Source organism: Aeromonas sp. R1-2, assembly GCF_040908505.1.
GTDB lineage: Bacteria > Pseudomonadota > Gammaproteobacteria > Enterobacterales > Aeromonadaceae > Aeromonas > Aeromonas veronii.
In genome coordinates, this window is sequence record NZ_JBFODU010000006.1 from 1 (window position 1) to 115,343 (window position 115,343).

Annotated in this window: 95 protein-coding genes, 1 tRNA gene and 3 pseudogenes (1 of these 99 running past the window's edge); 50 read left to right on the top strand and 49 right to left on the bottom strand. The window is 59.3% G+C overall.

Going from position 1 to position 115,343, the window contains the following annotated elements; genetic code table 11:
* Positions 1-392, top strand: a pseudogene (locus AB5Y76_RS00445) (IS4 family transposase); the annotation flags it as partial.
* 277 nt (positions 393-669) lie between these two features.
* On the opposite strand, the gene AB5Y76_RS00450 reads toward AB5Y76_RS00445, so the two are convergent.
* The 3 genes from AB5Y76_RS00450 to AB5Y76_RS00460 are packed head-to-tail and all read right to left on the bottom strand — an operon-like array spanning position 670 to position 3,582.
* Positions 670-1,305, bottom strand: a complete 636-nt coding sequence (locus AB5Y76_RS00450; protein ID WP_019445314.1) for a sugar transferase — start codon at positions 1,303-1,305, stop codon at positions 670-672.
* Positions 1,302-2,495, bottom strand: a complete 1,194-nt coding sequence (locus AB5Y76_RS00455; RefSeq protein WP_069527365.1) for a glycosyltransferase family 2 protein — start codon at positions 2,493-2,495, stop codon at positions 1,302-1,304. The genes AB5Y76_RS00450 and AB5Y76_RS00455 overlap by 4 nt, the downstream gene beginning before the upstream one ends.
* Positions 2,496-2,526: 31 nt before the next feature.
* On the bottom strand, positions 2,527-3,582 hold the full coding sequence (locus AB5Y76_RS00460; protein ID WP_263717145.1) for a glycosyltransferase: 1,056 nt from the start codon (positions 3,580-3,582) through the stop codon (positions 2,527-2,529).
* A 265-nt stretch (positions 3,583-3,847) separates the two neighbouring features.
* Here AB5Y76_RS00460 and AB5Y76_RS00465 point away from each other — a divergent pair, with 265 nt between their 5' ends.
* From AB5Y76_RS00465 to AB5Y76_RS00475, 3 genes are all read left to right on the top strand, one after another.
* Entirely contained in the window at positions 3,848-5,263 is a 1,416-nt protein-coding gene (locus AB5Y76_RS00465) for a GNVR domain-containing protein (protein WP_263717146.1), read from the top strand.
* Positions 5,264-5,657: 394 nt separating this feature from the next.
* Positions 5,658-6,362 (top strand): Cthe_2314 family HEPN domain-containing protein, encoded by a 705-nt coding sequence (locus AB5Y76_RS00470; RefSeq protein ID WP_263717147.1) that lies wholly within the window; start codon positions 5,658-5,660, stop codon positions 6,360-6,362.
* Positions 6,363-6,868: 506 nt separating this feature from the next.
* On the top strand, positions 6,869-7,648 hold the full coding sequence (locus tag AB5Y76_RS00475) for a hypothetical protein (protein ID WP_368177643.1): 780 nt from the start codon (positions 6,869-6,871) through the stop codon (positions 7,646-7,648).
* Between the two features lie 222 nt (positions 7,649-7,870).
* Here AB5Y76_RS00475 and AB5Y76_RS00480 read toward each other — a convergent pair whose 3' ends face one another.
* Entirely contained in the window at positions 7,871-8,716 is an 846-nt protein-coding gene (locus AB5Y76_RS00480; RefSeq protein WP_263717149.1) for a DUF1194 domain-containing protein, read from the bottom strand.
* A 168-nt stretch (positions 8,717-8,884) separates the two neighbouring features.
* Between AB5Y76_RS00480 and AB5Y76_RS00485 the strand changes: the two genes are divergently transcribed.
* Entirely contained in the window at positions 8,885-9,652 is a 768-nt protein-coding gene (locus tag AB5Y76_RS00485; protein ID WP_263717150.1) for a hypothetical protein, read from the top strand.
* Positions 9,653-9,742: 90 nt separating this feature from the next.
* On the top strand, positions 9,743-10,189 hold the full coding sequence (locus AB5Y76_RS00490) for a hypothetical protein (RefSeq protein ID WP_263717274.1): 447 nt from the start codon (positions 9,743-9,745) through the stop codon (positions 10,187-10,189).
* Here the strand turns inward: AB5Y76_RS00490 and AB5Y76_RS00495 are convergent.
* The 4 genes from AB5Y76_RS00495 to AB5Y76_RS00510 are packed head-to-tail and all read right to left on the bottom strand — an operon-like array spanning position 10,167 to position 15,143.
* Positions 10,167-10,643 (bottom strand): hypothetical protein, encoded by a 477-nt coding sequence (locus tag AB5Y76_RS00495; protein WP_263717151.1) that lies wholly within the window; start codon positions 10,641-10,643, stop codon positions 10,167-10,169. The two genes, AB5Y76_RS00490 and AB5Y76_RS00495, sit on opposite strands and share 23 nt — an antisense overlap.
* A gap of 11 nt (positions 10,644-10,654) precedes the next feature.
* The gene (locus AB5Y76_RS00500; RefSeq protein ID WP_368177644.1) at positions 10,655-13,195 is read right to left on the bottom strand and encodes a hypothetical protein; all 2,541 of its coding nucleotides are present in this window, start codon (positions 13,193-13,195) and stop codon (positions 10,655-10,657) included.
* On the bottom strand, positions 13,192-14,391 hold the full coding sequence (locus tag AB5Y76_RS00505) for a glycosyltransferase (RefSeq protein WP_263717153.1): 1,200 nt from the start codon (positions 14,389-14,391) through the stop codon (positions 13,192-13,194). The genes AB5Y76_RS00500 and AB5Y76_RS00505 overlap by 4 nt, the downstream gene beginning before the upstream one ends.
* Complete coding sequence (locus AB5Y76_RS00510; protein WP_263717154.1) at positions 14,388-15,143, bottom strand: acyltransferase; 756 nt, start codon at positions 15,141-15,143, stop codon at positions 14,388-14,390. Before AB5Y76_RS00510 ends, AB5Y76_RS00505 begins: the two co-directional genes overlap by 4 nt.
* Before the next feature lie 299 nt (positions 15,144-15,442).
* Between AB5Y76_RS00510 and AB5Y76_RS00515 the strand changes: the two genes are divergently transcribed.
* Genes AB5Y76_RS00515 through AB5Y76_RS00530 form a run of 4 tightly spaced genes read left to right on the top strand, consistent with a single transcriptional unit; the run spans position 15,443 to position 20,572 of the window.
* A complete protein-coding gene (locus AB5Y76_RS00515) occupies positions 15,443-16,762 on the top strand; it encodes a lipopolysaccharide biosynthesis protein (protein WP_101530760.1) in 1,320 nt (439 codons plus the stop codon).
* Complete coding sequence (locus AB5Y76_RS00520) at positions 16,750-18,156, top strand: O-antigen ligase family protein (RefSeq protein ID WP_263717155.1); 1,407 nt, start codon at positions 16,750-16,752, stop codon at positions 18,154-18,156. The genes AB5Y76_RS00515 and AB5Y76_RS00520 overlap by 13 nt, the downstream gene beginning before the upstream one ends.
* Positions 18,153-19,439, top strand: coding sequence for a glycosyltransferase family 4 protein (locus AB5Y76_RS00525; protein WP_263717156.1), 1,287 nt, complete (start codon positions 18,153-18,155; stop codon positions 19,437-19,439). Before AB5Y76_RS00520 ends, AB5Y76_RS00525 begins: the two co-directional genes overlap by 4 nt.
* Positions 19,436-20,572, top strand: a complete 1,137-nt coding sequence (locus AB5Y76_RS00530) for a glycosyltransferase family 4 protein (RefSeq protein WP_263717157.1) — start codon at positions 19,436-19,438, stop codon at positions 20,570-20,572. Before AB5Y76_RS00525 ends, AB5Y76_RS00530 begins: the two co-directional genes overlap by 4 nt.
* A 44-nt stretch (positions 20,573-20,616) precedes the next feature.
* Here AB5Y76_RS00530 and AB5Y76_RS00535 read toward each other — a convergent pair whose 3' ends face one another.
* The gene (locus tag AB5Y76_RS00535; RefSeq protein ID WP_368177645.1) at positions 20,617-21,663 is read right to left on the bottom strand and encodes a diguanylate cyclase; all 1,047 of its coding nucleotides are present in this window, start codon (positions 21,661-21,663) and stop codon (positions 20,617-20,619) included.
* Positions 21,664-22,891: 1,228 nt separating this feature from the next.
* On the opposite strand from AB5Y76_RS00535, the gene hybO reads away from it, so the two are divergent.
* The 11 genes from hybO to AB5Y76_RS00590 all read left to right on the top strand — a co-directional run bounded on the left by hybO (position 22,892) and on the right by AB5Y76_RS00590 (position 33,969).
* Positions 22,892-24,025, top strand: coding sequence for a hydrogenase 2 small subunit (gene hybO, locus AB5Y76_RS00540; protein WP_005360163.1), 1,134 nt, complete (start codon positions 22,892-22,894; stop codon positions 24,023-24,025).
* Positions 24,026-24,027: 2 nt separating this feature from the next.
* Entirely contained in the window at positions 24,028-25,074 is a 1,047-nt protein-coding gene (gene hybA / locus AB5Y76_RS00545) for a hydrogenase 2 operon protein HybA (protein WP_263717159.1), read from the top strand.
* Entirely contained in the window at positions 25,067-26,254 is a 1,188-nt protein-coding gene (gene hybB, locus AB5Y76_RS00550; RefSeq protein ID WP_263717160.1) for a Ni/Fe-hydrogenase cytochrome b subunit, read from the top strand. Before hybA ends, hybB begins: the two co-directional genes overlap by 8 nt.
* Positions 26,251-27,954 (top strand): hydrogenase 2 large subunit, encoded by a 1,704-nt coding sequence (gene hybC, locus AB5Y76_RS00555; RefSeq protein WP_263717161.1) that lies wholly within the window; start codon positions 26,251-26,253, stop codon positions 27,952-27,954. Before hybB ends, hybC begins: the two co-directional genes overlap by 4 nt.
* Entirely contained in the window at positions 27,954-28,484 is a 531-nt protein-coding gene (locus tag AB5Y76_RS00560; protein ID WP_263717162.1) for a HyaD/HybD family hydrogenase maturation endopeptidase, read from the top strand. Before hybC ends, AB5Y76_RS00560 begins: the two co-directional genes overlap by 1 nt.
* On the top strand, positions 28,466-29,005 hold the full coding sequence (hybE, locus tag AB5Y76_RS00565; RefSeq protein ID WP_263717163.1) for a hydrogenase-2 assembly chaperone: 540 nt from the start codon (positions 28,466-28,468) through the stop codon (positions 29,003-29,005). Before AB5Y76_RS00560 ends, hybE begins: the two co-directional genes overlap by 19 nt.
* A 130-nt stretch (positions 29,006-29,135) precedes the next feature.
* Complete coding sequence (locus AB5Y76_RS00570; protein WP_263717164.1) at positions 29,136-30,746, top strand: ABC transporter substrate-binding protein; 1,611 nt, start codon at positions 29,136-29,138, stop codon at positions 30,744-30,746.
* Entirely contained in the window at positions 30,731-31,741 is a 1,011-nt protein-coding gene (locus tag AB5Y76_RS00575) for an ABC transporter permease (protein ID WP_263717165.1), read from the top strand. The genes AB5Y76_RS00570 and AB5Y76_RS00575 overlap by 16 nt, the downstream gene beginning before the upstream one ends.
* Positions 31,731-32,546, top strand: a complete 816-nt coding sequence (locus AB5Y76_RS00580; protein WP_263717166.1) for an ABC transporter permease — start codon at positions 31,731-31,733, stop codon at positions 32,544-32,546. Before AB5Y76_RS00575 ends, AB5Y76_RS00580 begins: the two co-directional genes overlap by 11 nt.
* Entirely contained in the window at positions 32,540-33,328 is a 789-nt protein-coding gene (locus AB5Y76_RS00585; RefSeq protein ID WP_263717167.1) for an ATP-binding cassette domain-containing protein, read from the top strand. Before AB5Y76_RS00580 ends, AB5Y76_RS00585 begins: the two co-directional genes overlap by 7 nt.
* Positions 33,328-33,969: an ATP-binding cassette domain-containing protein gene (locus AB5Y76_RS00590; RefSeq protein WP_263717168.1), complete on the top strand. Its 642-nt coding sequence runs from the start codon at positions 33,328-33,330 to the stop codon at positions 33,967-33,969. The genes AB5Y76_RS00585 and AB5Y76_RS00590 overlap by 1 nt, the downstream gene beginning before the upstream one ends.
* Positions 33,970-34,333: 364 nt before the next feature.
* On the opposite strand, the gene hypB is transcribed toward AB5Y76_RS00590, so the two are convergent.
* Complete coding sequence (gene hypB, locus AB5Y76_RS00595; protein WP_368177650.1) at positions 34,334-35,206, bottom strand: hydrogenase nickel incorporation protein HypB; 873 nt, start codon at positions 35,204-35,206, stop codon at positions 34,334-34,336.
* Between hypB and AB5Y76_RS00600 the strand changes: the two genes are divergently transcribed.
* A complete protein-coding gene (locus AB5Y76_RS00600; RefSeq protein ID WP_263717169.1) occupies positions 35,093-35,467 on the top strand; it encodes a hypothetical protein in 375 nt (124 codons plus the stop codon). The genes hypB and AB5Y76_RS00600 overlap by 114 nt on opposite strands.
* Here the strand turns inward: AB5Y76_RS00600 and hypA are convergent.
* From hypA to AB5Y76_RS00695, 19 genes and pseudogenes are all read right to left on the bottom strand, one after another.
* Entirely contained in the window at positions 35,445-35,786 is a 342-nt protein-coding gene (gene hypA / locus AB5Y76_RS00605; protein WP_005301911.1) for a hydrogenase maturation nickel metallochaperone HypA, read from the bottom strand. The genes AB5Y76_RS00600 and hypA overlap by 23 nt on opposite strands.
* Before the next feature lie 69 nt (positions 35,787-35,855).
* Positions 35,856-36,860, bottom strand: coding sequence for a hydrogenase expression/formation protein HypE (hypE, locus tag AB5Y76_RS00610; protein WP_263717170.1), 1,005 nt, complete (start codon positions 36,858-36,860; stop codon positions 35,856-35,858).
* A complete protein-coding gene (gene hypD, locus AB5Y76_RS00615; RefSeq protein WP_263717171.1) occupies positions 36,857-37,969 on the bottom strand; it encodes a hydrogenase formation protein HypD in 1,113 nt (370 codons plus the stop codon). Before hypD ends, hypE begins: the two co-directional genes overlap by 4 nt.
* Complete coding sequence (locus AB5Y76_RS00620) at positions 37,963-38,214, bottom strand: HypC/HybG/HupF family hydrogenase formation chaperone (protein WP_040065728.1); 252 nt, start codon at positions 38,212-38,214, stop codon at positions 37,963-37,965. The genes hypD and AB5Y76_RS00620 overlap by 7 nt, the downstream gene beginning before the upstream one ends.
* Positions 38,215-38,219: 5 nt before the next feature.
* Positions 38,220-40,658 carry a carbamoyltransferase HypF gene (gene hypF / locus AB5Y76_RS00625; protein ID WP_263717172.1) on the bottom strand — a complete coding sequence of 813 codons (2,439 nt, stop codon included), beginning with the start codon at positions 40,656-40,658 and terminating at the stop codon, positions 38,220-38,222.
* Positions 40,655-42,538: a selenocysteine-specific translation elongation factor gene (selB, locus tag AB5Y76_RS00630; protein WP_263717173.1), complete on the bottom strand. Its 1,884-nt coding sequence runs from the start codon at positions 42,536-42,538 to the stop codon at positions 40,655-40,657. The genes hypF and selB overlap by 4 nt, the downstream gene beginning before the upstream one ends.
* A gap of 4 nt (positions 42,539-42,542) precedes the next feature.
* Positions 42,543-44,009 (bottom strand): L-seryl-tRNA(Sec) selenium transferase, encoded by a 1,467-nt coding sequence (gene selA / locus AB5Y76_RS00635; protein ID WP_263717174.1) that lies wholly within the window; start codon positions 44,007-44,009, stop codon positions 42,543-42,545.
* Between the two features lie 314 nt (positions 44,010-44,323).
* Positions 44,324-44,415: transfer RNA gene (locus tag AB5Y76_RS00640), tRNA-Sec, on the bottom strand.
* Positions 44,416-44,628: 213 nt separating this feature from the next.
* Complete coding sequence (hycI, locus tag AB5Y76_RS00645; RefSeq protein ID WP_263717175.1) at positions 44,629-45,120, bottom strand: hydrogenase maturation peptidase HycI; 492 nt, start codon at positions 45,118-45,120, stop codon at positions 44,629-44,631.
* A complete protein-coding gene (locus tag AB5Y76_RS00650) occupies positions 45,120-45,533 on the bottom strand; it encodes a formate hydrogenlyase maturation HycH family protein (RefSeq protein ID WP_005351509.1) in 414 nt (137 codons plus the stop codon). The genes hycI and AB5Y76_RS00650 overlap by 1 nt, the downstream gene beginning before the upstream one ends.
* On the bottom strand, positions 45,526-46,341 hold the full coding sequence (locus AB5Y76_RS00655) for an NADH-quinone oxidoreductase subunit B family protein (RefSeq protein ID WP_005333324.1): 816 nt from the start codon (positions 46,339-46,341) through the stop codon (positions 45,526-45,528). Before AB5Y76_RS00655 ends, AB5Y76_RS00650 begins: the two co-directional genes overlap by 8 nt.
* The gene (locus AB5Y76_RS00660; protein WP_263717176.1) at positions 46,341-46,919 is read right to left on the bottom strand and encodes a formate hydrogenlyase complex iron-sulfur subunit; all 579 of its coding nucleotides are present in this window, start codon (positions 46,917-46,919) and stop codon (positions 46,341-46,343) included. Before AB5Y76_RS00660 ends, AB5Y76_RS00655 begins: the two co-directional genes overlap by 1 nt.
* Positions 46,920-46,928: 9 nt before the next feature.
* Positions 46,929-48,647, bottom strand: a pseudogene (locus AB5Y76_RS00665) (NADH-quinone oxidoreductase subunit C).
* Between the two features lie 80 nt (positions 48,648-48,727).
* Positions 48,728-49,681, bottom strand: a complete 954-nt coding sequence (locus AB5Y76_RS00670; protein ID WP_019446885.1) for a respiratory chain complex I subunit 1 family protein — start codon at positions 49,679-49,681, stop codon at positions 48,728-48,730.
* Position 49,682: 1 nt separating this feature from the next.
* The gene (gene hyfB / locus AB5Y76_RS00675) at positions 49,683-51,554 is read right to left on the bottom strand and encodes a hydrogenase 4 subunit B (protein ID WP_263717177.1); all 1,872 of its coding nucleotides are present in this window, start codon (positions 51,552-51,554) and stop codon (positions 49,683-49,685) included.
* Complete coding sequence (locus tag AB5Y76_RS00680; RefSeq protein WP_263717178.1) at positions 51,554-52,219, bottom strand: 4Fe-4S dicluster domain-containing protein; 666 nt, start codon at positions 52,217-52,219, stop codon at positions 51,554-51,556. Before AB5Y76_RS00680 ends, hyfB begins: the two co-directional genes overlap by 1 nt.
* A gap of 547 nt (positions 52,220-52,766) precedes the next feature.
* Positions 52,767-54,635: a low affinity potassium transporter Kup gene (gene kup / locus AB5Y76_RS00685; protein ID WP_263717179.1), complete on the bottom strand. Its 1,869-nt coding sequence runs from the start codon at positions 54,633-54,635 to the stop codon at positions 52,767-52,769.
* Between the two features lie 531 nt (positions 54,636-55,166).
* Entirely contained in the window at positions 55,167-55,589 is a 423-nt protein-coding gene (locus AB5Y76_RS00690) for a GNAT family N-acetyltransferase (RefSeq protein ID WP_236382760.1), read from the bottom strand.
* Between the two features lie 118 nt (positions 55,590-55,707).
* Positions 55,708-56,517 (bottom strand): bifunctional 2-polyprenyl-6-hydroxyphenol methylase/3-demethylubiquinol 3-O-methyltransferase UbiG, encoded by an 810-nt coding sequence (locus tag AB5Y76_RS00695; RefSeq protein WP_236382757.1) that lies wholly within the window; start codon positions 56,515-56,517, stop codon positions 55,708-55,710.
* 750 nt (positions 56,518-57,267) lie between these two features.
* Here AB5Y76_RS00695 and AB5Y76_RS00700 point away from each other — a divergent pair.
* The 5 genes from AB5Y76_RS00700 (at position 57,268) to fdhD (ending at position 63,960) form a co-directional block, all read left to right on the top strand.
* Positions 57,268-57,867 (top strand): 4Fe-4S dicluster domain-containing protein, encoded by a 600-nt coding sequence (locus AB5Y76_RS00700; protein ID WP_263717180.1) that lies wholly within the window; start codon positions 57,268-57,270, stop codon positions 57,865-57,867.
* Between the two features lie 46 nt (positions 57,868-57,913).
* Entirely contained in the window at positions 57,914-60,058 is a 2,145-nt protein-coding gene (gene fdhF, locus AB5Y76_RS00705) for a formate dehydrogenase subunit alpha (RefSeq protein ID WP_263717181.1), read from the top strand.
* Positions 60,059-60,154: 96 nt separating this feature from the next.
* Positions 60,155-60,553: a hypothetical protein gene (locus AB5Y76_RS00710; protein WP_005351584.1), complete on the top strand. Its 399-nt coding sequence runs from the start codon at positions 60,155-60,157 to the stop codon at positions 60,551-60,553.
* Positions 60,554-60,970: 417 nt separating this feature from the next.
* Entirely contained in the window at positions 60,971-63,103 is a 2,133-nt protein-coding gene (locus AB5Y76_RS00715; RefSeq protein WP_368177646.1) for a sigma 54-interacting transcriptional regulator, read from the top strand.
* Positions 63,100-63,960 carry a formate dehydrogenase accessory sulfurtransferase FdhD gene (fdhD, locus tag AB5Y76_RS00720; RefSeq protein ID WP_263717182.1) on the top strand — a complete coding sequence of 287 codons (861 nt, stop codon included), beginning with the start codon at positions 63,100-63,102 and terminating at the stop codon, positions 63,958-63,960. Before AB5Y76_RS00715 ends, fdhD begins: the two co-directional genes overlap by 4 nt.
* A 101-nt stretch (positions 63,961-64,061) precedes the next feature.
* Here fdhD and asd read toward each other — a convergent pair whose 3' ends face one another.
* The 4 genes from asd to AB5Y76_RS00740 form a co-directional block, all read right to left on the bottom strand.
* On the bottom strand, positions 64,062-65,174 hold the full coding sequence (gene asd / locus AB5Y76_RS00725) for an aspartate-semialdehyde dehydrogenase (protein WP_263717183.1): 1,113 nt from the start codon (positions 65,172-65,174) through the stop codon (positions 64,062-64,064).
* A 361-nt stretch (positions 65,175-65,535) separates the two neighbouring features.
* Positions 65,536-66,843 carry a D-amino acid dehydrogenase gene (locus tag AB5Y76_RS00730; protein WP_323670585.1) on the bottom strand — a complete coding sequence of 436 codons (1,308 nt, stop codon included), beginning with the start codon at positions 66,841-66,843 and terminating at the stop codon, positions 65,536-65,538.
* Positions 66,844-66,998: 155 nt separating this feature from the next.
* Positions 66,999-68,519 carry a cryptochrome/photolyase family protein gene (locus AB5Y76_RS00735; RefSeq protein ID WP_263717184.1) on the bottom strand — a complete coding sequence of 507 codons (1,521 nt, stop codon included), beginning with the start codon at positions 68,517-68,519 and terminating at the stop codon, positions 66,999-67,001.
* Complete coding sequence (locus AB5Y76_RS00740) at positions 68,519-68,683, bottom strand: DUF2256 domain-containing protein (protein ID WP_263717185.1); 165 nt, start codon at positions 68,681-68,683, stop codon at positions 68,519-68,521. The genes AB5Y76_RS00735 and AB5Y76_RS00740 overlap by 1 nt, the downstream gene beginning before the upstream one ends.
* Before the next feature lie 460 nt (positions 68,684-69,143).
* Between AB5Y76_RS00740 and AB5Y76_RS00745 the strand changes: the two genes are divergently transcribed.
* A complete protein-coding gene (locus tag AB5Y76_RS00745; protein WP_263717186.1) occupies positions 69,144-70,529 on the top strand; it encodes a tryptophanase in 1,386 nt (461 codons plus the stop codon).
* Between the two features lie 133 nt (positions 70,530-70,662).
* Here AB5Y76_RS00745 and cdd read toward each other — a convergent pair whose 3' ends face one another.
* From cdd to AB5Y76_RS00760, 3 genes are all read right to left on the bottom strand, one after another.
* Positions 70,663-71,547, bottom strand: coding sequence for a cytidine deaminase (cdd, locus tag AB5Y76_RS00750; protein ID WP_263717187.1), 885 nt, complete (start codon positions 71,545-71,547; stop codon positions 70,663-70,665).
* 197 nt (positions 71,548-71,744) lie between these two features.
* Positions 71,745-72,431 (bottom strand): LrgB family protein, encoded by a 687-nt coding sequence (locus tag AB5Y76_RS00755; RefSeq protein ID WP_088869053.1) that lies wholly within the window; start codon positions 72,429-72,431, stop codon positions 71,745-71,747.
* Positions 72,428-72,784: a CidA/LrgA family protein gene (locus AB5Y76_RS00760; RefSeq protein WP_005333279.1), complete on the bottom strand. Its 357-nt coding sequence runs from the start codon at positions 72,782-72,784 to the stop codon at positions 72,428-72,430. The genes AB5Y76_RS00755 and AB5Y76_RS00760 overlap by 4 nt, the downstream gene beginning before the upstream one ends.
* A gap of 165 nt (positions 72,785-72,949) precedes the next feature.
* Here AB5Y76_RS00760 and AB5Y76_RS00765 point away from each other — a divergent pair, with 165 nt between their 5' ends.
* Entirely contained in the window at positions 72,950-74,659 is a 1,710-nt protein-coding gene (locus AB5Y76_RS00765; protein WP_263717188.1) for a glycoside hydrolase family 36 protein, read from the top strand.
* A 66-nt stretch (positions 74,660-74,725) separates the two neighbouring features.
* Here AB5Y76_RS00765 and AB5Y76_RS00770 read toward each other — a convergent pair whose 3' ends face one another.
* Together AB5Y76_RS00770 and sbcB are read right to left on the bottom strand one after the other, a co-directional pair.
* The gene (locus AB5Y76_RS00770) at positions 74,726-75,226 is read right to left on the bottom strand and encodes a hypothetical protein (RefSeq protein WP_005360277.1); all 501 of its coding nucleotides are present in this window, start codon (positions 75,224-75,226) and stop codon (positions 74,726-74,728) included.
* 155 nt (positions 75,227-75,381) lie between these two features.
* Positions 75,382-76,809 carry an exodeoxyribonuclease I gene (gene sbcB, locus AB5Y76_RS00775; RefSeq protein ID WP_368177647.1) on the bottom strand — a complete coding sequence of 476 codons (1,428 nt, stop codon included), beginning with the start codon at positions 76,807-76,809 and terminating at the stop codon, positions 75,382-75,384.
* Between the two features lie 326 nt (positions 76,810-77,135).
* Here sbcB and AB5Y76_RS00780 point away from each other — a divergent pair, with 326 nt between their 5' ends.
* Genes AB5Y76_RS00780 through AB5Y76_RS00790 form a run of 3 tightly spaced genes read left to right on the top strand, consistent with a single transcriptional unit; the run spans position 77,136 to position 80,263 of the window.
* Positions 77,136-78,311 (top strand): hypothetical protein, encoded by a 1,176-nt coding sequence (locus AB5Y76_RS00780; RefSeq protein ID WP_263717248.1) that lies wholly within the window; start codon positions 77,136-77,138, stop codon positions 78,309-78,311.
* 48 nt (positions 78,312-78,359) lie between these two features.
* On the top strand, positions 78,360-79,994 hold the full coding sequence (locus AB5Y76_RS00785) for a hypothetical protein (RefSeq protein WP_263717249.1): 1,635 nt from the start codon (positions 78,360-78,362) through the stop codon (positions 79,992-79,994).
* Positions 79,991-80,263, top strand: coding sequence for a YkgJ family cysteine cluster protein (locus tag AB5Y76_RS00790; RefSeq protein ID WP_368177648.1), 273 nt, complete (start codon positions 79,991-79,993; stop codon positions 80,261-80,263). Before AB5Y76_RS00785 ends, AB5Y76_RS00790 begins: the two co-directional genes overlap by 4 nt.
* A gap of 131 nt (positions 80,264-80,394) precedes the next feature.
* On the opposite strand, the gene AB5Y76_RS00795 is transcribed toward AB5Y76_RS00790, so the two are convergent.
* A complete protein-coding gene (locus tag AB5Y76_RS00795) occupies positions 80,395-81,321 on the bottom strand; it encodes a WYL domain-containing protein (RefSeq protein WP_263717250.1) in 927 nt (308 codons plus the stop codon).
* A 100-nt stretch (positions 81,322-81,421) separates the two neighbouring features.
* Here AB5Y76_RS00795 and AB5Y76_RS00800 point away from each other — a divergent pair, with 100 nt between their 5' ends.
* The 3 genes and pseudogenes from AB5Y76_RS00800 to AB5Y76_RS00810 all read left to right on the top strand — a co-directional run.
* Positions 81,422-81,712: a DUF4258 domain-containing protein gene (locus AB5Y76_RS00800; RefSeq protein WP_263717251.1), complete on the top strand. Its 291-nt coding sequence runs from the start codon at positions 81,422-81,424 to the stop codon at positions 81,710-81,712.
* Positions 81,713-81,718: 6 nt separating this feature from the next.
* On the top strand, positions 81,719-82,363 hold the full coding sequence (locus AB5Y76_RS00805; RefSeq protein WP_263717252.1) for an ADP-ribosylglycohydrolase: 645 nt from the start codon (positions 81,719-81,721) through the stop codon (positions 82,361-82,363).
* A 211-nt stretch (positions 82,364-82,574) separates the two neighbouring features.
* Positions 82,575-83,189 (top strand): annotated as a pseudogene (locus AB5Y76_RS00810) (IS5 family transposase); the annotation flags it as partial.
* An 86-nt stretch (positions 83,190-83,275) separates the two neighbouring features.
* Here AB5Y76_RS00810 and AB5Y76_RS00815 read toward each other — a convergent pair.
* Positions 83,276-84,469: an aromatic amino acid transport family protein gene (locus AB5Y76_RS00815; RefSeq protein ID WP_263717253.1), complete on the bottom strand. Its 1,194-nt coding sequence runs from the start codon at positions 84,467-84,469 to the stop codon at positions 83,276-83,278.
* Positions 84,470-85,017: 548 nt separating this feature from the next.
* Positions 85,018-86,004, bottom strand: coding sequence for a catabolite repressor/activator (cra, locus tag AB5Y76_RS00820; RefSeq protein ID WP_263717254.1), 987 nt, complete (start codon positions 86,002-86,004; stop codon positions 85,018-85,020).
* A 296-nt stretch (positions 86,005-86,300) separates the two neighbouring features.
* Here cra and fruB point away from each other — a divergent pair, with 296 nt between their 5' ends.
* The 3 genes from fruB to fruA are packed head-to-tail and all read left to right on the top strand — an operon-like array spanning position 86,301 to position 90,126.
* Positions 86,301-87,416, top strand: a complete 1,116-nt coding sequence (fruB, locus tag AB5Y76_RS00825) for a fused PTS fructose transporter subunit IIA/HPr protein (protein ID WP_263717255.1) — start codon at positions 86,301-86,303, stop codon at positions 87,414-87,416.
* Complete coding sequence (pfkB, locus tag AB5Y76_RS00830; RefSeq protein ID WP_263717256.1) at positions 87,416-88,405, top strand: 1-phosphofructokinase; 990 nt, start codon at positions 87,416-87,418, stop codon at positions 88,403-88,405. Before fruB ends, pfkB begins: the two co-directional genes overlap by 1 nt.
* On the top strand, positions 88,402-90,126 hold the full coding sequence (gene fruA / locus AB5Y76_RS00835) for a PTS fructose transporter subunit IIBC (RefSeq protein ID WP_263717257.1): 1,725 nt from the start codon (positions 88,402-88,404) through the stop codon (positions 90,124-90,126). The genes pfkB and fruA overlap by 4 nt, the downstream gene beginning before the upstream one ends.
* Before the next feature lie 108 nt (positions 90,127-90,234).
* Here the strand turns inward: fruA and AB5Y76_RS00840 are convergent, their stop codons facing one another.
* Entirely contained in the window at positions 90,235-90,486 is a 252-nt protein-coding gene (locus AB5Y76_RS00840) for a DUF1289 domain-containing protein (protein ID WP_064337974.1), read from the bottom strand.
* A 150-nt stretch (positions 90,487-90,636) separates the two neighbouring features.
* On the opposite strand from AB5Y76_RS00840, the gene mltA reads away from it, so the two are divergent.
* Positions 90,637-91,788: a murein transglycosylase A gene (mltA, locus tag AB5Y76_RS00845; RefSeq protein WP_263717258.1), complete on the top strand. Its 1,152-nt coding sequence runs from the start codon at positions 90,637-90,639 to the stop codon at positions 91,786-91,788.
* 129 nt (positions 91,789-91,917) lie between these two features.
* On the opposite strand, the gene yfaE is transcribed toward mltA, so the two are convergent.
* The 5 genes from yfaE to ubiG form a co-directional block, all read right to left on the bottom strand.
* Positions 91,918-92,241, bottom strand: coding sequence for a class I ribonucleotide reductase maintenance protein YfaE (gene yfaE / locus AB5Y76_RS00850; protein ID WP_199765812.1), 324 nt, complete (start codon positions 92,239-92,241; stop codon positions 91,918-91,920).
* Positions 92,238-93,371, bottom strand: a complete 1,134-nt coding sequence (nrdB, locus tag AB5Y76_RS00855; RefSeq protein ID WP_005336708.1) for a class Ia ribonucleoside-diphosphate reductase subunit beta — start codon at positions 93,369-93,371, stop codon at positions 92,238-92,240. The genes yfaE and nrdB overlap by 4 nt, the downstream gene beginning before the upstream one ends.
* Positions 93,372-93,451: 80 nt before the next feature.
* The gene (gene nrdA, locus AB5Y76_RS00860; protein WP_263717259.1) at positions 93,452-95,719 is read right to left on the bottom strand and encodes a class 1a ribonucleoside-diphosphate reductase subunit alpha; all 2,268 of its coding nucleotides are present in this window, start codon (positions 95,717-95,719) and stop codon (positions 93,452-93,454) included.
* 623 nt (positions 95,720-96,342) lie between these two features.
* Positions 96,343-97,038, bottom strand: a complete 696-nt coding sequence (locus AB5Y76_RS00865; protein WP_263717260.1) for an HAD family hydrolase — start codon at positions 97,036-97,038, stop codon at positions 96,343-96,345.
* Positions 97,038-97,754: a bifunctional 2-polyprenyl-6-hydroxyphenol methylase/3-demethylubiquinol 3-O-methyltransferase UbiG gene (gene ubiG, locus AB5Y76_RS00870; protein ID WP_005352120.1), complete on the bottom strand. Its 717-nt coding sequence runs from the start codon at positions 97,752-97,754 to the stop codon at positions 97,038-97,040. Before ubiG ends, AB5Y76_RS00865 begins: the two co-directional genes overlap by 1 nt.
* 198 nt (positions 97,755-97,952) lie before the next feature.
* Here ubiG and gyrA point away from each other — a divergent pair, with 198 nt between their 5' ends.
* Positions 97,953-100,700, top strand: coding sequence for a DNA topoisomerase (ATP-hydrolyzing) subunit A (gyrA, locus tag AB5Y76_RS00875; RefSeq protein ID WP_368177649.1), 2,748 nt, complete (start codon positions 97,953-97,955; stop codon positions 100,698-100,700).
* 107 nt (positions 100,701-100,807) lie between these two features.
* On the opposite strand, the gene AB5Y76_RS00880 is transcribed toward gyrA, so the two are convergent.
* Positions 100,808-102,205 (bottom strand): alpha-amylase family protein, encoded by a 1,398-nt coding sequence (locus tag AB5Y76_RS00880; protein ID WP_270818225.1) that lies wholly within the window; start codon positions 102,203-102,205, stop codon positions 100,808-100,810.
* Positions 102,206-102,467: 262 nt separating this feature from the next.
* On the opposite strand from AB5Y76_RS00880, the gene AB5Y76_RS00885 reads away from it, so the two are divergent.
* Complete coding sequence (locus AB5Y76_RS00885) at positions 102,468-102,623, top strand: hypothetical protein (RefSeq protein ID WP_005345370.1); 156 nt, start codon at positions 102,468-102,470, stop codon at positions 102,621-102,623.
* Between the two features lie 113 nt (positions 102,624-102,736).
* Here AB5Y76_RS00885 and AB5Y76_RS00890 read toward each other — a convergent pair whose 3' ends face one another.
* The gene (locus AB5Y76_RS00890) at positions 102,737-103,792 is read right to left on the bottom strand and encodes a PA0069 family radical SAM protein (protein ID WP_236345956.1); all 1,056 of its coding nucleotides are present in this window, start codon (positions 103,790-103,792) and stop codon (positions 102,737-102,739) included.
* A gap of 173 nt (positions 103,793-103,965) precedes the next feature.
* On the opposite strand from AB5Y76_RS00890, the gene AB5Y76_RS00895 reads away from it, so the two are divergent.
* The 9 genes from AB5Y76_RS00895 to AB5Y76_RS00935 all read left to right on the top strand — a co-directional run.
* A complete protein-coding gene (locus tag AB5Y76_RS00895) occupies positions 103,966-104,553 on the top strand; it encodes a tetratricopeptide repeat protein (protein WP_263717262.1) in 588 nt (195 codons plus the stop codon).
* 232 nt (positions 104,554-104,785) lie between these two features.
* Positions 104,786-106,714 carry a threonine--tRNA ligase gene (thrS, locus tag AB5Y76_RS00900; protein WP_005336690.1) on the top strand — a complete coding sequence of 643 codons (1,929 nt, stop codon included), beginning with the start codon at positions 104,786-104,788 and terminating at the stop codon, positions 106,712-106,714.
* Between the two features lie 21 nt (positions 106,715-106,735).
* Entirely contained in the window at positions 106,736-107,266 is a 531-nt protein-coding gene (gene infC / locus AB5Y76_RS00905; RefSeq protein WP_196783562.1) for a translation initiation factor IF-3, read from the top strand.
* A gap of 86 nt (positions 107,267-107,352) precedes the next feature.
* Positions 107,353-107,550, top strand: a complete 198-nt coding sequence (gene rpmI, locus AB5Y76_RS00910) for a 50S ribosomal protein L35 (protein ID WP_005336688.1) — start codon at positions 107,353-107,355, stop codon at positions 107,548-107,550.
* A gap of 15 nt (positions 107,551-107,565) precedes the next feature.
* Entirely contained in the window at positions 107,566-107,922 is a 357-nt protein-coding gene (gene rplT / locus AB5Y76_RS00915; protein WP_005336687.1) for a 50S ribosomal protein L20, read from the top strand.
* A 379-nt stretch (positions 107,923-108,301) separates the two neighbouring features.
* Positions 108,302-109,285, top strand: coding sequence for a phenylalanine--tRNA ligase subunit alpha (gene pheS, locus AB5Y76_RS00920; protein WP_005336686.1), 984 nt, complete (start codon positions 108,302-108,304; stop codon positions 109,283-109,285).
* Between the two features lie 12 nt (positions 109,286-109,297).
* On the top strand, positions 109,298-111,685 hold the full coding sequence (gene pheT / locus AB5Y76_RS00925) for a phenylalanine--tRNA ligase subunit beta (RefSeq protein ID WP_263717263.1): 2,388 nt from the start codon (positions 109,298-109,300) through the stop codon (positions 111,683-111,685).
* Between the two features lie 3 nt (positions 111,686-111,688).
* Complete coding sequence (ihfA, locus tag AB5Y76_RS00930) at positions 111,689-111,985, top strand: integration host factor subunit alpha (RefSeq protein WP_005300715.1); 297 nt, start codon at positions 111,689-111,691, stop codon at positions 111,983-111,985.
* A 15-nt stretch (positions 111,986-112,000) separates the two neighbouring features.
* Positions 112,001-115,343: the 5' portion of a transporter substrate-binding domain-containing protein gene (locus AB5Y76_RS00935; protein ID WP_263717264.1), read on the top strand. It continues 647 nt past the right edge of the window; 3,343 of the gene's 3,990 nt are visible here — the first part of the coding sequence; its start codon is at positions 112,001-112,003; the stop codon falls past the right edge of the window.

Genomic DNA, 115,343 nt, shown 5'->3' on the forward strand with positions numbered 1-115,343 from the left:
TGGGCTATCGGGAGATGAAGCACAGCCTGCAACAACACCGACTGACCCTGCGTAGCAAGAAGGCAATGGGGATACGGCAAGAGCTGTGGGGCGTGCTGCTGGCGTACAATTTGCTGCGCAGCCAGATGGTAAAGATGGCGGCAAGTCTGAAGGGATACACGGCGAGCCAGCTGAGTTTTCACATGGCATCGGTGTACCTCATCCATGAACTGAGCTGCATGCCGTACCTATCACCGGGTACTATCCCGAAGCGGGTAGCTGACCTGGAGAAACAAGCGGGCCAGTTTGTGCTGCCGGAGCGAAGGGAGCGAAGTTACCCCCGCTGCGTGAAGCCAAGGCCACAGAGGTATAGTGTGAAAAAAGCTAATAAAAACAATGCCAGTCAGGCTTAACTGACTGGCATTAGGCCGCTGGCCACTCGTTTTTTTATGTGCCGGTGTTATGGGGAGCAGGGGCGGATTGCTTCGGTGATCACGCAACGCTTGGGTTTCTGCTGTTGGTAAAACTGGCATCAGGCCTGTGGATGGATGGGGCCAGATGATGGCGATCAGATCGCTGACTTCTTTGTGATCACCCTTGATGTGCCACAACGATGTGCCATAAAAAAGGCCATTGCAGTGGCAATGGCCTGATGGGCGTTGAGATATGGTTGAGGTCGGCGCGGCGGAATTAGCGCCCCTTCTTGCCAACCATGATGGCAATCGTCTTGCCGATGATATGCACATCCTGCACCAGCCAGCGCCAGGGGTGGAGCAGGGCGACCGAGTAGGCCAGATCGAACGCCAGCTTGCTGCGCACATCATCGAGCGACTCGTCGTAACCCTGATTGACCTGCGCCAGACCGGTAATACCGGGGGCCACTTCATAGGTGCGTTCGATAAAGTACGGCACCGCATCTTCCAGCCGGTTGGCGATCCCGGGTCGCTCCGGACGGGGGCCGATCAGCGACATCTCCCCCTTGAGCACATTGATAAACTGCGGCAGCTCATCGAGCCGGGTTTTGCGCAGAAAGTCGCCGCTGCGGGTGATCCGGCTGTCCCCCTTGCCACACCAGACCGGCCCGGTGGCCGCCTCGGCGTCGGCGCGCATGGTGCGAAACTTGATCATGAAAAAGAGCTCGGTATGGGTGGCGTGGCTGCGCCCGATCCGCAGCTGACGAAAGAACACCGGCCCCGGGCTATCGAGCCGGATGGCCAGCATGATCAGCGGCCACAGTGGCAGCGTCAGCAGCAGGCCAAAAGTGGCACCGAGCAGATCCATGCTGCGTTTGACCACCAGGGTCAATCTTGGAATGGGGTGTGTCATACGGCTTTCTCCTGTGACATGAAACGTATGGGGGCTCGCAGGCAGTAGCGCAGGGTGCCCATGCCGTTGTACCAGTGTCCGAGTACCAGATAGTGGATCTTGCGAAACAGATTGGGCCAGGGGTGCACAGGGGTCAGCTGGATCAAGATGACCAGCAGATACCCTAGCAGTTGCAGCCCCAGCAGCAGCTGAAACAGCAGGGATTGGGTGGCCAGCGGGATGGCGCAGAGCCACAGCAGGGTCAGGCAGAGCGGCATCAACACCCGCAGCCCCTTGCCACTGGCAAAGTTGAAGGCAACCCAGCCGAACTTGGGGTGCAGCAGGGGCAGTAACCGCAGCAGCTGCTGGGTGTTGCCAGCCCCGATCCGCTTGCGCCGTGTCGCCTCCAGCGCGGCATTGGAAACTTCCAGCTCCAGTGCCGCGCAGCGATTGTCATAGACAGCCCGATACCCCTTGGCGATGGCCTGCATCGGCAGGATGAAATCGTCGTTGATGGTATCGGCAGCCAGCGGGGTGAGGCACTCCCGGCGCATCATGTAAAAGGCCCCGTGGGCCCCCAGCATGCCGCCAAGGGCCGATTCGCAGAGCTTGATCTGGCTTTGATAGTGCCAGTAACTCTCCTCGCCCTGGGAGCCCGGTTGCCAGAAGCGGTACGCCTCCCCGACCACCCCTACCTTGGGATCGGCAAAATGGGCGACCGCCAGCAGCAGGCTGTCGATGGGCAGCAGGGCCGAGACATCGGTGAGGGCCACCAGATCGCTGTGCACCCGGGTCATGGCCTCGTTGAGCACGGCGACCTTGCCGCGATTGCGGGGGTGATCAAACAGCCTGATCTGCAACTGCTGCAGGGCGGGATCACCGAGCTGGCTTAGCGCAATGGGGTAACTGTTGTCGCTGCAGCCGTCGAAATGCACATGCACCCACAGCTTGTCGGCGGGGTAATCGAGGCTGGCGAGGTTTTGCAGCTTGGCCGCGATGGTCGCCGCCTCGTTATAAACCGGCATCAGCAGGGTGATGGTCGGCAGCGCCTCATCGGTGGCGTCTGTTTTGAACCCTCGATCCAGAGGGCGGGGCGGATTGGCTACCTTGCGCGCCTGCCGACCACCGAATTTGAGCAGCAGGGGATAGCCGACATGGTGGTAGACCACCAGTACAGCGCACAGCCAGAACACGATCATGATCCATTCCATGGGATGCTCCTCTGGTCATCGGGTCGCTTGATCAGCGGCTGTATAGCTGCTGATAGGCATGAGCCATCCGGCTCAAGCTGCTTTGCTTGCACACAAACTCACGGGTGACGGCACGCAGGCTATGGCACTGCAGCAACCCTTGTGCCAGAAGCTGGGCAAGGCGGCCGGGATCCCGCTCCGACAGGATATGGCCGCTGGCCTGACAGACGATCTCTCTGGCCGCCCCCACATCGCTCATCACCACCGGCACCCCGCACGCCTGTGCTTCCAGCACGCAAAGCGGCATCCCCTCCGCCAGTGAGGGGAGGCAGAAGAGATCCAGCCCCTGATAGAAGCGCGGCATGTTTTCGACCAGCCCGAGAAAATGGACCCGATGGGCGATCCCCAGTTGCTGACACTGTTGTTGCAACGCATTTTGCAAACTGCCGACCCCTGCCAACGCAAGATGCACCTCCTCCGGCAGGGCGCGGATCGCCTCCAGCAGCAAGTTATGTCCCTTGACCGACTCAAGGCGGGCGGCGCAGCCAATCAACTTGACCCCTTGTGGCAGCCCCATCTCCTGACGGGCGAGGGCGGCGGCGCCCGGGGCAAAGCGCTGCTCATCGATGCCGTTGGGGATCACGGTTGGCGACAGCTGGCCCAGCTTGGCCAGCAGCTGGTTGGCCACCGGCGTGGCATCGGCAACCAGAATGGGTTTGAAGGCGCGCAGTCCCCACAGGGCCAGCGTGCGCTGATGGGGATCATCGAGATACCAGGCATCGTGCTCTGTGTGTACCAGGGTAGGCACCCGGGCCAGCCGACTGGCCAGACCGCCATAGAGCATGGGCCCCAGATGGTGGGTATGTACCGCGACGGGCTTGAGTTGGCGCAGCAGTCGGGTGAGCCGCCAGAGGGTCGCCAGCGACCAGCCCGCTGGCTTTTCCAGACAGTGAATGTGGTCCGCGAAGGGATGCAGGGCGGGCCATGCCCTTAGCACATCCCCTTTGCGCCCTTCGAGGGAGATGATATGCACCGGTTGCTCGGCAGGGCTCGCCTGCGTGAGGTTGAGCACCATGGTCTCCAGCCCGCCCGGCTGCAGGTGCTGCACGATTTGTACGACAGGTCGCAGAACAGGTTGAACAACAGGTTGCACGACGGGCTGGGCGCTGGCGCCCCTGCGGGGATGGGGTCTGTGCGACGGGGTTGATGACAACATGGTTCGCGCTCCGACAAGGGAAGGGGTGGCACCCCGGATAGCGGGAGAATGCGAATCTTGTACCACTCTTGCGATCTGCCCACAGAGGCGATCAGCTCCTCTGGTGGCACTGCCCTTGCATCGTGCGGGGGGAGGGCTTTTCTCAGGGAGTGATGCCATGCCTGTCCAGTTCTATTACAACCTCTACATCATTCTCTTTGCCGCCTGGCGCCGTCGCTATCTGCTGGTGATCCCGGTACTGGTGATGCCGCTGGTGGGCGTGACGGTCGGCCTGCTCACCCCCAAGGAGTATGAGAGCCGCACTACCTTTATGGTGCCGCAAGATGCCAACCAGACCCCGACCCTCAAGGATCTGATCACTCAGGAGAGCCTGAAAGATCGCTTTGCGGTGCTCGAAGCCCTGCTGCGCAGCCGTTATGTGCTGGACGGGGTAGCGCGGGATCGTGGCCTGGTCAATGACGAGACTCCGCCTGCCCAGCGCGATGCCATCATGGACTGGCTCTCGAGTGCCGTCTCGCTGCGGCTTATTGGCGATGAGGTGATCGAGATAAAGGTCAAAGCGGATTCGGCGGCCAACAGCGCCGGTTTGCTCGAAGCCATTTCACGGCGCTTTTTCTTCAACCTGCTCAGCAAGGGGCGCCAGTCGGCGGAATCGTCCGAACGTTTCCTGCAAAGCCAGCTCGACAGCCGCCGCAGCGAACTGCAAGCGGCCGAGCAGCTGCTTGCCGACTTCAAACGGGAGCATGCCAGCGCCTTGCCCCAGCAGCAGAGTACCAACGTCGCCCGTCTCTATGGTTTGCAGGAGCGCTATGCCGAGAGCCTGATCACCCTGCAGCAGGCCAGGGCCCGGGTCGATCAGCTATCGCTGGGGCAGGAGAGCCAACTGGCACGCCAGCTGGATGAGAAGCTGCAGCTGATGCGCACCGAGCTGGTGTTGCTGCGGGCCCGCTACAGCGACGAACACAGCAAGGTGCAGAGTCTGCGCTATCAGATTGACCAGTTGCAGCAGGAGTTCGAGCAGCTCAAATCCCAGCCGGATATGGCCCGCGGGCCCGAGTGGCAGCTGGCCCAGACGCAGTTGACGGAGGCGGAGCAAAACGCCGCCGGCTTGAAGAGCCAGCTGGATGGGCTGGACAAGGTAGTCGACTCCCAGGGGGATACCGAGCGCCAGCTCGCCGAGCTGGAGCGGGATCTGGCGGTCAAACGCACCCTCTATCAGGATTTGCTGCTGCGCTATGAGAAGGCCAAGGTGACCGGCGATCTGGGCAACTTCGAGCAGGGGGAGCGGATCAAGGTGATCGACAAACCCTTTGCCCCCAGCAAGCCGAGCAACTACCCGCTCTGGCTGTTTCTGCTGGCGGGCATTGTTGGCGGGTTGGGGCTCGGCTGCGGTCTGGCACTGGTGGCCGAACTGGCGGATGCCAGCCTGCGCCGCTCCGATCAACTGGCCGCCCTGGTCAAGGCGCCGGTGCTAAGCCGCATTCCCTACTGCGAGCCGGTGCCGGACTATCCATCCCATAGTGATCATGCGCTGGATGGGCAGGTGTTACCCTTGTCACCAGAACCGGGTTGATTGCCGTAAAAACGGGCTATCAGCCTGAATCTGGATATTTCTGAAAAGGCCTTGTGATAAGGCCTTTTTTATGAGCATCAGGCGGTGTTTTGGGAGGCGACGCTATTTAATTAGGCTCGATTCGATTTGCGTCCTGATGTTGTCAAGAAGACGAGGCAGGTAGCATTTTCCATAGCAACAGATTGACTGTGATTTTGTACAGTGGTAAAAGTGGACCCAAATAAATGAAACAGAGACAATCAGTTCAGAAACCGGAGCTAGGTTGATAATTTAATGATTTTAAAGTGATTTTCAGAGTGGATAATGTATCAAAGGGCGGCATCATCCGGAAGGATCAGTTATTGGATTAATACTGCCTTCAATATAATTAATGTTATGTTTATTTGGAGTGGGCGTGCATTTATTTGAGGAAGTTGTTTTATACGATCCTGATAATCCTGTACGAAAGTGTGGGTTAGAAGGAAAAGATGTCCACTGTGAAAATAATTTGGAGTGGTATGTATTCCGTTGTGGGCAAACTCTGGCTCGCTTGTCTTGTGCAATTGATAAATGCCATCTGTCATTAAATCAATTGGAGTATGTTGTTAACAAAAAACGTTCAGATGACAAATTTACAAACGCAGATTATATAGAATATGAAATTGAAAATTTCTTGATTAGAAGCAGTGCTATTTATGACCGTGCTTTAATACTAGCCGGTAGTCTACATGATTTAGGTATTGCCGACGACTCTATTTCTCATCAGTCAGTTGTCACAAATGCTCATGTTCAATCATCTGGCATGGCTGACCAACTTAAAAAATTACGTAAGCATTGCACTGAATTTAGAGAAATGCGTAATAAAATTGTTCATCATGCCAATTACACAGATGAAGCATTTGATTTGTTGTCAATGCTACATAAACTTGATGCCAGTGAAAAGCAAGGTAGTAGCGTTACATTACCTCAAGATGTTCTAATCAAATTAACTGATGATTTTATGCATATACAAATAAGTGAGTTTAAAGAGCATTTAAATTCAATAGTTGAATCAGTAGAGAAAATATATGATAAGTCGTTACTCATTTATGCAACTAACAAAGTTAGAAATACAAAATAAACATAATAAATCGCTGCGTGTGGATTTGATATAGCTCGTAGGTTCGATTAGCCGGTAGGCGTAATCGGACGCTCGCGGTGACACTCCACGTCAATATGGCAATAACGTAACGACCGTTGCCAGTTCGAGAGTGAGTTTTGGGGCGGAGAAGTGGCAAGATGGAAGGGTTTTGGCGAGTTAAAGAAACATATTACAGAAAGGCCGCGAACGTCCGATTACGCTTCGCTAATCGAACCTACGGCCCTCATTTATTCAAAAATCTGAAAGGTGACCTTGGTGATATAGCTAGGTGGATGATCGAGAAACATCCAATGGCAAGCATGGTAAACAAAACCTTGTGAGTTATGTGATAATAGACAATTTAAGAATGATTCCCCACGCTTGGCACTTTTGGTTTGGGGCAAGTATATTGTTTACGGCGTTCTATTTGAGTGTCGTGGTCACGTGGCTCACACCTTAATCGGGAGTTAGCCCTTTTCTCTAAATCGTAATAGGAACAATAATAAATGGTGAAAGGTTCTTCAAATGGTACAGTTTACGCTCACGCTTGGTTTGCTGCATCAGCAAAAAGAACCTTAGAAGCTGATAATTTTGGTGATACTTGTGCGGGAATTACAGTAGTAACGTTAACTGCTTTTATGGTTGAAAGTTATTTTAATTACACTTGCTCAAAATTATTAAACAAGAGCGAGCTAATTGAAACAGTGCTTGATTCCAACTTACCACTAGATGTTGTCGCAAGGCTTTATGATTGCGGAAAGAACTTGAGCTTCGAACAAAGAGTTGCAAACGCATACGGTATTGATGAGCGGTATGAGTTACTCGTTAATAATCTAATAAAATTTTTACACGGAAAAAAATCTAAACAATTAACAAAGTATTTCGAAGAGAACGGAAAGGATGGTGCTGACTTTACGGAAATAGATAACAAATTTAGAATTCCACCTATTGTAAAATGTAAGGCAATCTTAGATACGGTATCCCGTGATGAGCAAAAAAATCATGAGTTTGTAAATATAGTCGAGCGTTTGTTCTCGGCGAGAAACTCACTTGCTCATGGTAAAACTGAAAATGTAAGCCATACCTTTACCGTAGATGATGAAGAAGTATCGCCAGCAAGTTGTCCTTCAGTCATAGCTTCTTGGCAAGAGTCGTGTTCTTTGGAAAAAGCACAAAGTTACTATAGAACTTGTACTGAAATAGTGAACTATATTGGTAAGTTAGCATTAAATGAAGAACACCCATTATTAACATTATCATCTCAGCTATCAGGACTACAGGGCTAACAAATTGTTTAAGTGTGATTCGCCACGCATGGCATTTTTATTACGTGTTTAAATAAGTGATTAAAGTGGTTTGCAGGGGCAGGATTACATTTTTTTATCCCACTCAGTTGAGTGTTGATATAGCGGGATAATCATGGCCTTGGCGATCGCACCCCGGCCTCATCGTCGCCACAAAAAATCAGGGAGCCATAGCTCCCTAATCGCGACACACGGGATGATAAATCAGCCGATAGCTGGCGATTTTTGCCAGTTGGCTTGCTGCGGACGGCCCAGAGTTCGGCGTTGATAGCGCCAGGCCAGCAGTAGCGGCATACCGAGCAGCAGCTGGGCGGCCAGCGGGATCTCCTCGATGGGGGCGGCCAGTGCCCCTTCCGGAATAATGCCCCCCTCAATTTCGGCTGCCAGTTTGAGCTCCAGCGCATTGCCAAAGTCGGCGAAGGTGGTGGCATTGATCACAAATGCATCCTGACCGCCCGCCACGTTCTCCACATACCACTCTTGCAGCACCCCATCGGCATAGTCCTGACCTATGGTGATGCCGTTGATGGTATCGATGCCGGAGGCGAGCAGTTGATCCCGCACGGTAGAGGTATCCAGCCCGTTGTTCTGGATACCGTCACCCGACACATCCATCACCTGGCGGGCGGCGGTGTAGTTGTTGGTATCAAACTGCTGGGCACCAAAGGCCATGGCCGAACCGGGGGCCGTCATCCCCGCATAGGGGCGTACCAGGGCATCCAGGGTGGCGGCGAAGTTGTTGATGGAGGTCATGTCGTAGAGGTGGAACCAGTCGGTCATCACGCTCTGCTGGGTCGAGCCGCTCCACATCACCATCTGTACCGCAATCGACCCCAGCTTGTCGCCACTGGTGTCGAGGATGGCGCTTTGTACCTCCTGACTGTAAAAGGCGTCCACATAGCCCTGTAATTGCAGATTGAATTCCGATGAACTGACGCTGCCCGACACATCCATCAGCAGTTGCAGTTCGGTATCGACTTCGGTCAAGGCGTATGCGGGGGAGGTTACCAACAACATCCCCAGCAGCCCTGCCAACGGTTTGAGTTTCATTGCTCACTCCTTCTCCCTGGCGCTAGTGCCAGCAGGGGGGAATGAATAAAGCGTGCCAGCTTTGGCTAATCCTCTGACTTGGCTTGATCCGGGTGAGGCCGGGCAGGCATGGAACTTGCGAGAACTTGCGACAGAGGTCAAAAGCGCTGATAACCGGCAGGAGTTGCGATGGAGATCCGTCCCTGGCAGTGGGCACCCAACTGGCTGCTACTTGGTTTGGCCAATCAGTGGGGCATGGTGTGGCTCAATATGGGCCACTTCAACTTGCTGGTGGTGTTGCTGATTGCTATCTGGTGGCAAATTGCATCGCGGGTTGCACCGAGCTGGCGCCCGCATCCACTGGCGCTCGCCCTCTTTATCCTGCTGATCCTGATCCCCAGCGCCAGTTGCAAGGCGCTGGCCTGTCTGCTGTTGGTGGCCTCGCTATGGCGCCGTCATCAGAGTGGCGATGAGCGGGCGGTGTTGCAGATTGTGCTCGCCTTTACCGTGGCGGTGTTGTGGGGGCAGCAGGTGTTTGCCCTGCTCTCCGGCCCTGTGCTGGCCCTCGACGCCTGGGGGGTGGGCCAGTGGTTGCAGCTGCTGGGCTGGGAGACTCGCCTTGATGGCAATCGCATCGAGCGGCTGGGAGGCCATGCCCTGATTGTGCTCAAGGGGTGCTCCTCGTTTTCTCAACTCTATCTGGTGGTGCTCTCCTGGCTGGTCTCCTGCTGCTGGCTGGCGCCGGATCGGCCCCTCTACCGGCAGTGGCCCATGTTGCTGCTGGTCTGCCTGTTCTATATCGGGGCCAATCAGCTGCGGTTGGTGCTGATGAGTCTGGATCTGCGCTGGTACGGCTGGCTCCATACCGGCTCGCTGGCCCAGCTCTACCAGTGGGCCATCATGTTGTTGGTGATGACCATCCTCTTTATCCGGGGACGCCGTGATGCGTCTGTCTAAGGGATATCTGCGGTTGGTGGCGTTATCAGAGCCGGGTGGTCAATATGATGCTGCTGGTGATGACCATCCTGTTTCTAAGGGGGCGCCATGATGCGTCTATCTAGGGGATATCTGTTGCTGTTGCTGGTGGCGCTGCTCAGTGCTGCCGCCATGGGCTGGCGTTATCAGAACCGGGCGATCAATGAGGGGGCCAAACCCATGCTGCTGGAGCTGGTCCAGTTGGGATGGCGCTTGCGGGTGGCTACGCCAGTATTGGGCGGCACCTATGTCAGCTATCAGCTGGCCCATCCCCGCTGTGACGGCCTGCTGCAGGCCATGCTGGTGGCGCCGGATCGGGAGGCGATGTCAGTGACGCTGGCGGGTGAAGGGATGAGTCAGGGGGTGATGTTTTTAGGCGAGTTGCACCAGAGCCCGCCGCTGCTCTCGTACCGTCTTACCCAGGGTTGGCGCAAATTGTGGGGGCTGACCCCTTATCCCCTCTATCGGGTGGCCTTGCCGACCACCTGCCTCGGCCTTATTGCGCCGCCGTTGGGGTGACCGACCCCGATTCACCGTTTGGAAGAATGCGGATCAGCAAGGTATTGGGGGCCAGCATGGGGTCATAGCGGGGCTCCAGTTCAATGGCGCGAGCTCCCAGCAAGCGGGTGAGTGCGGTCAGCCGCACGCTCGCCATCCGCGCACTCTCCAGCATGTCGGTTTGCAGCCCGGGGCCGCTTACCAGCGCAATCCGGGCCGGATCCTTGCGGCCTAAAAACTGATGCAGCAGCTGCTCCTGATCCGCCGCAAGTTGCGTCTCCGCGTTCTGGTACTGCAGTTGCAGCTGGGGCTGTTCGGCCATTTGCTGTTCCCGCAACTGGTTGAGGATTGGCAGGGTCTCATTGACCGGCTCCTGACGGGCGCAACCGGTGAGGATCAGCAGCGGCAACATAAGGGGCAACAGGCGGGGCAGGGCGCTGTCTTTGGCTGTGGAGCGGGGAGTCTGGTTGGCCATACGCAGTCACTTCAGGAGGATGAGTTGGCACCAGTTTGCAATGTTTTCAATCCCTTGGCCAGTTGTTCAATCTCGCGGCGCCACTGGTTCCAGGCTGCAGAGGGCAGTTGCTCTGCCACCTGCCAGAGGGTCGGCAGCTGATCCCGCAGGCGCTCCAGCAGCAGGGCAGCCTCCACCTGATAGCGGGCCTCCTGCTCCAGCCAAGCGAGCCAGCGCAGATCCTCGATGGCTTGCTGCAACAGCAACAGATCGTGGGAGAGGCGGTGCGCCTCGCAGGCTTGCGGGCCGAGCAGCATAAAGTCGCTCTCCCGCCCGTCGGTGGGGTCATAAGGTAGGGCGGTGGGCATGCGGCCATGCCACTGCAAATAGCCCTCGGCGCCGCTTTGCCACAGATAGAACCCGGCGGCTCTCGGGGTGCCCAGATTGTAAAACCAGGGGGTGACCTTGTGCTGGCGCACCCGCGCCACATTGGCCTTGTCGGCGCCAAAACCTGCGTTGATCAGGGCAATCTCCACCTCTGCCAGCAGACCAACCTGACCCGGATGATTGAAGTGGCCCGCACGGATCACCGCCGGATCCCGCCGCTTCATCTCCCGCGCCAGGGTGGTGATGGCGGGCAGGGTGGCAAGATCGGGCTCATCAAACAGGCTCCATGCCAGCGGGGGCAAGCCGCTGGCGGTCAGCCCCTGTTGCCGAGTTTGCCATTGATCAAGCTGGCTGGCAGGGTCGTTCCCCCAGCGTTTGAGCGGGGTATAGGCCAGCAGGGGCGGCACAAAGCCGAGCCCGGCCGCTTCTCCCATGATCTCCCGCATTCCCGCCTCATCTTGTGGCAGGGCGGGCGAGAGGCCGCTGATCCCGAGCTTGGCGAGCCGCTGCAGATCGCAGCGACTGGCCGCGGCGATTTGCTCTTTTAGCGCCTCGGGGTCGGGGCTCAGCCAATTCAGATAGGGGGGCGCTTCGACATAGATGCCGACCGGCTTGCTGGCTGCGGGCAGGGCCAGCGGCAGCACCTCGATAGTCAGCGGCAACTGCACCAGTTGCTGTTGGCTCAGCAGCTGAATATTGCCCAGATAGTGACCGGCAGGCGCATCGCGTGGGACGGTGATCTGCAGTACCAGACGCCGAGGTACCCCTGCCAGCAGGGTGAGCCCGGCGATCCCCTCGACCAACTCCTGATCCGATGGGGCCAGCAGGGTGCCACTCGCCTGCGGGCGAACCAGATGCCACTTGCCGTAATAGGGGGTCAGCGCCAGCGGCGATCCTGCCTGCTCGGGGGGCTGGATCACCAGCAAGGGGGCCGGATCGTCGGTGGCGGCGTGGATGGCAAATTCCAGCAGCAGCTGGCTGCCACGGGCGGCCAGCACCGGTTGAGCAGCCTGCTGCAACGCATCGACCGCAGATGCCGGGGCGATCTGCAGGGTTGGGGCGGCATCCGTAATCGGCGTGAGGCTCAGTTGCTGCGCAGCTGGGGCTGGGGTTGGGGAATAGGGGGCCAGGGTCCACTTTTCCAAAAACAGCTGGCGCTGCTTGGTCAGCACGCTTGCGGTAGCGTCGGCCAATACGGCGAGATCTTTTCCACTATTCGGGAGAGCCTCTTTGCTGGTGCTGGCCGGATAGGGGGCAAGCAGCAGCCCCGCCAGGTATTTGGCATCCGGTGAGTGACCTACCAGTGTGATAGTGATCGGGCCGCCGGGGTGGTTCAGGGTGACATGGACCGGACCGCCCTGTCGTGCCCCGAATAGCTGCCAGGGATCCGGGTTTGGCAGTGCCTCGCGAGATTGCCCCGCCAGATAGCGCTGCGTTAGCCACTCCTGCGGTTGCCACTGTTCGGCCCAGATGGGCTCGCCATTGACCAGTACGCTGCGCTCGAAGGGGTGGGGCAGGTACTCCCATTCACCGGGGTCATCGAGCCAGAGGGTGAGCTGGTAGCGTCCTTTGGCTAGATCCAGTCGTACTCCGTCGAGATTGCGCAGCCCATCGCGCACCAGGGCATCGCCGGAGGGGCGCAAGATGGGGGTGGGATGGCCAATCAGCCGGGGATCCCCCGGGTTCAGGCCTTCAAAGCCGGTAAAGCGGGGCGCAGCCGCCGCCCCCAGAACCAGCGCAATGGTGCCCTCAGGCAGAGTCAGACCGGGCTCCCAGTACCAGCGGCGAATGGTCAGCGAGGGGGCGTTATCGGCCATAAAGAGATAGAGCTTGGTGAGTTTGTCCAGCGCCAGCGCTCTGGGTTGGCTGGTGCGCCACTCGCTCAAGGCAAAGCGCTGGGTGAAGGGGCCGGGGGCGACAACCCGCTCCAGATTGACCCGGCTACGGTAGTTGACCGAGGCCTCATCGTCGATACGCAGGATCAGGGTTTGCGGGCGGGCGCTGGGGTTATGGCCCTCGATCACCAGTTCATCATCGCTGCCCACCGGCCAGTTGTGGGTGCTCAGATCGAGCCGCTGGGGTGTCTGGTTACCTGTCATGGGCAGCGGGGTCAGCCCCTCCAGCCGGGTGGTGGCCATTGCTGCATTGGCGCAGAGTAGGATAACCAGCCAGAGCCCTTTGCTCATCCGGCCAGCCCCTTTAGCCAGTTGTTCAGCTCGGCAGCCTTGTGATCCCAGCTTTGCAGGGCCACCTGCTGTTGGCGCGTGTGGCGCCCTTCGCTGTGGGTGAGCCCCTCCCAGCCACTCTCCTGAAACCAGCCCGGATTGGGTTGATCAAAGGCGGCCCGATTGATGGCCTGGGCCAGGCTCTCCCCATCGTGGGGGAGCTGGATCTGATCCCGATAGCCATCGAGGGCCGGAAAATCGGTGCTGACGATGGGGCGCCCTGCGGCCAGATACTCGCGCAATTTCAATGGATTGCAGGCGCGGATCTGGGCGTTGTCGACAAAGGGCAGCAGGCTCACTTGCCAGTGCTGGGCATAGGCTGCCAGCGTGTGGTGGGGACGGGGGCCCAGCAGATGGATATTGGGGAGCCCCTTGAGGGGGGAGATATCGGTCTGGACCGGGCCAATCAGCACCAGATCCCAGTGGGGCAAGGCGGCGGCCGTCTCTGCCAGCAGGGGGATATCAATCCAGTCGCTCAGGCTGCCGTAAAATCCGGCAATGGGACGGCCGGAGGGGAGATCCGCCGGGCGCTCTCTGGGGGGCATAAACAGCTCGAGATCCACGCCGTGGCTGAGAAGCCGGGTTTTATGGGGGGGAAAGCGGCTGGCCAGCGCTGGGCTGGCGGCCAGAATGAGATCCGCTTTTTCCACCAGTCGGGCCTCGCAGTGGGCGATGGCCTGATGATCCACCCCCGCCAGCGCCGAGAAGTCATCGCCGCAGTAGTAGATGACCGCCCGCTCATCCAGCTTGCCAATCAGATCGACGGCGCTGGGCAGGGAGATCCAGAGCAGGGGGCGATCCAGCTCGGGCAGCTGACGCCGGATCTGCGCCGCCAGCCAGTGGCCATTGATCTTGCCCGCCAGCCGACTGCCCGGCAGCGGCAAGGCGAGCGGCGGCAGAACCCGGGGACTGCTGGCGTCGACTGGCGAAACCGACTGGCTGCCAGCATGGCGCGCGCCGCGCAGCACCGCCCCCAGTTTGCGGACGATGCGGGTGAGATCATGAAGGGTAAAGCGGGGACAGCGCATGCCGATGGAGTTGACCCAGAGCACTTGATAATCGGGCAACAGACGCTTGATCAGGTGTTGGGTGCTGGAGGGGTGCTGGCCCCAATCCTCTCCCAATACCACCAGTTGCGGCAGTGAGTGTGGTTTCATGCAAAGGTCTCCGAGGCGTGTGCGAGGTCGCTGTGATCCTGTGGTTGCAAGGGGCGCAGTACGGTGGCCGGTACACCCGCTGCCAGCACACCTGCGGGCAGATCCCGGGTGACGACGCTGCCTGCGGCGACAATGGTGCCGGCGCCTATGGTGACACCGGCCATCACCATCACCCCGGTGCCAAGCCAGACATCCTGCTCCAGCACAATGGCCCCCACCTGTTCATCGCGATCCGGCAGGCCCCGGGCGCGATCGCGAGCGTTGACCGGGTGCCCCGGGTAGCCCGCCAGAAAGGCACGCCCTGCAATCCGGACGTTATCCCCCAGCACTATCTTGCTGCCCACCGCCAGGGTGGTCTGCCAGCCAATGCCGACATTGCGGCCAATCACCAGCTTTGGCGTCTGGCTCGATGCCCGGCCGCTGATGGTCATGGCGGCGCTGAGGCGGCAGTCGGCACCGATTTCGATGGTGACCGGACCGCTGATATAGGGGATGCCGCCATAGAGATAGAGGCGTGGGGCGGGGGCCGTGAGGCGAGATTGAAACAAGGGGGTCCACCAAAGGGTGCGGGTCAGGGTCGCCAGCGCGTTGCTGCCCAGCAAATAGAGCCGATAAAGCAGCCGATGCAGGGGAGGGATGACGGGGCATGACCAGTGGCGGGCACTTTTGGCCAGTCGCCATATCCGGCGAGCCAGTGGCGTTTCCCCCTGTTTGGCCCAGCTTTTCATCCGGTGCAGGTTGATGGTGTTCATGGCGACCTCTCCCTCTGGTGCAGTCCGTTGCTCGCTAAGCAGAAAGCAGGGATCGGGCCAACAGGACGGCCCCAGCTAGATCGGGCCAAATGGGGCTAAGAGGTGGGGCAGATTGCGCCGGTTGGTGCAATTTGCAGCCAGCGTTGTGCAAAACGCAAATGCCAGTCTCATTCTGGGCTTGTTCAGGCCGGTTAAGCCGCACAGAGAAGCTATCGTCTCAGGGCGGGAGTGAGTGGCGTGGGCTTTGCATTAGCGGTAGCTGACCCGGAGCAGGATGCTTCGGGTGGCTGGGAGGCCCTATGAAACTTGGTGTGAACCAGATTGCCATGCTCTATTACGCCGGCGGCTTGCTCCTGATGAAGGGGATCTCCCTGCTGATGCTGCCGGTGTTGACCCATCAGCTGCTGCCTCGCGAATACGGTCAGCTGGAGGTGCTGCTGACCCTCATCAATCTGGGTTCCCTTATTTTGGGCTTCGGGCTGGTGGATGCCCTCTACCGCTTTGCTGGATTGGCGAAAGATGAGCAGGAGCGCCAGCAGGTGGTGGCCCGCATGTTTGGTCTGGTCTGGTTGATCGCCCTGGCCAGTCTGGTACTGCTCTGGCTGCTGGCACCTGTGGTGCAAGCCTGGCTGCCGGTGGAAACCCGCCTTGCGGATGTGCGCTGGGTGCTCTGCGCCCTGCCGTTTGAAGGGGTGATCGGCGTGCCGCTGGCATGGCTGCGGATGCGCAATCAGGCGCGGCTCTTTTTCGTGGCGACCGCAGGCAAGGCGGTGATCCAGTCCCTGTTGACCGGCTGGTGGCTCTGGCTCGGCTGGGGCGTGAGCGGGGTGCTGGCCTCCGGCACCCTGACCTGCGTCGCACTGGCGTTGCTGCTGAGCCTCTGGCAGTGGCGAGATAGCGGGATCCGCTTTGACTGGCAGCACTATCGGCCGCTGCTGCGCTATGGATTGCCCCTGGTGGTGAGCGGGCTGGCAGGTTTTGCCCTGAGCGGACTGGATCGCTGGCTGCTGGCCGATGTGGTGGGGGAGGCGCTGCTCGCTTACTACGCTGTTGCGGGCAAGTTGGCGCTGGCAGTGGGACTTCTGCTGCAACCCTTTGCCCTCTGGTGGTATCCCCGCCGTTTCATGCTGTTGCGCGAGCCGGATGGACTGCGACTCAATGCTCACTACAGCGTGATGGGGTCGGTGTTGGGGTTTGTTACCGCGGGGATTGTCGGGCTCACTGCCCCCTTGCTCATTCGCTGGCTGACCCCGGAGAGCTATCACGGGGCGATTGCCTATATTCCGCTGCTGGTGCTGGGCATGGCGGTGCGCAATGTTTCGGACTTGCTCAATGTCGGTTGCTTTAGCGGCGAGAAGAGCAATGCCCAGATGGTGATCAATCTGGGCTGCAGCGCCCTTGGGGTGGCAGGCTTTCTGCTCTCCATCCCCCCCTTCGGGGTCGCCGGGGTGATCTGGACCCTGCTGCTGGTCTATCTGGTACGGGCGCTGGCCTTTTATCTGGTGAGCCAGCGGTTGCTGCCGCTGCCGTATCGCCTCTCGACCCTCTGGGCCAGTTCGCTCGGGGCGCTGGCGATGGTCTGGCTCGGCCAATGGTGGGCAGGATCATGGCTCGTCTAACGCCGGCCATCTGGGCAAGCGCCATCTGTCTGGTGCTGGCCCTGCTCTGGTGGCGGCTGCCCCATCCCTTGCTGCTGCCGGTGCTCGGCCTTGCCATTCCCGCCATCTGGTTTGCCCTGCGCTGGCCCTTCTTGATGGTACTGGGGTTTGTCACCTTCTCTTTCTTTCGACTGCATGAGGTGTTCCCCCAGCTCTATCCCCTCAAAATCCCGCTGCTCTTCTCGCTGGCCGCCATCGGCGCACTGGTCTGGCACATTTTACTGACCGGTCGGATCAAGCCCTACTGGAGTCCAGCGCTGAGCTGGCTGACGGCCTTCTTTGTGATGGTCTCCATCGGTGTGCTGTTTGCCAGCAACCGGGGCGAGGCGATCGCCACCTGGACCGGCAGCTACAGCAAGATCTATCTGATGACCCTGGCCACCGCCTGGCTGGTGCGCACTCCGGGGGATTTTGCGCTGGCGGTGCGTACCTTCGTGGTTGCGGGCTGTCTGGTGGCGTTGGTGGCCCTCTACAACAAGGCGAGCGGGATCGGGCTGGTGGAGGGCACCCGGGTGACCATAGGGCGCGAGCTGGGCTCTGTGCTGGGGGATCCCAACGATCTGGCGCTGGTGCTGCTCTTTCCTGCCGGTTTTTCGCTGAGCTTGCTGCTCAATCAGGGTAATGGGGTGGGGGGGCGTTTGCTGGGGGGGCTCGGCTTTGCGTTGACCGCCGCCGCCATTATCGCCACCCAGAGCCGCGGCGGCTTGCTTGGCGTGTGTGCAGTCAGCGGCCTGTTTGCCTGGCAGCGGGTGAAGTCGAAAACCCTGTTGATCTCGATGGGGATGGTCGCGCTGGCGGTGCTGTTTGCCGCCGCCGGGATCAGCGACCGGGCATCTGGCGGCGCCGCCGAGAGTGGGGTCGATGCCTCGGCCATGGGGCGGATCTACGCCTGGCAAGCGGCCTGGGGCATGGCGCTAGGCCATCCGCTGGTGGGGGTGGGCTTGTCCAATTTCTATTACAACTACTTCTTCTACAGCCCCCATTGGGATGGGCTCAATCATGCGGTGCACTCCACCTGGTTCGGGGTGCTGGCTGAAACCGGCTTTGTCGGGCTGGCGCTGTTTATCGGCATGGTGACGGTGACCCTGCGCAGTTGCTGGCGTTGCCAGCTTGCTGGCATGCCTCCTGCAGTGATCACGGCGATGCAGGGGGTGATGGCCAGCATGGTGGGGTTTGTGATTTCGGGATCCTTCCTGACCCAGGGGTTTACCTGGCCCATCTATCTGGAGTTGGCGCTGGCCGTCGCCGCCATCAAGTACGTGCAGCAGGCGGCCACAGAGGTGAAGGCAACCGCTGAGGATCATCAGGAGGCAACCCGGTTGCCGGCAGTGCCACCAAAGGGAGCAAGAGGATGAACGCAACCCCTGTTTTGCTGGTTCACTACGGAGAGGACTGGATCCGCGGCAGCGAACGCTGCCTGCTGGATCTGCTGGCCCACCTCGATCGCAGCCGGTTTACGCCGTTGCTCTGGTGCAATAGCCCGACGCTGGCGGCAGAGGCGGCCACCCTCGGGGTAGAAACCATGGTCGAGCCATTCAGCCTGCTGCTGGGATGGCAGGCGCCACGTTTTGATCTTGCGGCCCATCGGCGCCTCTCCCGGCGAGCCAGAGAGCTCATCACCGAGCGGCAGATTGGGCTGGTGCATGCCAACAGCGCGGCCCCTTGTCAGTGGCTGGTGGGGGTCTGTCGGGCGTTGCAGGTACCGCTGGTGTGCCACCTCCATGCCCGTTACCAGCCCAGAGACAGGTTCAGCCTGCGGGTTCATCAGGCAAGCGTGCTGATCGGGGTGAGCGAGCCGGTGTTGACCGGTTGGCGCCAGGATGGCTGCGCGGCCGATCGGTTGATCCGGGTACCCAACGGGGTGGATGCCGCTCGCCTGAATGGCGGTGCTCACTGGCCGGTCTTCGGCATGCTGGGCTTGCCACCGGGGGATATGATCATCGCAACCGTCGGCTCATTGATCAAACGCAAGGGGATTGATCTGCTGATCCGCTCGCTGGCTGCCCTGATGGCATCGGGGGAGGAGGCTCAGTTGCTGATCATTGGCAGCGGTCCGGAGCGGGAAGCATTGGTGGCGTTGGCTGTCGAGCTCGGTGTGGCCGAGCGGGTCCACTTTCTCGGCGAGCGACCAGACAGTGCCGCTATCTTGCGAGGCGGGGTGGATTTGCTGGTCTCCGGCGCCCGTGAGGAGGTGTTTGGTCTGACGTTGGCGGAGGCGGGCATGTTGGGACTCCCGGTCAGTGCCTATCGGGTGGGCGGCATTCCGGAAGTTGTGGAAGAGGGGGTGACCGGCTTGCTGGCAACCCCGGGGGATTGGGCCGAGATGGCTGATCACTGGCAGCAATTGAGTAATCCGCAACGCCGATGCGCGATGGGGCGGGCCGCTCAGCTGCGTGCCGCACAGTTGTTCACGGTGGCGCGCTATGTCGACGGGGTCACGGCGGTGTGGGACGTCGCGTTGGCTGGTCGTTGGCACGCAACGGCCCCCACACCCTTCCGACCACTCATTCATTGGGCGGGGGAACGACTCCTTGCCAGAGGTCGCAATATGCTGGCGAGTGGGATGGCAAAAGTGGCGCAAAAAGTGCAACTGGGGTTTGGCCGCCGCAGGTGCCAGAGTAAGGGAGCAGCAAGATGAGCATGCAAACTGAGCCGGTGTTTGGAAAGGTCATCGTCGTGGATCCCATCCCGTTTCGCGGTGGCTCCAAGGTTGCGACCGAAGTGCTGCTCGATGAGTTGGCCAAGCGGATGCCCGGGCTCACATGCCATGTGTTGACCCAGGATCCCGACTCCTGGCCCCGTTGCCAACATCACCCCCTTTGGCTGCCCCACCAATTGAAGGGGCGGGAGTCCGGCATCGGCTATCTGCTCAAACAGGGGTGGCAGACCCTGCTGATCCTCTGGCTTGTGCTGCGCTTGGGGCAGGTGAAGTGCCTGGTGGCGGCGTCCGGGCCGGGGGTGGATCTCTGCTGTTACTGGGCGGCCCGCTGGTTGCGGTGCCGGGTGGTTCAGCTGATCCATGGCCCTGTGGGGTGCTCGGGGCTCTCTGCCAGGGCCTTGCAACGGGCGAGTTTTGTATTTTATCTCGAATCAACCCGCAGCTCCCTGGTGGCATTACTGGCCCGGCTTGGCGAGACCGAGTTCCCGTCACACTGGCAGCCATTTACCAATGGCTTGAGCGAGATTGATTGGCCCAAAGCGACCCTGGGGGGGCCTCGTATTTTGTGGGCGGCTTCGTTGTTGCGCTGGAAGGGGCTGGAGACCATGCTGGCCGCCCATCAACTGATCCCTGACGCTCGCCCCGAGCTGATGGTGTGCTATCTGCAGCCCAAGGGCACGCTGCAACCCTGTAGCCAGCCTCAGCCACAGCTGCCAGACACGCACTGGTATGCCAACCCCGCCAATCTTGACGAGATCCGATCTCAATGCGGCATTTTTGTCTCCACCAGTCATCAGGAACCGTTTGGTCTCTCCATTCTGGAGGCCATGGCGGCAGGATTATGCGTAGTGATCCCGGCCGATGGCGCCTGGTGGGATCGACACCTCACCGATGACATGAATTGCCGCAAATATCAGCCAAACGATCCCGGCGATCTGGCGCGGGTGCTGGCCAGCCTCAATGCCATGCCCGACGAGGTCAAGCGACTTGGCCATCATGCCCGCCTGCATGCCATGGTCCATTACAACGCGGCAGATACCTATCAAAGCACACTGGATCAGTGGGAAGGTATGTTGCGATGGGATGCGTTGAGCCTTGCCGTGCATGGTTAGCGCGCAGTGGTTCCCCGTAGGTAGGATGGTCACGCATGAGGGACTTATGGGCAGACTGGTTGCGGGAGGCTGGGTGACTCCGCCACTCTGATGCAGTTACGGCCGGATGATTTGGCGGTGTAGAGCGCAGCATCAGCCAGTTTGACCAGTTCAGATGGCTGCCAGTGACTCGATGGTCTGAGGCAGGCAACACCCATGCTAACTGTCACCAGACCGGTGGCATTTTGTGCGTGTGGCTGCGCCAGTGCAAAAATCAGCCGTTGGATATGTTGGGCAATTTCATAGGCGGATTGACGCTCGACATGTGGCAGCAGGATGACAAATTCCTCTCCGCCGTAGCGGGCCACCAACTCCCCCGAGCGGCGTCCGGATTGCGCCAGGGTATGGGCAAGCAATCGAAGGCACTCGTCACCGGCAACGTGGCCATAGAGGTCGTTGAACTGCTTGAAATGATCGATGTCGAGCATGATGAGCGCAATCGGCATCTCTGTCTGAATACAGTGCTCCCAGGCCAGGTTCAATGAGTTGTCGAACAGACGGCGGTTACCTATGTTGGTAAGCCCATCGGTATTGCTGAGCGCTTCCAGTTTCCGGTTCGCTTCCGCCAGCTCCCTGGTTCTGAGCTCGATAATGAGCTCCAGCTCATGTTGGCGCTCCTCCAGACTGGTCATCGGGTAAATTTCGCTTTCCCGAGCCGCACTGTAAGGGATGGAGATACTGCTGTGAGCAATTTTCCACGCCATGGCTTCGTGTCGAAAAATCAGCACCAGCCTGGCGGTTCTGCGGGAGAGGATAGGTTCTGATTTTGGTAGATGGATATGAAAGAAGGCGGTGACCACCACCACATCAACGGCCAGATCTTGCAGGGTCAAATCGAGTATTTCCAGGCGGATCCTGCCCGGGATCTGGGCAAAATCGCGGCGGGTTATCCGGATCCACTCATCTTTATCGGTAACCAGAACATCACTGCTGCCGGCAAAGCCGCTGAAATTGTCGCTAAACCGCGTGGTGAGCCGCTCATCCCGTGATGAATACATCTCGATGTACTCATCAAACAGTGAGCGGATCAACTGTTCCCGTTCAGTGGTCATTGCGCTGGGCCCATGTGAAGTGGTCACGTTTTTCAAACGTTCGATTGAACTATAGTCAATTATGTCATTTTAATTGGCTATCTATCTTGATTTTTCTCGTTTTTTTGTTCAATTCCCGCACTTGGCAAGTGTCCGTAGGGCCAGCCATAAACAAGGCTCCATGGCGTGGTTATCAGAGGGGAGGCCTCTGTCTGCATGCATTTCACGAGGTGAGCAGGGCTGTCAACGAGTTCGATAAGGCAAGGTAGTGGCTGGAGCCACTGCTCGGCTGATGATTTACACGCTTATCGTTTGTCATGTTTATCGTGATCCAAACTCATTTTTTGGAGTTGCCATTGAACAAGAATAATTATCATCTATATCGATGGAGATGGATATTTACGCTCTGGTTAATTAAGCGGGGTGACGTGAAGGTAAATAGTGTGAAGGTGGGCGGTAACATCTGTAACCGGATGAGCGAATGCATCGCGAGTTAAATATGATGTCTATGTTGCAGACAGCCTTCCACCTTGCCTTTTCTCTTACCATTAATTTGAATGCAGATTCACGATGATGCGTAAACATATCCGTGAGCGTGATATTTTACTCACCAGCATCCAAGACAAGAAAGAGTGGGGGAGGTCATACTGATATGCATACCTCGGCGGCATCTTTTCATTAAGCGGTGTTAAACGTCAGGGAGGACAAGCGGGGTTGTGCTGTGTGGGCTCGCAGTAGAACGTGTCGCACTGAAGCGCAGGTAAAATGCAAACTGAAACCAAGCGACATGCAGGTAAATCGTGCCGTGAAGGCCGTGCTTGCTACCGGTAGTAGCTGGCCGTGAGACAGTTTTGGTATGGGGAGGCAAGTCAGGAGGTTGTCCCGTGGATGACTGCATGAAATATGCAATGGAATGAGTAAAGATATATTCAATGGATCATTTATTGGTGGGCATCAGTATTGTGAAATGAGCGGTATAGCCAAGATTTCAATCATGTTAATTTGGCTCACAGTGAAAGAGAGGATATGCAGTGATTAATTATTTAATATCCAATTAAGTTCATAAAATTTATGGGGATGCTAAATATCTCTTTGGGGGTAATTAATTTCATTTGTGATGTGGCTCGCTATGAAAATAGGGGTAAGCCGGTCGAAATTGATAGAGATCAATACTGCAGGGTGGGTGAGTCCTTAGCATTTCCGCTATTAAGCATTTATCAAACAAGTGCTCACTACGGGAATAAGAAGAATGGTCGAGGATAATTTTTTATCGGCTCATGGGATTAATCGCCGTGATTTTATGAAATTGTGTGCCGGGATGGCCGCAACCCTGGGATTAAGTCAGCATGCCGTCGCCAAGATGGCCACTGCGCTCACCAGCCCCGAACGGCCGCCGGTGATCTGGATTGGGGCGCAGGAGTGCACCGGCTGTACCGAGTCGCTGCTGCGCGCCACCCATCCCACCATCGAAAACCTGATCCTCAATACCATTTCGCTGGAGTACCACGAGGTGCTCTCGGCGGCCTTTGGTCATCAGGCGGAAGAGAACAAGCACAACGCCATCAAGCGCTATAAAGGCAAGTATGTGCTGGTGGTGGATGGCTCCATTCCGCTCAAAGATGGTGGCGTCTACTGCATGGTGGCCGGTGAGCCCATCGTCGACCATATTCGCCGTGCTGCCAGTGACGCGGCTGCGGTCATCGCCATCGGTTCCTGTGCTGCCTGGGGCGGTGTGCCTGCCAGCGGCGGCAACCCGACCGGCGCTGTCAGCCTGGAAGAGGCGCTGGGCAACATCAGCACCCCGATCATCAATATCCCGGGCTGTCCGCCCAATCCCCACAACTTCCTCACCACGGTTGCCTACTACATCACCTACGGCAAGCTGCCGGCGCTGGATAGCAAGAAGCGTCCGTTGTTTGCCTATGAGCGGCTGATCCACGAGAACTGCGAGCGTCGTCCGCACTTCGACGCAGGGCGTTTTGCCAAGGAGTTTGGTGATGAGGGTCACCGTCAGGGTTGGTGTCTCTACCATCTTGGCTGCAAGGGGCCGGAGACCTACGGCAACTGCTCGACCCTGGAGTTCTGCGATGTGGGCGGCGGCATCTGGCCGGTCGGTATCGGTCACCCCTGTTATGGCTGCAACGAGCAGGGGGTCGGTTTTAGCAAGGGGATCTTCCAGCTCGCCAAGGTCGAGAACCCGACCCCGCGGGTGGATAAACCCGATGTGAAAATTCAGGAGGGGGGCTATACCTCGCCCACCGCGACTGGCCTTATCGGTGGCGCCCTCGGGGTGCTGGTAGGGGTGAGTCTGATGACGGTGCGTGAACTCGGTCGCCAGCAGAAGCGCCACGAAGCCGGGCAGCACCCATCACGGGAGGAGTAACCGTGAACAGACGCAACTTCCTCAAATTTGCCTCCGTCGGTGCACTGGCGGCGGGCACAGCCGTACCCGGCACCGCACTGGCGGCGGCCAAGAACAAGCCGCCCATTCCCGGCGCGCTCGGCATGTTGTATGACTCTACCCTTTGCGTCGGCTGTCAGGCCTGTGTGGCGGAGTGTCAGCGCCTCAACGGCAACCCGACCAACCCAGCCGGGGCGCAAACCTGGTCCAACAACGACAAGCTGACCCCTTACACCAACAACATCATTCAGGTGTGGAAGAGCGGCACTGGCGAGCACAAGGATCAGCTGGTGGATGGCTACGCCTACATCAAGAAGCAGTGCATGCACTGTGTCGATCCCAACTGCGTCTCTGTCTGTCCGGTGCAGGCTCTTAAAAAAGATCCCAAGACCGGCATCGTTCACTACGACCCGAGCGTCTGCACCGGCTGTCGCTACTGCATGGTGGGTTGCCCGTTCGATGTGCCCAAATATGACTATGACAACCCGCTGGGGGCGATCCACAAGTGCGAGCTCTGCAACCAGAAAGGGCTGGAGCGGATTGATCAGGGCAAGTTGCCCGGCTGCGTCGAGGTGTGCCCCACCGGCGCCGTCATCTTCGGCACCCGCGAGGAGCTGATGGCCGAGGCCAAGCGTCGCCTGCTGGCGACTCCGGGCAGCGAATATGCCTATCCGCGCCAGACCCTCTCTGCCAACGACCCTTACCTGCACGAGGTGCCCAACTACCAGCCTTACGTCTATGGCGAGAAGGAGGGGGGCGGCACCCAGGTGCTGGTGCTGGCCGGGGTGCCCTATACCAAGCTCGACATGCCCGATCTGCCGGAGCTCTCCTCCGGTGCCCGCTCCGAGCATATCCAGCACACCCTCTACAAGGGGATGGTGCTGCCCATGGTGGTGCTGACCGGCCTCTCGGTGCTCATTCGCCGCAACACCAAGAATGGTCACGATCATCATCACGATGATGGCCATGATCAGGGGAGTGCGCAGATCAAGGGTCAGGGCACTACAAAGGGAGGCAAGGATCATGAGTAACCACAAGGCGTATCCCCTCGGCGGCAAGCTGGTCAGCTGGCCTGTGCTGGTGCTGGCCCCCTTTGCCGTGCTGTGCGGCATGTTGATTTTAAAACGCCTCGTCTTCGGGCTGGGTTCGGTCACCGATTTGAATGGCGGTTATCCTTGGGGACTCTGGATCTCGTTCGATCTCTTGATCGGCACCGGTTTCGCCTGCGGCGGCTGGGCGCTGGCCTGGGCTGTCTATGTGTTCAACCGGGGCGAGTATCACCCGTTGGTGCGACCGGCCCTGCTGGCGAGCCTGTTCGGTTATTCGCTGGGCGGTCTCTCCATCACCATCGACGTGGGGCGTTACTGGAACCTGCCGTACTTCTACCTGCCCGGTCACTTCAACACCTCCTCGGTGCTGTTCGAGACGGCGGTCTGCATGACCATCTATATCGGGGTGATGGCGCTGGAGTTTGCGCCCGTGCTGCTGGAGAAGTTCGGCTGGCAGGCGTCACTCATTCGCCTCAACAAGATCATGTTCTTCGTGCTGGCGCTGGGGGCTCTGCTGCCCACCATGCACCAATCCTCGATGGGGTCGTTGATGATCGTCGCGGGGGAGAAGATCCATCCGCTCTGGCAAAGTTACGAGCTGTTACCGGTCTTCTCTTTGCTCACCGCCTTTATCATGGGTTTCTCCATCGTGGTGTTCGAGGGATCTCTGGTGCAGGCGGGATTGGCGGGGCGGGGCCCCAACGAGAAGTCGCTCTTCTACAAGCTGACCCAGGTGATCGATATCTTCCTGATCCTGTTTGTGGCGCTGCGCTTTGCCGAGATCGTCATCCACGACAAGTCGGAGTATCTCTCCGAGTTCAATCGCTTCTCCATCATGTTCTGGAGCGAGATTGCGCTGATGATCTTCCCGCTGCTGGTGTTCCACTGGGACAAGAGCCGCCGGGATTCGCGCATGTTGTTCCTGGGGGCCCTCAGCATGCTGCTGGGCGCCGCCCTCTGGCGACTGGATTACTCCCTGCTCGCCTTCAACCCCGGCAATGGCTACCACTACTTCCCCTCTGCGGAGGAGGTGCTGATCTCTCTGGGCTTTGTTGCCATCGAGGTGTGTGCCTATTTGCTGTTGATCCGGCTGCTGCCGGTACTGCCATCACTTGAACGTGTTCACCAAGATTATCAGGCCCGAGGGAAAGCCAACGTATGAGCCAACGTATCACCATAGACCCCATCACCCGCATTGAGGGGCACCTGCGTATCGACTGCGAAATCGAAGGCGGTAAAGTGACCAAAGCCTGGTCGTCCGGCACCATGTGGCGCGGGATGGAGGAGATCGTCAAGGGCAACGACCCGCGCGATGCCTGGATGATAGTGCAGCGCATCTGCGGGGTATGTACCTCCATTCACGCCATCGCCTCGGTGCGAGCGGTGGAGAACGCCATCGGTGCCAAGGTGCCGGTCAACGCCCAGTACATCCGCAACCTGATCATTGCTGCCCACAACATCCACGATCACATCGTCCACTTCTACCAGCTCTCCGCGCTGGACTGGGTGGACATCACCGCAGCCCTTGAGGCCAATCCGCAAAAAGCGGCGGACATGCTCAAGGGGGTCTCTACCTGGTCTCTCAACAGTGCCGATGAACTGACCAAGGTGCAGGATAAAATCCGCGCGCTGGTGGCGAGCGGCCAGCTTGGCATCTTTGCCAACGGCTACTGGGGTCACAAGGAGATGAAGCTGAGCCCGGAGGTGAACCTCATCGCCGTGGCCCACTACCTGCAGGCACTGGAGTGCCAGCGCGATGCCAACCGCATTGTCGCCATCCTCGGTGGCAAGAGCCCGCACATCCAGAATCTGGCGGTGGGCGGCGTGGCCAACCCCATCAATCTGGATGCACCAAGCGTGCTCAACCTCGAGCGGCTGCTCTATGTGAAGAGCTTTATCGACCGGCTCGGCGAGTTTATCGAGCAGGTCTACAAGGTAGATGCCGCCATCATCGCCGCGCACTATCCCGAGTGGCTGAGTCTGGGGCAGGGGGCCAAACACTACCTGAGCGTGCCGGAGCTCCCCACCGATGCCAACGGCGGCAGCTTCCTGATGCCGGGCGGCTATATCGAGAATGGCAATCTGACGGGTTATCGCCCCATCGAGAGTCATCAGGATGGCTGGCTGATGGAGGGCATCGCCGAGAGCAACAAGCACGCCTGGTACAAGGATGACGAGCCGCTCAAACCTTGGGAGGGCAAGACCGAGCCCGATTACACCGGCTGGCAGGATGACGGCAAATACTCCTGGGTCAAATCCCCCACCTTCTACGGCAAGGTGGTGGAGGTGGGGCCGCTTGCAGACTTGCTGGTTAAACTGGCCGCCAAGCACCCGGAGACGGTGGCGCACTTCGATCATCTGAATGGCATCTACAAGGCGCTCACCGGCTCGGCCATCAAGACCGAACAGCTGCACTCCACCATGGGCCGCATCATCGGTCGCGCGGTGCGCTGCTGCGTGCTGAAAGATACCCTGGCGCACCAGTGGAAGGCGCTGGTGGACAACATCGGCAAGGGGGACACCACCGCCTATATCAAGGCGGAGATCCCGGCGGACAAGGAGTTTCGCGGAGTGGGCTTTGAAGAGGCGCCGCGCGGCATGCTCTCCCACTGGATCGTCATCAAGGGCGGCAAGATCGAGAACTATCAGGCGGTGGTGCCATCGACCTGGAACTCGGGCCCGCGCAACTTCAATGATGAGCCCGGCCCCTACGAGCAATCTCTGGTAGGCACCCCGGTGGCGGATCCCGCCAAGCCGCTGGAGGTGGTGCGTACCATCCACTCGTTCGACCCCTGCATGTCCTGCGCGGTGCACGTGGTGGATACTCAAAATGGCGAAACAACTCAGGTGAAGGTGTTGTGATGAACATCCTGATCCTGGGCGTCGGCAACCTGCTCTTGAGCGATGAGGCGGTGGGGGTTCGCATCGTCGAGGCACTGGGGCGCGAATACCGTTTCTCCCCCGGTATCGAGCTGCTCGATGGCGGCACCGCCGGCATGGAGTTGCTCGAAGCGATGGCCAGTCGCGATCACATCATTCTGGCGGATGTGGTGCGCAGCGGTAATCCGCCGGGTACCGTGGTGACCCTGAAGGATGAGGAGGTCCCGACCCTGTTTGGCCGCAAGATCTCCCCTCATCAGCTGGGGCTGGCGGACGTGCTCTCGGCGCTGCATATGACGGGGGAGTCGCCAAAGCGGCTCACTCTGATCGGCATAGAGCCTGAATCCCTCGAACCCCGCATCGGCCTCACCCCAGTGGTGGCCGCTGCCATGGGGGAGGCGACGGATCGGATCTTGACCCTGCTGGCCAGTGTCGGTGCCCCCGCCATCCCGCTCTCTGAGCAGGAGAAAGCTGAACAAGCGCGGGAGGGCCTATGGCGCAGTCCCATTTAAGCGAGGCTGAGAGAGTGCTGGAGAGAGTACCGGAGATGGCACAGGAGTTTGCCGGTTTTGCCACCAATCCAGCACCTTTGCTGGTGGCCCAGTACGAGCGGATCGCTCGCGAAGAGATGCAGGCGTTGCCCTTCTATCACGCCACCATGCCCATAGTGGCGGAGTGCGTGCTGTTTGAAGACCAGTGGCTCGGCTGTGTGCTCACCCCCTGGATGTTGAGCGTTGTGGTGCTGCCGGGGCCGGAGCAGCTTTGGCCGGTACGCAGCAACAGCGATAGGCTCGCCCTGCAGCTCCCCTGCGGCAACATGACCTTTATGGTGGGTGAATTGCCCGAGACGGGACAGCTGCTAGCCTGCTCCCTGATGTCGCCGCTCGATCCCCATCTCGGGGCCGGGGAGGGGCGCTCACTGGTGAGCAGCACCCTCAAGATGCTGCTCTCCTTGCCGGTGCAGCAAGGGGCTGGCGGCGTGGATCTGGGTCGCAGACGGCTATTCGGTGCCCGGCGCGGTCAACCGGCATAGTCGCTAGGTTTCACGCGAAATCAAGTTTAGAATAGGGGGCTATTTTGGCCCCTCACTCCCATGTTCAGACACGCATTCCGCCTCTTTTTGAGTGATGATCCGTGAGTGGTACAAAACAAGAAGGATCCCCATGACTGTTCCACGCAATTCCCTTCGCCATTACGCCAGATCCAGCGCTACCGCCCTGTTGACCCTGCTGCTGGGCACTGCTTCTCACGCGGCGCTGGCCGCTGCTCAACCTGTGCCTGCCGAGCTCAAGCTCGCCATCGGCAGTGAGCCCACCGAAGGGTTTGACCCTCTGCTCGGCTGGAGCCACGGCAGCTACCTGCTGCTGCACAGCCCGCTGCTCAAGCAGAACGCCGATCTCAGTTGGCACAATGTGCTCACCCAAGCGGTGACCCCGAACAAGGATGGCAAGGGGTGGCTCATTACCCTCAGGCCTGCCCTGAAATTCTCCAACGGCGCGCCGCTCACCGCCGAGGATGTGGCCTTTACCTACAACAGCGCAGCCAAGGGGGGCGGCAAGATCGACATGGGCAACTTTGTCTCGGCCAAGGTGCTCTCGCCCACCGAGGTGGCCATCACTCTTAGCGCCCCCCAGAGCACCTTCGTCAACGTGCTGGGATCCTTGGGGATAGTGTCGAAGCGGGATTACGACGCAAAAGCCTATGCCCAAAAGCCGGTCGGTGCCGGCCCTTATCGGCTGGTGAGCTTCCTGCCCGGTCAACAGCTGGTGGTGGAGGCGAACCCCTATTACGCCGGCGGCAACAACGACTTCAAACGGCTGGTGTTTGTCTTTATCGATGAAGAGAGCGCCTATGCCGCGGCCCAGAGTAGCCAGCTCGATGTGGTGCGCATTGCCCCGTCGCTGGCGCCCACCGTACCTGCCTCCCTCAAGCTGTGGGTGCGGCCGAGCGTGGAGAACCGTGGCATCGTCTTCCCGATCCCGCCTGCGGGCGGCAAGGATGCCAAGGGTTATCCCGTCGGCAACGACGTGATCTCGGATGTGGCGGTGCGCCGCGCCATCAACTACGCCATCGACCGCAAGCTGCTGGCGGATCAGCTGCTGGAAGGGCATGCCATCCCCGCTTACAGCGCGGTGGAAGGCTTGCCCTGGCTAAATAAAGCCACTGCCTTCAAGGATGGGGATGTCGCCCATGCCAACGCCCTGCTCGACGAGGCGGGCTGGAAGATGGGCAGTGACGGCATTCGCCACAAGGGCGACCTGCGCGCCGCCGTTACCCTCTGGTACACCAGTGGCGACAGCACCCGCCGGGATCTGGCGGAAGCGGTGCGTGCCATGCTCAAACCCATCGGTCTCGACGTGAGCCTCAAATCCGGTAGCTGGGAGCAGGTGGAGCGCGAGATGCACGCCAATCCGGTGCTGATGGGGTGGGGGAGTCTGGATCCCATGGAGCTCTATCACCACTACCAGAGCGGTTCGGGCGGGGTAGAGTTCTACAACCCGGGCTATTACAGCAACCCGGTAGTGGATGGACATCTCAAGCAGGCGCTGGATGCCCCCGACTGGCAGGCGGCCGTGCCCTTCTGGCAGCAGGTGGAGTGGGATGGCAAGAGCGGCGCCGGGGTGCAGGGGGATGCCGCCTGGGCCTGGCTGCTCAATGTGCAGCACACCTATCTGGCCAACCGCTGCATCGATCTTGGCAAGGGGGCGCCAGAGATCCACGGTAGCTGGTCACTCCTCAACAACCTGCAGGATTGGCGGTGGACGTGCCGTTAAGTTCGCCCTTTAGCTCTTCCGGTTACATTCTGGTAAAAGCCCTGCTGCGTCTGGCAGGGCTGCTCTGTCTGGTCTCTGTCGCCACCTTTGTGCTACTGAGTTACTCCCCCATCGATCCCATCAAGGCCTATATCGGTAACGATCTGCTCCATGTGCCGCCCGAGCAGTATGCCCGCATTGCCGCCCGCTGGGGACTGGATCAGCCGCTGTGGCTGCGCTACTGGCACTGGTTTACCCAAGTGCTGCAGGGGGATCTCGGCTACTCCATGCTCTACAACGCGCCTGTGGCTCAGGTGATCGGCAGCCGCTTTGCTGCTTCCTTCCTGCTGCTGGCGGGGGCATGGCTGCTCTCCGGCTTTTTCGGCATTCTGCTCGGGCTCTGCGCCGGTCGCTATCTCAACCGCTGGCCCGATCGCCTTATCTGCCGTTTTGCCTATCTGCTCGCCTCCCTGCCCACCTTCTGGGTTGGCCTGTTGCTGCTCGCCCTGTTTGCGGTGCACTGGCCGCTACTTCCAGTCTGCTGTGCCTGGACGCCGGGCCTCTCTGCCGATGAGGCGGATTGGGCCATGCGGGCTCGCCATCTGCTGCTGCCAGTGACCACGCTTGCGCTGCTCGGGGTGGGCAACATTGCCCTGCATACCCGGGGGCGGGTGGCCGAGGTGCTGGAGAGCGACTTTATCCGCTACGCCCGCGCCCAGGGGGATGGCGGCTGGCCCATGCTGCGCTTCCATGTGCTGCGCCACGCCTTGACCCCGGCGCTCTGCCTGCAGTTTGCCTCGCTGGGTGAGCTGATTGGCGGGTCGCTGTTGGCCGAGAAGGTCTTCTCCTATCCGGGGCTTGGGCAGGCGACCGTGGATGCGGGGCTGCGGGGGGATATCCCCTTGCTGATGGGCATAGTGCTTTTTTGTACCCTGCTGGTCTTTATTGGCAACACAGTGGCCAGTTTGCTGCTGGCGCGCATCAATCGGGGCTGGGAGGGTGAGCATGCTGTTTAATCCGCTTCCCTCCATAGTGCGCCTTGGGGTGGCCCTGATCGGGCTGGCGCTGCTGGCAGCCTACGGCTGGAGCCTCTCTCATCAGGATGTGCCGATGGATCTGCTGGCGCGCCAGCAGCCCCCCTCGCTGGCCCACTGGTTCGGCACCGATCAGATGGGGCGGGATCTCTGGTTGCGAGCCTTTCAGGGCACCCTCACCAGTCTGGAGCTCGGCATCAGCACGGCACTCTGCAGTGGCCTGCTGGCCATGGTGGCGGCAAGTGTGTCGCTCATCCATCCCAGATGCGATGCAGCGGTGCGAATGGTGATCGACGCCATGCTGGCGCTGCCCCATATGCTGCTGCTGATCCTGATCTGCTTCACTGTGGGGGGCGGCATGCGCGGGGTGATCCTGGCGGTGGCGCTGACTCACTGGCCCAAGCTGGCGCTCATTCTCTGCGCAGAAGCGCGGCGGATCGCCTGTAGTGACTATGTGGTGCTGGCCCGCTGTCAGGGGATGGGGGCGCTGCGTCGCTGGCGCACCCACCTGCTGCCGGGGCTCTTGCCCCAGTGGTTTATCGGCACCCTGCTGATGTTTCCCCATGCGGTTCTGCACAGCGCGGCCTTGAGCTTTCTCGGCTTTGGTCTGGCGGCCCACGAGGCTTCGCTGGGCCTGCTGCTGGCCGATGCCCTGCGTTATCTGGCCGGTGGCGGTTGGTGGCTGGCCCTCTTCCCGGGGCTGATGTTGCTGCTGCTGGTGTTGCTCTTTGATCAGGCTACCCGCGCCTTGCAACAGTTGCTGTGGCACAGGAGTGAACCATGCTGAGTTTTGACCATGTGACCATAGAGGCGGCCCACTACTCCTGGCTAGGGCGACGCAGCTGGCAGCCATTGCTGACCGATATCAGCCTGCAACTGGCACCGGGGGAGATAGTGGCGCTGGTGGGGGGGAGCGGCGAGGGCAAGAGCCTGCTGCTGCAAAGCGCTCTGACATTGCTGCCGGACAACCTGCGCATGCGCGGCACCATCTCTCTCGATGGCACGCCTCTGTGCGATGCCGGTCGGGCCCGTCTGCGCGGCCACACCCTCTGCTATGTGCCACAGGGGGTAAGCGCCCTCAATCCGCTGCTGACGGTGGAGCGCCAGCTGGGCCGGGCGGCGCGCCTCTGCGGCCAGAGCGGTTCCCGCGAGCGGCTTGGTGAACAACTGCTGCGCTACCAGTTGCCTGCTGCCACCCTGGACAGATACCCGCGCCAGCTCTCCGGCGGCATGGCCAAGCGCATTCTGGCCTGCACTGCGGCACTTGGCGGCGCCCGTTACATTCTGGCGGACGAGATCACCGCATGGCTCGACGAAGGGCTGGCCTGTCTGCTGCTCGGCCAGTTGCGTGAATTGGCCAATCAGGGCAGCGGCATCCTCTGGGTCACCCACGATTTGGCGCTGGCGGCCCGCTTTGCCGATCGCATCGTGGCCCTGCATCAGGGGCAGGTGAGCGATACCCTGAGCAGCCACCATCTTCGTCAGGGGCTGGGGAGCGAGATGCTCCGTGCCCACTGGCAGGCGCTGCCGGAATTCAACGCGCTCTTCTCTGTGCCGGAGGTCTCCTGATGTTGGAAGTACGAAATCTCACCATCGCCCAGGGGGAACGTCCCCTTTGGCAGGGATTGTCGCTGACGGTGAAAGCGGGCGAACGGCTCGGTATCTCCGCCCCGAGCGGTTATGGCAAGACCACGCTGGGGCGGGTATTGGCCGGTTGGCAACCGGTTGGGGCCGGCGGGCAGATCCTGCTGGATGGGCAGCCAGTACCTGAACATGTAAAAGGTTATAACCCCATCCAGCTGGTGCCCCAGCACCCGGAGCTCACCTTCAATCCCTATCGCACCACCGGGCAGGCGCTCTGGGATGTATGGCGCCCCGATGAGGCCATGCTGATCCGCTTTATGGTCAAGCCTGAATGGCTTGGTCGTAAACCCGGTCAGCTCTCCGGTGGCGAGCTGGCCCGCATCGCGCTGTTGCGCGCCCTCGATCCTCGCACTCGTCTGCTGATTGCCGACGAGGTGACCGCCCAGCTGGATCCGCAAATTCAGCGGCAGCTCTGGCGGGAGTTGATGATGGAGTGCGAACAGCGCGGGCTTGGCATGGTGATATTCAGCCACCAGCAGGCGCTGCTGCGCCAGATCTGCCATCGGGTGCTGCGTTTTGGGGAGATGCAGCCCGTGACTGGTGTATTGGCTGAAAATGCGGCCTGAGGATTGGTTCCCCCTCATCCCCAGCCCTTTTCCCGCAAGGGGAGAAGGGAGTTGAAGGTGCCATCTCACCAGGCTCAGGGTTTAGGGTTTGGAAAATCTCGGGGTTTGAAAATATGGCTGGTTGTTATGCTCGAAGCCGCCCCCTGAGGCGTTTGAGGGAGTCGTATAGTTGCAGCATGCTGTCGGCATCCACAAACCGATGCCCTCTCCCTAGGGAGAGGGCCAGGGTGAGGGGCGCGAGTATAAAATGCTGGCCATTCTGTACAGAGAGAACCGTTGGCAAAGTGCGCAGATAAAGAGAGGGAGGCATCAGCCTCCCTCTCTTTTTATCCTCCGTTAGCAACGGCGTTTAACCGGTTCTGGTTCAGGCTGTGGCCAGCCAGTTAAGCCAGGCATCCATCCCTTCGCCGGTGGTGGCGCTGACCTGGATCACCTGGATATAGGGGTTGACCCGTTTGGCGTTCTCGATGCAGCGGGCCACGTCAAAGCTGACGTAGGGCAGCAGATCGATCTTGTTGATCACCATCAGCTGGGCGGCGGCGAACATGTCCGGGTACTTGAGGGGCTTCTCTTCCCCCTCGGTGACGGAGAGGATCGCCACCTTGTACTTCTCGCCGAGATCGAAGCTGGCGGGGCAGACCAGATTGCCGACGTTCTCGATAAAGAGGATGCCCCCTTCATTGGCGGGCAGCTGGTGGCAGGCATCGTGAACCATTTTGGCGTCCAGATGGCAGCCCTTGCCGGTGTTGATCTGCACGGCAGGGACGCCGGTGGCGCGAATGCGATCCGCATCGGCACTGGTCTGCTGATCCCCTTCAATCACGGCGCAGGGGCGTTTGTCGGCCAGCTGGCGCAGGGTTTCGCACAGCAGGGTGGTCTTGCCTGAACCCGGGCTCGACACCAGATTGAGCACCAGCTGGGCCGCTTCGTCGAAGTGCTCGCGGTTGTGGGCCGCCAAGGCATTGTTCTTGGCCAGCACATCCATCTCGATGGCGATCAGCTGACGCTGCCCCATGCCGGGCACCGACACTCCCGCTTCCCCTTTGCCATAGTGCAGGTCACCCTGCTGATGGTCATGGTCATGGTCATGGTCATGGTCATGGTCATGGTCATGGCTGTGATCATGGGGATGCGCGTGGGAATGGCCGTGGTCATGAGAGTGGGCATGATCATGATGGTGGTCGTGGGGATGATCATGGTGGTGCTCATGGGGGTGATCATGCCCCTCATGGCTTATGGGAGCCCGCACCCCGTGGTAGTGGTGATGGACATCCCCCTGATGGTGGTAGTGGTGGTGAATGATCAGGGTGCGCGGCGCGCTCTGCTCGTGATCATGATGGTGATGGGCGTCATGAGCATGATGATGGTCGTGTTCATGACCATGTTCATGGTGATGTTCATGTTCGTGATGATGCTCATGATCGTGCTCATGGCCGGCAATCCGAGCCTGGCCACATCCGCATACGCTACACATATCAACTTACCTCGATGTCGGTGATGCGCAGGCTATCACCCTGCGCGACTCGTAATTTGTATCCGCCACACTCGGGACAGGCCTGCCCGCGCTCGGTGAGGGTTACTGTCTGGTTGCAGTCGTAACACCAGGCCTCTGCCGCCTGATGCTGAAAGTGCAGTTGGGCCCCTTCGACGGCGGTGCCCTTGGCGGCCGCCTCAAAACAGAAGGCAATGGTGTCCGGGTCGACGCAGGAGAAGCTGCCGACCTCGAGCCAGAGGGCGGTCACCTTGTTAAAGCCTCGCTGGGTGGCCTGTTCGGCCGCCAGATCGATGGCGGCCATGGCCAGAGACATTTCGTGCATGGTGGCTCCTTAATCGATATGGGGAGGAGCAGTGACTCCTCCCTGTAATTGACGGAACGGCATGGCCGATCAACAGATCCGCGGCAGCAGCTCCCCTTGCGGCAGCTCCAGATAACGGCGGCTGCCCCAGGGGTTATTGAGGATCACCTTGTGGCGATCGCTTGCCTGCACCACGCCGATCTGACTGGCGGCGGGGTTGAATTGCCGCAAGATGCCCAGCGCGTCCTGCGCCTGTTCGGCTGGCAGGGCCAGCACCATGGTCCCCTCGTTGGCGAGATCATGGGGCTCGAAGCCGTAGAGTTCGCACAGGCCACGCACCGGATCGCAGACCGGAATGGCGGACTCTTCCAGCTCGATGGCCACCTGGGAGGCGGAGCTCCACTCGTTGAGCACGGCGGCAAGGCCACCGCGGGTGGCGTCGCGCAGGGCGTGAGGGGTAATCCCCGCTTTTAGCAGCGCTTCTACCTGCGGCCAGAGGGTGGTGCAGTCGCTCTTGAGATCAGATCCCAGTTGCAGGGCGTCGCGGGCCATCAGGATGCAGGCGCCGTGGCTGCCGATATCCCGCGACACCAGAATGGCGTCATCGGCCTTGAGGTTGCGTACCGAGATGCCCCGGCTCTGCTCAGGCAGCGGGAAGGTGCCGACCCCGCTGGTGTTGATAAAGATCTTGTCGGCTGCTCCCTTGGGCACCACCTTGGTGTCGCCGCAGACGATATGGGCGCCGCTTTTGGCAAGCTCAGCCGCCATCGACTCGACGATGCGGGCCAGATCGGCGTATGGGAAGCCCTCCTCGATGATAAAGCTGCAGCTCAGATACTCTGGCTTGGCCCCCATCATGGCGAGATCGTTGACCGTACCGGCGATGGCCAGTTTGCCGATATCGCCCCCCTCGAAGAAGAGCGGCGAGACGGTAAAGCTGTCGGTGGTAAAGGCTACTGGGCCGCTTACCGGCAGCAGGGCGGCATCTTCACCGCGCAGCAGGATCTCGTTGCCAAAGTGGCGAAAGAAGAGCTGGTTGATCAGCTGGTTCATCTCGACACCGCCGCCACCGTGGCTTAACTGAATTTCTCTCATTGGATCCCCATATATCGGTAGTAGGCATTGCAGGCCCCTTCGGAGCTGACCATGCAGCTGCCCATGGGCTGGGTCGGGGTGCAGCCCCGGCCAAAGACTTTGCACTGGTTCGGCTTGGCCAAGCCGCGCAGGATATCGGCACATTGGCACGCTTTGTGGTCATCGATGGGAGTCTGATTGAGTTGAAAGTGACGCTCTGCATCGCGCTTGGCAAAGGCATCCCGCAGGCGCAGGGCGGAGGCGTTGATATCGCCAAGACCTCGCCAGCGAAAATGCTCGCGGGTCTCGAAAAAGCGCTCGACCAGTCGCTGGGCGGCTTTATTGCCGCTGGCGGTGACGGCGCGGCTGTATTGCACCTCCAGCGCGTAGCGACCCTCCACCTTCTGGCGCACCATCATCAAGAGCGCTTCCATCACATCCACCGGCTCGAAGCCGCTCACCACCACCGGCACCTGATAACGATCGACGATGGGCAGGTAGATATCGGCGCCGGTGATGACGCTGACGTGGGAGGGGCCGATAAAAGCGTTCACCTTGGCGACCCCGTCGGCCATCACCGCATGAATGGCGGGGGGCACCAGCACATGGTTGATATGAAACAGCAGGTTCTCAATCCCCTCAGCTTCAGCGGCAGCCAGCAAGGCGGCGGTCATCGGGGTGGAGGTCTCGAAACCGATGGCGAAGAAGACCACGGTTTTTTCCGGGTTCTCTTTGGCGATACGCAGGGCGTCGAGGGGGTCATAGACCGGGCGGATATCGCTCCCCTTGGCGCGCTGCTGGGCCAGCGTACCCTTGGAGCCCGGCACCCGGATCATGTCCCCCAGGGTGACCAGAATGACGCTGGGCTGGCTAGCCAGCTCGATGGCCTGATCGATGCGCTCTTTCGGCATGATGCAGACCGGGCAGCCGGGGCCATGGACAAACTCGATGCTGGCCGGCACCAGCTGGTGCAGGCCGTACTTCATGATGGTGTGGGTATGGCCGCCACACACCTCCATCACCCGCAGCGGTTCGGGCAGATCTTTGGCCAGTTCGGTGATCTGGGCGGCGAGGGCACGGATCACCTCGGGCTGACGAAAGCCCTGAAAGAGATCATTCAAGGTCAGCATGGCAAGATATCCTGTTTGGGCATCAGGGCCACCATCTGGCGGAAGCTCTCGAGGCTGGCCTGCGCCTCCTCTTCGTCAATCTTGCTCATCACAAAGCCGATATGGAGCAGCACATAGTCGCCCACCTGGAGAGGCTCTTCGAGCAGCATGCAGCTGACGCGCCGCTGCACCCCCAGGGTATCGACGGTGACGCAGTTATCTTCGGGGTGCAGCTGCACCACCTGAGAGGGGATGGATAAACACATGGATTTCAGGACTCCGTCAAGGTGGCACAACCGGTTGTGACAGGCTGGTGCGTGGCAAGATGGTGGATGGCAAACCAGAGCTGACCGGCGGCGATGCCGCCGTCATTGAGCGGCAGGGTTTCGCTGGTCAATACCTGCCGGCCGGCTACTTCGAGTGCGGGCACCAGCTGGTCCATCAGCACCCGGTTTTGAAAGACGCCGCCCCCGAGCGCCACCGGATAGCCGGGGAAGCGCTCGGCCAGGGCGATGACCAGATTGCTGATAGCGCGGATAAAACCGGCAGCCAGGCTGGCGGTGGCGGTGCCTTGGCGCTGCTCGTTGACAAGGGTATGGATCAGCTCGGCCCACTCGATCTGCAGTGGCTCCTCTGCTGATTGGCTGAGATCAAAGGCGAGGGGGAAGGGCTGTTCATCGGGGGCCAGCTGCAAGGCGGCCGCCTCCAGCAAGAGCCCCGCTTCGCCCTCGTAATCGGGGGTGTCGATCACCCCCAAGAGTGCCGCCACCGCATCGAACAGCCGACCGATGGAGCTGGTGTAAGGGGCGTTGCGACCGAGATGCCAGAGCTGGTGCAGATTGCTGATCAGCTTAAGGGGCAGTTGCTTGATCAACGGAATATCGAGGGCGCTGATCTGCTCAGGGCTGTACGATTCAAACAGCAGCCCCAGCAGCTGACGTACCGGCTCGCGGATGGCCGCTTCGCCGCCGATCAGCTTGAAGGGGGCAAGGTGGGCAACCCGCTCAAATCCCTGAACGTCTGCGATCAGCAGCTCGCCACCCCAGAGGGTGCCGTCATCCCCAAGGCCGGTGCCATCGAAGGCAACACCCAGCACCGGGCCCGTGATGTCGTGCTCGGCCATCACCCCCAGCAGGTGGGCGTGATGGTGCTGCACCTCGAGGTGGGTCGCACCCTGATCGCGGCAGTAATTCTTGGCCCACTGGTGGCTGAGGTAGCCCGGGTGGCGATCCGAGACCAGCAGTTCTGGCTTGAGATCGTAGAGTTCGCGAAAGGTGGTCAGGGTCTGCTCGAAGTGCTCCTGCATCGGCAGGCTGTGCAGATCGCCGATATAGGGGCTGTAGATGCGCTGGCGACCGAAGGCGAGCGCCAGCTGGTTCTTCTGCTGCGCCCCGACCGCCAAGAGCGGCACCTTGACCGCCTCTTGCAAGCTGGGGGTGCAGGGGGCATAGCCCCGGGCGAGGCGCAACGTCTGGCGTCGCCCGCCTGCCCACTGCACCAGACTGTCGTCGCACGGGTGCAGGATGGGGCGGTTGTGATCCAGGATGCCGTCAATCTCGCTGCCGAGTTCCCTGACCACCGCCTCGCATTCGATGAGGATAGGGCTGCCGCGACCATTGGCGCTGGTGGCTACCAGCGGCATGGCACAGGCGTCCAGCAGCAACTGGTGTAGCGGGGTGTAGGGGAGCATGACCCCGAGATAGGCGATGCCGGGGGCTATCCCCTCGGCCAGCGGCGCGGCTGACGGTCCAGATTCTGAGTGCCGATCATCATTTTTGCGCTTGCGCAGCAGAGTAATGGGTCTGGCCTGAGAGGCGAGCAGTTGCCACTCGTCTTCGCAGCCGGTGACATGCAGTTTGGCCTCGGCAAGGGAGCCCATCATCACCGCCAGCGGCTTGCGCGCGCGCCGCTTGAGCATTCGTAATCTGGCAACACTCTGTTCATTGCGGGCATCACACATCAGGTGATAACCCCCCATCCCCTTGACCGCAATCAGCGCCCCCGCTTGCAGGGCGCAGGCAGCTGCTTGCAGGGCATCCTCGCGCTCGGCCAGCGCATCGCCGTTGCCGCTGCGCCAGCTGAGATGGGGCCCGCACTCGGGGCAGCTCACCGGCTGGGCATGGTAGCGTCTGTCCAGCGGGTTTTCATAGGCCGCCGCGCAGCGCGGGCACATGGCAAAGCCCGCCATGGCGGTGTGGGGGCGGTCGTAGGGGAGGCGGCGGATGATGGTGTAGCGCGGGCCGCAGTGGGTACAGTTGGTAAAGGGGTAGCGATGGTGGCGATCTGCGGGGTTGGCCACATCGTTGGCGCACGCCTCGCACATCCCCTGATCTGGCGAGATGGCGACCGTGGCGGCGCTCTGCTGCTGGCTGGCTTTAATTCGAAACTGGCCATGAAATTGGCCATCGAAGTCGGGATCATGAGCGAGGGGCAGTTCCCGCTCGCTGAAGTGATCGATGCGGCTCAGTGGCGGCGCCAGTTCCCGCAGTTGGCGGGCAAAGCTGGCGAGCTGCTCAGGCGATCCTTCGGCGCCAATAGTGACGCCGTTGGCATCGTTCAACACATAACCGGCAAGGCCGTGGCGCAACGCCAGCCCATAGACGAAGGGGCGAAAGCCGACCCCCTGTACGATGCCGTCGATATGAAATTCGCGGCGCAGCCGGTTGGCCACAGGATTGGCAGAGCCAGAGGGGGCGATGGTGGCGCTCATACCGGCTCCATCTCATCTTGAGTCTGCGGCAAGCGCAGCACCCGGCGCTCGTTCTCCTCGCGCCGTACCCAGCCATCCATCTCCATGCGCAGGCAGAACGGAATGGCGTATTTACGCGACAAACCGGTGATCTCCTTGAGGGATGCCATGTCGATCAGATCTCCCACCTGCTGGCCCGCCAGCACGGCGGCGACCATCTGGTTGTAAAGGGCGGCGTCGTAGTAGATGGGGCCATCGAGCTGCACCAGATACTTGAGTCGTGCCAGATTGCGCAGCTGCTTTTGCAACGCGCCTTTTTGCTGCAAGCCCTGCTGCAGGGCGGCGGGCAGCTTGCGGGTGATAAAGGGATCCAGCTCCACGCCGCCGGGGCCCAGTTTACCGGGCTCGTAACCCTCCTTGCCTTGATCTCGCACCACCTTGAGCACCAGCTGCGCCTCTTCCCCCAGATCATCTTCCGACTCGCCGCTGCCCGGCTGCCACTTGTCATGGTGCAGGCGAACAAGCTGCTCGCTCTTGAGCTGCTGGAGCAGGGCCTGAATGACCGGCAGGGAGATGCCAAAGCGGGTTGCCAGCTCGGCGGCGCTAAGCGGTTCGCTGGCCAGCGTGGCCAGCAGCTGGTCGCGGCTTTGGGCCAGCCAGCAGTTATCCAGCAGCCACTCACCGAGGGGGGTGACCAGCTCGGGCCGCTGGTCAAAGCGGCTGGCCAGCACATAGCCATTGAGGCCCAGTTGCAGGGTGGCCGGGTTGTAGTGTTCGAGCTCATCAGGCAGCTCACCCAGCAGGGCGTGCAGCGCCTTGCGTCTGGCGGGATGGATGTCGCCGCACCAGACGATGCGGGCGCCGTGCAGCAGTTCGCTGCTGCCGTGGCGAATGATGGCGAGCGGCTGGCCGAAGAAGCAGGGGATGGGGCTGGTAAAGATCAGCCGCGCCAGCCGGGTATCCTTTATGGGCACGAAACGGGCCCGGCCATGCCAGCTGCCAAGGGCCACCTCGATCTCCTGCGTGCGCAGCACCTTGCCGCTCAGGCTCTCGGCGTTGAGTCGCACAATAAGGTGGGTTGCCGCCTCGCACTGGCCGACAGTGCTGGTGAGACAGTGGCCGCGGGCCACCTCCTTGTGGGGCACTTTTTTAAGTCCCACCGCCACCCGGCAGACAGCGCCGATCTCGTCGACGCTCTGGTGATAGGCTTGCAGGGAGCGCACCTGCACCTCCCGATCGACGGGGTAGAGGCGCAGCTTGTCCCCCACCTTGAGGCTGCCCTGCTGCAAGGTGCCGGTAAGCACGGTGCCGGTGCCATTGGCGGTAAAGACTCTGTCTACATACAGTCGCGGGGCGCCCTGCTCGCGAGCCGCTTGTGAGGCTGGCAGATCGGCAAGCTGGCGCACGATGGCGGCGTGCAGGGCAGCCATATTGGCGCCGGTTTTGGCGCTGACGCTGACGATATCGGGCACCATGCCGCTCTCGTCCATTACCCGCTCCAGCAGGCTCTCTTCCAACAGTAAAAGCTCGTCGGGGGAGACCAGATCGCACTTGTTGATGCAGACCAGCAGGCGCGGCACCCCCATCGCCTTGAGCAGGCGCAGGTGATCGCCGGTCATCGGCATCCACCCCTCGTCGGCGGCGATGACCAGCAGCACCAGATCCAGACTCCAGAGCCCCGCCACCATATTGCGGATATAGCGTTCGTGGCCGGGCACGTCGATGACGCCTATGGTGTTGCCCTGACCGTCGTCAAAGTGGGCAAAGCCGAGATCCTGGGTCATGCCGATGGCCTGCTCATGGGCACGGGCGGTGGTGATGCCGGTGAGGGCCTTGATCAGCAGGGTCTTGCCATGATCCACGTGGCCGGCAAGGCCGATAACGGCGCGATAGGGGGTCATGGGATCAGGGCTCCTCGGTCGCATTTGTTGCATTGAACGGGGCGGGCAGCAGCAACTCCCTGAGTTGGGCGATCAGCAGTTCCATCTCGGTCGGCAGCAGGGTGGCCATATTGAGCAGCACCTTCTGCTGGCGCACGGTGGCGATGACCGGCACCGGCAGTTCGCGCAGGGCGTCGAGCAGCTGCTGGGCCGGGCGCGGGTCGGTGCATTCAAGCGCAGGGGCCGGGTAGAACTCGTCCGGCAAGGTGCCACCGCCCACCACCAGCTGGGCGGGGACCAGCACAAAGCAGCTGGGCAGGGCGGCCATCAGCCGGGAGGCTCTCGCCTGCATGGCGGCCGGGTTGCTCAAGGTGCGCTGGGCGATGCCCTCGCCGATGGGGGACTTGTTGAGCTTGTGGATGAGCAGGCGTTCGAGCAGGGAGTAGACGATGCGGCTCGGGCGGAAGGTGCGCATCATGGGGTGTTTTTCCAGCCGCTTGATAAGGTCGCTGCGGCCGCTGATGATGCCCGATTGCGGGCCCCCCAAGAGCTTGTCGCCTGAGTAGCAGACCAGATCCGCCCCCGCCTTGATGTACTGGCGCACCGAGGTTTCATCCGGCGCAAACTCTTCGCTGGTCAAGCCCGAGCCCTGATCAACCGCCAGCACCACGTGCTCGGGCAGGGCGCGGGCCACCTCGCCGATATCGGGGGATTCGGTAAAGCCGCGAATGGCGAAATTGGATCTGTGCACCATCAGCACCAGCGCGGTCTGATCGGTGATGGCATCGAGGTAATCTTTGGCGGTAGTGATATTGGTGGTGCCCACCTCCACCAGTTTGGCGCCTGAGAGCGCCAGAATATCGGGAATGCGAAAGCCGCCACCAATCTGGATCTGCTCGCCGCGCGAGACGATCACCTCGCGCCCCTTGGCCACTTCCTGCAGCAGCAAAAAGAGCGAAGCGGCGTTGTTGTTGACCACCAGCGAATCCTCGGCCTGGGTGAGGCAACGGAGCAGGGGGGCGATCAGCCCCTTGCGCCCGCCGCGTTTGCCGGTGGCGAGATCCAGCTCCAGATTGTTGTAGCCGGTGTTGAGGTCACGCACCTCGTCCCACAGCTCGTGACTTAATGGTGAGCGCCCCAGATTGGTATGCACCAGGGTGCCGGTTGCGTTGATCACCCGGGTTTGACGCTGGCGCAACTGTTGTCGGCAGCGTTTGGCAATCAGCGCCTCGATCTGCTCGGGGGCAACGCCATGCTGGCGAAAATCTTCGCTCTGGCGCAGCTCGCTCAGGGTGTCGCGCACCGCCTGAGTCACCAGCGGGCGGCTCAGCGTCTCGATAAAACCGGCGAGAAAGGGTTGCTGCAGCAGCTGTTCCACTTGTGGCAGACGGCGCGTTGGTTGCTGGCCGGGCTGTTGCTGTGAATCGTCGGCAGCCGTACCTGATGCGGGCTGGCGGTGGGGGATAGCTGACGCGTGAGACGAGTTCGGCATGGGATTACCAGTGCAGTGCGTGGGTTCGGGATGCGCACCGGTTTGCCGATAGAGAGGCCGAGCTGACGGGTTATGGCAGTGCTGGCGATTTGCGGATGAGTGCAAACTGGATGCATCAATGAGCGGGTATAAATTAATGCTGCATCGATGCTGATAAATTAATTTTTGGCCAGCGAGACAACCTGAGTTCGGATTATATTGGCAAGCGGCAAGCACCTTTTTTAAGGTATTACTTCAAACATATTGAACAAACGATGAAAATAACATTCAGGCCGAAAAATTCAGCGGGAGAGTATTTGTTCAATAGATAAATTTGGCGGAAGAGGCAGGAATCGAACCTGCCAAAGCCTTCTCGGCTCACATCGGTTTTGAAGACCGAGGAGGCCACCAGACCCCATCAACTTCCGTAACGGCCGCCATTTTGTGGCAAATTTTTGTGACTGGCAACGCTTTTTTTGTCATAAAAAAGCGAGAGTTAGCGATTTTTTGAAAAAATAAAAGAACCTTGTTTTATATCAAGTTCAGCACAATTAGCCCGATGTTTTTAATTTAACACCGGGCCTCGATCACATTGCCTGAATCGTCGGTCAATAACGGTCGTTAACAACTCGATAAATAATCACCGCTTGGCGTTGGCAATATTCCACTGATCCAGTTTCTCTATTAACAAGTCGGTATCCTTGGCGGCATCAAGGTGCTGATAAAGATAATCCATCGCCTCGCTCACCATCTCGGTCATCGGGAAAGAGAACGCCACGATGGCCGGTTGTACCCCGACAAAGATCACCTCGGGGACAAAGGTCTTGAGCTCGTCGATCAGGAAATTGAGCGGCATATTGTGGGTCGAGAAGATAAACATCTCGGCGATGGTCTCGGGGGGGATCACCTGCAGGGTGCCCGCCTTCTCGCCGATCTCGGCGGCATCCACCAGCACCACCCGCTCCGGTTGCAGCTCCCGCACCTTGTAGACCACATTTTCCGGCGCGATGCCGCCGTCGATATGGAGCCAGCCGGGCAGGGGGGCGGCCTGCAGCTTGTCGGCGAGATAGGGGCCGGCACCGTCGTCCCCCATCATGGCATTGCCCACGGTCAACACGAGATTACAGCCCATCAGCGGCTCCTTACCATCAGGTACATATGGGGGTCGTTAAAGAGGGCGGTCAGCTGATCCATAAAGGTATTGGTCCAGCCCAGCTCCTGCTCATCGAGTAGATTGTCGGCTTTGCGCAGTCGGTCGAAGGCGCAGGCCAGCATATGGCAGTGCTCGCGATAGATGGTGATCTCGCCAAAGGTGAGAAATCCCTCCATCTTGCGGCGCGCTTCGCTCCCCTCTGGCAGCTTGGCTACCCAGTCGCGATAACCGGTCAGCGAGCAGACCAGGTCTGCTCGCAGGCAATCGACGATGCCGAGGTGGTGGCCGATGGCGAGGCTGTAGTACATCACCTCCCTGGCCTCTTCCGGCACGTCGAACTGCTCGTCGACGAACTTGCGCGACAGGCGATAGAAGAAAACCTCGTCAGCCATGCACCGCCTCTCCCTTGCCGGCCGCCCGGTTGAGGCAGGCGTTTGCGAGGTTGTTGACGATCTCCGAGAGGCGCGGATCGTCGTGCTGATCGAGGTAGCTCTGGATGCGCAGATCCACATCCTGCTGGGTCGCCCCTTCGAGCAGGGCCATAAACTCGTCGGCGATGATCCGCCCCTGCCGGTAACCAGCCATGCGGCGCGCTTCGCGCTCGATCATCACCCGAATTTCGTTGGGGATGCCGGTGTGGCGCAGTTCGACCCGTTCACCCGGTTGCACCTCGTGGCTGGTGGCTTTGAGTTTCTGCTCAAGCAGGCCGAGCGCCACCGCAAAGCCGTAGATGGTGGCCGCCGGTGTTGGGGGGCAGCCCGGGATATAGACATCCACCGGTACGATCTTGTCGGTGCCGCCCCAGACGCAGTAGAGGTCGTGGAAGATGCCGCCGTCACAGCCGCAGGCGCCGTAGGCGATGCAGATCTTGGGATCGGGCGCCGCCTCGTAGGCGCGCAGGGCCGGTACCCGCATCGCCCGGGTCACCGCGCCGGTAAAGAGCAGGATGTCGGCGTGGCGGGGGGAGGCGACCACCTTGATGCCGAAACGCTCGGCATCGAACAGCGGGGTGATGGTGGCGAAGATCTCGATCTCGCAGGCGTTGCAGCCGCCGCAATCGACCCGGTAGACATAGGCCGAGCGGCGAATGTCCTTGAGCAGGGTCTTCTTGAGTTTGGTGATCTCGGGATCCTGTGCCAGCGGCACGGCGCGGGTATGGGCATGGCCGACAACCGGTTCTATGCCTTTGATCTTGCTCATCACATCCACTCCTGTTGTGCGGCCATCGGTGTGGCTACCGGTGCGATCAGGGCCGAGTCAGGCTGGCTCAGCATGCTCTGTTTTCGTTTGCAGTCGGGGCAGTGGTGCAGTCGCTCTGGCGGCGCCAGCGGCTTGGCATCGCGAGCCAGCGGCGTGCCAGCTTGCTTGAGGGTGTCCTCCACCAGTGCCACCAGCTTGCTCGGGGCAAAGTAGGTGCCGCACAGGGTGCAGGGGGCCAGCGCGAAGCGGGCCTCCTCATAGAGGTCGGCCTTGTTGGTCACCGCCAGCTCGAACTCGGGGGAGAGGGCGATGGCGCGGGTCGGGCAGACCTCCTCGCAGCGGCCGCAGAAGATGCAGCGCGCCATGGAGATCTCCCAGCGCCGTTCGCCGGTCTCCATGTCCACTTCCATCACCAGCGCATTGGCCGGGCAGGCCTTGGTGCAGGCGGCGCAGGCGATGCACTGATCCGCCTGATATTTCGGTTTGCCGCGAAAATCCCGGTTCACCTCGTAAGGGGCGAAGGGGTACTTGGCGGTCGGGGTGCCAGCCTTGAGGATGGTCTTGAACAGCTTGATCATGATGACCCCTTATTTCAGCGGAGAGTTTTTGCGATCGATGCCGTAGCGCTCGATCTCCTTGTAGGAGACCACGGTGGATTTGCCCTTCTAGGGGTCGACCAGGGTGACCCGGTCGGTACAGGAGTAGCAGGGATCCAGACTGCCGATGATGAGCGGCGCATCCGCCACGGTATTGCCGCGCAGCATGTAGCGCAGGGCGGGCCAGTTGGCGTAGGTGGCGGCGCGGCAGCGCCAGCGGAACAGCTTCTGGTTGTCTCCGGTCATGCTCCAGTGGACGTTCTCGCCGCGGGGCGCCTCGGTAAAGCCCAGCGCAAACTTGCCCGGCTGGTAGGTGAAGCCTTCGGTGAGCAGTGGCCCTTCCGGCAGGTGCTCCAGGCCGAACTCAATCATGTCGAGGGAGTCGTAGAGCTCGTGGATCCGCACCAGCACCCGGGACTGCACATCGCAACCCGCCTTGGTCTGGATCTCCATCGGCAGCTCGCGGTAGCCGGCAAAGTCGTGAACCCGGCGCACGTCGCGCTTGAAGCCGCTCGCCCGCACCATGGGGCCGACGCAGCTGAAATCGCGGGCAATTTGCGGGTCGAGCTTGCCGATACCGATGAGGCGGGAGGAGATGTTGGCGGTATCCAGCAGCATGGCCACCAGTGGCTTGAGCTCATCACGGAGCTCCCGTACCAGTTGGGCACCCTTGATGCGATCTTCCTTGAAGATGTCGCGGCGTACCCCGCCAATCAGGTTGAGGCCGTAGGTCTTGCGGGCGCCGGTGAGCAGCTCGGCCAGGGTCATGGATTTCTCCCGCACCCGGAAGAACTGCATAAAGCCGGTGTCGAAACCGGTGAAGTGGCTCGACAGGCCGATGTTGAGGATATGGCTGTGCAGGCGCTCCACCTCCAGCAGCACGGCGCGGATCATCTTGGCCCGCTCCGGCACCGGAATACCCATGGCGTTCTCTACCGAGGTGGTGTAGGCGACGCTGTGGGTAAAGCCGCAGATGCCGCAGACCCGGTCGGTCAGAAACGCCACTTCGTTGTAGCCCATGCGGGTTTCCGCCAGCTTCTCCATGCCGCGATGGACATAGAAGAGGCGGTAGTCGGCATCGATGATGTCTTCGCCATCGACGAACAGACGAAAGTGGCCCGGTTCATCCGAGGTGATGTGCAGCGGGCCGACCGGCACGATGCGGTTGGCATCACTGCCGAGTTCGTTGACGAAGGGGTAGGTCTCGGTGTCGGTGGTGGGCATCGGGCGCTGGCGATAATCCATGGCGTCCTTGCGCAGTGGATGGATATCCTCCGGCCAGTCGTCCGGCAACACCAGACGGCGTTCGTCCGGCAGTCCTATGGCGCGCAGGCCGTACATGTCGCGGATCTCCCGCTCGCCCCACACCGCCGCCGGAATGGTCGGGGTGATGGAGGGGTACTCCTGGGTATCGGCATCCACCAGCACCTTGACGGTGATCCAGCACTTGGTGTCACCTTCCATGGAGAAGACGTGGTAGACGGCGAAGTGGCCGTTGAGGCTGCGCTCGTCATTGGCAAAGGAGAGCGGAAGCCAGCCCCCCAGCTGATGGAAGATCAGGCTGGCGGTCTCGACCAGACTGGTGGGCTTGACGGTAATGGTGGCCTGATCGGCGGTTTGCCACTCCTCATCGATGATGGCGTGGGGCAGTTGTGCTCGCACCTGCTGGATGTAGTCGCAGCCGATGCGATCCGAAATGGCGATGGTCATGCAGTTCTCACTTTAATGTTCGGGAATGAGCATTCACAAATGATGAAATCGGAAAAAGTTGCTGTGCTGGCGGGCATGGCTCAGATCCCGACCAGATAGGCGAGCAGCGCCAGCAGGGCCAGCCCCAACCCGTAGCGGGTGAGCTTGTGGGTGCGCACGAACTGGGTGCGGGCCATGGCGTTTTCGATGATGCCGGCCAGCAAAAAGGCCACCAGCAGCTTGCAGGCGAGGATCAGCGCCGCGCCGATGAGCGCAGGCAGACTCCAGTTGGCCGCCTTGCCGAAGGGCAGGAAAATCACCAGAAAGAGCTGCACCACCACCAGCTGCTTGAGGCCGATGGAGAGCTTGAGCAGGGCCAGCCCCGCACCGGAGTACTCGGTGAGCGGCCCCTCCTGCAGCTCTTGCTCGGCTTCGGCGCAGTCAAAGGGCAGCTTGCCCATCTCGACAAACACCGCGAAGGCACAGGCGGCGCCGGCCAGCAGGGTGGCAACCGGCGCGGCCAGTGGCTGGGTCGCTACATAGCTGCTGATATTGCCCAGATCCGAGCTGCCCACCATCATCGCCATGATGAAGCAGGCGAGCACCAGAATGGGCTCCACCAGAATGCCGAGGGTCAGTTCGCGGCGGGCGCCGATCCCTGCAAACATGCTGCCGCTGTCGAGCCCCGAGAGGGAGAAGAAGAAGCGGAAGATGGCGAACAGATAGATATCGGTGATGAGATCCCCGGCGATGGGGAAGGGGGACTCGTGAGTCAGGGTCGGCAGTGCCATCCCTACCAGCAAGAGGGCGGCGATGAGCAGCGCAGGCATCAGGTTGAAGATGATGCCGGCAGGCTCCGGGGTCACCTCCTGACGGCGCAGGAGCTTGGCGATATCCCGGTAATCCTGCAGCAGGCCCGGCCCCTGACGGGAGTGCATCTTGGCCCGCAGCACCCGGTTGAAACCGGTGGCGAGCGGCGCCAGCGCCAGCATGGCGATGGCCTGGGTCAGGGCGAGGGCAACCATGCCCCAGCTCGGCATTTCAAGAACAGGCATATCAGACTCCTACAGCCATCAGGATAAAGAGCGCCAGCACAAGGCCGTGCAGCAGCCAGCCGGTCGTCCCGCTGGTATCGCTCACCCCGTGCAGGGCGCTGGCCAGATCGAGCTGCGGCTGCTTGCGATAGAGTGGCGCGCAGAGTTGGCGCAAGGTGTGGGTGACACCGCCAGAGGTGAGGCTCATGCGCTCCTCATAGGCGTAACCACAGGCCCACGGCGTACCAGCGTGACGACGACCCAGCTTGGGCCCCTTGAAGATGGCCAGTACCAGCAGCGGGATGAGCAACAGACCCAGCAGGGTGATGGCGATAACGGGCGGGGAGAGGATCGCCTGGCTGCTATCGAGCGGCAGCAGGGTCGCGCCGGTGGCGACACTCATCTGGCTGGCAACCAGCGCCTGACCATAGCTGGCGATATGGGGGGCAATCCAGGGGGCGCCCAGACCCAGCACCAGACAGACCGCAGCCAGCAGCAGGGTGCCTGCCACCATGGCGCCCGGTACTTCGCGGGCGTGGCTCGCGTGTTCGCTGCGCGGGGCACCGCAGAAGCAGATGCCATACACCTTGACGAAACACATCACCGCCATGGCGCCGGTTACCGCCAGCATCACTACCGCGAGCGGCGCGACGACGGAGGTGCCGAGTTTGGTCATGGAGAGCAGCGACTGGTAGATAAACCACTCGCTGACAAAACCGTTGAGCGGCGGCAGCGCCGAGATGGCCATGGCACCAATGAGGAACGCCAGCGCAGTCCAGGGCATCAGCTTGGCCAGGCCACCCATCTTGTCCATATCACGAGTGTGCAGGCGGAACATCACAGAGCCGGTGCCCATAAAGAGCAGGCTCTTGAAGATGGCGTGGTTGAGCAGGTGATAGAGGGCGCCGAGCAGCCCCAGCACCACCAGCGCCGGCTGCTGGTTGGCGATACCGATCATGCCGATCCCCATCCCCATCAGGATGATGCCGATGTTCTCCACCGTGTGGTAGGCGAGCAGCCGCTTGAGATCGTGCTCGGCCAGCGCAAACAGCACCCCGAGCACCGCCGAGCAGGCGCCGAAGATCAGCACCACATAGCCCCACCAGAGCTGGCTGGCGCCGAGAAAATCGATGCTGACCCGCAAGATACCAAAGAGACCCAGCTTCACCATGACGCCGGACATCAGCGCCGAGATATGGGAAGGGGCGACGGGCTCGGCCACCGGCAGCCAGCCGTGCAGCGGCACGAAACCGGCGCGCAGGCCAAAGCCGCAGAAGCTGAGCAGGAACACCAGAGAAGCCAATGCGCCCGCCAGATGGTGCTCGCGCAGCGCGGCGAACTCCAGCGAGCCACTTTCACGGCAGAGCAGCCAGAAGGCGATCAGCACCAGTGCCATGCCGATATGGTTCATCACCAGATAGAGGCGGCTCTGTTTGGCGGCCTCGGGGTTGGTTTTGACCAGCCAGTAGGTGGTGAGGGTCACCAGCTCGTAGCAGAGCAAGAAACCGAGCGCATTGTCGGCCAGTACCATGCCCACCATGGCAAAGAGGAAGAGGTTCATCAGCGCGCCGATGGCCACATCCCCCTTGCCCTGATATTCGCGGATATAGGCAAAGGAGTAGAGGGCGACGGCGACGCCGACGGTGCTAATCACCAGCAGCATCAGTGCGGCCAGCATGTCGAGGTGCACCGAGCCCAGCAGCCAGAGCTGGCCGTCGACGGGGGTGCCTTGAGCAAAGAGCTGGATGGCGGCGACCAGACCCGCGAGTGACCCCAGCAGGGCAAAGCCGCTGTTGAGGCGGTTGGCCAGTGCGGGCAGCTTTTGCAGGAGCAAACCGGCGGCAGCGCCCAGCAAAAAGAGCAGGAGCGTGGCCATTACAAGGGGGGACAACATCAGCGAACTCCCTCTGTGGTAGATAAATCGGATGCAGGGAGCGCTGTGGCGGGTGCCGAAAAGGCGGAGGCCCCTTGCGGGTTGGTGTCGGCCGCTTGCTGGCGACGGATACGGGCGGCGCGTTCGGTGTCGCCGTCATTGACCAGCTTCAGTGCCTGGGAGGGGCAGGCTCCGACACAGGCCGGGCCATCGGCGCGAAACTCGCACAGGTCACACTTGACCGCGATGCTGCGCACCCCCGGCTCCCAGCTCAGCAGATCCTCGCCAAAGCAGCGCAGGCTGGCAGAGGTGGAGGGGTTGCTGGATCGGATGGAGCAGGGGATATAGGTGTCGTAACTGGTGGCCACGGCCACCGGGCGGCTGCCACCGCTCTGGATGGCGCCAAAGGGGCAGGCCACGGCGCAGAGATTGCAGCCGATGCAGAGCGACTCGTTGAGTTGCACGCAATCGCCGGTCTGGCGAATTGCCTCGACCGGGCACACCTTGATGCAGGGGGCATCGTCACAGTGACGGCACTGAACCGGCATGGTCGCCTGCTCGTGTCGCATAACGGTTAAACGGGGGGCTTGCTGCAAACCTTGCGCCTTGTGTACCTCGCTGCAGGCCGCCATACAGGTGCCACAGCCGATACAAAGCTTGGGGTCAGCGATAACGAAGCGGTTCATAGCCTACCTTGTCGTGTCGCGAACGGAGAAAGTAGGGGCAGGTTGGCAAGATACGGGCCAGATTGGTTTTTGCAGCGAAATTGGTTTTAAGTGGCTGTTTTTAAATGAATAAAAATCTTGGTGTGGTTGAATGAACGCGCTGATGTGGCTGTCGAACTGTGACGTTCGTCACTTGTGACGAAGCCGCAGGGAGGGTTCGTCACCTTGGAAAACGCAGCATGAGTAGGGTGCAAAGAACGAAGTGAATTGCACCGTTTGCAGCATATGGCCACGGTGGTTTGCTCCCTTCTCCCCTCGTGGGAGAAGGGTTGGGAATGAGGGGGGGAAGTCAGCCATATGGTCGCGGTGCACGGCGCTGCGCTTGTTGCGCCCTACGGTGGGATGTCTGTGGGGGGCAACGTGGTTTGCCCCCTTCTCCCCTCGCGGGAGAAGGGCGGGGGATGAGGGGGGAGGTCATTGGGATTAACGGAAACAACAGAGGGAGGTCAATGCCTCCCTCTCTACTTGCTGACGCTTTCAATGCCAATAAGAGGCCATCAACCCGCTATCAGATATCCACCTGGGATCCAAGTTCGATAACCCGGTTGGGCGGGATCTCGAACTGATCCGGGGCCCGCAGGGCGTTGCGCTGCAGCAGCATAAAGAGCTTGCCGCGCAGATAGAGATACCAGGGGCGGTCTTTCATGATGAGCGACTCGTGGGCCATAAAGAACGAGGTCTCCATCATCCGGCAGCTCAGCCCCTCGGCGTTGCAGCGGTGGAAGATCTCCTCCACGTTCGGAGTCTCGCGCCAGCCGTAGCTTGCCACCACCCGCCAGAAGGTGGGGGAGAGCTGCTCGATGCAGACCCGGCGCACATTGTGGACGTAGGGCACCTCTTCCACCCGCAGGGTGAGCAGGATGATCCGCTCGTGCAGCACCTTGTTGTGCTTGAGGTTATGCAGCAGCGCATGGGGGATCACATTGACCACCCGCGACATATAGACCGCAGTGCCGGCCACCCGGGTCGGCGGGGATTTTTCCAGCGAGGCGATCATCGGCTCAAGGGAGTTGCCGTGCTCGTTCAGGCGGCGAATAAGCTGGAAGCGCTCGCTCTTCCAGCTAGTCATCACGGTGAACATCACCGCGCCCAGGGTGAGCGGCAGCCAGCCGCCGGAGAAGATCTTGGCGAGGTTGGCGGCAAACAGCGGCACGTCGATACAGAGCAGCGCGGCAAACAGGATGGCCACCAGATACTTGTTCCAGTGCCAACTGTTCTTGGCCACCGAGCAGGAGAGGATGGAGGTGAGCACCATGGTGCCGGTCACCGCGATGCCGTAGGCCGCCGCCAGATTGCTGGAGTGCTCGAAGCTCATGATGACGATCACCACCGAGATATAGAGCATCCAGTTGATGACCGGAATATAGATCTGGCCGGACTCCTGCTCGGAGGTGTGAACAATGCGAATGGGTGAGAGATAACCGAGGCGCACCGCCTGCCGGGTCAGCGAAAAGACCCCGGAGATCACCGCCTGGGAGGCGATCACCGTCGCCATGGTTGCCAAGAGCAGCAGCGGCACCAGCGCCCATTTCGGCGCGAGCAGGAAGAAGGGGTTGGCAATGGCCGCGGGATTGCTTAGCAGCAGCGCCCCCTGACCGAAGTAGTTAAGCACCAGGGAGGGCAACACCACGATAAACCAGGCGAGGCGAATTGGATTTTTGCCAAAGTGGCCCATATCCGCGTAGAGCGCCTCCACCCCTGTGATGGCCAGCACCACGGCGCCGAGGGCAAAGAAGGAGGTGGTCTGGTACTGGATAAAGAAGCGCACCGCCCAGATGGGGTTGAGCGCCCCCAGCACCTCGGGGTTGTGGATGATGCCGCGCAGCCCCAGCACCGCCAGCGTCATAAACCAGATCAGCATGATGGGGGCAAACAGCTTGCCCACCATGGCGGTGCCATGTTTCTGGATGGCAAACAACAAGGTCAGCACCAGCACCGAAAGGGTGACGATATAGGGGTCGAGGGCGGGGGTGAGAATGCTCAGGCCCTCGATGGCCGACATCACCGACATCGCCGGGGTGATCACCACCTCGCCATAGAAAAAGCTGCCGCCAATCAGGCCGAGGATGATCAGCAGCGGCGTCCAGCGGGTGGAGGCGTTGCGGGTCGCCAGCGACATCAGGGTGAGAATGCCACCCTCGCCAGCGTTGTCGGCCCGCATCACAAAGGAGAGGTACTTGACCGACACCACCAGGATCAGCAGCCAGAAGATCAGCGAGAGAAAGCCGAGAATGGAGGACGGCTCGACGCCGAACCCGAATTGACCTGACAGGCACTCGCGCAAGGTATAGAGCGGGCTTGTGCCGATATCGCCATAGACTACGCCAATCGCCGCCAGCATAACGCCGGGAGTGGCTTGTTGTTTATCACAGTTCATGAGTTCATCTTGTCAGTTTGATGTTTACACGTTTGCCAACGCACAGCTGCCCGACCTACCAGGAGAGTAGTGATATTTAATCGGGAGAGAATTAATGGATTGCGATGGGAAAGGGCGCTAACGGAATAGTGATCTGCTTGTCATGGAACACAGTCTGTTCATCTGTCATTAAGCTTATAATGACACATACTCTGCGGGACTATGCTCAGTTATAAATAATCAAAAGTTCAATTTGAGTAAGAGAATTAATTATCCGGCGATTGAAATATAACGCGGTAATGCAGGCAACTTTTTGTTTTATCTAGCGAAGTGGTTTGGCTACAATCTTTTCCAAAACGGAGAATAAATAGACGATAAAGTAATCGCTAATTAATTGCTGGCAGGATGGCAGAGGGGATGCGGTTGGGCCGCGATGGAGTCGTTATGTGCCAGAGGGGAAAGGTAGGGTGCAATGAACGAAGTGAATTGCACCAAGTATTAAAAGAGGTAAGAGGTGCAATGCGCTGAGCTTATTGCACCCTACGGTAATTATTACTCTCCATGATAGTGCTTCAATAAAAAGTAGCGGTCAGGACTATTTTTAATGCCGCTTACTTTACCGACTATTTTAAATCCCATTTTTTCATAAAATTTGGGAGCCTGAAATGAGAGGGTGTCGACTTGAGCAGCAATACATCCCCGTTTTTTTGCCTCGCGTTCAGCAATCTCCATTAATTGAATGCCAAGCCCCTGTCCTCTCTTGTCATTGTGTACCCAAAGTACTTCGATCAACAGTTGATGATAAATAGTACGTCCGGCAATGCCACCGACAACTTCGTCATTATCATCATGAATGGCAACAATTAAAGGTTGGGAGCGTTCCTCACCCATTTTATCAAAGTTAAATTGTCTAAGGTTATCAACAAGTACATTTAAGATGTCATCTTTATGTTCATTATGGATTTTTATATTCATCAAATCTTACTCCATTAAAATATAATTGTAGGGTGCAATGAACGAAGTGAATTGCACCGCTAATTAAAAATGCAAGAAGTGCAATGCAATGCGCTGCGCTTATTGCACCCATACGGTACTATGCAGATGGTCGCTTCATATTTACGACATATGCATATCTGTCCCCCCCATTTTTCTTGATACTTTGGCAAAACTTTAACTCCAATTTTTCGCTCAACCCCTTTTCAATTAAATCAAGAGGATTTACTGGGGTAACCAAAAGAGAGTGTTCTTCGGTGCCAACTTTTACACTGTACTCTGGGTATTTTGCTGTGTATTCTGGCTCGATATCTGCAATTATTAGTGAGCCATTAGGCTTTAATAATGAGGCCGCTTTTTTTAAATCAAATGGATATGGAAGTGATGTGAGAACAAATGAAACAACTATTGCATCAAATTGCTCCTCACATGAGCGCATGAATTCATCTAAATCACAGGTCATGGCAGTGTGATTGAAATCTGCCATGACAACATTTTTTTCAAATGCAGTCTTCATTTCTGGGGTTGCATCGACATAATTCCATGTGACATTTTTACGACTAAAAAAATGAGCGGCAACATTAATCCCAGTTCCACCACCTAAGTCTAGAATGCTTGCATGTTCAAGCCCATCAATTGCACGTTTCAAATGTTTAACTGTGTTAATATGTGATTCTTTTAGAAATTGAGTGTTACGTTTATCATAGTCATTGGCAATTTTTCCATAGAAACAAGATGCTTGATCACGCTGATAGATTTTACGATTTTTCTTTTCTGGTGTAATAACAGTAAAAAAAGTAATCGCACTACCTATCGAGACAATCAGGGGCTCATAACTAAATTCTGCTATTGCCCATATTATTGAAATGAAGAATGCTAATGCTGACAACGCTTTGATGATATTTTTCACTGTGTTTTCTACTTATTAAATTAATGGAATAAGTTCCATATGTTTTATTTTTATTTCAAGCTTTTTTCAAAAAGATTATAAAATCATATGAATTCAATTAAGCTGCAGCATAAATATACAATACATATTCTGAAGTATGCATAGAGGATTAATAATCCTCATTTAGTCAGTCTTTTATTTTGGTTTTTATAGTTGCATTCAGTCATTTTCCAAATTCCAGACTGCTATTTTTAATCTGCGCGATTTGATTACGTAGCCACATGCAAAACGACCCCAACGAAGCTGGTTGCCAACTGGCACATAGTAACCGGACAGGTGAAAAACAAAAGGGGCAGGGGCCTAAAACCCGCTCTGGTTCAATAAAATTGTCACTAAGGGGCGATTTATTGTTCGGTTTGGCTTGGTGCAGCTGGGCTGGCGGGATAGTCAAACCAAACAATAAGCCACTTCGCCATCCTCTCCGATTAAGCCTTTTACCTTCCAATCATCACGCGTGGCAGGGGGCTGTCAGCCGGTGTCGAGCTCGTCATTTTTGTCGTGTCGATCACACTTCCCAGCCCGTCGTCACCCTCGTCAGAGGTGGCATTCAGCACGCTTCTCTTTCTGATTACTCCTTTATTTTCAGTTGCTTGTGATTTTTTATCGCAACCTTGACCCGTTTTGGTCTGATAAATGCTTTGTGGGGGGCTGGCCGCCTCTTTGCCTGTCGGCGGGCGGCCCGGTGTAACGAACCATTTAGGATCCCTCTCTATGAACAGCTTCGTGATTGCAGATCCCAGTCTCTGTATTGGGTGTCGTACCTGTGAGGTGGCTTGCGCCGTTTCACACCAGTCAGGGTCTTGCAGCGGGACCCTTGAGCGGGAGGGCGGCCTGCATCTTGCCATCGAGGATGGACATCTGGTCTCCAGGGACAGCTACTTTCAGCCGCGCCTGAAGGTGATCGTGGGCAGCAAGGTGACCACGCCGGTACTCTGCCGCCAGTGTGAAGACAAGCCGTGCGCCATGGCCTGCCCGAACAATGCCATCGTCAGCGAAGATGGCTGCGTCAAGGTGTTGCAGGAGCGCTGCATCGGCTGCAAGTCCTGCGTGGTGGCCTGTCCTTACGGCGCCATGGCGGTGGTGGTCAAAGAGGTGCCCCCGGCTGCAGATTCGCTCTTCAAGCGTCCGCAGACCAAGGCGCAGGCGCTCAAGTGCGATCTCTGCCGTCACCGCGAGGCGGGCCCGGCCTGTGTCGAGGTGTGTCCGACCCAGGCGCTGCGGCTGGTCACGCCGGAGCATCTTGAAACCCTGAACCGGCAGAAGCAGCTGGCCAGTGCCGAGGCACTGCTGGCGATGCCGGCGCGGGTGTGAGCGGGCTTGCCGAGCCGTTTTTCGTTAACAAACAAGAGTGTGAGTCATGAAAAAAGTCATTACCGTGTGCCCCTATTGCGGCACCGGTTGCAAAATCAACCTGCTGGTTGAAAACGACAAGGTGGTGGGGGCCGAAGGCGCCAACGGCCGGACCAACGAGGGGCAGCTTTGCCTCAAGGGCTATTACGGTTGGGATTTCTTGAACGACACCAACCTGCTGACCCCCCGTCTCAAGAGCCCGATGATCCGCCGCGAGCGCGGTGGCAAGTTCGAGGCGGTCTCCTGGGATGAAGCGATCGAGTTCGCCAGCAGCCGTCTCTCCGCCATCAAGGCGAAATATGGCCCGGACGCTATCATGACCACCGGCTCTGCCCGTGGCCCCGGCAATGAAGCCAACTATGTGATGCAGAAATTTGCCCGTGCAGTGATTGGGACGAACAACGTCGACCACTGCGCGAGGGTGTGACACGCACCCTCAGTCTCCGGTCTGGAGACAACTGTAGGTAACGGCGCCATGAGCAACGCCATTCCCGAAATTCAAGAGACCAAGTGCCTGCTGGTGTTTGGTTACAATGCTGCTGACTCTCACCCCATTGTCGCCCGCCATATCCTCAAGGCGAAGGCAAACGGGGCCAAGGTGATTGTGTGTGATCCCCGCATGGTGGAGACCGCCCGTATCGCCCATCAGTGGCTGCCGCTCAAAAACGGTTCCAACATGGCGCTGGTTAACGCCTTCGCCAACGTGTTGATCAATGAAGGGCTCTACAACAAGGCATTTGTCGCCAACTACACCGAAGGGTTCGAGACCTTCAAGGCGACGGTGGCCAAGTACACCCCGGAATATGTGGAGGGGATCACCGGCCTCAAAGCCGCCGATATCCGCGCCGCCATTCGCACCTATGCCGAGTCGCCTGCTTCCATGATCCTGTGGGGCATGGGGGTGACCCAGTACGGTCAGGCGGTGGATGTGGTCAAGGGGCTGGCGGGTCTGGCGTTGCTGACCGGCAACTTCGGTCGCCGCGGCACCGGTTGCGGGCCGGTGCGTGGTCAGAACAACGTGCAGGGCACCTGTGACATGGGGATGCTGCCGCACCAGTTCCCGGGTTATCAGTCGGTGGCCGATCCCGCCATCAGCGCCAAGTTCGCCAAGGCGTGGGGCGTGGAGTCACTCTCTCAAAAGCCCGGCTATCGTTTGACCGAGCTTGGCCACAAGGTGGAGGAGGGCAAGTGCAAGGCCTTCTACATCTTTGGTGAAGATCCGGCCCAGACCGAGGCAGATCTCGGTCAGTTCCGCCGCACTCTGGCGGGGATGGAGCTGGTGATCGTGCAGGATATCTTCATGACCCAGACTGCCGAGATGGCCGACGTCATTTTGCCCGCCACCAGTTGGGGCGAGCACGAAGGGGTCTACAGCTCGGCGGATCGCGGCTTCCAGCGCTTCTACAAGGCGGTGACGCCCCCTGAGAATGTGAAGCCGGACTGGGCGATCTTCTCGTTGATGGCGACCGCTATGGGTTATCCCATGGAGTACCACAACACTGAGGAGATCTGGGACGAGATGCGTGCGCTCTGCCCGCTCTATGCCGGGGTCAGCTACGATAAGATGGCCGATCTCAAGAGCGTGCAGTGGCCCTGTCCGACCGAGGATCACCCGGGCACCAGCACTCTGTTCGAGGGGAATGTGTTCACCACCCCGAGCGGCAAGGGTCAGCTGATCGCCTCCGAGTGGCGCCCGCCGCTGGAGCAGCCCTGTGCCGAGTACCCGCTGGTGCTCTCCACCGTGCGCGAGGTGGGTCACTACTCCTGCCGCTCCATGACCGGCAACTGCTCGGCGCTGCAAACCCTGGCCGATGAGCCGGGCTATGTGCAGATCCACCCGAGCGATGCCAAAAAGCTTGGGGTGAAGGATCAGGCGCTGGTCTGGATCTCGTCGCGCCGTGGCAAGGTGATCACCCGGGCCAACTACAACGAGCGGGTCAACGCCGGGGTGGTCTATATGACCTACCAGTGGTGGATCGGGGCCTGCAACGAGCTCACCATCGAGCACGTCGATCCCGTCTCCCACACGCCGGAGTACAAGTACTGCGCGGTGAAGATCGAGCGCATCGACAATCAGCCTGAGGCGGAAGTGTACGTCCAGACTGAATACAGCGCGCTCAAGGCGAAATTGCGCAGCGCAGCCAAAGGCTGATCGCCCTAAAAAAGAGGTTCTGCACAAATAAGGGAACCCGACTCGGATTTATCGAGTCGGGCACCCTTTTATTACCCAAAAAAAGGGGAGTAAATGATGCAACATGAAATTGGTCGCTTATTCGGACTTTTCTATATTGGCACCTATCTGGCGGCGATATTGCTGGGAATAGGTTGCTATATTTGGCGCGACGAGATGATATTTCTGCTCGGCTTCGGTTTTTTCGGCTGTTTTATGGCGGCACGGCTTGCCATGAGCAGCGTATTTTCTGCTTTGAGTATTTCCAGTGCCTGGCTGATCGGGTTTATCTCCACCACCTTGATCAACGGCCTGCTGCTGGGGGTGATCACCCTGCTTGTCTACCTCACTCACCAGAGCGTCACCGCCGAGCTTGCCGACAACGCCAGCTGGCTGCTGATGGCCTTCCAGAGCCTGTCCGCCCTCTTTATCTTCGGTGGCCTGAAGTGCTGCCACAGCCGGATCATCACCTCGTAAACTGCCGATAAATGGGCAGCAAACTCCATCTCGAAACCCGCAGTCAGCGAAGAGGAAAGGGCAGATCTGACAGTTGACGGCGGCCCACTTTTCGGGCGCCTTAATTGAGATCAAGAACTGATGAAATAACCGGTTAAATATGGCCATCAGATATATTAAATCGGATTGTAATGAAATTTGAGCTCATCTATGATGAGTCGCCATTCCAATATATCCCCCGATAACGATGTTACTTTTTGTTGTCGTTCGTTAATAACAACTCTGGAATTGCAACATGCGACAATTTTCGTCACCGCTTTTCTTATTGGCAGCCGCTTTTACGGGCTGCGGCTATTTATTTTGGTGACGGGTGCTTGTCGTGATGCGATGGCATGGACAGCCTGACTGGTGACTAAATCGATATAACGTGAGGCCGCAATGCTAAATGTGAGTGCCATCCCCCTGGACGAGATCTCTCCCATCTGGGACGACGGTTTCCTCCTGCTCTCCAAATCCCTCCTGTCGGCCGTGACGCTCGATGATTTTATCCACAAACTCAACAAGATAGATGCCAGCTTCGGCGGCGTGACCCGGGTCAACCTGATCCTCAACATGGGTGCGGACGAGGAGGCCATCTTCTACTTCATGGGACATTCCGGCCCAAAGCATCTGGTCTGCCCCAAGGCAGAGCTGCACCTCTCCCCCCGACCTACCAAAGAGACCCCGGAACAGGCCATCATTCTCGCTGCCGCCCGCTTTGAGAATCGCTGCCCGGCGCTGGATCGCGAAGGGGTCTACGGGGGGCTGCGCTCCTACTGCCAGCTCCCCATCACCACCGCCCGCAGCCACCTTGGCGGGGTCGAGTTTATCAACACCCAGCTCGACAGCTTCACCATGGAGACCCTCGCCAAACTGACCCAGCTGGCGGCCATTATCGCCATTGCGCTGGAGAACGTGCTCGACAAGGAGCGCACTCTGGAGCAGGCGAACTCCCTGCGCCTTGAGCGCGACAGTTGCAAAATTCTGGTGGATGTGACCAACGCAGTGATCAAGCTGGTGCGCATTGCCGAGCTGCCCAAGAGCCTGTTTACCATCCTGCACCACCACTTCGGCATCAGCAGCTTGTGTCTGGCCGAATACAACGCCACCTCCGACAGCTTCAAGAGCTATCTGGTCAATCAGCACCAGAGCGATCAGCCGGGCATCATCGATCACTCCTGTTTTGAAAAGAAGTGCCTGCAGGGGGCCCTTGGCCATAGCGAGCCGTTTTTCGTCTATCGCGAACATGGCCACGGCTGCAGCAATCGCTGCCGCTTTACCTCCCAGATCCTGCCGCCCGAAGCCGACAGCTCCTGCATTTTGCCGCTGCGCTATCGGGGCAACCTGCTGGGGGTGTTGATCCTCTCGCACCCCAACGCCGACTTCTTTGCCGATATCGATATCTCATTGCTGGAGCAGGTGGCGGCGCGCACGGCCATTGCCATGAACAACGTGCAGGCACAGCAGGAGATCTCCAACACCAACGGTGCCAAAGAGAAGACCATTCGCATCAACGAGCCGCAGATGCAGGGGGAGTTCCCCCACATCATCTACCAGAGCTCGGTGATGGAGAGCGTGCTGGAGAAGGTGCGGCTGGTGGCCGAGAGCGACAGTACCGTGCTGATCCTCGGCGAGACCGGCACCGGCAAGGAGCTGATCGCCCAGGCCATTCACGCCCTGAGTGCCCGCCACGACCATGAGATGGTGAAGGTGAACTGCGCCGCCATCCCCACCGGCCTTATCGAGAGTGATCTGTTTGGCCACGAGAAGGGGGCCTTTACCGGCGCCCTGACCCAGCGGATCGGCCGCTTCGAGCGGGCCCACAGGGGCACCCTGTTCCTCGATGAAGTGGGGGATATGCCGCTGGACTTGCAGCCCAAACTCTTGCGGGTATTGCAGGAGCACGAGCTGGAGCGGGTGGGCAACAGCAACCCCATCGCAGTGGATGTGCGGCTGGTGGCCGCCACCAACTGCGATCTGCTCTCCATGGTCAAGAACAAGCGCTTTCGAAGCGATCTCTACTACCGCCTCAATGTCTTTCCCATCGAGCTGCCGCCCCTGCGCGAGCGCCGCGAGGATATTCCGCTCTTGGTCAATTTCTTTATCAAGAAGATCGCCAAGCGGATGCGCCGCACCATCACCTCGATCCCCGCCGATGCCATGAAAATGCTGGTATCGCTCCCCTGGTACGGCAATATCCGCGAGCTGGAGAACGTCATCGAGCGCGCCGTGGTGATGACCCGTGGCCATGTGCTCAACCTCTCGCCCGATGAGCTGATGCCCCTCAAGGGTTACCACAAGATTGAGACCCTGGTCTATGACGAGCCCGCCACGCCGCTCTTTGCCGAGGAGGGGCCGACCGATGAGCGCGAGGCGATCATCACGGCCCTGCGCGACTGCAACGGCATCGTGGCTGGCGAGCGGGGGGCGGCCAACCGCCTCGGCATGAAGCGCACGACCTTGCTCTCCAAGATGAAGCGGCTCGGCATTTCGGCCCGGGATCCCGAGATCATTGACGGGGTCGCACCATGAGAGAGCTACTTGAGCTTGAGGCGCGTGACGAGCTTAGCGAGCAGAGCGAACAGAACGAGCTGGCCCGCTGCGCCATCCACCGCGAGGTGGTGCACTACCGCACCGATGCACTGACCTGCGACAGCGAGATGGCGCTCCCCTCCGAGACGCCGGTGGCGCTGGTCTACAACGGCATCGCCCACAGCGTGATGATGTGTTCGGCCTCCGATCTGGAGGATTTCGCCATCGGTTTCTCGCTATCCGAGGGGATTATCGACAGCCTGCTCGATATCCACGATATCGAGCAGATCGACGGCTGTCAGGGGATTGAGCTGCATATCACGTTGGCCAATCGCTGCGTCCATCGCCTCAAAGAGAAGCGGCGCACCATGGCGGGGCGCACCGGTTGCGGCATCTGCGGCAGCGAGAGTCTGGAGCAGGTGATCCGCACCCAGCCAAGCTTGCCCGACAGCCAGCGTCTGGCGGTAGGGCATATCGACAAGGTGCTGAGCGCACTGCGCCCGCTCCAGCTGCTGGGTCAGCGCACCGGCGCCACCCATGCGGCAGTGCATCTGGATGGTGAGGGCAACATTCTCGCCATTCGCGAGGATGTGGGGCGCCATATTGCGCTGGACAAGCTGGTAGGCCATCTGTGCCGCACTGGTCGGCGTGACGGCGCCATTCTGGTGACCAGCCGCGCCAGCTTCGAGATGGTGCAAAAGTGCGCCAGCGCCGGGGTCGAGATCTTGCTCGCCATCTCGGCCGCTACCGAGCTTGCGGTCGAGCGGGCCGAGCAGACCGGGCTGACGTTGGTGGGTTTTTGCCGCCCCGGGCGGGCCGAGATCTACAGCGGCTGTCAGCGTATCCTGCTCAAGTAATGGCAAGGCCGTGAACCCGCTAAACGGGTAACGAAAACAGGCAATGAAAAAGGGCGGGGAGTGTGACTCCCCGCCCTTGTTGTATCTGCGTCTGTGGCGAATTAGCGCGCCAGCAGGATGCGTAGCATGCGGCGCAGCGGCTCGGCGGCGCCCCATAGCAGCTGGTCACCCACGGTAAAGGCGGCCAGATACTCCGGGCCCATATTGAGTTTGCGTAGACGGCCCACCGGAATGCTGAGGGTGCCGGTAACGGCCGTCGGAGTCAGCTCGCGGGCGGTGATATCGCGATCGTTGGGGATCACTTTCACCCAGTCGTTGTGGGCAGCCAGCAGGGCTTCGATCTCCGCCAGCGGCACATCCTTTTTCAGCTTGATGGTGAAGGCCTGGCTGTGGCAGCGCAGGGCGCCGATCCGCACGCAGAGACCATCCACCGGAATGACGGCATTCTCGATACCCAAAATCTTGTTGGTCTCGGCCTGACCCTTCCACTCTTCACGGCTCTGACCGTTGTCGAGCTTGGTGTCAATCCAGGGGATAAGGCCACCGGCCAGCGGTACGCCGAAGTTGTCGACCGGCAGGGTGCCGGAGCGGGTCTTCTCGGTGATCTTGCGCTCGATATCGAGGATGGCGGAGGCGGGGTCGGCCAGCTCGACCGCCACTTCGTCACGCAGCATCCCCATCTGGGTGACCAGCTCGCGCATATGGCGGGCACCGCCACCGGAGGCCGCCTGATAGGTGGCCACGCTCACCCACTCCACCAGATCGGCCTTGAACAGGCCGCCGAGGGCCAGCAGCATCAGGCTGACGGTGCAGTTGCCGCCGACGAAGGTCTTGATGCCATCGTTCAGGGCCTGCTCGATGACGTCGCCGTTGACCGGATCCAGAATGATGACGGCGTCATTCTCCATCCGCAGGGAGGAGGCGGCGTCAATCCAGTAACCCTGCCAGCCGGCGGCTTTCAGGCGCGGATAGACATCCTTGGTGTAGTCGCCGCCTTGCGCGGTGATGATGATATCCTGCTTTGCCAGCGCCTCGATATCGAAGGCGTCTTGCAGAGTACCGGCATCGACGCCGAAGTTGGGAGCGGCCTCACCGGCCTGGGAGGTGGTGAAGAATGTGGGTTGAATATGGGCGAAATCCTGCTCTTCCTGCATCCGGCTCATCAGAACCGATCCCACCATGCCACGCCAACCGACCAAACCTACTTTTTTCATATTGTCCTACCCTGGATTGCTGCTAAAGAAACTCGCGGTGACACCCGTAACCCCTTGTCTGGCGACGCCTGTTTACAAGCGGTTTACAGGCCATTTAAAAAATATGCGCTGCGAAAAATGCGTCTATCCACATTACGGATTGTGGCGGCTGGCGCAAGTCGAATTGCGCAATATTCTGTGCCGTTTGCTGCATTAACCGGCAGCCAGCGCACCGCTCAGGTAGACGGGGAGGGAGAAGGTCAACATCAGACGAAAAGGCCACCGTTTTTGGCGGTGGCCTGTCAATAAAGCGGTTGAGGACGTTCTCTGCTGTTGTCTGGGGGCGCAGTTGGCGAGTGAAACAGCCCGACCTGTTATGCGCTTAGCCGTAACGGGCCAGAGTGAGCCCCTCATCGCTGATGGCGGGCTCGCTGCCGCTGATAAGATCGCACAGAAGCTGACCCGAACCGGCCGCCATGGTCCAGCCCAGGGTGCCGTGGCCGGTATTGAGCCAGAGGCCGGGAATGGGGCTTGGCCCCACCAGCGGGGTGCCGTCCGGCGTCATGGGGCGCAGGCCGGTCCAGAACTCGGCTTGGCTGATATCGCCCCCCTCGGGGAAGAGATCGCCGACCACCATTGCCAGCGTGTCGTGGCGTCTGGGGTTGAGAGCGAGGTTGTAGCCCGACAGCTCCGCCATGCCGCCGACCCGGATCCGCTCGTCAAAGCGGGTAATGGCCACCTTGTAGGTCTCGTCGAGCACGGTGCTGCGCGGCGCGGCCTCGGCGTTGATCATCGGCAGGGTGAGGGAGTAGCCCTTGACCGGATAGACAGGCAGCTCCAGCCCGAGCGGGCGCAGCAGCGGCCGTAAAAAGCCGGTGGCATAACTGCCGAGCGCGCAGACGATGGCATCGGCGCGATAGCGCTGCTCGCCTGCCCGCACCGCCACGGCGCGGCCGCGGGCTTGCTCAATCTCGTCGATGTCGCAGTTGAAGACGAACTTGACCCCGAGCTTCTCGGCTTCAAGGGCAAGGGCCTTGGTGAAGCGGAAGCAGTCGCCGGTCTCGTCGCCGGGCAGACGCAAGCCACCGACGATTTTGCCGCGCACCCGCGCCAGCGCAGGCTCTGCCGCTTCGCAGCCGCTGGCATCCAGCGACTGGTAGGGGACGCCATACTCCTCCAGCACCTCGATATCGCGCTGGCTGGCATCGAGCTGGGATTGGCTGCGAAACAGCTGCAGGGTACCGAGTTGGCGCCCTTCGTAATCGATGTTCAGCTCGTCACGCAGCAGCTTCATGCAGTCGCGGCTGTATTCGGCCAGACGCACCATGCGCCCCTTGTTGGTGGCATAGGCGGTCGGGGTGCAGTTGGCGAGCATTCTGAGCATCCAGCGCAGCTGGAAGGGATCTGCGGTGGGGCGCACGGTGAAGGGGGCATGCTTTTGCAGCATCCACTTGGCGGCCTTGAGCGGGATGCCGGGGGCCGCCCAGGGGGCCGCATAACCCGGGGATATCTGCCCGGCGTTGGCATGGCTGGTTTCAAGGGCGACGCCACCTTGTCGCTCCAGCAGGGTTACTTTGTGACCCGCTTTGGCCAGATACCAGGCGCTGGTTACCCCGATCACGCCGCCACCGAGAACCACTATCTCCATATCGTCTTTCCTTGACTGATCTCCTGATGTGGCCACCACCATAATCAGCCGCCACAGGATATTCAACTGCTCTGCGCAGGATTGGGATCTCCGTCTGCTTGCCTGTCACAAGCTGGTGTTTGGTGCGATGGTGAGCCTGATTGCCAGCGTAAATCGCTGCGCTGTTGTCAGGGCATGTGTCAGGGGGGATGGCCCGCTTACAGCAGCTCAAGATGGATCAGATAGTGCTCCGCCGTTGCCAGAATGGCCTGCTGCTGCGCTGCCGGTTGGCCATCCCAGTTGGCATAGGGGAGGGTAAGGCGGGGATTGCCGCCAAGTTTGTCCCGATTGCGCCAGAGAAAGTGCCAGTAGAGGCTGTTAAAGGGGCAACTTCCGTCGCCCTGGCGGGCTTTCACCTGATAGTGGCATCCCTTGCAGTAGTGGCCCATCCGCTCGAGATAGGCGCCGCTGCTGGCGTAGGGCTTGCTGCCCATCAGACCGCCATCGGCAAACTGGCTCATGCCGCGGGTGTTGGGCAGCTCGACCCACTCGATGGCATCCACATAGATGCCGAGATACCACTGATCCAGCTCGTCAGGATGGATCCCCGCCAGCAGGGCAAAGTTGCCGGTCACCATCAGCCGCTGGATATGGTGGGCGTAACCGTGCTCAAGGGATTGGTTTATGGCGTGGCGCACGCAGGCCATTCTGGTTTCGCCACTCCAGAAAAAACCGGGCAGCGGCCGGTTGGCCCCGAGAAAATTGGTCTGCTGGTAGTCGGGCATCTTCTCCCAGTAAAGGGCACGGACAAACTCGCGCCAGCCGAGGATCTGGCGGATAAACCCCTCCACCTGCGCCAGCGTGATGGTGGCCTGATTGGCCTGCCAGTGGGATTCGGCGGCGCGGATCACCTCAAGCGGATGAAGCATCTTGCTGTTGAGGGAAAACGACAAACGGCTGTGAAACAGGCTCCAGCCCCGCTCGCTCAGGGCATCCTGATAGCGGCCAAAGTGGGGCAGGCAGTGGGCCAGAAAATGGGCCAGCAGCTCGCGACTCTGGCGCCTTGTGATGGGCCACGGCAGCTTGCTGGCATCTGCCTCGCCGATGGTACTGACCCCGTGACGGGTCAGCATGGCATCAATCTCGCTCACCTCGTTGGCAAAGGTGAGGGGTGCCGGGATCGGCTGGCTCGCCGGCAGTTTGGCGCGGTTCTCGTCATCAAAGTTCCAGCGCCCGCCAAAGGGGTGGCCGCGCTCATCGAGCAACACCCTGTATTGTTTTCGCAGGGCGCGGTAGAAGAACTCCATCCGGCTATGGGGATAGCGCTGCCAGCCATCGCGGGGGGTGAGAAAATGCTCGCTCTCCACCTCGGTGGTAGGGATGGCAAGGCCCGCCGCCCAGCTTTTCAACTGGCTGGAAAGGCGCCACTCATCCGGGCTCTGCCAGGCAAAGCTGCTGGCCTGATGCGCCGCGATTTGGGCTGCCAGCAGGCTGGGCAAATCGGGCCAGCGGGCGCTCTCATCAAGGGTCAGGTAACAGACGCGGTGGCCCGCCTTGCCAAGGGCCGCTGCGAAGGCGCGCATGGCGGCAAAGAAGGCCAGCACCTTCTGGCGATGGTGGCGGCAGTAGTCGGTCTCTTGGCGCAGCTCCGCCATCAGATAGCAGACCGCCGGATCCGGCGTGCGAAACCAGCTGTGAGCGGCGTTCAGCTGATCGCCGAGAATCAGGCGCAGCTCCATCAGACTCGCTCCCCCTCAGGTTGCTGGCTGCGGTGACGAGCGTGGCGACAGCGTTCGCTGCAGTAGCGAACCTCCTCCCAGCTGTGCGCCCACTTGCGCCGCCAGCTGAAGGGGCGCTGGCAGACGGGGCAGATCTTCTCAGGCAGATGGGGTTTGCGATGCATGATGGCTTACGGCCTTGGCTGATGGGGGATGTGGCGTGTGGGTAGGGAGAATAACGAAGCGGGAGCGCGGGCGGATCAACCTCACTGCCGGTTTGCCGCGCAGATGCCCACTTTGTGAGCGGGCGCACAGCCCGTCGGTGCACCCCTTGTTTGCCAATTAACCAGCCGTTAACGTGGCGAGGCTGCCTGTTGGCAGCATCCATCAATGGATCTTGTTGGCCACCGACTGTCTACAACCGATATGGAGGGGAGTGATGCCAATCATGACAGCTACGCCCCGGGCAGCTTGCCTGCTCGCCCACTGGTATACCCGGGATCCCATTCTGACCTTCGACTTTCCTCACCGCTGATTGGCGGCACCCGCCGTTTGAATTTGTCAGCCGGACGACCCTGATCGTCCCGGCCTCTTTGCCAATTCCGATTTCAAACACACTGGCCTTGCGCCGGTGAGGAGTCTTTTATGCGTCGTATACCCGAGCCGTTTCGTATCAAGATGGTCGAGCCCATCAAACAGACCACTGGCGCCGAGCGCCGTGCCGCCCTCGAGGCCGCTGGCTGGAACCCCTTCCTGCTGCTGGCCGAGGATGTCTATATCGACCTGCTGACCGACAGCGGTACCGGCGCCATGTCCGATCGTCAGTGGGCCGGCATCATGATGGGGGATGAAGCCTATGCGGGCAGTCGCAACTTCGTCGAGCTGGAGCGCACGGTGCGCGAGATCTTTGGCTATCAGCATGTGATGCCCACCCACCAGGGGCGCGGGGCCGAGCAGATCCTCTTCCCCGAGCTGGTCAAACGCTGCAAGGGCAAGGCGCCGGTCTTTATCTCCAACTACCACTTCGACACCACCAAGGCCCACGTGGAGTTGGCTGGCGCACGGGCCATCAACCTGCTCACCCCGAAAGCCCTCGACACCACGGCCCCCTACGCCTGGAAAGGGGATTTTGATCTCCCTCGCCTGAGCGACACCATCGAGACCCTGGGGGCCGACAACGTGGCCGGCATCATCATCACGGTGACCTGCAACAGTGCCGGTGGCCAGCCGGTCTCCATGGCCAATATGGAGGCGGTCGCCGAACTGGCCCGTCGCCACCATATTCCGGTGGTGATCGACGCCGCCCGCTTTGCCGAGAACGCCTGGTTTATCAAGGAGCGGGATCCGGCCTATGCCAAGCACAGCATCAAGGAGATAGTGCGCCAGATGTTCGCACTGGGGGACATCTTCACCATGTCGGCCAAGAAGGACGGACTGGTCAATATCGGCGGGCTCTGCTGTTTCAAGGAGGATCTCGACCTGTTCCGTGCGGTGCAGGTGCGCTGCGTGGCGATGGAGGGGTTTGTCACCTATGGCGGCCTTGCGGGGCGGGACATGGCGGCGCTCGCCATTGGCCTGCGGGAGGGGATGGATGAGGAGTATCTCACCTATCGCATCAGTCAGGTGGCCTATCTCGGTGAGCGGTTGGCCGAGGCGGGCATCCCCATCCAGACCCCCACCGGCGGTCATGCAGTGTTTGTCGATGCCAAAAAGCTGCTGCCCCATATTCCGGCCGAGCAGTTTCCGGCCCATGCGCTCGCCTGCGAGCTCTATCTGGAAGGGGGCGTGCGCGGGGTGGAGATTGGCTCCCTGTTGCTGGGGCGTGATCCCGCCACCGGCAAGCAGGAGGCGGCGGACTTCGAGCTGTTGCGCCTCACCATTCCGCGCCGGGTCTACACCCGGGATCACATGGACTATGTGGCCGACAGCCTGATCGCGGTGAAAGCGCGGGCCAGCGACATTCGCGGGCTCACCTTTGACTACGAGCCGCCGCTGCTGCGCCACTTCACCGCGCGGCTGAAACCTGTCTGATCAGCAACCGGTCAGACTTGGTGATCAACCCAGCCAAGCCGTGAGGTTCACGGCTGCTCCCGGTTAAACGGCCCAGTAAAAAAGCCCCCGCACCAAGGTGCGGGGGCTTTCGTTTATCGAAGCGAAGCGGGGGTCAGACCGCCTGATACTCCAGCTCGACGGAGCCCAGTGCCTTGAGGGTGGACTGGGCGGAATCACGCTGGCTGATCTGGCCGTTTTTATTCTCCAGCAGCACGGCGCGGCGGATGGTGGCGAGATCTTCACCGTTAAGCACCGCATGGGCGCAGGCCATCTGCATCGGCGGCAGGCTGGGGTTGAAGGCGGCGTTTTCGGCGTAGCGGCCAGAGAAGATCCGGCCATCGGCAAACTGCAGCGCCACCGCGGCATAGCCCTGGCTATAGGGAGCGTAGCTTTGACGAGCAGCAGCCAGCGCGGCTTGCCACAGCGGGTCTTCGCTTTGAAGCTCAAGCTCTGCGTGATCCTGCGGGCTCATCAGCGCATCCGTGATGTCGAGATCCGCCGGGCCAAACGAGTGGGGCAGGAAGGATTGCAGGGCGCTCAGGTCATCGGGCAGAGAGACTTTCAGGATCTTGGCGGTGCTCAGCTCGTTCATAAACTGACGGCAGTGGCCGCAGGGGGTGTAGTTGACGGTGATTTCGCTGATCCCGGTCTCGCCACCCAGCCAGGCGTTGGAGATGGCGGACTGCTCGGCGTGGACCGAGTGGAACAGACCTTGCCCCGCAAACTCCATATTGGCACCGAAGTACCAGGTTCCACTCAGGCCGCAGGCGATGGCACCGACGTAAAACTTGGAAATGGGCGCCACCGAGCAGGCGGCTGCCAGCGGCAACAGGGCGAGGCGCAGGGCGCGATCATCGAGACCTGTGGCGGCTTTCAGGGTGGCGACTTGCTCCGGCGTGAAGCGGGCGTTGAAGTCGGCACTATCCAGCATGGGCTGCACGGCTGCTTTGAGCTGGGCAGAGAGGGTATCGAATGGCTTGGCAAAACGGGGATGCATAGTGTGTCCTCAAAGGCCAATTGGGCGGCCATTGTAGGGAGCAAGCTCGGGTAAATGTGTGAGCAGGCTCACGCCCTGACGGGCAAACGGAGGGGGATGGTAATGGAAACGTTTGTTTTGTGCAAATTGTGCGGCAGGTCGCACCCCGAGAGGCCAGCAGGCCCCCCGGAATGGTCAACAGGTGGTCAATGGGGTCATCAGATCAGCCAGTGATAGATGGTAAAAAGGAGGGGAGCGACGGCCGCGGTGAGGATGCCGCACACCACCATGGCGAGCGATGCAAAGGCCCCCTGGGTGATCCCCTTCTCGGCGGAAGTAGCTGTGCCGATGGCGTGGGCACATGCCCCCATGGCGAGCCCTTGCGCTTCCGGATCGGTCACTTTGAGCAGTTTGAGCAGCGGGTAGCCGATCAGGGCACCGACAATCCCCACCACCACCACCACGGCGGCCGCGATGGCGGGAATGCCGCCGATGGACTGGCTGACGCTCATGGCGAGCGGGGTTGTAATGGACTTGGTGGCAAGGGAGGCGAGCAGCGCCGGATCTGTGCCCATAAAATGACCGATCAGCAGGGTTGTGCACACCGAGATCAAGACGGAGGCGAGGGTACAGATTAGGATGGGCTTGAGTTTGGCCTGGATCTGGCGCGCCTGCTGATAGAGCGGCAGCGCCAGCGCCACTACTGCGGGCTCCAGCAGCATGGTAATGGGGCTGCTGCCGCGCTCGTACTGCTCAAGGGGCAGATCAAACCAGAGCAGCAGGCCGATGATCACCGCGGTCGGCACCAGCACAGGGTTGATGATGGGCCAGGGCAGGCGGCGATAGAGGGCGCGGGTGGCGAAATAGAGCGCCAGGGTCAGGGGAATGGCTAGCCAGAAGATCACTTGTTCATCCTCTGGTAGAGCCGACCGACGGTGGCGAGGATCAGCACGATCCCGAGCACGATGCAGAGCATGATGACGCCGAAGGATTGGCGCAGGGGCTCAAGCCAGGCCACCAGCCCGACCGCGACCGGCACGAACAAAACGCCCATGTGGCGCAGCAGCAAACCTGCGCCCAGCTCGACCCAGTGCAGCTTGATCAGTTGCAGGGAGAGCAGCACGAAGAGCAGCAGCATGCCGATGATGCTGCCGGGAAAGGCGAACGGCAGGATGGCTGCCACGGATTTGCCTGCCAGCAGGCAGGCGACGATGACCATAAAGTCACGAAAGTACAGCAAGGCGCGTTGCGCGATCACGTGAACCTCATCGACTGGGAAGAAAAATCGCAGTTTACCAGAGAGGCCGGGTCGCGGCATTAAAACAATAACAACTGAAATCAGTTCGTTTGAAGCTGATTTGTATGCAGATTATCTGTTGAACATCGTCTGATAGAACCCTTTTTCGAACTACAAGGAGTAGTGATGACATCCCTCTTGTCCCGAGTTCGCCAGCTGGCGAATGATAATGCGTTGCCACCCCATCTGCTGCAAACCCGTCAGTGGGAAGGGCCCCTGTGTCGGGTGCGACTCGACAACACTGGCCCTGATGCCACCCCGGTTGAGCGCTGGGTGCTGTTTGACGGCAAGCTTGGCCTGCCGGTGGAGAGTGCCATCTATGGCGAAGGATTCCAGATGCTGGCTCAGACCATGGGTAGCTGGCAATCACCGCAACATGTCGGCCGTTGCCCCGATGCCAGCGTTTATCGCATCACCGATGACAATGGCTATCACACCATTCACAACCTGTTGCTGGTGGAGCATGGCAAGGGGTGGCTGCTGCTCGCCTTTGCCAGCTGCCACCGTTTTGGCGGGGAGTTTCGTCTCTACCCCGATGGCCGCTTGCAGATCCTGATGAACTGCGAAGGGCGAACACTCGCGGTCGGTGAGTACTGGCAGAGCGAGGCGCTGATCTGCCTCGAAGGGGCGGAGCGCGAGGATCTGCTGGCTGAGCTGGCACGGCTGATCGAGGCCGAGCACGGCTCGCTGATCGGCAAGGTGAGTGAGCGCCCGAGCGGCTGGTGCTCCTGGTATCACTACTACGCCGAGGTGAGCGCTGCCGATATTCGCGAGAACCTGCAGGTGCGTGCCGAGCGTTTCCCGGCCCTGCGTTATGTGCAGATCGACGACGGCTATCAGGCCAAAATGGGCGATTGGCTCACTCCCTCCGCCAAATTCGAGCAAGGGGTGGCTTCATTGGCTGCGGAGATCAAACAGGCTGGCTGTGAGCCTGCCCTCTGGGTCGCCCCTTTTATTGCCGAACCCACTTCGCAGGTGTTTCAGGAGCACCCCGACTGGTTTGTGAAGGGGGATGACGGATTGCCGCTGCCTTCCGAACGGGTTACCTATGGCGGCTGGCGCTGCACTCCCTGGTATGTGCTGGACGGCACTCACCCCGAGGTGCAGGCGCACCTCGAGCAGGTGTTCCGTACCCTGCGCGAGCAGTGGGGCATTCACTACTTCAAGCTTGATGCCAACTTCTGGGGCGCCATCCACGGTGGCCGTTTCCACGATCCGGCCGCCACCCGGGTTGAAGCCTATCGACGCGGTATGGCGGCCATCCTGCGTGGTGCTGGTGAAGGCGCTTTCCTGCTCGGTTGCAACGCCCCCACCTGGCCAAGCCTTGGGTTGGTGCACGGCATGCGGGTGAGCGATGACGTGGAGCGCAATGGCCACCGCTATCGCCAGATCGCCCGCGAGGCCTTCTGCCGCGCCTGGCAGAACGACAAACTCTGGGCCCTCGACCCCGACTGCATTTGCCTGCGGGATCTGCCAAGCCAGCAGGCAAGCAAGACGGATTACAGCTTCCATCTGGCAGCGCTGGTGGCAAGCGGTGGCATGATGCTGGCCGGTGATCGACTGCAAGATCTTGATGAGGAGCTGGCTGCGCAACTGTGCAAGTTGCTGGCGCTCTGCGCCGCCCGGGCACCCTCTGCCCGTTTCGAGTCGATGGACTTTGCCTGCGGTGAAGTGGGGCTGCCCGAGGGGGGGACTCTGCTCTGCTTGTTCAACTGGGAGGGGCAACCACAGGAGTTTCTGCTGCCGGAAGGGGGAACCGATTTTTGGCAGGAGCAGGCTGTCGGTACGGCTGTCACCCTGCAAGGGGGCGAGGGGCGGGTGATCCGCTACGCCTGATCACAACATCACCACATACAATTCAGGCTCCATTACGGAGCCTGAATTGTTTCAACCAGCGGCTATTCAGTAACGCCACTCAAAACCAACGGCGTATTTGGCAGAGCCATAGCCCGGGATATCACTGCCGGAGGCGATCGCCTTGAGGGTCAGCAATGGTGTGATGGGCACCCCCAGACCAAAACCGATGGCCAGTTGATCATTGGGGTTCCCCATCAGATCGACCCGCATCACCCGATAGAGGGACATGTCCTCGCTCAGGTGCATATAGGCTTGCGAAGCGCGGTTATAGACCTGACCAAACACCTCCAGCTGGAAACCTGACTGGGCGCTGATGGCCAGCGGTACCCCGACAAACTTGTAGAGATGGGAGCCGTTGAAGTAGCTGTTGGTGATCAGGGGAGTGAAATCAGTCTGCTGATAAAGGGTGTTGAAGTTCTGTTCTACGATGCGATAGGTCTGCTCGGGCAGGCGAGCAAGATAATCCGGCACATCGAACCGGTATGCGGCGTTGGCTGCCAGCGGCAGCAGGGCCAGTAATCCGAGCAGTGCGTGGTGACGAGGCATCAGCAAATGGCTTCCGTTCGGCCAAAAAGATCTCTTGCTTGGGAGACATCCGCTCAGGATGTTGCAAGATATTGGTTTTTGGGGAAATCCCCTTCGTCATTATGACCTGAAGAAGGGGATGAGAGGGAAGGATTTATTGTGAAACTACTCACAACTCATAAATCTTCCAGATAGTGGTAGAGACTCTTTAGAATCGCAAAGTTCCGTTCGTTACTCTGGTTCTGCTCGGCCAGCGCCTCGAGACGGGGCACATAGTCCGGCAGACGGCGGCTGAAGTAGTCGCTGCAGTGCAGGCGCCAGCGTTTCTGCTCCGCTTCGCTCAAGGTGTGCGGCCAGTTGCGGGCGCGGTAGCGGAACAGCATCTCTGGCAGCCGGGAGTCGGTAAAGGCGAACTCCCGTTCACCCAGCAGATCCGCGGGGGTGGCACGCACCAGATCCATGGTGGACTTGTCGCCATGGCCAAAGAATCCGGCGTAGAGCTGGGTATCGGGGTCGCTGTCATTACTGCCGGCGAACTCCTGATTGAACACCTCCACCAGTTTTTCCCGTACCTCGGGGTGGGCGCGCAGCAGATCCAGGCTCTTGCGGCACTGCTCCCGATTGATGCCGAGCTCGTCGGCCCGTTCCGCCGTCAGGGTGGCGGCCGGCGCCAGCACCGGGCACTTGTTGATGTGTACCAGTTTCACCGGAATGCCCGCCAGATCCCCCAGCTCCTCTTTTTTGGTATAGAGGCGCTCGCGGATCTCCTCGCTGGAGAGTTCAATGAGCGGGGTGGGGTCACGGGTCAGATCCACCATGATCACCGCGTTCTGGTTGGTGGGGTGCCAGGCAAGTGGCGAGACCCAGCTTGCACAACCCTGCCAGGGGGAGAACATGCCGGAGACGTGCACCAGCGGCTTCATGGTCACCACGTCAATCAGCGCCTTCACCTTGTTTTTGTTCCGCAGATCAAAGAGATAACCAAACAGCTTGGGTTGGGCTTTTTTCACCAGCTTGGCCATCTCGATAGTGGCCAGCACGTCCGAGAGTGCATCGTGAGCATTGGCGTGAGTCACGCCGTTGGCGACCGTCAGCTTTTCCAGCCGGAAGCTCGGTTTGCCTTCATCATCAAAGGCCCACTCGATCCCCTCCGGGCGCAGGGCATAGCAGGCCCGCAGCATGTCGAGAATATCCCAGCGGGAGTTGCCATTCTGCCAGCTGTAGGCATAGGGGTCATAGAAGTTGCGATAGAGGGTGTAGCGGGTCACTTCATCATCGAAGCGGATGCTGTTGTAGCCAAGCACACAGGTATTCGGCGTGGCGAACTGCTCGTGGATCTGGCGAATGAAATCCGCCTCGCACAGCCCGTCCTTCATCGCTTTTTGCGGCGTGATGCCGGTGATCAGGCACGCCTCCGGATCTGGCAGATAATCAGCCGGCGGCTTGCAGTAGATGACCAGCGGCTCGCCAATGATGTTGAAATCCGCATCGGTACGAATACCGGCAAACTGCGACGGCCTGTCCTTGGCGGGGCTGATGCCGAAGGTCTCGTAGTCGTGAAAGTAGAATGTTGGCTCGTCGCCCGCGTGTGCTGTTTTGCTCATGTTGCTCGAGATGAGGTATCCGATGACGGCGGCTAGCGCCAGGGTGGGCGGTGCCAGGCACCACAATTGTGTGCATGGTAAACCATAGCGCAGGCAGAACGAAGGGCGAGCCGTGCAGGTGGCGGTTTATTGGGCGGTAAGTGCGCAGTGGTGGTGGTTTTGGTCTGGTAATTGAGTGGATAGATCCGATATATGTTTGAAAATGTGACATGTTTTTTTATACACCAGTTCCGAAATATATAGTTTTATGTATGATAGCTGAACCAAAAAAACAGATTGTTCCACCCCTTCGCAAAATTAATGCGACGAAATAATGTATACCGAGTATGCAGATGCTTATCGGTGAACTGCAACTGTTTGGTGTATTCCATTGTTTACGATTTATTAAAGGGATCTTGATTATGCCAATTCCAATTATCCTCGGTGCAGCTGCACTGGCTACTGCAGCTTACGGCGCCAAAAAGGGTTATGACGGCTACCAGAAACACTCTGAAGCAGATGATACCGTTAACTCTGCAAAAAGGCGTTACGAGGAAACAAGAGCACCGTTTGACATACAGGAAAAAGCCACCAATGACGTCCTTGATGTATTGGGGCAGGAAGAGCTAAAAATCGGACAGCAGTTCAACGAGTTCAAAACACTTGCTGATGACATTCTGCAAAAGCTCAACAGCGGTCGCCAGAATAAACTCGAGATCAGTATTCCCAAGCACAAATTACAGAAAATTGAGGGTTACAGCTATACGGCCATTGGTGTGTTGGGCGCGGCGGCTGGAGCCGGAGCCGCCGGAGCTGCGGCTGGATTTGCCATTTATGGTGGAGTCATGGCACTGGGGGCGGCCTCTACCGGTATAAGTATTTCTGCGTTATCTGGCGTCGCCGCTACCAACGCTACTCTGGCGGCCATTGGCGGTGGATCTCTTGCCACAGGTGGCTTGGGAATGGCTGGAGGCAGTGCGATCCTCGGTGCAGCCGTGGCTGGTCCAGTGCTAGCTATTGCTGGCTGGGCATACAACAGCCATGGCGAGGAAGCGATTAAGAATGCGAATAAAATAAACAGTCAAGTTGGTAGTGCTATTGCGAAACTTAAAAAGGCTCAGGAACAGCTCAGTAATACAGAAGATTATGCTTTCGAAATTATCGAAGTGCTGAAGGCTGTTTACGCCCAGTTTGACCAGTACTTCGACATCCTCAAGGCAGTCACCCGCCAAATTGAAGCAGCTAAGGTGCTCAAGCAGGATTCACAAGTGGCGCTGACTCAATTGAGCGACACTATTATGCGTGCAATTGGTAACGGCTATGCACTGGCAGCCATCCTCGTTGACCTGATCACCACACCGTTGTTCCGGGTCAAGCATGTCAACGGTGAGATCCAGAAAGACACACATGGCGTGCCGGTGATGGATACGGACGAAGACGGCTCAATGATCCTCAATACAGATCAGCTGGATAAACAACTCTGCGACACCAAAACCAGCGCGGCCCGCATTGAGCCTGCGTAACTTATTTGCGGGGCCGTTAGGCCCCCTTTTGATATTGTTGAGATAGTCATGGATGCCACTATGCACACCGCCGCGCAAGACTTCCCGTGGACTGTAGAGCTCGAGAAAACCGTTATCAATAGCTTGGTTACCAGTTTTGGACTGGACTTTTTGTTGTTTAAAGATCAGAAGGGTGGTGGTGTAAACACGATCCACAATGTTCGTAATGGCGTGTGGGCCACAACGGATGAACAGCTGTGTTATGAACAACGCGAAGATTACAATAGTGGGCTCTACCATAAGCACGCTAATTACATTGCCACCGGCGAGCGGGATAAAGCCAAGCAATCCGCCGGCACCTTGCATGACCCTTATCGCAATACGATGATGGGCGCGAACGAACAGCGCAACCTCGATCACGTTATCAGTGCAAATGAAATCCATAACGATCCTGGTCGTGTTCTGGCCGGTCTAAATGGGGTGGAACTGGCTAATCAAAGTAGCAACCTGCAAACCACCCTCGAAACCGTCAATAAATCGAAAAAAGATTCGTCTATCAACCAGTATCTGCAACGGCTACCGGGTCTGATTAATGAGCACGAAACTCAGCTGGCTAAAGACCGAGCACGCTTGGCTACCCTGCAACGCGACACACCAGAGCAGCAGCACAAGGCCCGGGAACTGGAAGACACGATCCGTAAAACCGAAATCAAAGTATCAAAACTCAAGTTGGTCGATCCTGATGCCATGCGTAAACGTGATGCTGAAGCTAGAGCGCCGTATGAGCAACAGATTAACCACACCTACTACACTAGCAGCAAGTTTCTCCACCAAACCGCCAGTGTCGCAGGTAAAGCTGGCTTGGCCATGGGTACCCGACAAATGCTCGGAATGGTCATGGCAGAGGTGTGGTTTGAACTACGCGAGCAACTGCCAGCCCTGCTGACCAAGCTCAAAGTCAATTTCAGCTTCAAAACGTTCGTAGGCAGCATCACTGCCTCGCTTAAAGGCATCTGGGAACGAGTCAAAGCACGTTTTAACGCCTTCTTGGTTGCATTCAAAGACGGCGTATTTTCAGGTATCCTCGGTAGCCTTACCACCACCGTATTCAACATCCTCGCCACCACCCATGTAATGGCTATTAAGATCATTCGCGAGACCTGGGGTGTATTGGTCAAAGCCATCAAGTTATTGGCCTTCAATCCCGACAAGCTCAGCTTCGTTGAATTGTGCCAGGCGGTCACTTCATTGTTGTCAGTCGGTGCAGCTACCACCGTAGGCTCCATGGCCTACACCCACCTGCTGCCAATATGCAGTTTTCCGTTCGGTGCCGAGCTTGCAGCCTTTGCCAGTGCTCTGATAACAGGCACTGTTACCCTCGGACTCAACTATTTTTTGCTGCACAGCAATGTGGCTTGTAAGCTATGGGCCTATGTCGAATCCATGGGGCCACATGCAGGCACGCTTAAACAGTTCCAGGCTATCAATGCGGAACTGGATCGTTATCTGGCCGAGTTGAGTCAATTGGAATTCAATCTAGACGTAGAAGAATTGCAGACCTTTACCCTCGAACTGCAAAGCTGTAACGATGAACTTGAGCGTAGTGTGGTGTTGCAGCAACAGGTGCTGGCCCGCGGTATAGAACTGCCGTTCGAGATGGGGAATGCCGCCAGCACCCGTAGCTGGTTGGCTTCAAAGGTATGACGTTACCAGCTTTTCCCTGTACTCAATGCGGGCAGTGCTGCCGCAATGTGCATCTGGCGGAGGAAACCCGATATCTGGATCGGGGGGATGGCGCTTGCCTGCACTACTGTGATGCAGACAAGCAATGCCGAATTTATGAAACCCGGCCAGATATTTGCCGGGTGGAACGGCAATTCCGGATGAATTATTCAGGTCTGTATAGTTGGGAAGAGTTTGTAGAGGCGAATGCCAAAGTTTGTCAGGTGCTGCAGAGTGTAGTGATAAAGTAAAGTGGACTCAGTGATGAGTTGTTAGTCTTCAGCAGTAGCTTCGTTCGGTGTTTGTCTCTTTGCTGGATTACCATAACCAGCTTTTTGCCAAAGCCCCCAGCGTTGATGCTAGGGAAAATTGGTTGTATTGCTTACTCTACCTGCCGCACCTGCAAATCCGCGCTCTTGAGTTTGAAGGTGCAACCTTGCTTGATCAGCTCGTCCCGGTTGGCAAGCACCAGCGGGTAGAGCAGGGGATGTTGTTGGTGTTCGCCGTTATAACTCACCTGCATCCGCTCCAGTGCATAGTGCATCAAGGGGATGCGCTGGCTCAGCAACAGCTTGCCATCGGGCATGGCGTAGTCGTTGGCAATGATGGCCTGTTGTCCTTCACTGAGGCTCGGGTTAGGGATAACCACGGCGGTCACCTGGGTGTTCCACTCCCGATCCTGATCCCGGCCGTGAGGGGAGGCATCCAGCAGATCCGGTTCGCCGCGAAAACGGCTCATCACAAAATCCAGATATTCCCCCTTCTTCTCGCAATAGGCGCGCACGTGCCAGCGGATCCCGTCATAGACCAGCGTATGGGGCACGATATTGCGGCCACTCTGCTCCTCCGAGCTCAGCGATACGTAATCGACATCGACCCGCAGTTGGCCACGCGCCGCTTGCACCAAGCCACGCACGATGTTCGGGTCGATATGGCGGTTTGGCACATCCAGGATCTCGATATGGCCGTAGCGCAGATCCATCAGCGGCAGGGTCAACAGGCCCGCTTCATGTTGGCGCTGGTGCTGCTTTTCACGGTGTAGCAGCATCAGGTACTCATCGACTTTTCCCTCACTAAAACGCGGCACAAAGTGCGCTGTGGGTTTGTATCCCTTCAGGCTTTTGTCATAGATCAGCCCTTGCGGCGAGTAGTGGGTCAGGTAGTGGTTGATATCCCGTGACGCCTGTTGACGGCCGATATTGAAGGCGGTTGTCAGGTGGTTGGTGGTCAGCCGTCCCTCCCACTGCAACACGATCTCCAACAGACGAAAACGCAAGGTTTGATCCCAGGTGAGCTCTTTGGGTGCCATACGTGCTCCAAAATGCGACATGTTTATGTAACCAGTATCGGCATGAGTATACAGGCTACATATAATGAGTCCATCGAAATGAGCGCCAAAGGAACATGTCATGAACGGGAAGCTGGACAGTGCATACAGCCATCATGCCGCGTGCCGGATGCAGCAGCGCGGTATTGCACCCGAGCTGGTGGATCTGCTGCTGAGCATCGGGCGCTCGGCTTATCACCAGGGGCGCGAACTGGTTTATCTCGACCGTAAAGCGTTGGCCATGCTGCAAGCCGGAGGCGGATTGCCTGCGGAATGTTGCCAGCGTCTGCGCCGTCACTATCTGGTTTTGCAAGACGGTGAGATTGTCACCGTCGGTCATAAAACCACCCACTTCAAACGCGATCGTCACTGAGGCGCTATGAACTCAAGACTGTTATCAGGTCAGGCGACCATGCCCCTGGTCAAGGGGATATATTGCCTACTGTCAGCCGAGCGAGCTAGGGAGCTGACCGTTCTGCTTGCCAAAGGCACGTGTCACCAAGAGGGTGAGACTTCACCACTGGCGGTGGTGACGGCATTGGCTATCCATGTCGAGCAACATCGGCTGGATTGCACGTCACAGCCCATCTATCTGGGGCGTGAGCAACTGATGACCGGTGCAGCCGATTTGCTGGGGGAGGATGCCAGCTTTGAAGAACAGGATGCGTTTCGTCTGTTGGCGCTGCTACTCGACAAATTGCTGCGAGGAGGGCGTGGCAGCCGTCAGGCCAAGCTGGATGGACTCACGCCAAGCGTGATGGAGCGGCGGGTGCTGGCGGCCAGATCCCCGAATACTGGTTTGGTGGTGCGTGGTAGCTGGCGGCGCAAGTCTCGTAATCAGCTGGGCCATGCCAGTTGGCTGGATGTAGTGGAGGCTGCCCTCTGGTGCTTCTGGCATGGTGACGATTTGGCAAGCGGCGAAGTGCTACTCGATGTGCTGTTGGGCAGGGATGAGCGAGTGCGGCTTGTTTATGGTCTGCTGGTGGGTGCTTTCTACATGGGGGAGCCTTTCAGGCTCGAGTGAGGTTGTTTGAATTATTCAGCAAGTTATTTAAATATAACAGGAAAATGAACTTCTGCAGTTTATGTACACGAACTTCTGCATGTGGTGTTTCAAATATGAAACAGCTGGACAGGTCTGGCTTGGCTCTATTACGGACATTGTTTCCCAGATCGATACCGTTTGAATGGAACTAACTGAGGACTTGGTGATCCATCCTCTTCAAGTCTGCATCATGGGCACGTCGCTTCATCCCATCACCAACTGGCCTCAATACAACAAGTCTTTGATTAACCGTGGTTCACTCACCTTCTGGGTTGATACCGATGCCATGCACAACTACTTTCACCAAGACCATCACGGGCTACGGGACCGCAGCCAGCTCTACAGCGACCGGAGCATCTGCACCTTAGATGCTCAAGGGGAATTTCAACCTCACTCTGCTGGCCACTCAGGGAATACTCTACTCCTTATTCGCGTTGATGAATGTGCCGCTGTGTCTGTCGGACTATAGAGGTGCCAGCAAGCGGATAAGCACGGTGACGGTGGCGTATCGGCAGCCATTTAAAGCAAAGGTTACCGATCAGGTATCGACTCAACCGGGCTGAAGGTGTTTGGTGAAGGCGATTGGAAGGTCAGAAAACACGGCGCCGAGAAGCGGAGAGTGTGGCGCAAGTTGCATCTGGCGATAGACCCGGCCACTAACAATATCGTGGCAGCACAAGTCTCGTTGGAAAATGTCCATGTTACCGAGATGTTGCCTACCTTGCTCAACCCATTTCGGTTCAAGTTGGGATGTGTTTATGCGGATGGTGCCTATGACAGCAAAGCCAGCTATAAGCTGATAGCGTGCATTTCTTTTGCAATAAAAAACCCCACCAATCTGATTGGCGGGGCTTTTGCTATTTGGAGTTGAGCATTGAATCGCGGCAAGGATTAGAGCGCAGGCAGTATTCCGAGGCTGACGCTGACCTGTACGCCGACAATCAGCACCCCCATGGCGGCGGCCACTCCAAGCGCCACTACGCCACCCGGGGCGCGGTAGTGGTGGGCTGGCGCCTGTTTGCGGCTCTGCCATACCAGTGCCACCGGCAGCAGTACCGCGAGGATCGCCAGCGCAATGGCTGCGTAGCCCAGCGCCATGATAAAGCCCTGCGGGAAGTAGAGGGCAAACAGCAATGGCGGCACGAAGGTGATGAGGCCAGTCTGAGTGCGGCCCTGCCAGTTGTCCTTGCGGCGGGTCACCTTGGCCATAAAGTCGAACAGCCCCAGCGTTACCCCGAGGAAGGAGGTGGCGAGTGCCAGATCGGCAAACAGGTGCATCGCCTGATTAAACGCAGGCCAACTCACCAGCTTGCCGACGTTGGCCAGCAGGCTGTCCAGCGCTCCACCGGTTTGCAGCAGGGCTTGCTGGCCGAGCAGCCCCAGAATGGCCACCTGCCACAGCACGTAGAGGATCAGCGGCAGGGCTGAGCCCCAGACAAAGACCCGACGCAGCTGTTTGGGGCAGTCACCGAGGTAGAGCATCACGCTCGGAATGGAGCCGTGAAAGCCGAACGAGGTGAAGATGACCGGCAGGCCCGCCAGCAACAGGCCCTGACCCAGCGGCATCGAGAGCAGATGCTGCCCTTCGGTGCGGGGCAACAGCAACGCCAGCACCACCACCATAATCACCAGTTTGACGGTGAACATCAGCCGGTTGAGGTAATCCACCGAGCGGGTGCCGACACAGACCATGCCGCCAAACAGCAGAGTAAAGGCCCAGGCAGCCTGCTCCTGGCTGAGAGTCATGCCCGCATCGGCCAGCGCCTGTGCCAACAGGCTGCTGCCGCCGCTGATGTAGGCGGAGGCCAGCGAGTAGAACAGCATCAGGATACAGAAGGAGGCGATGCGCTTGCCCCAGGGGCCGAGCAAATGATCCGCCAGCTGGTGCAGGTACCATTTGCCGGTGTTGAGGCTTGCCTCTACTTGCAGCATGGCGGTGAAGGCCATCAGGGCCCAGAGACCGACCATCAGCATCAGGGTGGCGGGGCCGCCGAGGGAGGAGGAGGCCAGCGGCAGGGCCAGCATGCCGGCGCCTATGGTGGTGCCGGCAATCAACAGGGTACAACCCAGAGTTTTGGTATTCATGTTATCCATCCGAACGTAGCGGTGTCAGTGCAAACAGGCGATGTCGGCATTGACGTCAACAAGAGGGGGCCAATTGGCGTTATCAGAAGGTGCCTCCGGTGATAGGGCCGGAGGCTAGCAATATCGGAACGGTAACATCTGTACCTAAAACCTGTCAGTTGTAAAAGATGGTTGCCACGTTAGCGGATCAAAATAGCGGAAACAACCCCCTTTATACGGATCTTGTGTTGGATTGTGGCAACAAGTGGAAATAAATGATGACAGCGGTAGCTAATTGCAGAAAAAAGCACCGAAAAAATGATTGGCAGGGGCTCATTGATACAGGTCAGCCAAGTGGTTGCAGCACGGATGGGGGAGGGCCTTGTCGTGGCGTTGGCGTTTAGTTGCGGGGTGAAAGGAGTGTGGAGGCCCGGCCAGACGGTAGAGAAAGCAAAGCGGGCGGGTAGGGTTGTGGGGAAAAACAATAAGGCTGCCGATGCTGGCAGCCTTATTGTCATCTGCTTTCTTTACCCACCCATTGATAGCAAATCGGGTCTGCTTCGAGCAGGTTAGCGACGGCGCTTGAGGGTGCGGCTCACATAGTGCAGCCCGCTCTGGTAGTCGCCGTTCACCGCCTTGAGCGCCAGCTCCAGCGCCTGGCTCGCCAAGGCATCGTGCTGCTGGGGCAGGGAGTTGATGCCAAAGGGGAGGAAGTCAAGCAGGCGATCGTCCCCGAAGGTGGCCATGGCAAGCTGGCTCATATCGCTCTCTTGTTCCAATAGATAGTCCAGCACCCCCTCCATCAGGATATAGGAGGTAGTGATCAGTGCCTCGGGCAACTGGCCCAGCTGCTGGTGCAGATCTTTGATCAGGCGATACCCCTCAAGGCGGGAGAAGTGATCCCCCTCGCACAGGTGGCGAGCCGCGCTGTGACTGGCGACCGCCTGCTCGAAACCGGCTTTGCGCTCCTGACTGATCGTGAGTGCCGGCAGCGCGGTGATCAAGGCGATATGACGCAGAGTCGGGGTGAGCAAGGAGCTGGTGAGATCAAAGCTCGCTTTCTCGTTTTCACTGGCGACGGTGACGAACTTGTCGGCGGCCATCGCCCTGTCGATGGCGAGGATCTGGCTGCCTTGCGCCTGCAATTTGCCGTAGAAGGGGTCGTCCGGCGGCAGGCAACTGGCCACCAGCAGGGCGTCCACATGGCGGCTCACCAGCATCTGGGCCAGCTCTTTTTCTGTGGCGGGCTCATCTTCCGAGCAGACGATGAGCAGCTGATAGCCCTGCGCCCGGCCCCCCTGTTCCAGCCGTTTGGCCAGTTTGGCGTAACTGGCGTTCTCAAGGTCGGGCAGGATAAAGCCCAGAGTCTTGGTCTGGCCGCCACGCAGGGAGGCGGCGCGGCTGTCCGGCTGATAGTTATGGGCGGTGACAACGGCCATCACCTTGTCGCGGGTGGCCTGACTGATGCGGTATTGGTCGGCCTTGCCATTGATCACATAGCTTGCCGTGGTGCGCGAGACACCGGCGAGGGCGGCGATTTCATCCAGTTTCATCATATTGGCTCTGTTTGAGTTGCAAGGCCCACGGTCACTGCCGGGTGAGGGCACCGAAAAGTGTGCGCGGGATCATATCATTGAAAAGCACTCTTTGTGGGTACTTGATCAATTCGCTGAAACGATTCAGTCTGAGTGTAAGTGAAACGATTCAGCCTGTCAGCAACGAAGAGACCCAGTGGCCTGAAAATCAGGCTCCGATCACAGTCAACCGTGTTCGGGTCTATTGTCAGCTGGCGAGTTACCCGAATGTTCAATTGTGACGTACCGGCGCGGCCGGAACCTGATGGAGAGTCTCTATGTTGAAGTTGGCGCGAGAGCAGATCTTGCTGGGACAGTCGGTGGCGACCAAGTCGGACGCCATTGCCCTGCTGGCAGGCAAACTGACCGAAGCCGGTCTGGTGGACGCGGGCTATGTGGATGGGATGCTGGCCCGTGAAGCGCAGCATGCCACCTATCTTGGCAGCGGCATCGCCATTCCCCACGGCACCACCGATACCCGTCATCTGGTGAAGAGCACAGGCGTCATGGTGGCCCAGTTCCCCAATGGTATCGAGTGGGATGAGGGGCAGATCGCCTATGTCGCCATCGGCATCGCCGCCAAGTCAGACGAGCATCTGGGCATCTTGCGCCAGCTCACCCATGTGCTGGGTGACGAGCAGGCGGCAGCCCAGCTCAAAGAGGCCACCGATGCCGACACCATCATCAATATCCTGACCGGCGCCACTGCCGCGAAAGAGGTGCAATACCTGACTCTGGCTGACTTCCCGGCCGATGATCGCGACCAACTGCTGCTGGGAGCAGCCGCCCGCGCCAAATCGGCGGGCTGGGGCGATGCCGCCATGGTAAGCGCCCTGTTGGCAAGCGATCCCGCCTATCTGGGCGAGGGCGTCTGGCTGGCGCGGGCCAATGTTCAGCAAACAGCATCGGCCCAGACCGGTTGGGTGCTGGCCACCCCGAGTAGCGCCCTCACGGCAGGGGAGCTGCCGGTCAGCGCCATGCTGCTGCTGTGCGCCGCAGATAGCAGCCATCTGCCGCAACTGGAGAATCTGGCCAAACTGGCGGCTGCCGGTCAGCTGGCGACGCTGGCGGGCGGCGAGGGGCTGGCCATGTTGCTGGCGGGGCCCGCGAACGGTCTTTCCGAAACCTTCACCATCATCAACCCCCACGGCTTGCACGCCCGTCCGGGCGCCATGCTGGTCAAGGTGGCCAAAGAGTTTGAATCCGACATCCGGGTTGCCAATCTGGATGGTAGTGGCGAAGCGGTCTCCGCCAAGAGCCTGATGAAGGTGATCGGCCTTGGGGTCAAGTGCGGTCACCGTCTGGCATTTCGCGCCGAAGGGGCAGATGCCGAAGCCGCCCTCAAGGGGATCGGTGAGGCCATCGCCGCTGGTCTGGGCGAGGGGGCGCATTGATGAAGATTGTTACCATCACCCTCAACCCCGCCCTTGATCTCACTACTCGCCTCGAGGCGATGAGCCTTGGTGAGGTCAATCTGGTGAGCGAGGCCAACCTGCGTGCGGCGGGCAAGGGGATCAACGTCGCCATGGTGCTCAAGGATTTGGGCCGCGAGGTAGGCGTCACCGGCTGGCTGGGCGCTGACAATGAACAGAGCTTTGTCTCCCTGTTTGCAGAGCGGGCGCTGGATGATCACTTTGTCCGTGTCGCGGGCAGCACCCGCATCAACGTCAAGATCTCCGAGCAATCCGGTCGGGTCACCGATCTCAACCTGCCGGGGCTCACCATCGAGCAAGGGGAGGTGAGCGCGCTGGAGCAGGCCATCGACCAATTGGCCCCTCACGCCGACTGGTTCGTGCTGGCGGGCAGCCTGCCCAAAGGGGTGGCCCTCGATTACTGCGCCCATCTGATCCGCCTGCTCAAGGCCAAGGGCAAGCAGGTGATCTTCGATTGCAGTGGCGCGGCCTTAAGCGAAGGGATCAAGGCGGCGCCGACCCTGGTCAAACCCAATCTGGAGGAGCTGAGCCAGTGGGCGGGTCGCCCCGTCAAGACGCTGAGCGAGCAGGCCGAGTGTGCCCGCGCGTTGCAGGCCAGCGGGATCCCCAACGTGGTGATCTCCAACGGCGCCGATGGCCTGATCTGGTTTGCTCCGGATGCCGTCTGGCAAGCCATTCCGCCGCGGATGCAGGTGGTCAGCACCGTGGGTGCCGGCGATTCGCTGGTCGCCGGCCTCGCCCATGGTCTCAGCCTCGGCTGGACGCCGGAGCAGACCCTGCGGCTGGCCACCGCCGTCTCGGCCTTGGCGGTCAGTCAGGTGGCGGTCGGCTTTGACGATATCAATGTGCTCAACCCCTTACTTGAACAGGTGCGCGTAGAGCGTCTGGATGCGCTGGCACCGGTTCAGTGCCATACCCCCTCAATGGAAAACTCAGGAGATGCCCAATGAAAGCAATCTTGGTTACGGCTTGCCCGGCGGGCATTGCCACCAGCTTTCTCGCTGCAAAACGGATAGAACAGCAGGCCAAACTGGCTGGCTGGGAGCTCACCCTCGACGTCGGCTCCAGCGTGCAACCGCGCCAGATCCCCTCAAAAGAGCAGATTGCCGCCGCCGATCTGGTGCTGGTTGTCGCAAGTGCCCCGGTGGATCTCGCTGCCTATGATGGCAAGCGGGTCTATCAGGGCAGCATGGATCTCGCCCTGCAGGATCCCGCTGCCTTGCTGGAAGCCGCAACCAGCGGCGCCAGCCTCTATCGCCATCAAGCGACGCCCGCAGCCGCCAAACCGGCCGCCGCTGGCAAGCGCATCGTGGCGGTGACTGCCTGTCCGACCGGGGTGGCCCACACCTTTATGTCGGCAGAAGCGCTGGAGACCATGGCCAAACAGCTGGGTTATCAGATCCGCGTCGAGACTCAAGGCTCGGTCGGTGCCCAGAATGCCCTGACTGCCGAGGAGATTGCATCTGCCGATCTGGTGTTCCTCGCCACCGATATCGAAGTGGACATGGCCCGTTTCGATGGCAAGCAGGTTTATCGCACCAGCACGGGTGCGGCATTGAAGAAAACCCGCGCCGAGCTGGACAAGGCTTGGAGTGAGGCGAAAACCTATCGCCACAGCGGTGCCAGCCAGCCCAAGAAAGAGGAAAAAGCAGGCCCCTACAAGCACCTGTTGACCGGCGTCTCCTTCATGCTGCCCATGGTGGTGGCGGGCGGCCTTATCATCGCGCTCTCGTTTGTGTTCGGTATCGAAGCGTTCAAGGTGGAAGGCACTCTGGCCGCCGCTCTGATGAAGATCGGTGGTGGCTCCGCCTTTGCCCTGATGATCCCGGTGCTGGCCGGTTACATTGCCTACTCCATCGCTGACCGCCCGGGTCTCGCTCCCGGCATGATCGGCGGTATGCTGGCAAGCTCGCTGGGTGCCGGTTTCCTCGGTGGCATCGTGGCCGGTTTCCTGGCCGGTTACAGCGCCAAGTACCTGAGCGACAAGGTGCGCTTGCCGGTGACCCTGGAAGCACTCAAGCCCATCCTGATTATTCCGTTGGTGGCCAGCCTCTTTACCGGTCTGGTGATGATCTACGTAGTGGGTGGTCCGGTGGCTGGCATCATGAATGCCATGACAGAGTTCCTCAACAACATGGGCTCTGCCAACGCCGTGCTGCTGGGTGTCATCATCGGCGCCATGATGTGCTTTGACATGGGCGGCCCGGTCAACAAGGCGGCCTACGCCTTCGGGGTTGGCCTGCTGGCCTCCAAAACCTACGCCCCGATGGCAGCGGTAATGGCCGCCGGCATGGTGCCGGCATTGGGGATGGGGATCGCCACCTTCCTGGCCCGCACCAAGTTCATCAAGGCGGAGCAGGAAGCGGGCAAGGCCTCCTTCGTGCTGGGTCTGTGCTTTATCTCCGAGGGGGCCATCCCGTTTGCCGCCAAGGATCCGATGCGCGTCATCCCGGCCTGCATGGTCGGCGGCGCCCTGACCGGTGCGCTCTCCATGCTGTTCGGCTGTGAGCTGATGGCACCCCACGGCGGTCTGTTCGTGCTCTTTATCCCGCACGCCATCAGCAACGTCATGATGTATATCGTGGCGATTGCAGCAGGGTCACTGCTGACCGGTGTCTCCTACGCCATGCTCAAGCGCGGCGAAGAGCAGGCCAAACTGGCCACCGCATAAGCCTCGCCACCCGGCAACACGTCATAACCAAGAGCGGCCTGCGTGCCGCTTTTTGTTTTGCCGGTGATATAGGTGAGTTGTGAGGTGGGGATTGCAGGTAGGCTGAGTTTAAAAATCCCAGCCGGGCTGTGCTTGCGGCTCATTGGGCGCGCCTTCCTGTGCCTTGCGCCGCGCAGCCTCGACCCGGCGTTTGCGATCCCGGCACAGGCGCATCACCTCTTGTTGCTGGGCAGGGGTCATGGTGAGCCAGTTGAAACGCTCTTCGCGATTGCGCAGGCACCCCTTGCAGTAGCCTTTGTTGTTCACTTCGCAGACCCCGATGCAGGGGCTCTGCAGCGGGAATATTTCGAGCTGTTCCATCCATCACCTCGCACATCCTGTCACCTTGTTATAACCCAGCGGATCCCCTTTGGAGAAATCCTGCTTCAAGTGATTGATGTCGTTTGCTTTCCCCCTGCAAATTTGGCATCTTCCCCGCCGAGCATGGCTCTTGGTGTTATATGAGGACATATGAACAAACACGTGTACTGGCTGACCGCCGCAGTGCTGGGACTGGCCGGTTGTGCGGGCAACTCTGACAAAGCAGAAGTGCCCAAAAAACAGACCGACAACAGATGCTTTCTTAACTGCGAGGTGCCGGAAAATCTGGGCAAGCAGTATCTGGACGGGACCTTGCCAGAGGATCTGGTGAGGGTGGAGCGGGTCAATAGCCGTGCGCGTGCCGACTACAGCAAGTTTGGCCCGCAAAGCAGACTGGTATTGGAGCGCTCCGGCAAGATGACCCGCCGTTATGGCGAGCTCTATCACCAGCTCTCCCGCTGGGTGGCGGGCGGCGGCAATCCTGCCGACATCACCCGTTACGGTATCAGCCTGGCTCAGCTGGGCGGCGCAGATCGCATGGGTAACGTGCTGTTTACCGGTTACTACTCGCCGGTGCTGGAGGTGCGCCACCGCCCGGATGCCAAGTACAAATATCCCATCTATGCCATGCCCAAATGTGGCGGCCGTTGTCCTACCCGGGCCGAGATCCATCAGGGAGCGCTGGCCAACCGAGGGCTGGAGCTGGGTTACAGCAAATCCCTCATCGACAACTTCCTGATGGATGTGCAGGGCTCCGGCTTTGTCCACTACGGGGATGACGATCGGCTGCAATATCTGGGTTACAGCGGCAAGAACGGCCACGGTTACGTGAGTATCGGCCGGGTACTGATCGACCGCGGTGAAGTGCCCAAAGAGCAGATGTCGATGAAGGCCATCAAGGAATGGGCCAACCGTCAACCGGAGGAGACCGTCAAGGAGCTGGTGGAGCAGAACCCCTCCTATGTCTTCTTCGAGCGTCGCCCCACCAATGAGGTGATCGGCGCTGCCGGTATCCCACTGCTGCCGTTGGCGGCCGTCGCTGCCGACAAGACCCTGCTGCCGATGGGGACCCCGATCCTGGCCGAAGTTCCTTTGCTCGACAGAGAGGGCAACTGGACCGGCAAGCACCAGCTGCGGCTGTTGATTGCGCTGGATGTGGGCGGGGCGGTGAAGAAGGGCCACCTCGATCTCTACCACGGCATGGGCGAGAAGGCTGGCGTCGCAGCCGGTCACTACAAGCACTTTGGCCGGGTCTGGAAGCTGGGTCTGCACCACGGGCCGACTGCCGCCCCCTGGTTGTAATCCTCTGAGTGGGTGGGCGTCTGTCATCGGGCGCCTGAGCAAACCCGAGCAAAGATGAAGAGACAAAAAAAGCCGCCGGATTGCTCCGGCGGCTTTCTATTTTGTGCGAGTTGCCGTCCTGTGGCTGCCTCAGCTCTTCTGGATATCCAGCTTGATGGCGCCGACCGGTTTGCAGCAGCAGGGGAGGCACTCCCCCTGGGCGACAAATGCCAGCGGCACATTGGGATAGTGGACCTTGCCGGCTATCAGCGGAGTGCGGCAGGCGCCGCAATAGCCGCTGCGACACTGGAATTCCACATGATGACCGTGGCGCTCCAGGGTCTCCAACACGCTTTCGCCTGGATGGGCGTGCAGCACGGCACCATCCCGGGTATGCACCCGTGGTGCCACGTCCGCCTGCTGTTCAACAGGCGCGTGCGGGGCAGGTGTCAGCGTGTTGGTGGCGTCACTCACAGCTCGAAATCACCCAGGTCGTCGGCATTGACTTCGCTGTCGATCTGACCCACCAGATAGGAACTGACCTCTACCTCTTGCGGGGCGACCTGTACGTTGTCGGATGACAGCCAGGTGTTGATCCAGGGGATCGGGTTCTGCTTGGTGCCGGCAAAGGCTGGCTGCAGGCCGACCGCGCTCATGCGCAGGTTGGTGATGTACTCCACGTACTGGCAGAGGATGTCCTTGTTCAAGCCGATCATGGAGCCGTCCTGGAACAGGTACTCGGCCCACTCTTTCTCCTGAATGGCCGCTTCCTTGAAGATCTCGAAGCATGCCTGTTCGCACTCGGCGGCGATCTCGGCCATCTCCGGGTCATCCTGGCCGGTGCGCATCAGGTTCAGCATGTGCTGGGTGCCGGTGAGGTGCAGCGCTTCGTCGCGGGCGATCATCTTGATGATCTTGGCGTTGCCTTCCATCAGTTCACGCTCGGCGAAGGCAAAGGAGCAGGCGAAGCTGACGTAGAAGCGGATTGCTTCCAGCGCGTTGACGCTCATCAGGCACAGATAGAGCTTCTTCTTGAGCTCGCGCAAGGTGATGGTCACTTCGCGGCCCGCGACGGTGTGGGTCCCTTCACCATGCAGGTTGTAGAGGGCGGTCGCTTCGATCAGGTCGTCGTAGAAGTGGCTGATGGAGCCGGCGCGCTTCAAGATCTGCTCGTTGGTCACGATGTCGTCGAACACCTGAGCGGGGGTGTTGACGATATTGCGGATGATATGGGTGTAGGAGCGAGAGTGGATGGTCTCCGAGAAGGCCCAGGTCTCAATCCAGGTTTCCAGCTCCGGAATGGAGACCAGCGGCAGCAGGGCCACGTTGGGGCTGCGACCCTGAATGGAGTCCAGCAGGGTCTGGTACTTCAGGTTGGAGATGAAGATGTGCTGCTCGTGCGGTGGCAGGGCCTGATAGTCGATGCGATCACGGGAGACATCCACCTCTTCCGGGCGCCAGAAGAAGGAGAGTTGCTTCTCGATCAGCCGCTCGAACACTTCGTGCTTTTGTTGATCATAACGGGCTACGTTGACCGATTGGCCAAAAAACATCGGCTCTTTGAGCTGGTCGTTTTGGGTTTGGCAGAAAGTTGAATAGGCCATGGTTACCAGAATATGTGAATAGAGAAAACAGGAGAGCGGGAGCTTGTCGCTCCCGCCCGGTTATCAGTTCTTGCCGTGACTTAGATTTTGCAAGCCCCGCCAGCGCAACCGTCATCTTGCAGGTCGGTCTGGGCATCGTCTGCACCATCACGGGTGTTGTGATAGTACAGGGTCTTGAGGCCGTATTTGTAGGCGGTCAGCAAGTCCTTGAGCAGCTGTTTCATCGGGACCTTGTTGCCTTCGAAACGGGCAGGGTCGTAGTTGGTGTTGGCGGAAATCGCCTGATCCACAAACTTCTGCATGATACCGACCAGCTGCAGGTAGCCGTCAACGCTCGGTTGCTTCCAGAGCAATTCGTATTGATCTTTCAGGCGATCATACTCGGGCACCACCTGTTTGAGAATGCCATCTTTGGAGGCCTTGACCGAGACCAGGCCGCGTGGCGGCTCAATGCCGTTGGTGGCGTTGGAGATCTGGCTGGAGGTCTCGCTCGGCATCAGGGCGGTCAGGGTGGAGTTGCGCAAGCCTACGGACTTGATATCGGAACGCAGACTTTCCCAATCCAGATGCAGAGGCTCGTTGCACAGCGCATCCAGATCCTTCTTGTAGGTGTCGATGGGCAGGATGCCCTGGGCATAGGTGGTCTCGCCAAACAGCGGGCAGGGGCCGAACTCGCGGGCCAGCTGCACGGAGGCTTTCAGCAGGTAGTACTGAATGGCCTCGAAGGTACGGTGAGTCAGGGCCAGACCGGAGCCGTCGGAGTAGCGGGCACCGTTTTTGGCCAGGTAGTAGGCGTAGTTGATGACGCCGATCCCCAGGGTGCGACGACCCATGCTGCCCTTCTTGGCGGCGGCAATCGGGTAATCCTGATAGTCGAGCAGGGCATCGAGGGCACGCACGGCCAGATCGGCCATCTCTTCCAGATCTTCCAGCTTCTCGATGGCACCGAGGTTGAAGGCGGAGAGGGTGCACAGGGCGATTTCGCCACTCTCGTCGTCGATATTGTTGAGCGGCTTGGTCGGCAGCGCAATTTCGAGGCAGAGGTTGGACTGGCGTACCGGCGCCACGCTCGGGTCGAACGGGCTGTGGGTGTTGCAGTGATCGACGTTCTGGATGTAGATGCGACCGGTACCGGCACGCTCCTGCATCATCAGGGAGAAGAGGTCTACCGCTTTCAGGGTCTTCTTGCGAATGGCCGGATCCTGCTCGTACTTGACGTAGAGCTCTTCGAACTTGTCCTGATCGGCGAAGAAGGCATCGTACAGACCCGGTGCATCGGACGGGGAGAACAGTGTGATGTCACCGCCCTTGATGAGGCGCTGGTACATCAGCTTGTTGATCTGCACGCCGTAGTCCATGTGACGAACACGGTTCTCTTCCACGCCGCGATTGTTCTTCAGTACCAGCAGGCTTTCCACTTCGGTGTGCCACAGTGGGTAGAACAGGGTGGCCGCACCGCCGCGCACGCCGCCCTGGGAGCAGCACTTCACGGCAGTCTGGAAGTATTTGTAGAAGGGGATGCAACCGGTGTGGAACGCTTCGCCGCCACGGATGGGGCTGCCCAGACCGCGGATGCGCCCCGCGTTGATGCCGATACCGGCGCGCTGGGAAACGTAACGCACGATGGAGCTGGCGGTGGCGTTGATGGAGTCCAGGCTGTCGTCGCATTCGATCAGTACGCAGGAGCTGAACTGACGGGTCGGGGTGCGCACGCCGCTCATGATCGGGGTCGGCAGGGAGATTTTGAAGGTCGAGACCGCATCATAGAAGCGCTTGATGTAGTCCAGACGGGTATCTTTCGGATACTTGGAGAAGAGGCAGGCCGCTACCAAGATGTAGAGGAACTGCGGACTCTCGTAGATCTCACCGGTGACGCGGTTCTGGACCAGATATTTGCCTTCCAGCTGTTTGACTGCCGCGTAGGAGAAATCCATGTCGCGCCAGTGATCCAGATGGGTGTTCAGCTCTTCGAATTCGGCCTGGCTGTAGTCTTCCAGCAGGTGCTTGTCGTACTTGCCCATGTCCACCAGACGAGCCACGTGCTGGTAGAGGTGGGGCGGTTCGAACTGGCCGTAGGCCTTCTTGCGCAGGTGGAAGATGGCCAGACGGGCTGCCATGTACTGGTAGTCCGGGGTCTGCTCGGAGATGAGGTCAGCCGTCGCCTTGATGATGGTTTCGTGAATGTCGGCGGTACGGATACCGTCATAGAACTGGATGTGGGATTTGAGCTCTACCTGGGAGACCGACACGTTGTCGAGCCCTTCGGCGGCCCAGTCCAGCACGCGGTGAATTTTATCCAGATCGATGGGTTCTTTGTGTCCGTTACGCTTCGTCACAAACAAGTTCATTGGCTGATGACCTTCAGTTGATTCCCGAAAAACCATCGCACAATGGTGCCACCCTGGCCCCGACGGTGTGCGGGAGTTGGGTAGAGATTGTGCGATGAATCACAAGATGTAGTGTTATTTTAAGTTCGAGCTACAAGATAGTGAGGTCAGCCCGCCATTGCAATGTGTGGATAAGTGACGAGCTGTGGATAAATTGTGAGTCTTGCCCCATCAGTTAGTGACCGCTCACAGTGAGCGGGTTTTCATTCGTCCGCTCCGCTAAATGCAAGTCTCCCGATCGAAGATGGAAAATTTAAATAACTTTTTTTGCTTGCGAAACGGGGGGCTTTTTACTAGCAAACGGCGGCTGATTATCCCTTATGCAACAAGGGTCAAAAGCTGTCCAGTTGTCGCAGCCGCGGGCTCAGCGTGGCAAGGGCTTTGCATCAGATGACGGTGGTTTGTGGCCGCTTTGTGACGGCTGTGAGCTTGTCAAATGGGTATCCAACAGGCAGAAAGCTGCCTTTATTATCCATGAATAGAGGCGTGATGGTGGCGCAGGACGCAGGAGCGTAAAGTAAGAGATGCAAGGGGCGAAGAGTCTCTTCGCCCCGTTATCGCATGTCAGCCGGTAAGGCTGTGCGTTACACCTTGGCCGTCAACTCGTAGCGCAGCCAGTGGTGCAGGGCTTGCACGGTATCAAACTGCAGATCGGCGCCCCACTGGGCGGGATCTTCCTCATTATTGAGATAGCCCCAGCCAGCGACCGCAGTGCGCATGCCAGCATTGCGGCCCGCTTCGATATCCCGCACATGATCCCCGACATAGAGGCAGTGAGCTGCTTCGACCCCCAGCTTCTCACAAGCAAAGAACATGGGGGCGGGGTCGGGCTTGCGTACTGGCAGGGTATCGGCACTGACGGTGACGCCGCAGCTGGCGAGCTGTGGCAGGGCCGCCAGCAGCGGCTCGGTGAGAAAGCCCGGCTTGTTGGTGACGATGCCCCAGGGGAGCTGTTTCTCGTCGAGCCACTCGATAAGATCCACCATTCCTTCATAGGGGCGGGTACCGACGCAGAGATTGGCCGCGTAGTAGTCGAGCAGGGCATTGCGCAGGCGCGTGGTCCCCAGCTCTTCAAGCAGTTCGTCGCCGAGGCCCGCTTTCAGCAGCCCGAGCGCTCCGTGGGAGGTGGTCTGACGAATGATGTCGTCAGAGAGCGGCGCAAAGCCTTCGCTTATCAGCACGTGGTTGACGGCGGCACCCAGATCCGGGGCTGTGTCGAGCAGGGTGCCATCCAGATCGAACAGCACACCGCGCAGGGGAAGAGGGCGAGAGGCGCTCATCAGCCGTGCTCCGGGCGGACAAACTCCACCATATAGTTGACGTCGACATTCTTGCCGAGCTTGAACTGGTTGGTGAGGGGGGCGTAGTGGACGCCGCTCATGTCCCGCACCAGCAGGCCAGCAGCTTCACCCATGCGACACAGTTCGGCCGGGGTGATGAATTTTTTGTGATCGTGGGTACCCTTGGGCACCATCTTCATCAGGTATTCGGCCCCGATGATCATCATCAGATAGGATTTGGGGTTGCGGTTGATGGTGGAGACGAACACCCGGCCGCCCGGGCGCACCAGGGTAGCGATGGCGCGCAGCACGGAGGCGGGGTCCGGCACATGCTCCAGCATCTCCATGCAGGTGACTACGTCATACTGGCCCGGCACTTCGGCGGCATGGGCTTCGGCGGTGATCTGGCGGTACTCGAGCTCGACACCCTGCTCCAGAGCGTGCAAGCGGGCGACGCCGAGGGGCTCCTTGCCCATGTCGATGCCGGTGACCTTGGCGCCACGGCGGGCCATGCTTTCGGAGAGAATGCCACCACCGCAGCCGATATCGAGAATGCGCTTGCCAAACAGACCGCCACTTTTGTCGGTGATCCAGTCAAGGCGTACCGGATTGATTTGATGCAGGGGTTTGAATTCACCTTCCATGTCCCACCAGCGGGAGGCGATGGCTTCAAACTTGGCGATTTCTGTCAGATCGACATTGGCATCACTGTTCATTTTTCGAAGATCCTGTGGCAGGGCGCCCGCTTCTGAGTCATGGGCGCAATCTATTGTCCTGGCGGGCATTATAACGGACGGACTTTGTCACACCAGCCCGATCTGATACCCGATTTGTGGCTTAAGGTATTTGGCTCAGTGTGTTACCATGTCGTGCTGTTTAAGCCAAAGAACAACTAATTAGGGATAAGGCTTTCTATGAGCGATCTGGCCAGAGAGATCACGCCGGTCAACATCGAAGAAGAGCTCAAGAGTTCCTATCTTGATTACGCCATGAGCGTGATCGTAGGACGAGCTCTGCCGGATGTGCGTGATGGCTTGAAACCGGTTCACCGCCGCGTTCTGTTTGCTATGAACGAGTTGGGGAACGACTGGAACAAGCCCTATAAAAAATCGGCCCGTGTGGTCGGTGACGTAATCGGTAAATATCACCCGCACGGCGATATCGCTGTGTATGACACCATTGTCCGGATGGCGCAGGATTTCTCCATGCGTTACATGCTGGTCGATGGTCAGGGCAACTTCGGTTCAGTCGACGGCGACAGCGCCGCGGCGATGCGTTATACCGAAGTGCGGATGGCCCGCATCTCCCACGAGCTGCTGGCTGATCTGGACAAAGAGACCGTGGACTGGGTGCCGAACTATGACGGCACCGAGATGATCCCGGCGGTCATGCCTACCAAGGTTCCCAACCTGCTGGTCAACGGCTCCTCCGGTATCGCGGTGGGCATGGCGACCAACATTCCGCCTCACAACCTCACCGAGATTGTCAATGGCTGCCTGGCGCTGATCGAAAACGGCGACCTCACCATTGACGAGCTGATGACCTACATCACCGGCCCGGATTTCCCCACCGGCGGCATTATCAACGGTCGTTCCGGCATCGTGCAGGCGTACCGTACCGGTCGTGGCTCCATCTATGTGCGGGCCAAGGCTGAAGTGGAAGTGGACGAGAAGACCAGTCGCGAGACCATCATCGTTCACGAGATCCCCTATCAGGTGAACAAGGCTCGACTGATCGAGAAGATCGCCGAGCTGGTCAAAGAGAAGAAGATCGAGGGCATCAGTGCCCTGCGCGATGAGTCTGACAAAGACGGCATGCGCATCGTTATCGAGATCAAGCGCGGCGAATCCGGCGAGATTGTGCTGAACAATCTCTACAAGCACACCCAGATGCAGACCACGTTCGGCATCAACATGGTGGCGCTCGATAACAACCAGCCCAAGGTGATGAACCTTAAAGAGATCCTGGATGCGTTCCTGCTGCACCGCCGTGAAGTGGTGACTCGCCGGACCGTGTTCGAACTGCGCAAGGCGCGGGATCGGGCACACATTTTGGAAGGTCTGGCGGTTGCGCTGGCCAACATTGATCCCATCATCGAGCTGATCCGCCACAGCGCGACCCCGGCCGACGCGAAAGCGGGCCTGGTTGCCAAGGGCTGGGAACTTGGCAACGTGGCCGCCATGCTGGAAAAAGCGGGCGACGACGCGGCACGGCCAGAGTGGCTGGAGCCTGAGTTTGGTATCCGTGAAGGTCAATACTTCCTGACCGAACAGCAAGCCCAGGCCATCCTTGACCTGCGTCTGCACAAGCTGACCGGCCTCGAGCACGAGAAGATCCTGGAAGAGTACCAATCTCTGCTGGATCTGATCGCCGAGCTGCTGCACATCCTGGCGAGCCCGGCTCGTCTGATGGAAGTGATCCGCGATGAACTGCTGGCTGTGCGTGAGCAGTATGGCGACGAGCGTCGTACCGAAATCAGCATGTCCAGTGCCGAGATCAACATCGAAGATCTGATCACTCCGGAAGATGTGGTGGTTACCCTGTCTCACCAGGGCTATGTGAAGTATCAGCCGCTCTCCGACTACGAGGCCCAGCGCCGCGGTGGTCGTGGCAAGTCGGCCACCCGGATCAAGGAAGAGGACTTTGTGGAGCGTCTGCTGGTGGCCAACACCCACGACACCATTTTGTGCTTCTCCACCCGTGGCAAGGTCTACTGGCTCAAGGTTTACCAGCTGCCGGAAGCGTCCCGTGGTGCCCGTGGTCGTCCGATCATCAACCTGCTGCCGCTGGAAGAGGGTGAGCGTATCACCGCTATCCTGCCGGTGAAGGAGTATGACGCCGAGAAGTATGTCTTCTTCGCCACCGCCAATGGTACCGTGAAGAAGACCAGCCTCTCTGACTTCAGCCGTCCGCTCTCCTCCGGTATCCGCGCCATCAACCTCAAAGAGGGTGATGAGCTGATCGGGGTGGATATCACCGATGGCAGCAACGAGATCATGCTCTTCTCCGACGCGGGCAAAGTCGTTCGCTTCGCCGAAGGCAGCGGTCGCGCCGATGCGGATGTCAGCGATGACGTTGAAACCGACGATGACGCCGGTAACGACGATGATGGCAGCGACAACGGCGAAGGCACCGAAACCAAGGGTACCTTCAAGGGTGTGCGTCCCATGGGTCGTACCGCGGCCGGTGTGCGCGGCATCAAGCTGGGCGCCGGTGACAAGGTGGTTTCCCTCATCGTTCCGCGCGGCGAAGGTGCTATCCTAACCGCCACCGCGAACGGTTACGGCAAACGTACTGCGTTGGCCGAATACCCGACCAAGAGCCGTGGTACCCAGGGCGTTATCTCCATCAAGGTGGATGAGCGCAACGGCAAGGTGATCGATGCGATCCAGGTCGAAGATACCGACCAGATCATGCTGATCACCAACGGCGGCACCCTGGTGCGTACCCGTGTTGCCGAGGTGAGTGTCATTGGCCGTAACACCGGCGGTGTCCGTCTGATCCGTACCGGTGAAGACGAGACCGTGGTTGGCCTGCAGCGCATCGCCGAGAGCGACGAAGACGAGAACGACGCGCTGGCCGTTGACGGTGAGGTATCTGAAGGTACCGATACCGCGACCGGCACTGATGCGGCCGATGCAGGGGAAGCGGGCGACGAGTAATCGTCATCAGTTACCCGAGCAACGTCTCTGATCAAAAAGAGCGACCCTGGTGGTCGCTCTTTTTATTAGTCTGCTTTTTATGACTCTCCGCTGATCTTACGGCTGGATCACTCCTGCAGCCACATTCTGGCGCTGCGGGCGGGAATGGCGACCCGTACCCACTGGCTCTGCACGTTGACCACGGCTCCTTGGTCGAGCACGTCACGATAGTTGCGATACCAGTTCATCTCGAATTTGGCGGTATCGAGCCAATACTCCTGCTCATAGTCGCACTTGTTGATGCCGACCAGCCCCTGTTTGCCCCGTTTGAATAGCACGAAGCAGTCACCGTTGCCGACCAGCTGCATCGGTTGGCCCTGCACCGCATTGTGAAAGCGGATCATCCCCTTGAGATCGGCGCGCTGGTAGTAATCCTGCCAGCGCAGTCCATCCTTGGCCTGGGTCTCGCCGTGATCCGAATAGACCAGCGGCGAGCCACCATCGCGGCCGAGCAGGTAGGCGTAGGCCAGCTTCTCGTCAGTCTGGGTCAGGATCTGATAGCGGAAGCCGTCGTTGGTGGGGATGTCGTGGGTCACGGCAAAGGTGACGGCGCGATTGCCCGGTAGCGCCTGACCATAGGCGCCCGGATCCGCCAGCAGGTTCATGCTGCCGCCATACCCCAGCGCGCCACGCAGGGAGGCAAACAGCGGAAAGTCATAGGCTCCCTGACCGCTGCTGTCGAGGTAGGGTTTGAGAAAGCGCTCGTAATCGGTGCTGCCAGCCCCCCCTGTGGTGATCACCTCGCCAAACACGTGCATCCCCTGTTTGATTTCGGGGGTGAACACGGCATTGATCTGGTAATCGCTCATGTGTTTGACCGCATCTACCCGAAAACCCTTGATCCCCATCCCCTTGAGTGCCTTGAGATAGGCCTGTTGCTGGCTTACCACCCAGTTGTTGGGATCCAGATCCGGCAGCCCCTTGTCACCGGCACCGCCACAGAGACGCCAATACTGGACATGACCCGGATCGCTCCAGTCGCTGATGCACCCTTCGGGATGAAAATCCTGACCGGAGAGGAAGTTTTGCCCCAGATCGCCAAACAGTTTCTGGCGCTCGAAATAGGCCGGGTTGCTGGCGTAGCTTTGCAGCAGCTCGTTGCCGGGATAGTTGAGGTCCTGGCGTTTCCAGCTTTCGTTGGCCATGTGGTTGAGCACCACATCGGCATAGACGGCGATGCCCCGCGCCTTCATGGCGGCGATCAGCTGCTCGAGATCCTGCTTGTTGCCAAGAGGGGAGTCGACAAGACGCAGATCCTGCGGCTGGTAACGGGCCCACCACTCGTTGCCGGATGACTTGAGAGGCGGCGAGATGAGTACCTGTTTGTAACCGGCCGACTTGATAAGGTCGGCTTTGGCGGTCACTTCACTGTACTTCCAGTTGAAGGCGTGCAGTATGACGTCGGCGTGCGCCAAGGGGACGATCAGCATGCCTGCGATCGCCCATATTCCCGCTGTGTGTTTCATTATTGTGTCCCTGTTTTTATAGATGCCTGAATGGGCAACCCAGCTTTGGCGGGAACAGAGTGAGCTACAATCCACAACCTGCAGATTTGTGACCGCTTTCAGAGTGATTTCGCCGAATATGTGAACTGTTTCGGCTTTTCCTCGCCACCGCCAGTTGCCTTTTTACAAGTGATTTTTTTGTCATTTCCCTGTCATTCCCAGTCGCTATCCTGCCGGGCGAGTGGTGCGTTGTTGCCATCACCTTCACCGTCAGGAGCTGCATATGACCAGTTGGATCACGTGGGAAATTTGGTGGAGCCGGGTATGGGGCGAGTCAGAGGTGCCGCTGTATGAAGAGGATGAGCACGAAGTGGCTCATGAACCCTCGCGACTACCGGTTGAAATGGTGCAACAGGGTCGGGATCAGCGCGCTGGCTAAGGCGTTAGCCCTGTCTTTACCGGATAGCGCGATCCTGTCGCGACAATCCTTCCTATAGACCTCTTGGCAGGCAAGGACTGTGCACCTGATATATGCAGTGCATGAGAGGGGGATTAGAAGAGCGACAGCTGCTCCCCGGGGCGGATAAACCCATCCAGCCTGAGCTGAATATGACGTTTGCCCAGATCGAGGCGCTTGCTGATGAGGCGAAAGCGCTGGGCCAGCAGATCGGCAAAGTGCCCCTCACCGCGCATGCGGGTACCGAAGGCGGTACTGTTGAGCCCGCCACCGCGGCTGGCTCGCAACTGATTTAAAATAGCTTCCTTCTGGCCCGGGTAGTGGGTATCGAGCCAGTCCCCAAATAGCGGCGCCAGTTCGTGGGGTAACCGCAGCAGGATGTAATCGGCGCAGCTGGCGCCTGCCTCGGCAGCCGATTTGATGATCTGCTCCAGCTCCGGCTCATTGAGCCGCGGGATCATGGGGGCGGCCAGTACCCCCACCTGCACGCCAGCGTTGGCCAGCTTCTCGATCACTTTCAAGCGGCCTGCACCCGTGCTGGCGCGGGGCTCCAGCTGTCGGCGCAGGGTTTCGTTCAAGGTCGTCACCGACACCATTACCTGACAAAGCCCCTCCCTGGCCAGCTCGGTCAACAGATCGAGGTCGCGCAAGATCATGGCGCTCTTGGTAATGAGCCCGACCGGGTGGCGGTGGGCCAGCATCACTTCCAGCAACTGCCGGGTGAGGCGATAGCGCTGCTCGATGGGTTGATAGGGGTCGGTATTGGCGCCAATGAAGATGGTCTGTGGCTGATAGGCAGGTTTGGCAAACTCCCGGCGCAGCAGGTCGGCTGCATTGCGTTTGGCAAACAGCTTGCTCTCGAAATCGAGACCGGGGGAGAGCTCCAGATAGGCATGGCTGGGCCTGGCATAGCAGTAAATGCAACCATGCTCGCACCCCTGATAGGGGTTGATGGAGCGACCAAAGGGGACATCTGGCGAGCTGTTGTAGCTGATGATGCTGCGTGCATCGATCTCCCGCACCTCGGTGCCAGGCACAGAAGGAGTAAAGGCGGCATCCCAATCGGACGATTGCCAGCCGTCATCAACCGCTTCGACAAGGGGGCCGCTAAAACGGTGATCTATATTGTGGGGGCTGCCTCGTCCTGCCATGGTGTGCACCGACACTGTTTATACGTACAGTTATTTTGCAGGTGCCCCGGATAAATGACAACTACTGCTGATAGACCGGGTGCAAAAAGGGTTATCGCAGGGATCTCTTGCTTGATCGCGGCGCTACATTTCGTTTACATAGACGAAATGAGAGCTGGATCACGGAAATCATCATGAGACCCACCACTTCCCGCTGGCTGTTTATCGGTCTGCTTGCCCTTGTTATCTGGCGTCTGCTTCCGCTCTCCACCGAGCAGGAGATGGTTGCTGCCAACCGTGCCTGGCGTACCGGTCATTTCGATGAGGCGACCCGGATCTGGTCGCCACTGGCCGATCAAGGCCAACCTCGGGCGCAAGCCTTGATGGGCTGGAGCCATGAAGTGGGGCAGGGGAGCGAGCAGGATATCAATCGGGCCATCACGCTCTATCGCCAGTCGGCGCAGGCGGGGGATGCCTTTGGCCAATACCGGTTGGCGGATGCCTATTTGCGTGGCGCCGGGGTGAAGCGGGATCTGCGCGAAGCCTTTCACTGGATGGATCTTGCCGCCCGTAATGGCGATGTGCCGGCGATGCTGAAAGTCGGGGTGCTCCATCTGATGGGGGCGAGCGGGCGTGTCGATCTCTCGCAGGGGAAACAGTGGCTCTATCAGGCGGCTCAAAAGGGCAACAAACTGGCGCTTCATGTGCTGCAGCAACTGGCCCTGGCCGAGGAGGGGAGCAGTGACTTTGACTTCAACTGGCAATCCCTGCTTGGCGAATAGTCGGCAGGCGACTCATTTGACTGTAGAAAATATCTGCAAATCCGATACAGCACGCCCGACTTCTGGTAGCATGGGACCGTTTTGGCTTGGTTTGTCACGTTAGACATGTGGTTTACGTGTCAGGCCGTCTTCGCAAAGTGCTGTGGAGAACCAGAACATCACCTTTTTGAATCTCTTTTCCATCCCGCATGTGACCTTTGGTAGGGGTCACCACTGTATAAGGAAACACATAATGCCAATCATTACTCTGCCTGACGGCAGCCAACGTCAATTTGCCCACTCTGTTTCCGTCATGGATGTGGCTGCGGACATCGGTCCCGGTCTCGCCAAGGCGTGCATTGCCGGTCGGGTAAACGGTGAACTGGTAGATGCGTGCGAGCTGATCGAAGCCGATGCTGCGCTGGCCATCATCACCGCCAAAGACGAAGAAGGTCTGGACATCCTGCGCCACTCCTGCGCCCACTTGCTGGGTCATGCTATCAAGCAACTCTGGCCCCAGACCAAGATGGCCATCGGTCCTGTCATCGACAACGGCTTCTACTATGACGTTGATCTTGACCGTACCCTGACCGATGAAGATCTGGCTGCCCTGGAAGAGCGCATGCTGGCGCTGGTAGCCAAGGATTACGACGTCATCAAGAAGAAAGTCTCCTGGCAAGAAGCGCGTGATGTATTCGAGGCGCGCGGCGAGTCTTACAAAGTCGAAATCCTGGATCAGAACATTGCCCGTGATGACCAGCCAGGTCTCTATCATCACGAAGAGTACATCGACATGTGTCGCGGCCCGCACGTGCCCAACATGCGTCACTGCCACCACTTCAAGTTGCTGAAGATGTCCGGCGCCTACTGGCGCGGCGACTCCAACAACAAGATGCTGCAGCGTATCTACGGTACCGCCTGGGCTGACAAGAAGCAGCTCAAGGCCTATCTGCAGCGTCTGGAAGAGGCCGCCAAGCGCGACCACCGCAAGATCGGCAAGCAGCTTGACCTGTATCACATGCAGGAAGAAGCACCCGGTATGGTGTTCTGGCACAACGATGGCTGGACCATCTTCCGTGAGCTGGAAACCTTTATCCGCGGCAAGCTCAAAGAGTACGACTATCAGGAAGTGAAAGGTCCGTTCATGATGGACCGCGTTCTGTGGGAGCGTTCAGGTCACTGGGAGAAGTATGCCCAGGCCATGTTCACCACCCAGTCCGAAAACCGCGAGTACGCCATCAAGCCGATGAACTGCCCGGGTCACGTCCAGATCTTCAACCAGGGTCTGAAGTCCTACCGCGATCTGCCGCTGCGTATGGCCGAGTTTGGTTCCTGCCACCGCAACGAGCCGTCTGGTTCCCTGCACGGTCTGATGCGGGTGCGCGGCTTTACTCAGGATGACGCTCACATCTTCTGTACCGAAGAGCAGATCATGGAAGAGGTCTCCGGCTGTATTCGTATGGTCTATGACGTCTATGGTACCTTTGGCTTCGAGAACATCGTGGTCAAGCTCTCCACTCGTCCCGAGCAGCGTATCGGCTCCGACGAGATGTGGGATCGCGCCGAGAAAGCGCTGGCCGAAGCGCTGGAACTCAACGGTCTGAAGTACGATCTGCAGCCGGGTGAAGGGGCGTTCTACGGTCCCAAAATTGAATTTACCCTGCACGATTGCCTTGATCGTGCGTGGCAATGTGGTACCGTGCAGCTCGACTTTGCCCTGCCTGGTCGTCTGGGTGCCACTTATGTGGGCGAAAACAACGATCGCCATGTACCTGTGATGATCCACCGGGCCATCCTGGGTTCTATCGAGCGCTTCATCGGTATTCTGACTGAAGAGTACGCCGGTCTGTTCCCGACCTGGTTGGCACCGACTCAGGCTGTGGTCATGAATATCACGGACAATCAGGCCGATTATGCGGTGAAAGTAGCCAAAGCATTGAATGATGCGGGCCTTCGCGCAAAAGCGGACTTGAGAAATGAGAAGATTGGCTTTAAAATCCGCGAGCATACTTTGAAGCGAGTACCTTTCATGCTGGTCTGCGGCGATAAAGAAGTTGAAGCCGGTAAGATTGCAGTACGGACTCGTAAAGGGGCTGACCTGGGCACTTATCCTGTTGAAGAGTTCATCGCTCTGTTGACCCAGGAAGTTCAGACCCGCGGACAAAAGAAAGTGGAGGAATAAGCTATAAAAGGCGGAAAAAAACTGGGCAAGCAACCGCAAGCCCGCGCTCACCGGATCAATGAAGAGATCCGTCTGAAAGAAGTTCGTCTGACTGGTCTGGATGGTGAAGCCATTGGCATCACCTCCATTCAGGATGCTCTGAACTTGGCCGCAGAGGCCGGAGTTGATCTGGTAGAGATCAGTCCAAATGCTGAGCCGCCCGTTTGCCGGATCATGGATTACGGCAAATTCCTCTACGAAAAGAGCAAAACAACCAAAGAACAGAAGAAAAAGCAGAAAGTCGTCCAGGTTAAGGAAATCAAATTCCGTCCTGGCACTGACGAAGGCGACTATCAGGTAAAACTACGCAACCTGGTTCGCTTTCTGGAAGACGGGGACAAGGCTAAGGTCACCCTGCGCTTCCGTGGTCGTGAAATGGCCCACCAGGATCTTGGTATCAAGGTTCTGGAGCGCGTCAAGAACGATCTGGAAGAGTTGGCTGTAGTCGAGTCGTTCCCGAAAGTCGAAGGCCGTCAAGCTGTGATGGTCCTCGCACCTAAGAAGAAATCTTAAGGCCCACAAGAAATTGACTCATGGGGCCTGCCCCATGAGTTGGTTCGCCTTGCGATTTTGTTGTCACTCACAATGCGGAGTATGAAATGCCGAAGATGAAAACCAACCGGGGTGCTGCAAAGCGCTTCAAAAAGACTGGCTCGGGTCGCTTCAAGTGCAAGCACAACCACCTGCGTCACATCCTGACCAAGAAGAGCAGCAAGCGTAAGCGTCAGCTGGGACCGAAATTCATGGTTTCTGCTGCCGACCACAAACGTGTTGTCGCTTGTCTGCCGTACGCATAAGGGGGGATGTGAAAAATGCCAAGAGTTAAACGTGGTGTGACTGCTCGAGCTCGTCACAAGAAAGTAATGAAAGCCGCCAAAGGTTACTACGGCGCACGTTCCCGTGTTTACCGCGTAGCGGTACAAGCGGTAACCAAAGCTGGTCAGTATGCCTACCGTGACCGTCGTCAGAAAAAGCGTCAGTTCCGTCAGCTGTGGATTGCGCGTATCAACGCTGCAGCCCGTCAGAACGGTCTGTCCTACAGCCGTCTGATCAACGGTCTGAAGAAGGCTTCTATCGAGATCGATCGCAAGATCCTGTCCGATATCGCCGTTCACGACAAAATGGCTTTCACCGCCCTGGTTGAAAAAGCTAAAGCAGCTCTGGTTTAATCCAGTTCTGTTATAAACGCTAAAAGGAGGCTCAGGCCTCCTTTTTTGTATCTGTCATTTGCGGTTTTACATTACTTTTCCCTTTGTCCCTTCCATATTCTGTCCACTGTTTTACACGCGCTACAGTTTTCTCCACACAAGGCGATATGTGCGAGATGACCTGTTTTACAAATGGCTTATATGCCAACAAACTAGACGTTTGTCCCACTATTTAAGGAGTGGCGGTGAACCGATAAGACTCGCTTGATATAACAAAATGATTTGTAGGGAGAAAAGCCAACCTTAGCTATGGTCAGCGAAGGGGCTTTTTTTGTATTATTCCCCCCTTGACCTTATTTAGCCTAAAGGCTCCTGTACCGGGAGTGGTGACGAGGAAGACATGCAACAGCTTGAAGAAGTAGTCGGCCAAGCCAGAGCCGAAATTGAGGGCGTGAGCGATATCGCGACCCTCGACGAAATCCGGGTCAAATATCTGGGTAAAAAGGGCTTTTTTACCGAGCAGATGAAGGGCCTGGGTGCCTTGTCTGCCGAAGAGCGTCCTGCCGCGGGTGCCGTGATCAACCAGGCCAAACAGCAGGTTCAGGATGCGCTGAATGAGCGCCGTGAAGCCCTCGAAGTCGCCGTGCTGAACCAGAAGCTGGCTGCCGAAACCATCGACGTCAGTCTGCCGGGTCGTCGCATCGAGAATGGCGGTCTGCACCCGGTAACCCGCACCATCGAGCGCATCGAGCGCCTGTTTGGCGAGATGGGCTTCAAGGTTGCCCGTGGTCCCGAGATTGAAGATGGCTTCCACAACTTCGATGCGCTGAACATTCCGGCTCATCACCCGGCGCGTACCGATCACGATACCTTCTACTTCAATCCTGATCTGATGCTGCGTACCCACACCTCGGGCGTGCAGATCCGTACCATGGAGCATCAGCAGCCGCCGATCCGCATCATTGCACCGGGCCGCGTCTATCGTAACGACTACGACATGACCCACACCCCGATGTTCCATCAGGTTGAAGGTCTGCTGGTTGACGAGCATGCCAGCTTTACCGAGCTGAAGGGCATTCTGCACGACTTCCTGCGCAACTACTTCGAGGAAGACCTGACCATTCGCTTCCGTCCTTCCTATTTCCCGTTCACCGAGCCGAGCGCTGAAGTGGACGTGATGGGCAAGAACGGCAAGTGGCTGGAAGTGCTGGGCTGCGGCATGGTGCACCCGAACGTACTGCGTTCGGTCGGCATCGATCCGGAAAAATACTCCGGCTTTGCCTTCGGCATGGGCGTTGAGCGCCTGACCATGCTGCGTTACGGGGTCAACGACCTGCGTGCCTTCTTCGAAAACGACCTGCGCTTCCTCAAGCAGTTCAAGTAAGGGCGAGAGAACATGAAATTCAGTAAATCCTGGGTGATGGAGTGGGTCCGCACCGAGTTGAGTGACAATGCACTGGCCGAGCAGATCACCATGGCCGGTCTGGAAGTGGACGCCGTGGAAGCGGTGGCTGGCCAGTTCAACAATGTGGTTGTGGGTGAAGTGGTCGAGTGCGCCCAGCATCCGGATGCCGACAAACTGCGTGTGACCAAGGTCAACGTGGGCGAAGCCGAGCTGCTGGACATCGTCTGCGGCGCACCAAACTGCCGCCAAGGCCTGAAAGTGTGTGTGGCCAAAGTAGGGGCGACCCTGCCGGGTGATTTCACCATCAAGAAAGCCAAGCTGCGCGGTCAGCCGTCTCACGGCATGCTCTGCTCTTTCAGCGAGCTGGGTATCGATGTTGAAGCCGATGGCATCATTGAGCTGACGGCCGATGCCCCCATCGGTACCGATATTCGCGACTACCTCAATCTGAACGACGTCTCCATCGACGTGGATCTGACTCCGAACCGTGCCGATTGCCTCGGTATCGCCGGTCTGGCCCGTGAAATCGGCGTGCTCAACAGCGTCGACGTGGTCGAGCCGACTTGGGCACCAGCTGTTGCCACCATTGATGCAACTTTCCCGATCCGGGTTGAAGCACCAGCTGATTGCCCCCGTTATCTGGGCCGCGTCATCAAGGGGCTGAACTTGCAGGCCCAGAGCCCGCTCTGGATGCAAGAGAAGCTGCGCCGTGGCGGCATTCGCTCCATCGACGCCATCGTCGACATCACCAACTATCTGCTGCTGGAATACGGTCAGCCGATGCACGCCTTCGATCTGGCTACCCTGGAAGGGGAACTGGTGGTGCGTCGCGCCCACGCTGACGAGCCGATGACCCTGCTCGACGGCAACGAAGTGAAGCTCAAAGAGACTACCCTGGTGATTGCCGATGCCAAAGGTCCTGCCTGCATGGCCGGTATCTTCGGTGGCAATCGCACCGGTGTATCCGAGACCACTACCGACATCTTGCTGGAGTGCGCCTTCTTCGCGCCGCTCTCCATCACCGGTCGTGCTCGCGCTTACGGTTTGCACACTGACTCTTCCCACCGCTTCGAGCGTGGGGTTGATCCCGAGCTGCAAGCCAAGGTGATGGACAGAGCCACCCGTCTGCTGTTGGACATCTGCGGCGGTGAAGCGGGTCCGGTCATCGAGGTCAAATCCGATGCCCATCTGCCCAAGGCTGCCCCCATCAAGCTGCGTCGCGCCAAGCTCGACAAGGTGATCGGTATCAGCGTGGCTGACGCTCAGGTGGTCGAGATCCTCACCCGCCTTGGCATGCAGGTGACTGTGGATGCTGACGGTTGGACTGCGCTGGCACCCTCCTGGCGTTTCGATATCGCCATCGAGGAAGACCTCATCGAGGAAGTGGCTCGCATCTACGGCTACAACAACATCCCGAACCTGAAACCGGCCGCCTCTCTGGCGATGGTTGAGCAGGCAGAAGGGCAGGTGACCTTGAAGCGCGTACGCGACCTGCTGGTTGACCGCGGTTTCCAGGAAGCGATCACCTACAGTTTCGTCGATCCCAAGACCCAGCAAACCCTGTTCCCGCAGAGCGATGCCATCGTGCTGCCGAACCCGATCTCGGTCGAGATGTCCGCCATGCGTGTCTCTCTGTTCCCGGGTCTGGTGCAGGCCGTCGTTTACAACCAGAACCGTCAGCAGCCGCGCGTGCGTCTGTTCGAGCAGGGTCTGCGTTTCATCAAGGATGAAAGCGCCGAGAACGGTATCCGTCAGGAGCCGATGCTGGCCGGTATCATCACTGGCAATCAGAGCGACGAGCACTGGGACATCAAAACCCGCGCAGCCGACTTCTTTGATTTGAAAGGGGATCTGGAAGCGGTGCTGGACTTGACCGCCGAAGGGGCCACCTTTACCTTCGAGCGCACCGAGCACAGCGCCCTGCACCCGGGCCAGAGCGCAGCCATCCTGCGTAATGGCGAGATCATCGGCCACATCGGTGTGATCCACCCGAGCCTCGAGAAGAAGCTGGGCCTCAAGAGCCGCGCGGTGATGTTTGAGCTGGAGCTGGACAAGCTGACCCCGGCCAAGGTGCCTGTGGCAGCCGAAGTTTCCAAGTTCCCGGCGAACCGTCGCGACATCGCCGTCGTGGTCGATCGTCAGGTTCTGGCAGGTGATGTGCTTGCGGTAATTAAAAAAGTTGGCGGAAATCAGGTAGTTGGAATAAACTTGTTTGACGTATACCAGGGTGCTGGTATGGCAGAGGACAAGAAGAGCCTGGCCATCAGTCTTGTATTGCAAGACACCCAGCGCACCCTGGAGGAGAAAGAGATTGCCGAGACCGTAGACAATGTCGTGCGGGCCCTTGGTGAAGAGTTGAATGCATCCTTGAGGGATTGATCTATGGCGCTTACCAAAGCCGACATTGCAGAGCACCTGTTCACCCAGCTCGGGATGAGCAAGCGTGAAGCCAAAGATATGGTGGAAGCCTTCTTTGAGGAAATCCGACAGGCGCTTGAGCGTGGTGAACAAGTCAAGATTTCAGGCTTCGGTAACTTTGACCTTCGTGAGAAGAATCAGCGTCCCGGACGCAACCCCAAGACGGGCGAGGATATTCCTATCAGCGCCCGCCGCGTGGTGACCTTCCGGCCTGGCCAGAAGCTCAAGGCTAGGGTAGAAAATGTTGAACCCAACGAGTGATAAAAAGCCAGGCAGATGCCTGGCTTTTGTTTTCAGATGACCAAATTCCCCGTTTTTCTTCTGGGTGCCGTACTGGCACTGCCATTGCACGCCAAGCCTTTGCAGACCACAGTGCTGCCGTTGGCGCCGGCGACCCAAGCTTATGTAAATTCACTGAGTCAGCTTTCGCTCTGCTATCCTGCGACGCTTCCTCCACCATACCTGATGGCCGAGGGGGGTCTGCTCAAGGATCGTCTCGCCCGGTTGCAGGAGCTGTTCCCGATTCCGCTTGTGCTCAAAGAGTTGCCCGATTGGCAGACATTGCGCAACGGGCTCGCAGAGGGTGACTGCGACATCATTCCCTATGTTGGAACCCGCAAGAAGGCCGTGGAGGGTATGCGGTTAAGCCGTCCGATGATGGAGACCGATGCCGCCATCCTCTACAAGGGAGAAAATCTCAAACAGGCCCGCTTTCTGGTCTATTCGGTGGCAGACTCTGCCCGCCTGCTGCACGAGCTCTATCCTCAGGCGCGTATTATTTCCCTAAAAAGCGGAGAGAAGGTCTACGACGCGCTGCAGAGTGGCAAGGGGGATGCCTATCTGGGGGACTATCTGCAACTGCGCTATCTGATGCGCGAGTTTCCGGCCGATGGTTTGCGTCTGCGCCGCCTGTTTGGTGAGGATCGGATTATCAGCTATCGCCTGATGATGCGTGATCAGCCTGAGTTGGCCAATCTGGTGGACACCCTGATCCGTCATATGCCCGCCGGTACTATCTATACCGATCTGGCTCGCTATCTCGATCAGGGGTCGCTATATGTCAACCAGCCCCACTTCAGCGATACCGAACAGGCCTGGTTATCCGGCCGCGGTCGCACCATTCGCCTGGTGGTCAATCCCGAGTTGATGCCCTATAGCGGCGTCAATGATCTGGGGGAGGCGAAAGGGTGGAGCGCGGATGTGCTGCGCTGGGTCACCCAGGAGACCGGCCTGAAATACAAGCTGGTACCTGCAGCCAGCAAGGCGGAGGCCGTAGAAAAGTTGCGCCTTGGTGAGGCGGATATGATGGCCGGCTTGCCGGAATCCCCGGCATTGACGGATCAGTTCATTTTCAGCCGGACGATCTCCACCAATCGGTTTGCCTTGATCAGCAAGCGCAAGCTGGCTGCCGATCGCATCACCCAACTCAAGCGGCAGCGTATTCTGGTGCCGGAATCCCTCTACGATCCCTCCTTGCTCGCCCTGCTCGGTGATCAGGAGTGGGTTCGCACCGACGGCCTTGAGCAGGGGCTTGCCGCGATCAAACAGGGCAAGGCAGACGCCATGCTGAGCGAGCTATATCAGCTGCAATATCCCCAGCGTACCAACTTGCTGGAAGGGCTCGATATTGAGGAGCTGGAAGATCGCTTCAGCCTTGGCTTTGCCATCAACAAGAGTCAGACCGAACTGGCCGGGGTGATGGATCGCAACCTGATGGCGCTGACCAGCACCCAGATTGACGAACTTAACCAGCGCTGGCGCCGCTTGCTCGTTGTGCAGCAGCCTGGCGTGAGCTACGCCGCCTGGTTTGGCTCCATTGCCATGGCACTGCTGATCAGCGGTATCGTCATCGGCGGGATCTGGCGTTCCCGCCAGCAACTGGCGAGGGAAGTGGCCCAGCGTCACGCCGCCGAGAAGGCGCTGGCCATCGAGAGCGAGCTGCGGGAAACCATGTTTCAGGCGTTGCCGGTGCCCGTCTATCTGCGCAATAGCCAGGGCAAGGTGATCAAATCCAATAAACAGGGGCGACGTCTGGCCCTGCGCTATTCGCAGCAGTTGATGCTGCCGCCGGTACAGCCCCAGAAGAGTGAAGGAGAGCTGGTGCTGGGGGATCAGGTCTTCGCTTATGCCCAGCATCCGCTGCGGCTGGATAAGCAGGCACCTGCCACCGATCTTATCGCCCTGTCGGATATCAGTGTGCTGCGTGAGCAGGCCCGTTTTCTGCGTCAGGCAGAGCGCCGCCTGCGTGCCCTGACCAATACCGTGCCCGGCGTGGTGCTGCAGTTTATGTTCGAACGGGGACGGGTAGGGGGGATCGAGTTTATCAGCCGGGGTTGTTACGAGCAGCTGGGGCTGGCGAGTCAGCAGATCCGTCGTGAGCCCAAACGGGTGCTCATTATGCTGGAGCGCGAGGATCGCCGCCGGGTAAGCCGTGAGATGTTCGCCATGTTGCAGGCTGGCAAACCCTTCGCGTTCACCATGCGCTATTACCATCCGACCAAGGGTCTGCGCTGGTTGCAGCTCTATGGCCGTGGCCGCAGTCAGCCGCAGGGTTGGCGGATCTATGCGGTGATGCAGGATGCCACTGCCCGGGTCGAGCAGGATCAGGCATTGCAGCACTCCCATGAGCAGGCGCAACAGGCAGTTCTGGCCAAGGGGCGCTTTTTGGCCGCCATCAGCCACGAGATCCGCACGCCAATGAACGCCATGCTCGGCTTGCTGGAGTGGCTGGCCAGCACCCCTTTGTCGAGAGAGCAAGACTCTGCGCTGGCGCGGGTGCGTCAGGCGGGGGATGAGCTGCTCGGCCTGCTCAACGATGTGCTCGACTTTAGCCGCAACGAAAACAGCAAACTCTCCCTCTCGCCCCAGCCCACCGATTTTGCCGAGCTGTGCGAGCACGTGGCGGCAGTGCACTGGACCAAGGCGCGGGCCAAGGGATTGCAACTGCGCCTTACGTTGGACCCGGCTCTGCCAGCCCTGCAGACCCTCGACCCTCACCGGGTACGGCAAGTGCTCCACAACCTGCTCTCCAATGCCATCAAGTTCAGCCTGCGTGGGGAAGTGGTGCTGTGGGCCGAGGTGGTCGCATCAACCTTGCGCTTCGGTGTGGATGATCAGGGGCCGGGGATCACCGCCAAGATGCGCACCACGCTCTTTATGCCGTTCGAGCAGTTTGCCGTTGAAGGGCAGCTGCGGGCGCCGGGCACCGGTCTTGGTCTGGCGATCTGCAAGCAGCTGATCGAGCAGATGGGTGGGCTTATCGATGTCGAGGGGCGCGCCGGTGGTGGTAGCCGCTTCTATTGCGAGTTGCCTCTGAAGCGGGTGCAGCAGGAGCCGGACTGGCTGCCCAATGTGCGGCAGCTGGCACTCTCTTTACCCCACGATGAGGCGCAAGCGCTGTCGCCCTGGCTCAGTCGCTTGGGGATCGCAACCGTCAGCAACGCCGTTGATACGCTGCAAGCGGAGGTGGACGAGAAGGGGCTCTACTATTGGGCCTGGCAAGGGGAGTCCTGGGTGCCCGGGACCATCATCACTCTGCTGCAGCCACGGTTGACCCCGGATCAACCGGTGGCCGGCACCCAGCCCGGGCTCGGCATGCGGGTACTGCTGGTTGAAGATC

Coding starts and splice junctions, on each gene's coding strand:
- AB5Y76_RS00450 (WP_019445314.1), bottom strand. CDS start 1,305: ATGACACACCCCATTCCAAGATTGACCCTGGTGGTCAAACGCAGCATG.
- AB5Y76_RS00455 (WP_069527365.1), bottom strand. CDS start 2,495: ATGGAATGGATCATGATCGTGTTCTGGCTGTGCGCTGTACTGGTGGTC.
- AB5Y76_RS00465 (WP_263717146.1), top strand. CDS start 3,848: ATGCCTGTCCAGTTCTATTACAACCTCTACATCATTCTCTTTGCCGCC.
- AB5Y76_RS00475 (WP_368177643.1), top strand. CDS start 6,869: ATGGTGAAAGGTTCTTCAAATGGTACAGTTTACGCTCACGCTTGGTTT.
- AB5Y76_RS00480 (WP_263717149.1), bottom strand. CDS start 8,716: ATGAAACTCAAACCGTTGGCAGGGCTGCTGGGGATGTTGTTGGTAACC.
- AB5Y76_RS00485 (WP_263717150.1), top strand. CDS start 8,885: ATGGAGATCCGTCCCTGGCAGTGGGCACCCAACTGGCTGCTACTTGGT.
- AB5Y76_RS00490 (WP_263717274.1), top strand. CDS start 9,743: ATGCGTCTATCTAGGGGATATCTGTTGCTGTTGCTGGTGGCGCTGCTC.
- AB5Y76_RS00495 (WP_263717151.1), bottom strand. CDS start 10,643: ATGGCCAACCAGACTCCCCGCTCCACAGCCAAAGACAGCGCCCTGCCC.
- AB5Y76_RS00500 (WP_368177644.1), bottom strand. CDS start 13,195: ATGAGCAAAGGGCTCTGGCTGGTTATCCTACTCTGCGCCAATGCAGCA.
- AB5Y76_RS00505 (WP_263717153.1), bottom strand. CDS start 14,391: ATGAAACCACACTCACTGCCGCAACTGGTGGTATTGGGAGAGGATTGG.
- AB5Y76_RS00510 (WP_263717154.1), bottom strand. CDS start 15,143: ATGAACACCATCAACCTGCACCGGATGAAAAGCTGGGCCAAACAGGGG.
- AB5Y76_RS00515 (WP_101530760.1), top strand. CDS start 15,443: ATGAAACTTGGTGTGAACCAGATTGCCATGCTCTATTACGCCGGCGGC.
- AB5Y76_RS00520 (WP_263717155.1), top strand. CDS start 16,750: ATGGCTCGTCTAACGCCGGCCATCTGGGCAAGCGCCATCTGTCTGGTG.
- AB5Y76_RS00525 (WP_263717156.1), top strand. CDS start 18,153: ATGAACGCAACCCCTGTTTTGCTGGTTCACTACGGAGAGGACTGGATC.
- AB5Y76_RS00530 (WP_263717157.1), top strand. CDS start 19,436: ATGAGCATGCAAACTGAGCCGGTGTTTGGAAAGGTCATCGTCGTGGAT.
- AB5Y76_RS00535 (WP_368177645.1), bottom strand. CDS start 21,663: ATGACCACTGAACGGGAACAGTTGATCCGCTCACTGTTTGATGAGTAC.
- hybO (WP_005360163.1), top strand. CDS start 22,892: ATGGTCGAGGATAATTTTTTATCGGCTCATGGGATTAATCGCCGTGAT.
- hybB (WP_263717160.1), top strand. CDS start 25,067: ATGAGTAACCACAAGGCGTATCCCCTCGGCGGCAAGCTGGTCAGCTGG.
- hybC (WP_263717161.1), top strand. CDS start 26,251: ATGAGCCAACGTATCACCATAGACCCCATCACCCGCATTGAGGGGCAC.
- AB5Y76_RS00560 (WP_263717162.1), top strand. CDS start 27,954: ATGAACATCCTGATCCTGGGCGTCGGCAACCTGCTCTTGAGCGATGAG.
- hybE (WP_263717163.1), top strand. CDS start 28,466: ATGGCGCAGTCCCATTTAAGCGAGGCTGAGAGAGTGCTGGAGAGAGTA.
- AB5Y76_RS00570 (WP_263717164.1), top strand. CDS start 29,136: ATGACTGTTCCACGCAATTCCCTTCGCCATTACGCCAGATCCAGCGCT.
- AB5Y76_RS00580 (WP_263717166.1), top strand. CDS start 31,731: ATGCTGTTTAATCCGCTTCCCTCCATAGTGCGCCTTGGGGTGGCCCTG.
- AB5Y76_RS00585 (WP_263717167.1), top strand. CDS start 32,540: ATGCTGAGTTTTGACCATGTGACCATAGAGGCGGCCCACTACTCCTGG.
- AB5Y76_RS00590 (WP_263717168.1), top strand. CDS start 33,328: ATGTTGGAAGTACGAAATCTCACCATCGCCCAGGGGGAACGTCCCCTT.
- AB5Y76_RS00600 (WP_263717169.1), top strand. CDS start 35,093: ATGGGGATGCGCGTGGGAATGGCCGTGGTCATGAGAGTGGGCATGATC.
- hypA (WP_005301911.1), bottom strand. CDS start 35,786: ATGCACGAAATGTCTCTGGCCATGGCCGCCATCGATCTGGCGGCCGAA.
- hypE (WP_263717170.1), bottom strand. CDS start 36,860: ATGAGAGAAATTCAGTTAAGCCACGGTGGCGGCGGTGTCGAGATGAAC.
- hypD (WP_263717171.1), bottom strand. CDS start 37,969: ATGCTGACCTTGAATGATCTCTTTCAGGGCTTTCGTCAGCCCGAGGTG.
- AB5Y76_RS00620 (WP_040065728.1), bottom strand. CDS start 38,214: ATGTGTTTATCCATCCCCTCTCAGGTGGTGCAGCTGCACCCCGAAGAT.
- hypF (WP_263717172.1), bottom strand. CDS start 40,658: ATGAGCGCCACCATCGCCCCCTCTGGCTCTGCCAATCCTGTGGCCAAC.
- selB (WP_263717173.1), bottom strand. CDS start 42,538: ATGACCCCCTATCGCGCCGTTATCGGCCTTGCCGGCCACGTGGATCAT.
- selA (WP_263717174.1), bottom strand. CDS start 44,009: ATGCCGAACTCGTCTCACGCGTCAGCTATCCCCCACCGCCAGCCCGCA.
- hycI (WP_263717175.1), bottom strand. CDS start 45,120: ATGGGCTGTAATCTCGTGTTGACCGTGGGCAATGCCATGATGGGGGAC.
- AB5Y76_RS00650 (WP_005351509.1), bottom strand. CDS start 45,533: ATGGCTGACGAGGTTTTCTTCTATCGCCTGTCGCGCAAGTTCGTCGAC.
- AB5Y76_RS00655 (WP_005333324.1), bottom strand. CDS start 46,341: ATGAGCAAGATCAAAGGCATAGAACCGGTTGTCGGCCATGCCCATACC.
- AB5Y76_RS00660 (WP_263717176.1), bottom strand. CDS start 46,919: ATGATCAAGCTGTTCAAGACCATCCTCAAGGCTGGCACCCCGACCGCC.
- AB5Y76_RS00670 (WP_019446885.1), bottom strand. CDS start 49,681: ATGCCTGTTCTTGAAATGCCGAGCTGGGGCATGGTTGCCCTCGCCCTG.
- hyfB (WP_263717177.1), bottom strand. CDS start 51,554: ATGTTGTCCCCCCTTGTAATGGCCACGCTCCTGCTCTTTTTGCTGGGC.
- AB5Y76_RS00680 (WP_263717178.1), bottom strand. CDS start 52,219: ATGAACCGCTTCGTTATCGCTGACCCCAAGCTTTGTATCGGCTGTGGC.
- kup (WP_263717179.1), bottom strand. CDS start 54,635: ATGAACTGTGATAAACAACAAGCCACTCCCGGCGTTATGCTGGCGGCG.
- AB5Y76_RS00690 (WP_236382760.1), bottom strand. CDS start 55,589: ATGAATATAAAAATCCATAATGAACATAAAGATGACATCTTAAATGTA.
- AB5Y76_RS00700 (WP_263717180.1), top strand. CDS start 57,268: ATGAACAGCTTCGTGATTGCAGATCCCAGTCTCTGTATTGGGTGTCGT.
- AB5Y76_RS00710 (WP_005351584.1), top strand. CDS start 60,155: ATGCAACATGAAATTGGTCGCTTATTCGGACTTTTCTATATTGGCACC.
- AB5Y76_RS00715 (WP_368177646.1), top strand. CDS start 60,971: ATGCTAAATGTGAGTGCCATCCCCCTGGACGAGATCTCTCCCATCTGG.
- fdhD (WP_263717182.1), top strand. CDS start 63,100: ATGAGAGAGCTACTTGAGCTTGAGGCGCGTGACGAGCTTAGCGAGCAG.
- asd (WP_263717183.1), bottom strand. CDS start 65,174: ATGAAAAAAGTAGGTTTGGTCGGTTGGCGTGGCATGGTGGGATCGGTT.
- AB5Y76_RS00730 (WP_323670585.1), bottom strand. CDS start 66,843: ATGGTGGTGGCCACATCAGGAGATCAGTCAAGGAAAGACGATATGGAG.
- AB5Y76_RS00735 (WP_263717184.1), bottom strand. CDS start 68,519: ATGGAGCTGCGCCTGATTCTCGGCGATCAGCTGAACGCCGCTCACAGC.
- AB5Y76_RS00740 (WP_263717185.1), bottom strand. CDS start 68,683: ATGCATCGCAAACCCCATCTGCCTGAGAAGATCTGCCCCGTCTGCCAG.
- AB5Y76_RS00745 (WP_263717186.1), top strand. CDS start 69,144: ATGCGTCGTATACCCGAGCCGTTTCGTATCAAGATGGTCGAGCCCATC.
- cdd (WP_263717187.1), bottom strand. CDS start 71,547: ATGCATCCCCGTTTTGCCAAGCCATTCGATACCCTCTCTGCCCAGCTC.
- AB5Y76_RS00765 (WP_263717188.1), top strand. CDS start 72,950: ATGACATCCCTCTTGTCCCGAGTTCGCCAGCTGGCGAATGATAATGCG.
- AB5Y76_RS00770 (WP_005360277.1), bottom strand. CDS start 75,226: ATGCCTCGTCACCACGCACTGCTCGGATTACTGGCCCTGCTGCCGCTG.
- sbcB (WP_368177647.1), bottom strand. CDS start 76,809: ATGAGCAAAACAGCACACGCGGGCGACGAGCCAACATTCTACTTTCAC.
- AB5Y76_RS00780 (WP_263717248.1), top strand. CDS start 77,136: ATGCAGATGCTTATCGGTGAACTGCAACTGTTTGGTGTATTCCATTGT.
- AB5Y76_RS00785 (WP_263717249.1), top strand. CDS start 78,360: ATGGATGCCACTATGCACACCGCCGCGCAAGACTTCCCGTGGACTGTA.
- AB5Y76_RS00790 (WP_368177648.1), top strand. CDS start 79,991: ATGACGTTACCAGCTTTTCCCTGTACTCAATGCGGGCAGTGCTGCCGC.
- AB5Y76_RS00795 (WP_263717250.1), bottom strand. CDS start 81,321: ATGGCACCCAAAGAGCTCACCTGGGATCAAACCTTGCGTTTTCGTCTG.
- AB5Y76_RS00800 (WP_263717251.1), top strand. CDS start 81,422: ATGAACGGGAAGCTGGACAGTGCATACAGCCATCATGCCGCGTGCCGG.
- AB5Y76_RS00805 (WP_263717252.1), top strand. CDS start 81,719: ATGAACTCAAGACTGTTATCAGGTCAGGCGACCATGCCCCTGGTCAAG.
- AB5Y76_RS00815 (WP_263717253.1), bottom strand. CDS start 84,469: ATGAATACCAAAACTCTGGGTTGTACCCTGTTGATTGCCGGCACCACC.
- cra (WP_263717254.1), bottom strand. CDS start 86,004: ATGATGAAACTGGATGAAATCGCCGCCCTCGCCGGTGTCTCGCGCACC.
- fruB (WP_263717255.1), top strand. CDS start 86,301: ATGTTGAAGTTGGCGCGAGAGCAGATCTTGCTGGGACAGTCGGTGGCG.
- pfkB (WP_263717256.1), top strand. CDS start 87,416: ATGAAGATTGTTACCATCACCCTCAACCCCGCCCTTGATCTCACTACT.
- fruA (WP_263717257.1), top strand. CDS start 88,402: ATGAAAGCAATCTTGGTTACGGCTTGCCCGGCGGGCATTGCCACCAGC.
- AB5Y76_RS00840 (WP_064337974.1), bottom strand. CDS start 90,486: ATGGAACAGCTCGAAATATTCCCGCTGCAGAGCCCCTGCATCGGGGTC.
- mltA (WP_263717258.1), top strand. CDS start 90,637: ATGAACAAACACGTGTACTGGCTGACCGCCGCAGTGCTGGGACTGGCC.
- nrdB (WP_005336708.1), bottom strand. CDS start 93,371: ATGGCCTATTCAACTTTCTGCCAAACCCAAAACGACCAGCTCAAAGAG.
- nrdA (WP_263717259.1), bottom strand. CDS start 95,719: ATGAACTTGTTTGTGACGAAGCGTAACGGACACAAAGAACCCATCGAT.
- AB5Y76_RS00865 (WP_263717260.1), bottom strand. CDS start 97,038: ATGAGCGCCTCTCGCCCTCTTCCCCTGCGCGGTGTGCTGTTCGATCTG.
- ubiG (WP_005352120.1), bottom strand. CDS start 97,754: ATGAACAGTGATGCCAATGTCGATCTGACAGAAATCGCCAAGTTTGAA.
- gyrA (WP_368177649.1), top strand. CDS start 97,953: ATGAGCGATCTGGCCAGAGAGATCACGCCGGTCAACATCGAAGAAGAG.
- AB5Y76_RS00880 (WP_270818225.1), bottom strand. CDS start 102,205: ATGAAACACACAGCGGGAATATGGGCGATCGCAGGCATGCTGATCGTC.
- AB5Y76_RS00885 (WP_005345370.1), top strand. CDS start 102,468: ATGACCAGTTGGATCACGTGGGAAATTTGGTGGAGCCGGGTATGGGGC.
- AB5Y76_RS00890 (WP_236345956.1), bottom strand. CDS start 103,792: ATGGCAGGACGAGGCAGCCCCCACAATATAGATCACCGTTTTAGCGGC.
- AB5Y76_RS00895 (WP_263717262.1), top strand. CDS start 103,966: ATGAGACCCACCACTTCCCGCTGGCTGTTTATCGGTCTGCTTGCCCTT.
- thrS (WP_005336690.1), top strand. CDS start 104,786: ATGCCAATCATTACTCTGCCTGACGGCAGCCAACGTCAATTTGCCCAC.
- rpmI (WP_005336688.1), top strand. CDS start 107,353: ATGCCGAAGATGAAAACCAACCGGGGTGCTGCAAAGCGCTTCAAAAAG.
- rplT (WP_005336687.1), top strand. CDS start 107,566: ATGCCAAGAGTTAAACGTGGTGTGACTGCTCGAGCTCGTCACAAGAAA.
- pheS (WP_005336686.1), top strand. CDS start 108,302: ATGCAACAGCTTGAAGAAGTAGTCGGCCAAGCCAGAGCCGAAATTGAG.
- pheT (WP_263717263.1), top strand. CDS start 109,298: ATGAAATTCAGTAAATCCTGGGTGATGGAGTGGGTCCGCACCGAGTTG.
- ihfA (WP_005300715.1), top strand. CDS start 111,689: ATGGCGCTTACCAAAGCCGACATTGCAGAGCACCTGTTCACCCAGCTC.